The following is a 115,343-nucleotide window of genomic DNA, read 5'->3' as shown; positions in this document are numbered from 1 at the left end:
TTGCCATGGTGGCGCGACTGTCGGCGGCCGGAAACGACGTCGACTTGCGTCTCTATCCTGATGTCCCGCATGGATTTACAAACCATCCAACGCCTGTTGCCCGCCGCGCTGCGTCGGATATGGGTGCCTGGCTTGGGCAATGTCTCGACGGCGAGTCGGAGTGACAAGCACGGGCGCGGTTCAGCGTGCCGAGGTGCAGGAGTGGCAGGAGCTCGTCCTGCGGGACCCAATAACGTAAGTTTTCGTGGCACGCCACGCAATGTTGCGCTCAAACCTCATCACGGCCGTACCGGACGTGTGGAGCGGCTGCGGCCGCGGTCTGTCGTTCGAACGGGCCCGGCGTGGTCGATGGCGACGCAGTGACGGGCAAGAGTTTCTTCCTGCAGGATGGCGGCTGGCCGGGCACCTGAACACATGTCCGGTTTCTGGAGCAAAGTCGGGACGAGGAGCGTGCCACCCTTGTAATCTCGCACGGGAGTTTGCGGGGCGCGGGGTATCCCGCACAGCGAATGAGAGGATGAAGGTGACAACTGTCTACACGCGCCGCCGAGGGGCGCGCCCTTTCGGAATCGCCCTCGCTGCGCTGGTCGCTATGGGTGCGGCCCTGACAGGCCCCACACTCGCCTCCGCTTCGAGCGGCGACCTGCAATTGGGTTCGAGTCAGTTCGGATCGTCCGGGGAGCAACCGCCGCTGCCGGAGATCCCACCGCCGTCCGCGGCCGAGATCAGGCTCGACGAGGCGCGGAACTTCCGCGATATCGGCGGGTATCGGACTACCGACGGCAGGACCGTCCGGACAGGCCTGGTGTTCCGTTCCAACAAGCTCAGCTCGCTCAATGAGACTGATCTGGCAAAACTCACCGCCGCGAACCTGACCCTCGACGTCGACCTGCGCAACGCCTCCGAACGTGCGGAGGATCCCGATCGGATCCCCGCCGGGGTCACCTACCAGGTCGCCGACGTCGTCAGTATCGAACACGGCATCGCGTTCCACGAGTTCGTTCCCCTGACCCTCGGTCGCGCGTTGATCGACGGCGCAGTCAAGGGAACCTCGAACATCGGCCAGAGCATCGGCTACCCGTTCATGGTCAACTACCGTGGTTCCGATGTCGCCTTCCGTGACCTGCTGACTGCGATCGCGAACAACTCCGACGGCGCAACCGTCTACCACTGCAGTGCAGGGAAGGACCGCACCGGTTGGGGTACCGCGATCCTGCTGACCATTCTGGGTGTCCCGCGTGAGTTCATCAGTGCCGATTTCATGGCGTCGAACACGTACCTGGGCCGGGACGACGCGGTGGACCTGTCGTGGCTCGATGCGGCGTATGCACAGGTGGACCGGCTCTACGGCGGTATGGATACTTACGTACGGGAGGGCCTCGGCGTCGACCAGGGCACTGTCGACTCTCTGCGCGCCAAGCTTCTCCTCTAAGCGGAGCTCCACGCCCGGCTTCTTGCCTACTCGGACCTTCTTCTGTCCCAGTGCGACCTGTGGTTGCGGGAGCGCGCGATTGTGTGGCGCCGCTCCTGGGGTGGGCCCGAGGTTTCTTGGCCGTGTGCGATCACCAAGTGGCGCAAGAACTTGGCGCGCAAGAATCACGACTGGTCATGGACTCGACGCTGGCCAATTGGTCAGCATCGAATCGAGAGCCTCGAGGATTCTTGCCCAGCTTTCGGCGCTGTCCGGTGCACTGTGGCTGAACGATCCACCCAGCTCGAGGCTGGCGTACCCATGAAAAACGCTGCCGAGCAACCGAACTGCGTGGGTCTGATCGAGATCGGTGAGGTTGTACCCGCGCAGAATCGATCGCATCATCTGCGAGTGTCTGAAACCCGCGCTCGCGGCCGCGGCCTCCGGGGTGAGGCGCATCTGTGACGCGGCGTACCGACCAGGGTGTGACCTCGCGTAGTTGCGGTACACGTTCGCGAAGGCGGTCAAGGCGTCGCGGCCGGACCGACCGGCCACGGCGTCGGCAGCCTGGTCGGCCATCTCTTCCAAGGCAAGCAGCGCGATTCTGGTTTTGAGGTCGTTCGAACTTTTCACGTGCGAGTACAGGCTTGCGACCTTGACGTCGAACGCTCTGGCGACCGCCGATACGGTCACCTGCTCGAAGCCCACCTCGTCGGCCAATTCGGCGCCCGCCACGGCGAGGCGTTCGGGTGTCAGTCCTGCGCGAGGCATGTCCGTTGGTCCTGTTCGTCGAGAAGTGAAACCGCTTGCCTAAATAGTATAGGCAAATTACTGTGTGCTGTAGTTAAAACCTTCGCAACTTATCTACAGGTGAATGAGATGAACAGCCAGAGCAGCTGGATTACTACCGTAATTTCCGAGGACATCGTGCGCGGAGCCCTCGAGCTCGAGCGGACCGAACGCGGTGTGCTGACACACCGTCTGCCTGCCAGAGCTCGCACGCAATTCGCTGACGGGCAGATGGCAATGGCGCAATCACAACCGTCCGGAGTGCGGCTGGTGTTCCGAACCAGCGCTACGGCCATCGAACTCGACACTCTGCCCACGAAAATGATCTACATCGGTGCTCCGCCGAGGCCGCAAGGGGTGTACGACCTGATCGTCGACGGCGAACCAACCGGGCACGCAATCGCTGAGGGTGGCAACACGGTGACGATCGACATGGCGACCGGTACCGCTCAGAGACAATCCGGACCCGTCAGCACCATCCGCTTCGCGGACTTGCCCGCGCGATCCAAGACCGTCGAGATCTGGTTGCCGCACAACGAAACCACCGAACTTGTCGCATTGCGAACCGACGCCCCGCTCGAACTCGCAGTCGGCACGAAGCGTGATGTGTGGCTCCATCACGGAAGCTCGATCAGTCAAGGCTCCGGCGCTGAAAGTCCCTCCCGCACTTGGCCTGCTCTCGCAGCCTCCCTCGGCGGCGTGGATCTGATCAACCTCGGGTTCAGCGGCAGCGCTCTGCTGGACCAGTACGTCGCCCGCGCTATGCGAGACACTCCTGCCGACCTCATCAGCATCAAGATGGGCATCAATCTGGTCAACTCCGACGTGATGCGCCTGCGGGCCTTCACGTCGGCAATGCACGGCTTCCTCGACACGGTCCGCGACGGTCATCCAGTGGCTCCACTGCTGGTCGTCTCGCCTGTCTATTGCCCGATTCACGAAGACACGCCTGGACCTGGTGCATTCGATTTCGACGCGCTTGCCAGAGGCGAAATGCGATTCGTTGCTACCGGCGATCCCGCCGAGCGCGCAGCCGGAAAGCTGACGCTGCGCTCTATTCGGGAAGAGTTGGCGCGCATCGTAACCCAGCGATCGGCGGATGATCCCAATCTGCATTACGTCGACGGGTGCGATCTCTATGGTGCGGCCGAGAACGAAGAGTTGCCGCTTCCCGATCAGCTCCATCCGGACGCTGCGACGCACCGTCTCATCGGCGAACGCTTTGCCCAACGGGTATTCGCAGACGACGGCGCATTCGCACGCACGGTGTGATCGCGCAATCTGGTTCGATCGGATTTCACACGATTTGACCCTGACGTAGCGTGAGGGCTCACGATGGCTTCATGACCGATACTTACCCGGCATTCGACATCAGCCCCGTCCCTGTCCCCGCTACAGACGCCGTGCCTCCGGAACAGTTCCGAGGTCTCTACGGAATGCCCATGTTCGTGTCGGTTCCGACATCGGATCTGGCCGAATCTGCCGACTTCTGGATCCGTGGGCTCGGTTTCTTCGACCTCTTTTCGGTACCGGATCGACTGACGCACCTGCGACGCTGGGCATTTCAAGACGTTCTGCTCGTGCCCGGCGAATGTGCAGATTCACCACCGTCCGTCAGTGTGAGCTTTGCGTGTGTGCTGAGTCAGATGGACCAGATAGCACAGGCGTGTGAGGAATTGCGGCCCGGATGCACCAGCGGTCCACATCTGAAGCCGTGGAATTCACTGGAGTTGGAGATTGTGACACCGGAGAACGCGCGCGTGATCATGACGGCCGCTCGTCCGTACGACCCGAACAGTGCCGAGGCCGAGCATCTGCGAGGCATGGGAATTGACGGACCCGACGACTGAACCGAGGTCTGACGCTGTGGCCTCCCGAACCGCGTCTGTCAGACTGGATCACGTGACGGACCAACTCTTCGGAGACGAGGCAGACAGTGCTCTCACTGTCGGTGCTGCCGCATCACGACTAGGCATAACCGTACGTACCCTCCATCATTGGGACGCAATCGGTTTGGTGCGTCCGTCCGGGCGCAGTGACGGGGGCTACCGGCTGTACACCGACGCGGACCTCGGTCGCATCGGCCGGGTGCTTGTCTACCGTGACGTGGGTTTGTCGCTCGACGAGATCGGGATATTGCTCGATGCGCCCGCAGCCCACGTGGACGAGACGCTGCGTGGGCAGCGCGCCGAGTTGCGGCAACGGATAGCCGACTTGGAGGAACTGGGCGAGTCCTTGGATCGCATCATCGATGCCAGGAAGTCGGGTGTGCTGTTGCCGGCACACGAGCAGGTCTCGATCTTCGGCCGACACTGGCAGCCGTCATGGGGACCTGAGGCGCACGAGCGTTGGGGTGACAGTGCGCAGTGGGCGCAGCACGCGGAACGGTCGGCGGGTAGGACCGCTGAGGATTGGCAGAAGATCGCCGACTGCGTCGAGACGCTCAACGAAGATCTGGCGCTGGCCTGCCGATCCGGTGTCGAACCGGGAAGCGGCGAGGCGAATTTGCTGGCAGAACGGCACCGAGCGTCGATCGGGGTTTACTTCGACTGCACACATTCGATGCAGGTGTGTCTGGGACGGATGTACGTGGCCGATCCGGGATTCACCGCGTTCTACGAGCAGGTCGAGACCGGTCTGACAGTGTGGCTCCGCGCTGTCATCGATGCGAATGCTCGGGCCAACGGGGTTGCCCCCGAATCGGCGACGTGGGTGTGAGTGAGCTGGTGGTCGCTCGTCAGTCCAAAGACGCACACGCAGTGCACCACGGTCGGCCGTCGACTCCGTGGGCACGATGGGACACTGCGATGCGCGCGGCCAAAATGCAGCTTTCGTTGTCGTGATAGACGTCGAGATCCGAAGGAACCGTCGAGTGGAACGCCGGGACCTTCATGTCTACCTCCGTTGTGGCTCGCCAGGGAGTTGGCTCGTTGCGGCAATCCTCCCACCACAGAGATCATCTCGCCTGTCGGCAGAAGCAGGGCCGTTGCTCGGCCAAATTGCCAGGGGTCGACACGTGCGGTCCCGTCCGCGCGATTGTGCAGCCCCGCAGCGACTTACAGGTGTGGTTACTTGATCGCCCTGCCTTCCGAACAGATGCGCACTGCGCGCGGGGTGTGATCTTCGACGGCGCTCACCGCAGAGAATCCCGCAGGGATAGGCTGGACGGATGCGTGGAGAGTACAAGGTTCCTGGTGGAAAACTGGTCGCGGTCGACGTCGAGGTGGCGGACGGTCGGCTGTCCGAAGTCGCAGTCTCGGGGGACTTCTTCCTCGAGCCCGACAGCGCGCTCGACGACATCAACGCGGCGTTGCGCGGAATGCCCGCCGACTCGGATGCAGAACAGTTGGCGCATGCCATCTCCACTGCGCTCGACGAGTCCGTCTCGATGATCGGCTTCACGCCGCAGTCGGTCGGCATCGCGATCCGGCGCGCACTCGGCCACGCCACGAGCTGGGCGGATCACACCTTCGACCTCATCCCGCCGGTGGTTCTCGATCCCGCGATGCACGTCGCGCTGGACGAGGTCATCGCGCGTGAGGTCGCATCGGGTGAGCGTCCGCCGACATTGCGTTTCTGGGACTGGGACTCGCCCTTGGTCGTGATCGGATCGTTCCAGTCCGTGCGTAACGAGGTCGACTCCGAGGCGGCTGCGCGGTACGGCATCGGGGTGGTGCGCCGAATCTCCGGTGGCGGCGCGATGTTCATGGAACCGGGCAACTGCATCACGTACTCGTTGGCAGTACCGGCGTCATTGGTCGAGGGTTTGAGTTTCGAGCAGTCCTACGCGTTTCTCGATCAGTGGGTCATGGGAGCGCTTGCCGAGGTCGGTATCAACGCTCGGTATGTGCCGCTCAACGATATCGCCTCGGACAAGGGCAAGATCGCCGGCGCCGCTCAGAAGCGATTCGCGTCCGGCACTGTGCTCCATCACGTGACCATGGCCTACGACATCGACGCTGAGAAGATGACGCAGGTGTTGCGAATCGGACGAGAGAAGATGTCGGACAAGGGAACCAAGAGTGCGGCCAAGCGCGTCGATCCGCTGCGTTCGCAGACCGGAATGACGCGTGCAGCAATCCTGGAGTCGTTTGCGCAGCACTTTCGAGGTCAATACGACACCCACGACAGCGATTACACGGACTCGGAGTTGGAGCAGGCGCGCAAGCTGGTGGACACGAAGTTCAGAACCGAAGAGTGGACTCAGCGCGTCCCGTGAAACCGAGAAACCGGGACGAGACCCGAGCGGTCTCGTCCCGGTCGCCTAGGTAGCCGGAGTCGCTGAGTTTGCCCCGAGGAGCTCGGCGTCGGCCGTCCCGGAGTTCCGCTTCGGAATGGTGAAAGTTGCGCTCACGCACAGGATTGCGATGACGAAGCACGCCACTGTGTACCAGAGGTTCCCGATGGGATCTCCAGCGCTGGTGGAACCGTCGACCGCGTCGAAGAAGTCGGGAAGCGCACTCGCCCACAGGACGGCCATGACAACCAGGTACACCACGCTGTAGATCTGCACGAACCTGTTGGTGTGTGCAGGAGTGTTCGATTCTGCCGAGCGCAGGTGCGTCCATTGGCGGACGAGAACCACGATCGCGACCACTGTGAGGACTGCAAGTTCAGCGGCGTAGAGGAACCCGCGGACAGTGTCGCTTCCCATACCGAAGACCGTCGCCGGGAGCGGGAGAATGAACGTACCCAGCGAGGCCAGCAGGCCGATCACGATGGTGCGCCATACCAATTGAAGTCCGGAGAAGTGCTTGCCGGCATCGACGTGCCGTCCGACGAAGTACTGGACGCAGAATGCCAACGACATCGGCCACAGCGCGGCGAAGACGACCACGCTGGGAAGTGGAACCGCGTCGAACATGGGTTGGTTGATCGGGTTCGACGTCGACCACTCCCACCACCGCAACTGGGGCCCCAGGTGGTCGAAGATTTCGTAGAACGCATGGTGGACGAAGCCGACGCAGACAGCGCCCAGTAGTGGACCGTATTTGCGGAAAACGCCGAGCATTCTGACTATTTCGAAGGCCAACGTCGCCATCAGTGGATAGATGGCAACGATGTACAGCGGCAGTCGACCCCACATGAAGTCGACGGTGAACACGTTGTGCGCGAACATCGTGTCCACTTGTTCTTCGATGCCGAACGCCGCCGGGAAGTACAGCGGAGGCTCGATGATGAACAGGTAGGCGGTGGCGCCGAACCAGAGAACCAGATTGGTGGGGTCGCCGTTGCGGCGCAACCGCACGATCGCCAGGACCAGTGCGAGCACCGAGCCGACGATGATGGTCCATTCGAGGACGGGCAGGGTCCAGTTCTCCAGCGCCGCCGGGTTACGGAACTCGACGAGTCCACCTGCTTCCTGACAGGAGAAACCGAGTTCTGTTGCGAGCTGGGAAAACGTGGGGGAGCAGTGTTCTGCCATCAGTTGGCCCCTGACGTGATCGACTCGGCTTGTGCCTGAGATTCGGCGGTGTACCAGCGTGTGCAGTCGTAGCCGTCGTCGTAACGCTTGAACCACTGGTCGGCGAGTGCGGGGAGTTTCTCGTGGTCCGGGTTGTGATTGGGCATCTGGCTGCGGAAGACACCGCCGAGTGCAACGAGTTGTTCTCCGAGTTGAAGGTGATCGAAGGCGCGAGGCATCGTGCCCTTGGTCAGATACGGAGCGAACGACGTCAGAATCTTCTGCTTGGTGCGGTGGGTGGCGAACATCGACAGTGAGTCGACTTGCCGCTCGGAGAGCGGAACGTGCTGGTTGAAGCCTGCGCAGGCGATACGAATCACCTTCATCACGTGCGCGAAGATCGACGGTGCCATCCGCATCCGGTAAAGCTCGCTTCCGACAACGGAATTGAAGATGATCAGAGCCGAGCTGCGATGCTCGACCTCCTCGACGAAGTGCCAGATGAACAGCGACGCGACGCGGTCGTCTCCCGGGCGGAACAAGGTCGCCTCGTTGTCGAGCATCAGCTTGAACACCGGAGTGAAGGTCGCCTCCAGGTCCGCGGTGTATGCAAGCCGGTAGTTCAGCGAGGTCGCCTCGGTCAGTAGATCGAATTCACCGATCACAGCGTCGAGCGTGTTCTGTAGTCCGGGGTAGCGCCTGATCAGAGCCTTCACATGCTGGCGGTGCGCGGTCGAGTGATGGCCTTCCTGACGCATGAACGCCACGGCTTCCTCGGCCACTTCAGGATCGCTGATCCGCGACTTGGTCTGCATGATCATCTTCACGATCATCTTCTCGAAACCGATGGCCAGGAACGAGACCGCGTTGGACATGCTCGACCAGGCCGGATTCTCCGGGTTCCACAGGAAGGGAACGTCCTGATCCTCGAATCCGAAGTCCATTTTTCGGGGTTGAAGGTTGGTCACTTGTCGAACCTCGTCTTTCGGAGGGGCTGGTCAGGTGGCCGCTCTGGCACTCGAAGCCACGTGTGGCGGTAATCATACATATTGGTGTGCAGTTGTATGTTCACTTTCGGCGAGGGTAGTGAATTCGAGGGGCGCAGATGCAAAACCTGCCTGTGTTAGCCTGTGGCTCTTGGACTTCGAGCGCAAAGACATGGTTCGAGCCTCGTTCGAGCGAGGAAGTGGGCAGTGGCACGAAGGCGTGGGTGGGGCGGCAATCCACCGGACAGTGACGAAGATGCGTCTCGTCGCATTGTCGAGGCCGCGGTCGAGTTGATCGGACGGACGAGTTCGGAAATCAGCATCGGCGACGTCGCCGAGTCACTGGGCGTGATCCGGCAGACCGTGTATCGATACTTCCCCAGCGCTGACGCTCTGATGCGGGCAGCTGCAATCGCGTCGGTCGACGGCTACCTCGATCGGCTCACCACACACGTGAGCGGCATCGAAGATCCCGTCGAGGCGATGACCGAGGGTGTCGTCTACACCCTGACCCAGGTCCACCGAACGCCGCATCTCGGCATTCTGCTCACCAGCACGAATTCGAGTCTTCATCCCGAAGGTCTGACCTCTCAGGAGGCGCAGGCCTTCGGAATGGCGATGATCACCCGCTTCGACGTGGACTGGGTGCGTTTCGGATACGACGACGCATCACTTCAGGAACTGGTCGAATACGTCCTGCGGACGATGCAGTCGTTTTTCCTCGCGCCCGGCGACCCGAAGCGGAGCGACGAGGAACTGCGGCGATACCTACGGCGCTGGATGGGTTCTGCGATCATCGCCCAGGGAAATTCTGTCAGCGGTGATCCGATCAGCGCAGAACCAGAGTCAAAACAACCGCGCTGACGCACGCGGCGATGACGACGATCAGCGCGAACAGGTCGGCGAGCTGAGGGCGCTTGGGGTACGCCGCGATCAAACCGGTGCCCCCGCGAGCGGAGATCGCTTCACCCATCTCGGCAGAGCGCCGAATTGCCACCGACATGGTCGTGGTGATCAGATCGACTATCGAATTGTCGGCAGCGCTGTTCACCACAGCTTTCGGGCGTAGTCGTCGCGCCGCCACCAGGGTGAGCATCTCGTCGATCAAGAGCGGAAGTGAACGAATGCAGAGGGCCGTCGCGATCGCCCACTCGTCGACCGGGATCTTGAGGAATCGCAGCGGTCTACCGAGCGTTGCCAGTGCCGGCGCCACATCGCTCATCGACGTGGTCCATGCCAACATCAGTGAGACGCAGAGCAATACAAGACCGAACGTCACAGCTTGCAGGTAGATGAAGACTGCGTCGAGGCCGATCGGAAGATTGATCAACGCGCCGAGCAGGATCAGCGCCCACAACCACCACGGAGGTCGCGGAACTGCAGTCGGGGGGATGCGTCCGATCACCGCGGTCAGCAACAACAATCCGAGTACGACGCCGATCGCCGGCCAGGACGGAGCGGTCACGACCACGATGCTGACGAGAACGACGGCAACGATCTTCGTTCCGGCCCACAATCGGTGGATCGGCGATGAAGTCGGGACTTCGCGCAGAAGTGTTGTCACGTCGTCGATCCTTCCAAGGCGCTGCTGGCGGCAGGGTCGAGGATGCGACCCTCCGACAGTCGAATTGTTCTGCTGCACACGGCGTCCATGCCGTCGACATCGTGGGAGATGACGACTACTGCGGTTCCGTTCCGACGAATCCACCTGAGTACGTTCAGGATTTCGTGTCGACCGGGTGGATCGAGACCGGCCAACGGTTCGTCGAGGATGAGTACCCGCGGTTGGCGCACGAGGAGACCGGCCAGGACGACGCGTCGCATCTGTCCGCCGCTCAACTCGTCGATGCTGCGGCCGGCGATGTGACGGTCGAGTCCGACGGCGTCGAGCGCCCACGAGACTTGCACCGATCCGATCTCCGGACCTCCGGCGGCCTCGATGTCTTCGGCGACGGTTCGGCGTTGCAGCTGCAGTCGCGAATGCTGGAACGTGAGACCGACGGTGCCGAGTTGGCGTGAGACGGGTTTGCCGTCGAAGACTGCGGTTCCCTTGCTCGGTGCGATCAAGCCCGCCATGATCCAGGCCAGAGTCGATTTACCGGAACCGTTGCCGCCCAGAACCAGCAGCCCGTCGCCGTCGCCGATTGTGAGATTGACGTCCGACAGTGCGCGCCGCGACCACGGAGTCCGGTCGTTGTACGTGTGGGTGACATCGGTGAGTTGGAGGACAGCTCGAGTGCTGACCGGCCACGGCGCAGACGGCGGACCCCCGAACGTCGACGTCATCCAACCGGGTTGGTGATCGATCTGCCGTCCGCGTTGTAGTTGAATCACCCGATCTGCGTTGCGGGTGTCGGCGTGGTGATGGGTGACCAGTACCACGGCCATCGGGTGGCGTCGCGGAAGTTCGGCAAGGAGCGAGACCAATTCCTCCCGGCCGGCCTGATCGACCATCGCGGTGGCTTCGTCCGCGATCAGCAGAGCGGGGCGCCGCGCCAGCGCGGCTGCAACAGCCAGACGTTGCATCTCGCCACCGGACAGCCCGGAGGTCTCACGCATACCCATGCCCGCGAGTCCCACCTCGGCCAGCAGTGCATCGACGTCGGGATGCGACTCGGGGGGGAGCCCCCAGACGACGTCGTCCGCGACGCGGGTTCCGAGGATCTGGCTTTCGGGTCGTTGGAGGACGACGGCGGTTCCGCCGTGTCGGCCGAGACCGGCGGACCCGGGTCTCGTCAGCGTCCCGACAGTCGGCGCGCGACCGGCGAGCAACCGGGTGAGTGTGGACTTGCCCGAGCCGTTGTGGCCGACGACGGTGACGAACTCTCCTCGTCGCACGGTGAAGTTGACGTCGACGAGGGCCGGTGTCGTTGCACCCGGATAGGTGAAGCCCACGTGATCGAAAGTGACCGGCAGAGGATCGATCGGACGGTCGTCGGGTGCTGTCTGGAGCGGGTCGGCCGAAGGGAGTGCAGCCAATCGGTCGAGGACGGCGCCGAGGACGAAATAGGAGACGACGGTACTGAGGACGATTCCGGAGATGATGGACACGCCGATCCACAACCACCAGTAGTCGATGATCGAGCCGATGCTGTTCTCGATCCATTCGGCTGCGCCGACCAGTGTGGGGGCACGCTTCAAGATCTCGGCCACGCCCAACGCGGTGTTCTCGAGCGAGGTCAACAACAAGGTGCGCAGCGGAGCGAGAACAAGCAACAGGACTATGGAGAACAACGCCAGCGCGGGCCCGATGACCAATGACGACAGCAATGCGGAGACGAAGCCGAGACCGCGCCGCTTGACCGTACCGATGATTCCGCCGAGGAGAGCGCTCAATGCGACCGCCGCCGCAGATCCCGAACCCGCCGCGACAAAGGCGACTGCCGTGGCCGAGATACCGGCCGTCGTCACGGCGCGGACTCGGAAGCGCTGGGCAACAATTCCCATCGGAACGGCGGCCACGAGGTTGAGGGCGCTGGCCATGGGGATGACCGTGGCAATGACGGACAACGCGACCGTGAATCCGGCCATGACGGCACCCGTTGCCAACTCGAGTGGTCGAAGGTTGCCGGTTTCGCGGACTTGCGGACGGTTGCTCACTACGTCCAGTGTGCCAGTGGTGACATAACTCCCGCCCGACTGATGGTGAGCGCATCGGGGTGATTGCGTAGGCTTCACCTCAAACAATGCATCGGACGGAGCGTGGAAGACGTGAGTGCAGCACCCATCAGGGTCGGGGTTCTGGGAGCCAAGGGCAAGGTCGGTCGAGCGATCTGCGAGGCAGTGGAAGCTGCTCCCGATCTGGAACTCGTCGCTCAGGTCGACACCGGTGATCGCATCGAGACGTTTGTCGACACCCGCACTCAGGTAGTGGTCGATTTCACGCACCCCGACGTCGTCATGGGAAATCTGGAATTCCTCGTGGCCAACGGAATTCATGCAGTGATCGGCACCACCGGTTTCGACGAGTCCAGGCTTGCGACTGTTCAGTCCTGGCTCGACGCCCAGCCGGCAACGGGTGTTCTGATCGCCCCGAACTTCGCCATCGGTGCTGTGCTGTTGATGCGCTTCTCGGCTGCCGCGGCGCGCTTCTTCGATTCCGTCGAGGTCATCGAACTCCATCACCCCAACAAGGCAGATGCTCCCTCGGGCACCGCATACCGAACGGCCGCCATGATCGCCGAGGCTCGCGCGGAAGCAGGCGTCGGACGCAGCCCTGACGCCACCACGACCGAGCTCGAGGGTGCGCGCGGAGCCGACGTCGACGGCGTCCGGGTTCACTCCGTGCGGATGGCCGGACTGGTCGCGCATCAGGAAGTGATTCTCGGAACTCAGGGCGAGACACTGACCATTCGCCACGACTCGATCGACCGGAATTCGTTCGCGCCGGGCGTTCTGCTCGGTGTCCGCCAGATCGGCTCGCGTCCGGGTCTGACGGTCGGTATCGATTCCTTTCTCGATCTATGAACAAGACCACCCGCACCGTCGCACTGATCGTCGCGATTTGCATCGCGCTCGCGGTGTACTTCGTGCTGCTCGGCCAGCGCGGAATCCAGCTCATCCAGGACGGTGGCGGCGCCGCGATCGGTCTCGGGATCGGCGTGCTGATCCTGCCGTTCCTGGGGCTGTGGCTCGTCATCGCCACGCTCCGTGCCGGCTTCACGCACCAGCGCCTCGCGCAGCAGATTCACGACGAGGGCCTCGCTGTCGATGCGTCTGCGCTTCCGAAATTGCCTTCGGGCCGGATCGAGCGAGCGGCCGCCGACGAGTTGTTCGCCCAGATCAAGGTCGACTGGGAAGCAGACCCGGACAACTGGAAGCAGAACTTCCGACTCGCTCGCGCCTACGACTATGCCGGTGACCGAAGCCGGGCTCGGGAAACCATGCGACGGGCAGTCGAACTGGAACGCCGTTCACGAGGCAAGTAGGTGTCTACGCCGCGAAGCGGGGCCTGCTGAGACGCTACCGCTCCGGAACGGTTGTGGGAGATGACGGATCCGGAGTGGTGGGGTCGAATGGCGGCGGGTTGTTCGGGTCGAAGCTCGTCACCGGCACCGAACAGGTCGCGCCCACTTCGGGATACGTGTTCGGGTTGACGCGCAGAGCCGAGACGAACTGATCGATGCGCGCGTCCGCGGCGTTGTCGAGCTTGAGCTGACGGCCCCACGACTGCAGCGAGATCGGCGAATCCAGGGTCGGATACGGCGACATCAACGTGTAGCTCATGCCCTCGACTCGCTGTGCCAAGCGAGCCTGATCCTCGCTCGAGACGAGGTCGGGGTTGTACGTGATCCACACGGCCCCGTGCTCGAGAGAATGGACCGCATTCTCGGTCCGAATCGCTTGTGGATAAACAACTCCGGTGCAGTTTGCCCAGACCGAGTCATGACGGCCTCCGAAGGGCGGTGAATATGTGTACGCCACGCGTTCGTTCGGGCGTACGTGTTGGGCTGCTGGGTAGTCGACCGTGACAACTCCGTCGATGGCTTCGGACGGATCCGGGTTGTCGATGCTCGGAACAAACGCATCCGGGCGCGGTGATCCTTCGAGGGAATTCGCACACGAAGCCAGTGCGAGAACTGCCGAGACCACCACTGTCGCTCGAAGTTGTTTGTTCACTCGGCCATGATAGCGGCGCCTGTCCGCTTTCCCGGGGACGCGAATCGACTACGACCCGAGAGAGCCGCTCGCTCCGCCCGACAGTGCGATGTCGCTGGCGCCGCGAAGAATTCGGATTGGTGGTAATGGCCCTCGGTATGCCTCGGAGCCACTGATCAGATCACCGGCAGCGTCGAACGCGATCGCCTCACCTTGTGGCTCGTCGGGAAGGGGGACGCGAATCGGGTTGGTGTTCAACGCTTTCACGATATCGCCGTCGGGAGCTGCGTACAGGTAAGCGTCGGTATACGTGCGGAGCGCTACCACCGTGCCGTCCTTGCTCACGGCGCCGCCGGTGACAGCCATCGTTCCGGCGTGGGGAACGGGCCCACCGGGTGTGAGGGTGGGAGTAAATCTGAGCTGACCTACTTTGGCCAACATGGTCGGCGAGCCCGTACTCAGATCCTGAACCTGCTGTCGCTCAGCGGTTGTGTAGACCACGCTTGCACCTAGGTAGTCCTTGGTGACGATGACGGGAACCCCGTCGCTCTGGATCAGTAGTGTCTCGGCGTCGTGCGCGCCGTCGGGATAGACCAGGGGGTAGGAGGTCGCCGCACCTGAAGCCGGATCGAGTTCGATCAGCCCGACCGACGTTCGTACCGCGTTGTTGTCGCCGATGTCTGCCAGCCACAGATGGCCGTCGGGAGTCGACGACAGATCCTCGACGTCGACACGAGGGGTGCCCACGCTGATCCAGCGCTGCACGTGGCAGTTCGAATCGAGTTCGGCGACCCGATCGTCGGAGCCGCTGTCGCCGATTGCGTACATCCCGGCCGCGGTGACGGTGAGTCCGGACAGCTCGGAAAGGCCTGCATCGGTGGGTGTGCACAGTACGTCGAAGACGCGGGCCTGTTGCGCCGCCGCAGGAACGGTGTGAACGCCGACAATCGCGGCGGCGAGAACAACCGATCCGGCAGCCCAAGCGACTGAGTGGGTGAGCGGTCGATTCCAGATCACGATGCAGTCCTCCAGGCCGAAGAATCGGGACTTAGTACCCAGAGAATACTGGACGTCCGTCTCACTTTGACCGAAACTGCAAGAAATCGCATCTGCCGAGACGCCGTGATGCGTCAGTGATTCACCGAGTGAATCCGCGTGCAGGAGGGGATACTCGACTCACCGGAGATCGGCGGCGACGAGCAGGAAGTGACGAAGCGATGGCGAAGAGTGAGTCCGACAAGCAAGGCGCAGATTCCCCGTCTCGGTTGATCGACAAGCGAATCGAGGAACTCGGAGACTGGCGGGGCGAGATGCTCGCCCGGATACGAACTCTGATCAAAGAAGTGGATCCGGATGTGGTGGAGGAATGGAAGTGGCGAGGTGTTCCCGTGTGGTACCACGCCGGAATGATCTGTACCGGTGAGACTTACAAGAGCGCAGTGAAGGTGACCTTTGCCAAAGGCGCATCACTCGACGACGCTTCAGGACTCTTCAACTCCAGCCTCGAGGGCAATACGCGACGGGCGATCGATTTCCACGAGGGCCAAGCCGTCGACGAAAAGGCGTTCAAGGCACTCGTTCACGCCGCGATTGCCCTGAACACCTCGAAGAAGTGACGCCCTGTCAGAGATGATGTTCAGCGAGGTCGAACGCACTGAGTAGCGTGCGGAATTTTGTACTGGTCTCTCTCAATTCGATTTCCGGGTCGGAAGTAGCGACGATGCCGCCGCCGGCGTAGGCCCGCGCCGAGAGGCCGTCTGCTGCGATCTCGGCGCAACGAATAGCTACCATCCACTCGCCGTCTCCAGTCCGGTCGCACCAGCCCACGGCACCGGCATAGAACCCACGATCGGCTTCGGTTGCGGTGATGTGCTCGCGTGCGGCGACCGTCGGTGTGCCGCAGACAGCGGGAGTCGGATGCAGCGCCATTGCGAGTTCGAGCGAGGTCAGGCTCGGGTCGATCAGGACACCTTCGATCTTGGTCCCGAGATGCCACAGTTGCGGTGTCCGAAGGATTTCCGGTGCGCTGGGTGCATTGAAGGACGTGCACAGTGGTCCGAGTATCGCGCTGATGGAGTCGACGACAAACGCGTGTTCGGCCAGATCTTTGGTCGACGCGCGGAGTTGCTCGGCATTCGCCTCGTCCTGATCCGAATTCGGATGGCGTGCAATCGAGCCCGCCAGCGGGTGGCAGGTGACGACGCCGCCTCGCCTTTCGATCAGAACCTCGGGCGTCGAACCGACCAGCGAACGCCCGCGGTACTTTCCTCCGGCGGGGGACAGGTCGACGCAGAAACCGTTGTGCGCGTGATCGAGTGCAATCAGTTTCTCGGCCAGAGCGGCGGGGAAGATCGTGGACTCGGCCTCGATGGTCAGGGAGCGTGCGAGGACAACTTTGTCGAGTTCGCCTGCTCGAAGTCGTTCGATGGCTCCGCGGACCCTGTCGGTGTGGATCTGCGGGCTGGGTTCGAATCCGACTACCCGCGAAGTGGGTAATGACGGGATGTTCGAGTGATATAGATCACCGCGGACTCGTGTGAAACTCAGTGGCGCGGTGAGGGCGGACGGCGTCTCCGGGGAGAACGGCAGGGCGCCGACGACCGAGTCGATGCGCCCGGTCTTGAGGGCTTCGGCAGCGTCGAAGGCCGAGTCGAATTCTTCGACTACTCCCGAAGTGCGGATCGACGTTTGCCTACGTGAGAGCAGGAAAACGGAGTCCGTTTCATCGTCAGTCCGGTTGTTGCGCAACGGGAATTCGGAGACTTCGGCGAGTGCTGACATGGACACCCTTCCAGTTCGACAGATTGCTTGTTATGTTGAGGCTAGCCTTAGTTTGGGTGAATTTGTGTTGCGAGCGTCCGGGTTGTGTACTTCCGTACCGTTATGGTTAGGCTGGCCTAAAGTCAAGGCGTGCGGACGGGGTCGACACGAGGTTGGGTTGGCTCGATCTGAGCGCGTCGACCACTACTCGAGGAGACCGATGAGCAACACCGTGGACCGTGACCAGATCGTGCGCGACGTCGCCGAGGTTCTGTCGATGAGGGCAGAACAACTCGGCGACGACGCGGACCTGGGTGACGAAGGCCTTGACTCGGTTCGCTTGATGACGCTCGTCGAACGGTGGCGGGGAGCGGGCGCGGATGCCGACTTCGCGGAGTTGGCAGAAGAGCCCACGATCAATGCCTGGGTTCAGGTCCTGTGCCCGCAGTGAGCGAGCGCCGAATCGCCGTGGTCACCGGTGCTGCGGCGGGGATCGGCGCCGCAGTGGCCCGTACGCTTGCGCGCGACGGGTATTCGCTGGCGTTGCTCGATCGCGACGACGTCGAATTGAAGCGGGTAACTGCGGAATTGGCAGAAACAATCGTCGAAGGCGCCGATATCGAGAGTCACGTCGTGGACGTGACCGACCGGCAGGCAGTCGACGCTGCAGTGGCCTCGACGATGGACACGTTCGGCCGGATCGACGCGCTCGCGCACGTCGCCGGAATTCTCGACACCGGATCGGTGCTGGACTCCGATCCGGACCAGTGGCGGAAGATATTCGGCGTCAACGTCTTCGGATTGCTGAACGTGCTGCAGAGCGTGGGACTGGAAATGCGTCGCCGTCGGGCCGGGGCGATGGTGGTCGTCTCGTCGAACGCGGCCGGTGTCCCACGTATCGGGATGGGTGCTTACGGTTCGTCCAAAGCTGCTGCCACCATGTTGGTTCGAACCGCTGGACTGGAGCTGGCTACTGACGGCATTCGTGTCAACGTGGTCGCTCCGGGATCCACCGACACAGCGATGCAGCGGTCATTGTGGTCGGACCCTTCCGACGATTCGGGTGCCGACGCGGTCATCGAAGGCAATCTGGCGAGCTATCGCCTGGGTATTCCGCTCGGAAAACTGGCCACCGCAGACGATATCGCCGACTCGGTGCACTTCCTGCTGTCCGACCGGGCGGCCCACATCACCATGCAGGCGCTGTACGTCGACGGTGGAGCGACGCTCAAAGCGTGAGACGTATTTGCTGACAGTACTTTCGAACAGGAGTCACTTGCATGACCTCGAGGATCGCTCGCGAGCCCTTGGCACCCGTCGCACAGTATCCACCCGATTTGGTGACGCATTATCGGGAACGAGGCTATTGGACTGACGAGACGCTGGCCGGATTCGTCACGGCCGCGGCCGCACGGCATCCCGACAACGAAGCGGTGGTCGGCAGCGATGCCTCTGGCACACAGACACGGCTGACGTATTCCGACCTCGATCGTCGCAGCTCGGCCGTGGCCGGAGGCCTGTCCGGCTTGGGTGTTCGCGCCGGTGACCGGGTGCTCCTGCAGCTACCGAACATCGTGGAATACGTCGAAGCATTGTTCGGTGTGCTGAAGCTCGGCGCACTGCCGGTTTTCGGGTTGCCGGCGCATCGCCGAACCGAAATCGGATACTTCTGCCAGTTCGCTGATGTCGCTGCCTATATCGTCGCCGACCGTCATGGCGGGTTCGACTACCGCGCGCTGGCGCGTGAGGTGAACGAAGGCCTCGAGACTCCGCCTGTTGTGATCGTGGCCGGTGACCCCGAAGAGTTTGTCGGTTTCGATTCGCTGCGCGGATACGAGGTTCCCGTTCTTGCCGACGTCGATCCGTTGTCGGTCGCCTTTCTTCAGCTTTCCGGTGGCACGACTGGTGTTCCGAAGCTGATTCCGCGAACGCACGCCGACTACCTCTACTCGGTGCGAGCGTCCAACCCGATCTGCGGCGTCGACGAGTCGACGCGCATGTTGGTGGTTCTTCCTGCAGCGCATAATTTTCCGATGAGTTCGCCGGGCATCCTGGGTGTTCTCCACGCGGGCGGCTCCGTGGTTCTGGCGCCGGACACCATGCCCTCCACAGCTTTCGGCCTGATCGAATCAGAGCGAGTCACGCACGCTTCCTTGGTTCCACCGATCGCGTTGGCCTGGATGGCCGCCCCCAGTAAGGCAGATCACGATCTGTCGAGCTTGCGGGTTCTCGGCGTCGGCGGAGCGAAGTTCAGCGCCGAAGCCGCTGCACGCGTACCCACGGAGCTGGGCTGCACCCTCCAGCAGGTGTTCGGGATGGCCGAGGGGCTGGTCAACTACACCCGCCTCGACGACACGCAAGAATTGATCGTCAGCACTCAGGGCCGGCCCATTTCACCCGACGACGAGGTTCGTGTGGTCGACGACGAAGGCGCGCTCGTCGCGCCCGGAACCACGGGGCACTTACTGACTCGGGGTCCGTATACGATCCGTGGCTATTACCGGGCGGATGCGCACAATGCCGAGGTCTTCGACGCCGAAGGTTTCTATCGCACCGGCGATCTGGTCAGCGTCACCGATACGGGACACCTGATTGTCGAGGGCCGCGCAAAGGACCAGATCAACCGCGGCGGCGAGAAGGTGGCCGCCGAGGAGATCGAGAACCACCTGCTCTCGCATCCTGCTGTCCACGATGCGGCCGTCGTCGCTGTTCCCGACGAGTACCTGGGCGAGCGAACCTGCGCCGTTCTGGTGATTTCCGGAGATGCCCCGACCGTCGGCGAGATCAAGCGATATATACGAGGCCGAGGCGTTGCGGCGTACAAGGTTCCGGATCGAGTGGAGTTCGTGACCGAGTTCCCCGTCACCGGCGTCGGAAAGACCAGCAAGGCGGCCTTGCGCCGTGTTCTCAGCGAATCGATTGCTGCACAGACTCTGTCGAGTTGATCGGTTCCCACCCCCACATTTTCGAGGAGATTCATCATGGCGCTACCCACAGCAGTGCGATACGAGATGCCCACCGAGTTTCCGCAGAATCGGGTCGACTGGACTCTCGATCCTTCCCGAGCGGTGCTGCTTCTGCACGACATGCAGGAATATTTCGTGAACGCGTACGACCGAAGCGTCGACCCGCTCCAAACCGTGGTTCCGAACATCGACCGGCTTCGTTCGTCGGCGCGAGCTGCCGGAATCCCGATCGTCTACACCGCGCAACCCGGTGATCAGGATCCCGAGGAGCGCGCGTTGCTGTCGGATTTCTGGGGACCGGGTCTGAAGGCAGATCCCGCTCACACCGACGTGATCGCCGAGTTGGCTCCGCATCCGGACGACGTGATGCTCACAAAATGGCGCTACAGCGCTTTCATCAAGACAGATCTGCGTGAGCGGCTGCGCGAGAGTGGGCGTGACCAGCTGATCATCACCGGAATCTATGCCCACATCGGTTGCCTGACTACCGCTTTGGACGGGTTCATGCAAGACGTGCAGATCTTCTTCGTGGGCGACGCGGTAGCCGACTTCTCCCTGGACGAGCATGTCGGCGCGCTCGAGTACGCGGCCGGGCGCTGCGCCTCGGTCACCCGAACCGACGACCTGGTCAAGGCGATGAGCGCGGAAACGGTTTCGGCGTAGGCGTGAACGGCGACGGGTGCGCCACCCGTCGCCGTATTGTCAGGTGTGTGAAGACATTGTTGGTGGTTCACCACTCGCCCTCGCCGACAACCCACGAATTGTTGGATGCAGTCCTGGCCGGGGCTCGCGATCCCGAGATCGAGGGCGTCGAGGTGAAGGTGATGCCGGCGTTGGCGGCGACGGTGCCCGACGTCCTCGCTGCTGACGGCTATCTTTTCGGAACCACCGCCAATTTCGGTTACATGTCGGGCGCGCTGAAATACTTCTTCGACACCACGTACTACCAATGCCTCGGCGCGGTTTCGGATCGACCGTACGGCCTGTGGGTTCACGGCAACAACGACACTGTCGGTGCAGTGTCCTCGGTGCGCAAACTCGCCACCGGGCTCGGATTGGTCGCGGTGGCGGATCCGCTCGAAGTGACTGTGAGCGTGGACAAGTCTGTCCGCGATGGTTGTTATGAACTGGGCGGAACCGTCGCGGCAACGCTGATGGACTAGCCTTCACTTTCTCGTTTCGATTCACGAAAGAGACTGTCCCGCAAGTGGTTGTAGAAGCGCGTGTCCTCTGATTGACGCGTCGGGAGCCGTCGGTTCTCGGGTCACCGGCGAGGCGGATTCCCCGATTCATTGACATTTAGTTTAGGCTACCCAAAATGACGTTAGGTCACCCTTGGGTGACGTGTGTCCACAGACGAGGGGATCAGTGTGAGCGTTCTTCCAGGTTCGAACTCCGGAGCGGCGAGCGAAGCTACGTTTGCTCTCACAGGAGCTCAACTCGGGATTTGGAACGCACAGAGGCTTGATCCCGAATCTCGGAGCTACCTCGTCGGTGAGGTGCTCGAAATCTCGGGCGACGAACCGATCGACACCGAACTGCTGACAGCCGCCATCACGGCGACGATCGGTGAAGCCGAAACCATGCGGCTGCGGATGATCGAGACGGCGGACGGCCCGCGTCAGTACATCTCCGACGAGCCGGTTGGCATCATCCCGATCACCGACGTCCGTGACGAGCGCGATCCCGTAGCCGTGGCGCACGCACTGGTCGACGCCGAGCGCAGCCGGGCGTCCGAGTACTGCCGCCTGATGGTGGAGCGTCCGCTGTACACCTACTCGCTGATCAGGCTCTCCGATCGCGAGATCTGGTGCATTCAGCTCTATCACCACCTGATCGTCGACGGATACAGCGCAGCAATTATTTCGCGCCGAGTCGCCGCGCACTACACGGCCGCGAAGAAGGGAACCGAGGTCGCGCCAACGCGATTCGGTTCTATGACAGATCTGGTCAGCGAGGACGAGGCGTACCGGGCTGGCGAGCAGTTCGCGGAAGATCGTGACTACTGGCGTGATGTCCTGACGCCGTTGCCCGCGTTGGACGGACGCGGCCAGCAGGTCACCGGTCCGGCGGAACGAACGATCCAGGTTCGCGAGGTCATTACCGCCGACGCCCTCAGCTGCCTCAAAGAGGTGGCAGACGCGACGGGAACAACGTGGGCCGAGGCACTGATCGCCTGCTACGGCGCGTTTCTCCACCGACTGCTCGGCGAGACGGATGTTGTCATCGCGATGCCACTCATGGCGCGCGTAGGCCGCACGGCACTCAAGACGCCGGCCATGGCAGTCAACGTTCTGCCTCTCCGGTTGACGATTCGCAGCCACGATCGACTCGGTGACCTGAGCAAGCAGGTGGCCGCCACGATGAAAAGCCTGCGCGCACACCAGCGCTACCGCGGTGAGAATCTTGCTCGGGACCTGGGCGTCGCCGGAACCGGCGCACTGCTTCACGGGATCGGAATCAATCTCAAGGCTTTCGACTTCGCCCTCGATTTCGCCGGCGCTGTGGGTGTACTGCGAAACGTCGCCGGGGGACCGCCGGAGGACCTGGGTTTGACGGTGACGCCCATTGCGGACGGCGAAGTTCTACTCGGATTCGAAGTGGACGCGCGTACCAATACTCGGGAATCGGTTCAGCGTCGCCTCGCCGGTTTCGTCAGCATCGTCAACGCGATGGTCGGGGAGGGAGATCCTGCCGTCGGTCAGGTGGAGATGATGCCTGCGGCCGAAGCCTCGCGGATTCTCGCCGGCCGCGAAACTGCACCGCTGCCCGGCTCGGTCGAACTCGTTCCCGACGTGTTCGACCGCATCGTCGTCGAGCACGCGGATGACACAGTCTTCGTATGCGGTGACGAACGTTTGACAGGCGCAGAACTCGGTGGCCGCGTCCACAAGCTCGCCCGGTTGCTTCGGGCCCGCGATGTCGGCCCGGACGACATTGTCGGACTTGCGCTTCCGCGTACTTCCGAGATGGTGGTGGCTCTGCTCGCGACATTGAACGCGGGCGCAGCGTACGTGGCCCTGGATCCGCAGCACCCGGCCGAGCGGTTGCGAGATCTGATCGACGACGCGCAGCCGAAGGTCGTGATCACCACTTCCACTCTGGCCGAGCAACTCGTCGGAGGTTCTCGGCCCGACCCCCTCGTCATCGATTCCGACGCAGTCCGCGAAGAACTCCGTGCTAATTCCGAGCTTCCACTCGAACTCGGTGAACTGGCGACAGCACGGCATGGTGATCACCTGGCGTATGTCATCTACACCTCGGGATCGACAGGCAAGCCCAAGGGTGTGCTGGTCAGAGGCGGTGGATTGGCGCACCTGCTTCACCACCATCGCGCCACCATCTACCGGGACACCGCCGAGCGCGTCGGGAACCGTCAACTGCACACCGCGCACACAGCGTCGTTCGCCTTCGATGCGTCTCTCGATCAACTGTTGTGGCTGCTGTGTGGTCATCGTGTGCACGTATACGACGAGGAACTGCAGAAGGACGCGGTTGCTCTGGTCGCGGCGTTCGAGCGAGATTGCGTCGACGTGGTCGACACGACGCCGTCGATGGCGGCAGCGATGGTGGACAACGGGTTGCTGCGTACGCAGCGGTTGCAGCTCCTCGTCGTGGGTGGCGAGGCGGCACCGCCCGCACTGTGGGACGCGATCATCGAATCCGGTGTTCCGGCTCGAAACCTGTACGGCCCCACCGAAACGACGGTCGACGCGATCGCGACCACGGTCGAAGGTGCCGGACCGCGTATCGGGTACCCCCTCGCGGGTACCCGTGCGTACCTGCTCGACAGCGCGCTCGAGCCGGTCGCCGACGGTGAACGAGGTGAGCTCTACCTGGCCGGACCGCAATTGGCCAGGGGCTACCTCGGCCGCGCCGGCGCGACCTCCGAGCGTTTTGTCGCAGATCCTTTCGGGGCTCCGGGAGATCTGATGTACCGCGCCGGGGACGTGGCGCGGTGGGTGCCGGGGCGGGGCTACGACTTCATCGGTCGCAGCGACAAGCAGGTGAAGATTCGCGGACATCGAGTCGAGTTGAGCGAGGTCGAGGCTGTTCTCGGATCGGTACCCGGAATCGGCGCGGCTGCTGCGTTGATCCGCACGGATGGGGGACGGCCCAGCCTCGTCGGCTACGTTGTAGCCGCCGCCGGCGCGACGCTTCCGCCGCAGGAAGAATTGCGCCGTGACCTCGCCGGTCGCGTACCGGATCATCTCGTTCCCGCCGCAATCGTCGTTCTGGACGAATTGCCCGTCACGGTGAACGGAAAGCTCGATCGTGCGGCACTACCAGCCCCGGCTGCCGAATCGGCAGGTCGCGCCGCATCCACACCGAGCGAGGAAATCCTCTGTGACGTGGTGGCCGAGGTGCTCGGCCGCGAACGCGTCGGCGTGGACGAGGACTTCTTCGGCCTCGGTGGTGACAGCATCACGGCAATCAGTGTCAGCAGTCGCCTGCGGGTGCGCGGACTGATCGTTGCTCCCAAAGAGCTACTGGCACAGCGAGATCTGGGAACCATCGCCGCTGCGGCACGTGAGATTGCCGATGACGCCGACGCCGTAGCCTCGGTTGCGGACGTGGCGACCGGCACCGCGATCGCCCCGCCGATCGTTCGAGCACTGATCGACAAGAATCCGACAGACGAGGCAATCGCGGGCTACGCGCAGTGGACCGCAGTGCGCATCGACGACAGCCTTTCACTGGGTGACCTGCAGTCCGGCGTGCAGACGATCCTCGATCACCATGACGCTCTACGCCTGCTCCTGCGCCGTGACAACGACAGCGGCACTACCGAATTGATCGTCCGGGACCCCGGCGCGGTGCGCAGCGAGGGACTCGTTCGAGAGGTGTCCGACACCTCCGAGCCGTCCCGGATCAGAGACCTCGCGGAGGCGTCGGCGGCGAGTCTCGACCCACGTGCCGGTGAACTCCTGCGAGTCGTACTGGTCAATACCGAGGCCGGACGACCCGACCAATTGATCGTCGTGGCTCACCATTTGATCGTCGACGGTGTGTCCTGGCGAATTCTGCTTCCAGACCTCCACGAAGCCACCGATGCTGCACGCGAGCGTAGGTCGGCCCGGTTGGCTGCAGGCGGAAGTTCGTGGCGTCGATACGCAGGGTTGCTCGCGGAATTCGGGGCCTCTGGCAGCAGGGCGTCAGAGCTCGAGTACTGGAAGTCCGCGTCGGTACAGGCGGACGACGAGCCGATCGGCAGTCGTCGTCTCGACCCGAAGATTGACGTGACCGCAACCGCCACTCGCACGACAACTGTTGCGCCCCCGGCCGTCACGGACGCGCTGTTGACCACGCTTCCGGCGGCGTATCGAGCCAAGACCGACGAAGTGCTTCTCGCGGGATTGATGCTTGCCTTGCGCTCATGGCAGCACAGTCGCGGCCTGACTGGGCTGCCCGCGCAGACAGTTACCGTCGAAGGTCATGGCCGCGACGCGCTCGCCAGCGACACCGACTTCGCCGGAACCATCGGGTGGTTCACCAGTGAGTTCCCCGTTCGGGTTCCCACCGATGCACTGCTCACCGCAGACGATCTTGCCGACGCACTGAGCGGGGGAGCAGCTGCCGGGCATCTGCTTCGTGCGGTGAAGGAAGCAAAACGCGCCGTACCCGGAGGTGGAGTCGGCTACGGAGTTCTGCGGCATCTGGATCGCGACACCGCACCTGACCTTTCCGCGTGCGCTACACCTGAACTGTTGCTCAACTATCTCGGCCGCTTCCCGTCCCTACCCGGGACCGGATGGCGATTGCCGGAGCAGGATCCATTCGCGGTCATCGAACCGGCGAGCAAGGCAATGTCGGAAGTGCTGGCGCTCAACGCATTTGTCCGTGAGGACGGATCACCGACGCTGGCAGTCGAATGGACTGCGGCGGGTTCAGTGCTCGACGCCGCGACGATCGTCGAGCTGCAAGAGCATTGGGAACGTGCGCTCGCTGCCCTGACCGCGCATGCCGCGCTCTTCGAGGGTGGTTTGACGCCTTCCGATTGCTCGGCGACGATCTTCGGCCAGGGCGCGGTGGTCGATCAGGCCGGGATCAACGAACTCGAAGCCGTCCACGGACCGCTTGCCGACGTCCTTCCGCTCTCGCCGCTACAAGAAGGTCTCCTGTTCCATGCGGTCCGTGACGGAGCCGCAGACGTCTACACACTTACTGCACGCTTCGACCTCTCCGGGCCACTGGACGAGGCGAAGTTGGCCGACGCGTTCGAGACCGTGATCGACAGGCACCCGAATCTTCGCGCAGCTTTTCACTACGAGCAGTTCGAACGGCCCGTTCAGATCATTCCGCGCGGCGCAAAAGTCGAGTGGCGTTCGGTCGATCTGACCTCCGTTCCAGCTGACACTGCATTCCGCTCTGCAGATCAGCTCGAGGACGAGGCCGCCAAGCATGTCTTCGACGTCAGTACACCGCCTCTGCTGCGTGCACTACTGGTTCGGCTGCCCGGCGGGGTGCACCGTTTGGTCCTCAACGCTCACCACCTGCTCACCGACGGTTGGTCGACTCCGATCGTCCTGCGCGAGCTGATGAACGTCTACCACGACGGCGACAGCCGCCTCCCTGCGCCGACGCCGTATCGCGACTACTTGGCATGGATCGCCGGCCGCGATCAGGACTCTGCCCGCGCAGCGTGGAGCGAGCGTTTGCGTGGGCTCACCGCGCCGACTCTCGTTGCCGACGCCGGAGCGCCGCGAAGTGTGCCCGTCGCGCTCGAGGTTCCTCTCGCGACATCGGACGCCGAAGCGCTGATCGAACTCGGCCGTGCGCGAGCGCTGACGGTCAACACCCTGGTTCAGGGTGCGTGGGCAGCAGCGCTCGCCGAAGCGACAGGACAGTGGGACGTCGTGTTCGGGGCCACGGTGTCCGGCCGACCTGCCGAACTCTCGGGGGTGGAGGGAATGGTCGGGTTGTTCAGCAACACGATTCCGGCCCGCCTCGACATCGTCGCGCACCGGCCTTTGCTCGACCAGTTCGTCGGTCTGCAGAACGCCCAATTCGACATCGTGGACGTCGAACACACCAGTTTGGCCGAGATCGAACGCATCGCCGGAATCGGGCAACTGTTCGACACGCTCCTGGTGTTCGAGAACTTCCCGAACTCCGGTGCAGGACAGCCTGCATCGCACACACTACGGGTCGAGGGATTCACCAACCGCGGAGTCACGCACTATCCGATGACGTTGATGGCGCCGCCGAGCACCGGTCTGGATCTGGTTCTGTACCACGATCCGGCAGTTGTCTCCGACGCCACGGCGCAGCGAATGGTCACACGGCTCGCGGAGATCCTGCGTGGGTTGCTGACCGAACCGACAGCTCCCGCATCCGCGGTGCTCACGGTAGTCCGACAGGCAGCGTCCGTTGCCGATGCGGTGTCTGCCGCGAAAAATGTCGCTGTCACGAAAAAGGTGGCCGCGCCCGATCCTGCGATCGATGTCGATCCCGCGGTCGTGGATGCAGTGTGCGCCTGTGTCGCAACGGTGTTGGAGATTCCCGACGTCGATCCGGGTGACAATTTCTTCACTCTCGGCGGTCACTCGCTCACTGCGATGCGGTTGGTGGGAAGCCTGCGCAAGCTGGGAATTCGCGTCGTCGTCTCGGATGTATTCGACACCCCGACCCCCCTCGGTCTTGCCGTGGCCGCACGCGTCGATCGGACGAAGTTCTCGCCGGATTCGGTCGTTGGCGTCGATCGACCCGTCGTGACCGTGGCGACGTTCCGCGCCCCGGCGGTGGCGGGAAATCCTGATCACGAGCGTTACTGGGTTCGCACGCTCGCGGACCTGCCCCTCGAAACGGACCTTCCGTATGACCGCCCGCGCGGCGAAGAGTACCGCCCGCACACCTACCTTCGTCAGCTACGCGATGCCCGGTTCGGTGACGAACCAGGAGTCGACGCGGTGCTGTTGGCCGCCGTGGCGGCGACGCTGAACAGCTTCGGCGGTGGTCGGGACCTTGCGGTCGGACTGGTCTCGGAAGGGACTGACACCCTGATTCGGGTCGACCTGTCCGGTCGGCCGAGAATTGCCGATGTCGTTCGGCGAGTCGAAAACGCTGTCTCCGAGGCACTTGCGCATTCCGATGTCAGCCTCGACCGAATCGCCGATCTACTCGGGCGTCCGACGAGCAGCCTGTTCGCTGCCCGTGTCGGTCACTCGCCCGGAAAGAGCGTCGACCTCGAATTCGTCCGAACCGCAACAGAACTTCGATTGACGGTTGATGCCGGGCTGTTCGACGCCGCGACTGCGGACGCATTGCTCGACGGTGTGATCGCGGTCCTCGGTCACGAAATCAGCACTGTCGTCGCGGATCTGCGACTGGCGGAAAACAAGCCGGATCGCGACCCGGGCCGACGCGCGACGCCGCCGTCGGGGATCTCGCAGTTGTTCGCTCGACACGTCAGCCGCCACCCCGACGACATCGCGGTGATCTCCGGCGAGGTCGGAATTACCTACGGGGAACTGTCGGCGCGCGTCGACGAGCTGGCCCGCGAACTTCTCGCGGTCGGCGCCGGACCCGAGAAGGTAGTCGCCGTCGCGCTGGATCGAAATGCGGATCTGGTGGCCGGACTGCTCGCGGTACTGCGCATCGGCGCTGCGTACCTGCCACTCGACGTCGATTACCCGACTGAGCGGCTCGAGTTCATGATCGAGGACGCGGCTCCGGTGTGTGTCCTGACCAGTATCGACAGCGCCGGGCAACTTCCGTTGATGGTCGCCACGAGTGTCTTCGTGGACGGTGAGTTCACCAACTCGGGTGTCGTGCTTCCTCCGCCGCCCGCGGCGGGTGATCACCTCGCCTACATGATCCACACCTCCGGTTCGACGGGTCGCCCCAAGGGCGTGATGGTCTCGACGGGCAACCTCGCAGCCTTCGCGGACACGGTACTCGAGGATTGCTGGATCAGGCCGGGCGATCGCATCGTCGCGGTGACAACGGTGTCGTTCGACATCGCGGCACTCGAGTTGCTGTGCCCGCTCGCGGCGGGCGCGACTGTCGTGATCGCAGACCGCAGGACGGTTCGCGACCCGGATGCGTTGTCGGCGTTGATCATCGCAAGCGATGCGACAGTGATGCAGGCAACGCCGGCGCTGTGGCGAGTGGTCACCGAACACGAGAACGCAGTCGGACTCGCCATGGTGCGAGCCCTGGTGGGAGGGGAAGCCCTCCCGCAGGATCTGGCCGACGATCTGGTGGCCAACGCTGCTTCGGTCCGGAATGTCTATGGACCCACCGAGGCCACGGTGTGGGCGACATCTTCGGTCATCACGACCGGCGACCGAGTCACGATCGGTCAGCCCTGGACCGATGAGCACGTGCGAATCCTCGACGACGACCTGCGTGAGGTTCCGGAAGGCGTTGCGGGCGAGCTGTATCTGGGCGGTGCGCAGGTGGTCCGCGGATACCTGAACCGCCCCGATCTGACCGTCGCTCGGTTCGTCGCCGATCCTTCTCTGCCGGGGGCACGCCTCTACCGCACCGGCGATCTGGTCCGACGCCGGCGAGGGGTTTTGCACTTCCTTCGTCGTGCTGACGATCAGGTGAAGGTTCGTGGTTTCCGCATCGAGCTCGGCGAGGTCGAAGGCGCGCTCGGATCGGTGGCAGGTGTGTTCCGCGCGGCAGCCACCGTTCGCGTCGATGCGGCGGGTACCGGAAGTCTGCACGGATATGTGGTTCCCGAAGGTGCAACCACGCTCGATTCGGTACTGGTGCGCAAGGAGATTGCGCGGCTCCTACCCGAACACATGGTGCCGCAGACCATCACGGTGCTCGAAGCACTACCACTCACCCTCAACGGCAAGGTGGACCGGAAGGCATTGCCCGACACCGCGCCGGATCGTGTGCCGAGCCCACTCGTAGCCGTCGATGCGGATCGTCGGGCACGGCTCGAGTCGCTGAGCCCGGGCTGGCAGGACGTGCTGCCACTTGGTCCCTTGCAGGAAGGCATGTACTTCCAGTCGGTTCTCGACGGCGCCGGCGGCACGGATGTCTATCACATGCAGCCGCGATTCGAGTTCTCCGCCGATGCCGCCGTCGACGTTCGCTCACTCCGAGCAGCGGGGGATGCGCTCTTGCGACGCTATCCGAACTTGCGGGCCGGTTTCACACACGCCGGGTTCGACGCTCCGGTGCAGTTCGTGCCCAGGGAAGCCGAAATGCCTTTCCGTGAGGTCGATCTGAGCGCAGTCGCACCCGAGGACTTGGATATCGAGGTCCGCGCCGTCGACGAGGCCGAATTCGGCAGGCTGTTCGACTTGAGTGCGCCGCCACTCATTCGAATGGTGTTGGTCTGGTTGCCAGGTGGGGGAGCGCACCTCGTCTTCACTCAGCACCACCTGCTGACCGACGGTTGGTCGCAGACCTTGATGTACGCGGAGTTGTTTGCGCTCTACGAGTTTGCTCGCACACACGGCACGGACCCGGTTGGACTCGACGGCGCGCTCGACAAGCCTGCGGACTTCTGTGATCACCTGCGATGGATCGCCGAAGCGGATCGCACGGACGCCATCTCGTCCTGGAAGGACTACCTCGCGGATCTCGAGCAACCCACACTCGTGGGTGGTACGGGATCAGGCGGGCGCGCTCCGTTGCCGGTGTTCACCCGGGTTCAGCTCGAACAGAGCATCACCGAGCACGTACGCGAGTTGGCCAGACGTAGCGGAGTGACGCTCTCCACCGTGGTTTCTGCGGCGTGGGGTCTGGCATTGCGCGCCGTGACGGGCCGTGACGACGTGGTCTTCGGATCGACGGTTTCGGGACGTTCGCCCGAGGTCGAGGGCGCCGACCGCATGGTGGGATTGGCGCTCAACACCATTCCCGTGCGTGTCCGGGTCCGGCCAGGCGAGGAGATCTCGGCGTTGCTCGGACGCCTGTTCCGTGAACAAGGTTCGCTGCTGGGGCATCACCATCTCGGGCTCGGCGACGTGCAGCGAAGTGCAGGGTTCGCCACGCTCTTCGACACGCTCTACGTTTTCCGCAACACCCCTCGCGACGAACAGGCACGTCGAGACACGTTCGGTCGCAGTGGAATCGTCGGGTTCGATGCGGTGGACGGCACGCACTATGCGCTCACGCTCGACGTGGATCCGGGTGTCGGGGACGCGGCGATGGCGCTCACACTCGAAAACCGTCCTGACCTGATTCCGCACGACGTGGCTCAGGACATCCTGTCCCGCACCATCACGATTCTCGAAGTGATGGCGAATTCCGATACCGCCACGGTGGCGGACACGGCGGTTCCGCTTTCGCGCACCCCCGCGGAATTCGCTTCGGAGCACGTCGTGATGCCACGGCCGGACCAGGCCGGCGGTAGCGTGGACGCACTACTGCGCGAAAGGGCAGCGGCAACTCCGGACGAGACGGCGCTGGTCTTCGGAGACGTCACACTGAGCGCAGCCGAGATGAACTCTCGGGTGGACAGACTGGCACGGATACTCGCTTCGGCGCTGGGGCAGTCGGTACCAGGCGGGGGACCGACCCGTGTTGTCGCGCTCGCGCTTCCGCGTACTGCCGATCACGTCGTCGCAATCTTCGCCGTCATGAGAACCGGAGCGGCCTACCTTCCCTTGGATCTGGCTCACCCGCCGGCACGCCTGCGCGAACTCATCCTCGACAGCGATGAGGCGCTGGTAGTCACCACGACTCAGACGCGTGACCTCGTTGTTCCCGATGGACAGCCATGTCTGGTCCTCGACGACCCGGACGTGGCCGGGGTACTCGACGGGCAGTCTTCGGCACCAGTTGTCGACGAGGCTGCGGTCTGCGGGCCGACCTCACCGGACCAGCCTGCCTACGTCATCTACACCTCGGGCAGTACCGGAAAACCCAAGGGCGTCGTGGTGGGTCACCGCGGGTTGACGACGATGTATCACAATCACAAGGCCGAGATATTCACTCCGACCGAAAACAGTGTGGGTGGCCGACGTCTGCGCATCGCGCATACAGTCTCGTTCTCGTTCGACATGTCGTGGGAGGAACTGTTCTGGTTGCTCGCGGGGCACGAAGTTCACGTGATCGACGAGCAGGCGCGACTGGACCCCGCGTCTCTGGTGAAGCATTACCGCGAAGTCGGTATCGACGTCGTGAATGTAACCCCCTCGTATGCACGGGAACTGATGGCCGCCGGTCTCCTCGACGGTGAGCGGACGCCGGTGTTGGTGATGCTCGGCGGAGAAGCTGTACCTGCCGAGTTGTGGTCGCGATTGCGCGATCAGGACGGTGTCGACGGGTACGACCTCTACGGGCCGACGGAGTTCACGATCAACGCGATGGGATCCCCGGTTCAGGGGAGCGAGACACCCTGCTTGGGTCGTCCGATTCTGAACGCGTCTGCGCGGGTACTCGATTCGGGTCTGCGGGAGGTACCGATCGGAGCGGCGGGCGAGCTGTACATGTCCGGAGACGGAACGGCGATGGGTTACCTTCACCGGACCGCGTTGACCTCCGCTGTGTTCGTTGCTGATCCCTACTCCGTCGGCAAGCGCATGTACCGCACGGGTGACGTTGTACTGCGTCGCCGCGACGGTGAACTCGAATATCTGGGTCGCGCAGACCATCAGGTCAAGATCCGAGGCATTCGGATCGAATTGGGTGAAGTCGAATCCGCGCTGGCGTCGTTGCCGGGAGTGTTGCGAGCGGCAGCGTCAGTCCGTAGCGAAGGCGGTGCGCCGCCGCGACTGGTCGGCTACGTCATCGAAGAACCCGGCGCTGATCCAGTCGATCTGCGAGCTGCGTTGCGGGAACGCGTACCGGCACACCTGGTTCCGTCGGACATCGTCGTCGTGGATTCGATCCCGTTGACGCCCAACGGAAAACTGGACCGCGGTGCGTTGCCGGCACCCCCCGCCCGAGTAGCGGCCCGAGCACCGCGAACCGAGATGGAAAGGCAACTGTGCCAGGTCTTTGCGCGGGTACTCGGCGTCGAGGCAGTCGATCCCGAAGAGAGTTTCTTCGATCTCGGCGGCGACTCGCTTCGAGCAATGCGACTGGTGGGGGAGATGGAGCACGACTTGTCGGTGAGCGTCGGTGTGGCAACGCTGATGGCCCGTCCGACAGTCGCTGAGCTCGCAGCACACCTTGACGAGTCGGCGTCCGAAATCGATCTGAGTCGCGATCGCCTCCTGACACTGCGAGCCGACGGCAGCGGAGAACCACTGTTCTGCGTGCATCCGGCCGGTGGATTCGCTTGGCCCTTTGCGCCTTTGACCGGTGTTCTCGAGGCCGACCGTCCACTGTTCGGCCTGCAACTGCCCACAGTTGCCGGTGAGCCACTCGAACCGACGAACGTGGACCAACTGGCAGCGATGTACGTCGACACGATTCGCGGCGTGCAACCGAGCGGGCCGTACCACCTGCTCGGCTACTCGTTCGGTGGCAACGTCGTTGCCGCGATGGCGGCTCAGCTGGTCGATATCGGCGAGACAGTGGAGTTCGCCGGTCTGATCGATACTCATCCACTGGGAGATCGTGACGATCACGGTCGCGACGATGCCGACGACCGAGATCTGGCCGCAGCCCTGCCACCCGAGATCCTCACTCAGGCACCGGGACTGGTCGACGCTGTTCGGGCGGGTTTTGATGCCACTCGTTTGCTCGTGGCCAGTTCGACCGACACAACCTACGACGGACCGGTTACTCTGATCACCGCCGACGCCGAGGCGTCCGGACAGCTGCTGGCCGATCGCTGGCGCAGAGTCCGCGGGGACCGGGACATGGCAGTACACCATCTGCCGTACGACCACGCCGGATTGGTGACCCCAGCCGGGTGGGCGGCGATCGCCCCGCTGCTCGACAGCCATTTGTCGAAACGCACGGCCACATAGTTCGAAAACCACACAGTTGAAACACAATGGGAGCTCAATGATGAAGTCCACACCGCCCCTCGCGATACGGAGTTGGCGACGATTCGTCGCCATCGCAGGGTTGCTGATCGTCGCACTCGTGGCGATGATCGGTTGCAGTAGCGATTCGAACGACGAACCGACCAAGGCTGCAGAGCCCACGACCCGCGTGATCGAAACCGAGAAGGGCTCGGTCACCGTGCCCGCGTCGGCGGAGCGCATCGTGGTTCTGAGCGGCGGTCTCGCCGGATACCTGTACGCCCTGGACGCACCGGTGGTTGCCACCGATACCCGCGTCCTCGGTGTCACGAACCTCGACGGTGGATTCCCGCCGGCTTGGGCGGACGCCGCAAAGGCGCAGGGCACCAAGGAATTGCCGGCCGGCGAGCAGCTCAACATCGAAGCCGTCGCGGCGGCTGAGCCCGACCTGATCATCGGCGGTGGCCAGGGAATCACCTCCGTTCAGTCCGAGGAACTCTACGATCAGCTCACTGCTATCGCACCCACCGTCTTGGTCCCCAAGACGGTCGCCGCGTGGGACAAGCAGCTCGAAATCGTCGCCGACGCGGCGGGCCGTTCCGACCAGGTTCCGGCGCTGATGAGCGCATACGAGGACAAGGTCAAAGAGGTCAAGGGCAAGATCAAGGTTCCCGAGGGCAACGTCGTCTACTTCCTCTCGGTCTCGAGCAACAAGCCGTACCTCGTTCCGCCGACGGCCGCGCTGCCCGCGATGCTCGCCGAGCTCGGTTTCAAGGCCGACGACGTCATGGCCAAGGCCGGCAACCCGCAGCTCTTCGGCTCGGGTGACTCGTTCGAGGTCAGCCCGGAACTGCTCTCGCAGGTCGCCGATGCTCCTGTCGCCTTTGTGATTCCGGTGTCCGGTCGCCCGATGGCCGAACTTGCCACCGATCCGCTTTACTCGCAGTTGCCGTCCTTCAAGGCAGGCACGACGTTCGAGCTCCCCGCCAGCAGCTACCGTCCTGACTACGACGGCGCAATGGCTACCCTCGACCTGATCGGCCAGACCTTCGCATGACTCGATTCGGTGGGCTGGTGATCGATGTTTCACCCTTGCGGACCAGCCGTCCCTTCAGGTACGCCTTTTCCGCGCGATTGATCTCGCTGCTCGGGATCGGACTGCTCGTCGTAGCCGTCCCCGCGCAGACGTACCAGCTCACCGGCTCGACCTTGCAGGTTGCCGGAGTGTCCACGGCGATGGCCATCGCCATGTTCTTCGGCAGCCTGTTCGGCGGCGTGCTCGCTGACCGTTACGATCGGCGACGCACCATCCAGTTGGCCCGCAGTGCTGCGGGTCTCGGCTTTGTCATTCTCGGGTGCAATGCGCTCTTGCCACACCCGTCGATGTGGGTCATCTACGTCGCGGCAGCTGTCGACGGCTTGGCCGGCGGTGTCAGCAGCTCGGCCTTGATGGCTTTGATGCCGACGTTGTTGCCGCGCAACAAGATGGCTGCGGCCGGCGCTTTGGTAGCGCTGACCACCGACATCGGGACGATGATCTCGCCGGCAATCGCCGGCGTGATCATCGCCTCCGGCGGCATTCCCGCGACATACTTTGTTGCTGCGGTGGCCACCGCAGCAACTGTCACGTTGTTCCAAGCCATCGGCCCTTCCCCTGCACCGGGCACGAATCACGAAAGCCCGATGCGCGCGCTGGTGACCGGCGTGAAATTCGCCGGCACGCACACAGTCATTCGCGGCATCCTGATCAGCGGTCTGTTGGTCATGTTCGTCAGCGGGCCGATGGTGTTGCTGCCTGCCTTCGTCGACCAGGTTCTCGGCGGCGGACCCACCATGCTCGGTCTGCTCTACGGCGCCCCCGCTGTCGGCGCTGTGGTCGGTTCCCTCACCAGCGGTTGGACCGGACGAGTCCACCGCAACGGCGCCGCGATGTTGATCTCTGTTGCGCTGATGCCTCTCGGCCTGGTGGTAGTGGGTGCGTCGGGAGCAGCGATTGTCGCGTTCCTGGGCCTGGCCGGATTCGGCCTCGGCCGCGCACTCAACGACATTCTGAGATTTGCAGTCCTTCAACAGAACACGCCGGACGAATTGCGCGGACGCGTGTCCAGTCTGTGGATGGTGCAAGCCGTCACGGGTACGGCGATCGGTTCGATGGCAGCCGGGTTCCTCGGGCAGTGGCTCGAGCCTGGCGCCGCGCTACTGGTCTTGGGGCTAGCCGGTGTGACACTGGGCCTGGTTCTCCTGGCAGCATTGGGTTCGGTGCGCCGGGTAACTTCGGAGATCAACGAAGTCGATCTCTCCGAAAACACTGTGCCGGTGGGGAATGCTCCGCCGGAAAAGGAAGGTAGTTCATGAACCGAGGAGACCACCTCGCGACCATCGCCGAAGTTCTGGCGGGGACCACCGGCGCAAAAGTGCCGTACCCCATCGGTATTCGCGAACTCGAAGTTGTTCGCAGCGAAATGGTCGGGACCGGACTGTTGCGTCTGACCTTGGGTGGACCGGAGTTGGCGGGCTTCGAATCGCACGCTCCCGACGAGCATGTTCGCCTGGTCTACCCGGATGCAGACGGAACTTTACGTCTACCCGAACGCGACGGATTCAGCCTGAAGTGGCCTCGTCCATTGCCGATCTCGCGTGAGTACACCGTCCGTCGATACGACGCCGAGGCGGGGGAGCTGGACCTCGACTTCGCGCTCCACGAAGGTGGGTACGCCTCTGATTGGGCTCAGGCGGCGACCGTCGGCACTCGGGTGCACGTGGCAGGTCCGCCCGGTGGCGTCGTGGTTCCGTGGACCTACGACCGCTATCTGCTGGCCGGTGACATCACCGCCCTTCCTGCCATTGCTCGTTGGCTCGAGATGATGCCCGCTGCTGCCGCCGGGTGGGTGTTCGTCGAGATCACCGACCCTTCACAGGAAATCGAACTCACTGTTCCGGAAGGCGTCGAGGTGCGATGGCTGCACCGCGGTGACGTCCCAGCCGGTCACTCGGATCTGCTCGAGCAGGCAGTACGGACGGTCACCGTGCCCGAAGGTGAGCGTGTCTACGCCTGGATCTCCGGTGAGGCCACCAGTCTCAAGCCCATTCGCAGATTCGTGCGCGACGAACTCGGCCTGAGTTCGGGCGACCACCTGATCACGGGCTACTGGAAGCGCGGAGTCGCAGACTTCGACGAGGACGACGACGACCACTGAACATCGGTTGATGCCGGTTTCGGCATCGTCACCGCGACAACGAGTCCGACAATCGCAACGATTGCCGCCACTCCGAAAGCTGTGGCGAATGCCGAGTGCTGGGGAAGGCCGCCGGATGAAGTCGCGCTCGCGATGATCCCGGCGGCAATTTGGGTTCCCACAGCAGAACCCAGCGATCTGGCGATCGTGACTATTGCCGTCGTGACACCTACGCGGTCTGCCGGTGCGCTGTCGGCGGAGATGACGAACACTGCCGTCGACGCGGCGGCAACGCCGGTACCCGCAAGGATCAGCACCACAACGATCTGCCACATCGTGGTTGCAAAGACCCCGACGGCGCCGCTCAGGCCGAGGAAGGCAACTCCCGCTACCGCAATGGCTTTCGTGCCGACCCGTTGTGCGAGCTTTCCGGAAATCACCGACGCGATCACCGCTGCGCCGTAACCGATGCACAGCAGGATTCCGATGGCACTTGTCGATGCACCGCGGCCGAATCCGCTCTCTGCCGGCACGGCGAGTTGTTGCGGAAGTAGATAGACAACAGCGCCGTAGGTGAACCCGAAAACCACGCCGACGACCACGGCGCTCCACATCGAACGATGCCGCATCATCGTCAGGTCGACCATCGGCTCGGTTGTCCGGCTCTGATACCTGGCCCAGATCGTGAACACGGCAGCGGAAGCGAGAACCAGCAGCATCGACGTCGGTGCGCCCCACCCGTTGCTCGATGCGCTCGCCAGCCACGCCGTCAGCGTCAACAATCCAAGAGCCAATCCGCCCGCTCCCGGCCAATCGAGTCGGCCGCCGACGTTCGACATGTGATCTCGTGGTGTGCTCACGGCAAAAGCAATTGCGCCGAGCAAAACGAACGCGGTCGGAACTGCATACATCGCGGTGCGTGAGACGTTTTCCGCGACGGGCCCGGACAATACGACTCCCAGAGCGCCGCCGGCCACAACGACAGCCCCGAGCAAACCCGTGGCCGTCTTCAGTCGGTCCGAGGATAAAGTGCGTCGTAGGACCACGAAGCTCACGGGAAGCAACCCGAGCCCGAATCCCTGGAAATTGGCCGAGGACGAACAGCGGGAAGATCGTTGCGAGAGCGGACACGCTGCCGCCCAGGACAACGATTGTCGTGATCGCGAGCAAGGTGGGGCGGGCGCCGTACACGTCGGCTATTCGCCCGGCCATCGGCGTGACGAGGACAGTGCTCAACGTCAGAGCGACGGATGCGAGCGCTCCGACGTCGGCCGTCACTCCGAAGTCTCTCTGTATCAGGGGGAGTGCGGGGACGATGATGCTTTCGAGCGCGGCCACGGCAGCGATCAGCAGGGTCAGGCTTGCGATAGTTGCTACCGGTCGCGGCTGATTGCCGGAGACGCTCTCTGTGGTCATCGTGCTCTCTTTCGATCGGGGAGTGAGGAGCTTATGGACGCGACGAAACGCCGCCCCTCCAAGAGCCCGGAAGGGTTGTGGCACTGGATATATCGGGCTGTGAAGTAGACCGTCTCGTTATTTCGTTACGCGTACCGTTATTGTGGAGAAATGTAATGGGATTCAGCGCACAAAGCAAGAGTCGGATGGGGTGGAAATGGTGCCATGTATCGCCAGATCGCAACGGGCAGACTTTTGCTGCTACCGTCAGTCGGTGTCAGGCGATGTGACGATGGGGCTCATTTCTCGATGAGCATGACGCTGGTCACCAAAATGCTTCTCCGAGCAGGGAGTTCATCTGCCGGACACATCCAAGGTCCCCGTTTGAATGCCGGGTTTGTTAGCTTTCTGCCTGTGACGCGACGTCACGGAAAGTTCACGAATCACGGAGGATCATCATGGGTTCTATTTCAACGATCATCGGAATCTTCGAGCTCTACAAGCTTCTCGAGCCGCTGCTGAGCTCGCTGAGCTGATTCAGGTGTGATTTCGCTGTTGAGCCGGGGCGCCGAGGGACTCGGCTCGACAGCGGATCTCGAGGATCCGGCGCGATCAGGACCCGTGGAACGGATGTCGGCACCGGCAGAATTCCATCGCTCCGGTGTAGTGGTCCATCACCAGGATTTCTGCACACCGAGCGGGCTGCGGTGCGAACCTGAGGCAGCGCTCGATCCACCCACGCTCCAGCGAAGGGGCGGGGTGCGCGCAGTTCCCGCATCGGCCGGGACGTTCGGCGACACGTACGGAACCGTAGTGCTCCGGGGGCATGCCAAACATCTTGGTGGTGCGATGTTTCCAGGGCAATGGTTCGGCTCGAGCGGAAGCTATGTCACGAAAGCCCGGCGGCGATATGCGAGGACCGAACCCGTTGAGCTGCGCTACCTGGCTCCCTGATAATCCGATTGCCCAGACTGAGTTTTTTGGTGCAAGTTGCGGCTACTGCGCTGACGCCCAGAAATTCTCGGACTATCTGGGCAACGATCATGCGGTGGTAACCGCGAACAGAATCCGATCCGGCTCGCGTTGCATACGGGTGATCGCGACGCGGCCTCCGATCCAAGCACCAAGTGCACCAATCGCAACAGCGACAGGGATGGCGAAATAGTTCACCGGGTTCGGTAGCAGCGCTCCTAGTAGCACGCCGGGCGCCGTTGTCGCGGCGAAGATGACGATGGCGAGGATGATCAGTCCGAAGGACGAGCCATTGAAGGATCCACGGGTGTTGAGGGAGAACGACTTCTTCATCTCCGGGACCGGGTAGGGGGCTTTGGCGGATATCGCTACTGCCAGTCCTGCACCGACTCCCATCATCGAAATGCCGACGGCGAGCGGCACGGCCAGTCGGTCGGTCCCGAGGTCCCCGAAGATCCGTACAGCAGCTGTTGCGACGACCACGAAGGGTGTCGTCACGATCGCCCACGCGATTTGTCGGCCCCGGACGTCAGCGGCAGCGGCTTCGGGGATCATCACCAGATGCCAGATCGATGCGCCGTCGAATCCGTACAGATTCGATCCGGCTGCCATTGCCAGGTAGATCAGGAACCAGGCACCCCATGCGGCGGAGAAGGGGATCGATGACGAGATCAGCGGTCCGAAGCCGGAGACCAAGGTCATGATGGCAACGGAGAGCAGTTGTGTTCGTCGGCGCATGTCTCCGTGCCAGAGCGAAAGCTCGCGAGAGATGACGGTGCCCAGTCGGGATGCGCGCCAACCGGTTCGAATGTCGCGGCCCTGGTTCTTCAATTGCACGGAAGTGGCGCCCGCTGATTCTGCGACCTTCCCGTTGAAGTAGCGAACGACCAGGCGTTGCCATGACCACAGCAGTGCGAGATCGACCAGCACCAGGGCGAGGACTGCTCCGGCGGCGAGGAGCCAGGCGCCTCCTGCTGCTGCGTCGACACTGGTGATTCCCCACGCGAACGGGATCGAATGCGCGACCGTGAGCGGCCACGTGACGTCGCCGTCCACGACCGTGCCGAGGCGACTCTGCAGCGGAAATTGCAGCAGATACAGTCCGCCGAAGAACGTGCCGAATGCCAACAGTCCCAGTTCGCGGCTGCGACGACTCCGCAGGAGCTGCGACATCGCCAGCATCGCGACCCGTGAGGTGCCGACAATGAGCAGGACCGTTGCGGGCCAAGCGATAATGGCCAATGGCAGTGCGGCAGGGTGGTGTGTAGCGGCATAAATTGGAATCGCTGCTGCAGCCAACGCGGTAATCGGCACGGTCATACCGACCAGCGACGTCGAGAACAGTGCTCTGGCGAGTCGGACGGGTTCCAGGGGGAGTAGCTGGAAATGTCTGGGGTGAAGATTGTCATCTGACAGACCAGACATGATCGGCATCAAGATCCACATCACGCCGATAGCCGAAAGTGCGAGACTGGTTGTGCCGCTGACGAGATCGGGAGAAACACCGTTCTTTCCCGAAGCTCGTAGGCACAGTAGCGCTGCCCCCAGAACCCCGAACAACGCTGCAATGACCTTGATTACAGCTCTTCCACCGGTGAACTGACGTTTGTAGAGGGTCATGCGCATGCGGAGAACAGTGCGCCACACAGAGACCGACGGGTTCCAGTGTGTCGGTGAAAAGCTGGTGGTGGTCATGCGCGCATCCATGACAGTCCGTCGGGACTGGGACTGCGGCTACCGACCAGGCGAACGAATGCCTCGTCGAGAGTGTTGCCTGCGCGCACCTCGTCGACCGTTCCTGAAGCCACGACGCGACCGTCTGCGATGACTCCGATGTGAGTACACAGTTGTTCGACAAGGGCCATCACGTGACTGGAAAGAATGACCGAGCCACCTGAGTGGACGAACGAGAGCAGAATGCTCCGAATTCCGGCCGAAGAAATGGGGTCGACAGCTTCGAACGGCTCATCCAGTACCAGTAAGCGAGGGCCGTGCAACAAGGCCGAGGCCAACCCGATTTTCTTCGTCATGCCCGCTGAATAATCGGCGATGACCGTTCCACCTGCATCGGCGAGATCGAGCGCGGCCAACAGTTCGTCGCGTCGTGACGCGATGACGTCCTCTGGCATACCGCGCAGTCGCCCGAAATAGGTGAGTAGTTCATGACCGGTGAACTGGGCGGGTAGCGCCAGACCGTCGGGTAGAACGCCGAGCAGACTCTTCGCTGCCACAGGGTCGTTCCACACGTCGTAGCCGTACACCAGGCTGCGACCGTAGTGCGGGCGAAGCAATCCGACAGCCATCGACAATGTGGTCGTTTTTCCCGCACCATTCGGGCCAACCAGACCGAACAACGAACCTGAGGGCACCGCAAGAGAAAGGTCGTTCACAGCAACTTTCGCGCCGAACGCCATGCAGAGGTGTTCCACTTGCAAAGCCATCGGTCCGGGAGGTAACTGTCCTGTCTCGGGGAGAGGGTGCATCGATCGAGGGTAACTGTCCGGAGCCATGTGCGCGGAGACGGAGCGGAGCGATGCAGGCTGCGTGCACCGAATGTCATTCCTAGGTGGGGGTTGCGACATGAGTCGCTGGTTCGCAAGGGGAGCGGATGGCAGGAGTCGAACCTGCGTGGACGGTTTTGCAGACCGCTGCCTTGCCGCTCGGCCACACCCGCATTGATCCAATTATGTTCGTAGTGAACAACAGTCGCCACCATTGTGATCAGGGTGAGTTGATCGCCGTGTGACGGATCGCAGGGACTGCGGGGGAAGTGCCGGGTCAGGCGCGGGAGAACACCGCGACCAGGAATTCGGAATCCTCCTTGAACGGGCGAAGATCCCACGTGGAGAGCAGCAGATCAGCCTCGAGGCCACTCGCGGTCGCGTCGGCGAGAAACTCGGGGAACTCGTAGCCACGGCCGGCACCGAATCCGATGACTACTCGGCCGCTCGGAGCGAGATGACGAGCAAATCCTGACAATACTGCTTGCCTGGTGGACGGCGCGAGAAACGCCACCACATTGCCTGCCGACACGATGACGTCGAAATCCGCCTCGACACCGCGGGCCGGCAGATCGAGTTCGGCGAGATCGCCGACAAGCCACGTCGGTCCGGGGTGGTCTTCTTCTGCGGCAGCGATGAGAACCGGGTCGACATCGACTCCGACAACCACATGCCCGACGTCGTGCAGATAACCGCCGAGTCGGCCAGGCCCGCACCCTGCATCGAGAACCCGGCCACCGCGTCCGAGCATCGCGTCGATCAAACGTGCTTCCCCGACAATGTCCTTGCCGTCCGCTCTCATGGAACGGAAACGCTCGACATATCGTGTGGAATGCGTCGAGTCGGCTGCAGTGATCTCTTCCCACTGGCTGGGGATGCGCTCGTTCGGGGCGTGTGCAGTCATCTTTCGAGGGTACCGACAGCTCACCGGGTGCCGACGACCGTCCCGTCTGCGGCATATCCGACGAGGGTTGGACGAGGGGACGTGAGCGACAGGGGAATCCATCCGTAGAAGCGGTCTTCGGCAAGAATTGTCGGATAGATCTGGCCGTCTGCGGTGTGAAGTTCGGCTCGGACAGCACCTCCCGCTCCTGCGTCGTAGGTCGCCTCGTGCGGACCGGCCTCGTACCCGGCGCCGCCCCCGAATGAATCCGCGCCGTACAAGTCAATTGATCTGCAGCCGTGTCCGAGGCCGATGAATTTCGACGGACCAACCTTGTCGATGTCGGCTGACGCCTCGAAAACCGGGGCGACGCACCTCCAGCCATTGGCGCCGTGGGCGACAAAGACGCTGAACAAGGTTCCGTCAGGTCCGGGAATGGACCCGACCCGCTCGGCGGTGGACGGATCTATTCCGCCGTTGGTTCCCGGCATCGTCTGCCAACCCGAGTACATGTCGGTGAACGCTTTCGGCATCATCCCCGTGGCAGCGGCGCAGCCCACCACCACTGCTGCGCAGATCGCCGCGACGAGAACGATGGCACCGACGCGACGGCGTGGAGCCTTGGTTGCCCCAATGTTGTTTTCGGTAGCCATGATTCGGGTGCGTACGGCATCTTGGACGTTCTCGGGCCAGAGTTCGGCGGAAACCGTATCGCTCGGCCGCAGCTTCTCGAGCGTGGTCAGCAGATCTTTGCTCATGGGGTACTCCCGTGTTCGGCGGCAGCGCAAGGTCGGGCGGTGTTCATCGGGATTACGGTGACGGATTCTGAAGTCAACCCGGCGCGCAATCGACGCCGAGCGCGAAAGAGACGAACATGCATGGCCGGAACCGAACACCCAGCGACCCGCGCGGCTTCGGTGGCGGTCAACCCGTCCCAGGCAGTCAGGAGCAGGGCTTCACGTTCGGTGACGGTGAGTGTTGCCAGTGCTTCGAGCAGTTCCGTGCGTTCGGTGACAGTGACGTCGGCGCCCGGCGTCGATGCCGCAATCTGCTCGATGCGTCCCATCTTCTCGGTGAGCGCGTCAAGGCGCCGAACGCTGCGACGGTTATTGTTCACGGTGTTTCGAGCCACCACCAACAGCCATGGCAGTGCCGGCTCGGGCACTTCGTCCAAGCGTCGCCAGGCAACGAGGAACGTCTCGGAGACAAACTCCTGCGCGCTGTGATGATCAACGTGGCGACAGGTATACGCGAACACCCGACCGGCGTAGGCGTCCCACAGGGCGGTGAACCGGTCTTCGCCGCTCGGCGGCGGTTGTTCCTCGGATTTCGGGGTCATATGAAGAGATGTCCGGCTGGTTGCTGATCCTTACAGCCGCTGAGCTAATGGACGGTTTGGCGTCTTACTCCGGCCGAGAACTCCCACTGTCAGAAGCAACAGAGCGAGGATGTACAGCGTCATGATCCAGATGCCCGCAGCGGCGGGCTGCCACTTGTTCGCCTGGCCGAGCAGGATGAGGGCGTCAGAGGTGAGGAACAGCGCGCCGCTGATACCGGTGATCGAGTTGTACGTCAGTGCGGTTGATGCGGTTCCCACCAGGATTGCGGCGTACACGGGGACGGCAATTCGAAGTTCAGGTTCGAGACCGGTCCAGGTGTACGACACTAGAGCGATCCCAGCGACGGTGTAAGCGCACAGAAACCATGGCCGCCTTCGTATCTCCCGAAGCGCGCCGTGTGAGAGAAAGAATCGGATGAAGCAGAGGTGACCGATCGCGAAGGCTGCCATCCCGATGACAAACGTGGAGTCCCAGATCAGGAACAAATCTCCGAAAGCACAGGCAATCAGCGCAGCAGCAACAATTCGAGGTCCGCGTCGGGCGACAACCCAGGCAGCCAGAATCGGCGCGAGCATGACCTTGGTGATCCCGTCCCAGGGCGCAGCATCAGCGGCATTGAGGATCAGATGGACAATCGCTACCGCTGAAAACCCGACAAACCATGGCGACCGGATGGTGCTCGGCAGTCCGGCGTCGCAATCAGATTCACCCATCGGCTCAGTGTAGGAAGTCCGCTGCACGCCCGGCGAGGTCGAGCGCCGGCTGGGGGAGTACACCGAGGATGAGCGTGACACCGGCGCCGAGGCCGATCACACTGCTGGTCAGTGCACTCGGCACCACGACGGTCGGAGCGTCTGCGGCCGATTCGGTGAAGAACATCAACACGATCACTCGCACGTAGAAGTACGCGGCGATCGCGCTGCACAGGACGCCGACGATCACGAGAGGTGCGGCCCCGCCCTCGGCTGCCGCGCTGAACACCGCGAACTTTCCGATGAACCCACTGGTCAACGGGATCCCGGCGAAAGCCAGCAGGAACAGTGCAAAGACAACTCCGACCAATGGTGAGCGCCGGCCCAACCCGGCCCAGCGCGAGAGCGTCGCGACCTCACCGTCTGCGTCCCGAACCAGACTCACGACGGCGAACGCGCCCACGGTGCTGAATCCGTAGGCTAGAAGGTAGAACATCGCCGAGGCCAGGCCGGCATCCGAATCCGCAACCACAGCGGTCAGAATGAATCCGGTGTGCGCGATGGCCGAATACGCGAGCATCCGCTTCATGTCGGTTTGCGTCACAGCGACGATCGATCCGACAACCATCGTGAGAACCGCGACCGCCCACATCAGTGGACGCCAGTTCACGTACTCGTTGGGCAGAGCCACATAGAAGACACGAAGGATGGCACCGAATGCGGCGATCTTGGTCGCAGTAGCCATGAAGCTGGTGATCGGCGTCGGCGCCCCTTGATAGACGTCGGGAATCCACGAATGGAACGGCACGGCACCGACTTTGAACAGTAATCCCACGGCCACGAGTGCTGTCCCGAGCCACAGGAAGGCGTCGGTACCCGACCCGCTGCGTGCTGCGTCGGCGATACCGGAGAGCGTGACCGTCCCGGCATAGCCGTACAGCAACGCGATTCCGAAAACGAAGAACGCCGACGAAAATGCCCCGAGCAGAAAGTACTTGAGCGCAGCTTCCTGGGAGAGCAGGCGACGTCGGCGTGCCAGACCACACAGGAGATACAGAGGCAGTGAGAACACTTCGAGCGCAACGAACATCGTCAGCAGATCGTTGGACGCGGGAAAGAGGAGCATGCCGCCGACAGCGAAGAGGGTGAGCGGAAAGACCTCGGTCTGGGCGATACCCACCTTCACTGCTTCTTGCTCCGCAACACTTCCGGGGACGCTCGACGCTTGAGGGGTGAAACCGCCGAGCGCGTCGTGTTGCGCGATCACCTCGGCGGTGTTGCCCGAGCCTCGCTCGGCGATCAGCAGTACTGCGGGGATCGACACGAGAAGGATCGTGGCCTGCAGGAAAAGGGTCGGACCGTCGACCGCTACAGAACCCATCATCGCCGTCGACCGCGTGCCGGCGAGCAGAAGCACTGCCACGAATGCGGCCGCCAAGCCTGCGACACCGAGGACGAGTTGCACGGGGTATCGAAAACGCCGGGGTGCAAATGCCTCGATGAGTACGCCCACAACCGCAACACCGAACACGATCAACATTGGCGAGAGCAAGCTGTATTCGACACTGGGTGACGCCGTGCCGGCTGAGCCGAGGACGGTCACGTCGTTGAAGGAACTCATTTGTGGGCACCTCCTTCGTGGTCGGCGACGAGCGGGGTCGGAGCCTCGTCGACGACCGTATGGCTCACTGCAGGAGTGATGACGTCCAAGGCAGGCTTGGGGTAGATGCCGAGAAGCACGAGGAGTGCGATCAGAGGGGCGACCACCACGAGTTCGCGTCGAGCGAGGTCGCGGATCGTTCCCTGCTCTTCCTTCACAGGTCCGCCCATCATGCGCTGGTAGAGCCAGAGTATGTAGATCGCGGACAGGACAAGCGCGGCAGTCGCCGCGATAGCGGCCACGTGGTATCGCGAGTACGTCCCGATCAGCACCAGGAACTCACTGATGAACGGCGCGAGACCCGGCAGCGACAGCGTTGCCAACCCCGCAACGAGGAATGTGCCGGCAAGTACGGGTGCAACTTTCTGGACGCCGCCGTACGCCGCGATCGATCGAGTACCTCGCTGCGAGACGAGGAATCCCGCAATCAAGAACAGAGCCGCAGTGGAGACTCCGTGATTGACCATGTACAGCGCGGAACCCGCTTGGCTCTGGCTGGTCATCGCGAAGATTCCGAGAATGATGAAGCCGAAGTGCGAAATCGACGTGTAGGCGATCAGTCTCATGACGTCTGTTTGCGCGATCGCCAGTATTGCGCCGTAGACGATCCCGATAACGGCGAGCGTGATGATCCACGGTGCAAAGGTCGACGACGACTCCGGGAACAGTTGCAGGCAGTAGCGAATCATCGCGAACGTGCCCACCTTGTCCACGACCGCCATCATCAACACTGCCGTCGACGGAGTCGATTCCACCGCGGAGTCCGGCAACCAACTGTGCAGCGGCCAGAGCGGTGCTTTCACCGCGAACGCGAACATGAATCCGAGGAACAAGGCGTTGAGCACCCCGGGTCCAACACCGAGTTCACCGCTGTTTGCCGCTGAGGCGATCGCCCGGAAGTCGAAAGTGCCGCTGGCGAAGGGACTCTCGTCGCGCGTGGTGACCACATACAGGCCGATGACTGCAGCGAGCATGACCAGTCCGCCGAGGAGGTTGTAGAGCAGAAACTTCACGGCTGCGCGAGATCTGCCCACTCCGCCGAACCCGCCGATGAGGAAATACATCGGTATCAGCATTGCCTCGAAGAAAATGTAGAACAAGAGAATGTCCAAGGCGCTGAACGAAATCATCACCATGGACTCGACAACAAGGATCAGCGCGAAATAGGTGTGCGGCATTCTCTTGGGTGATGCCGGGTCTGCCGGGACGTCGTTCCAGCCCGCGATCAGTAGTAATGGCACCAGCACTGCGGTGAGAAGAACCAGAACGAGTGCGATCCCGTCGAGTCCGAGTGTGTAGCTGGTGCCGAAAGCCGGTATCCAGCTGTGGCTTTCGACAAATTGAAATTGTTCGCCGCCGCGGTCGAACGCAACTCCGAGAACGGCGGCGACCACCAGGACTGCCACGGACACAGCCAATGCGAGATACTTCGCAAATTGGTACGACCGTGCCGGCAGAGCGAGGACAACACCCGCTCCGATGAGCGGAAGCAACCAGAGCACCGTCAGCGCGGGGAAGCCGGTATTGGTCACAGAGTCGCTCACCGCCGCTTCGATCACCACAGTGTCACCGCCATCATTGTCGCGACCACGAGTGTTGCTCCGACAAACATCACCAGCGCGTACGAGCGAACAAACCCGGTCTGTAGCTTCCGCGTGAGCGCGGACAGCCCGGTGACGACCACCGCAAAGCTGCCCACGACGCCGCCTATTCCCTTGGTGTCGAACACTTCCAACGACTTGGTGAGTTGTTGTCCGGGCTTCATGAACACCGTCTCGTTGAAGGCGTCACCGTACAGATCGCGGCGAGCCGCAACGGTCAACGGTGAAACCGGAGTAGGTGCCACAAGTGGAATCTCCCGGGTGGCGTACTCGCGATACGCAATCGCGACGCCGGCGGCGACCGCGAGCAGCGCCAGCGCGGTGATCGACCATGCGGGTATCGGCGGTTCGACGTGATGTGAGCCGACAACCGGTTCGAGCCAGTCCTGCAAGCTGGACCCGATGGTCAGGAGCATCCCGGCGCCGACGGACCCCACCGCCAGGATGATCATCGGAGACGTCATCACCGACGGAGATTCGTGAGGTTTCTGGTTCTCCCAGCGGGCCTTCCCGAAGAAGGTCATCAGCATCACGCGGCTCATGTAGAAGGCAGTGAGCGCCGCACCCAACAGCGTGACGATGCCCAGCACAACACCCTTGATGCCGCCCTCGCCGATCGCAACCTCGATGATCTTGTCCTTGGAGAAGAACCCGGCAAACGGCGGAACACCGATGATGGCAAGGTATCCGAGCCCGAACGTGACAAAAGTCAGTGGCATGAACGCTCGGAGCCCGCCGTAGCGCCGCATGTCGGTTTCGTCGTTCATCGCGTGCATCACCGAACCCGCGCCGAGGAACAGGCCTGCCTTGAAGAATCCGTGGGTGATCAGATGAAGGATTGCGAAGGCGTATCCAGCTGGTCCGAGACCCGCTGCCAGGACCATGTATCCGATCTGACTCATGGTCGATGCGGCGAGCGCTTTCTTGATGTCGTCTTTCGCGCAGCCGATGATCGCACCGAACAGGAGCGTCACGGCACCGACGATGACAACCACGAGTTGAGCGTCGGGTGCGAGATCGAAGATCGGATTGGAGCGCACGATCAGATAGACGCCGGCCGTGACCATCGTGGCCGCGTGAATCAGAGCCGAGACGGGGGTGGGGCCCTCCATCGCGTCGCCGAGCCACGACTGCAGTGGCACCTGCGCGGACTTCGCGCATGCAGCGAGGAGGAGCATCAGGCCGATCGCCGTCAGGACACCTTCGCTTGCACCAGACGCGTCGGCGAAGACGCTGCTGAACGAGAGCGAGCCGAACGTGGTGAACATCAACATCATCGCGATCATCAATCCGATGTCGCCCACCCGATTGACGACAAAAGCCTTCTTGGCAGCGGTCGCCGCCGACGGCTTGTGCTGCCAGAAGCCGATCAGGAGGTACGACGCCAAACCGACGCCTTCCCAGCCGACGTAGAGCCCGAGGAAGTTGTCGGCGAGCACGAGGAGCAGCATCGCAGCGAGGAAGAGATTGAGGTAGGCGAAGAACTTCCGACGCTCGGGGTCGTGCGCCATGTAGCCGACCGAGTAGATGTGGATCAGCGAACCTACACCGGTGATGAGCAGGACGAAACACATCGACAGTTGATCAAGCTGCAGTCCGAACTCGACCTGAAGACTGTCGACCGGGACCCAACTGAACAGGTGCTCGGTGACGGTGCGGTCGGCGGTGTCGCGGCCGAGCATGGCGATGAAAGACACCACTGCGACGACAAACGACGCGAGTGCCATGACGCAGGCGAACAGGTGGCCCCACGTGTTCGTGCGACGACCCGCCAGCAACAGGACAGCGGCGCCGCACAGGGGCAGGGCGGGGAGCAACCAGATGGCGGACGTGATTCCTCCTGACATGTCAGTACTTCAGCAGGTCTGCGTCGTCGACGGATACAGAACGCCGAGATCGGAAGATGATCATGATGATTGCCAAGCCGACGACTACTTCGGCCGCAGCTACCACCATCGTGAAGAAGGCGAAGATCTGGCCGTCCAGATTGCCGTGCATGCGCGCGAAGGTCACGAATGCCAGGTTCGCGGCGTTGAGCATCAATTCGATACACATGAACACCACGATGGCGTTGCGTCGCAGGAGGACTCCCGCAGCCCCGATGGTGAACAACAGGACCGACAGATACAGGTAATTCTCGGGATTCATCGCGCAGACTCCTCACCGGTACTCGGATCCGGGGAACGCGGAGTGAGTGCGCTGCTGACGGAGAGCGTCGAGAACGTTCCGTCGGGCAACAGTGCCGGCATGTCCACTGCGTTGTGACGTGCGTACACGCCGGGACTGGGGAGGGGAGTGGCCGAGCCCTTGTCGGGATTACTCTCATCGCTGCCCAGGTACGCGAATCGTTGCTGCGAGAGTTCGCGTTGGCTGAGTGTGGCTCCGATCTTCTCCCGATGCGCGAGCATCATTGCGCCAAGTGTCGCCGTGATCAGCAGTGCGCCGGTCAGTTCGAAGGCCCAGACGTAGCGGATGAAGATGAGATCGGCGAGAGCGTCGATGTTGCCCTGGTCGAGTCCGGTGAATCCGGTGAAGCCCGAGATCGACGCATTTCCGAGTCCGCCGATGAGGAGCAGTCCGAATCCGACACCGATCACGATCGCGCTGACGCGTTGTCCCCGTAGCGTTTCGACCAAGGAGTCCGAAGAATCCACGCCGACCAGCATCAGGACGAACAGGAACAACATCATCACTGCGCCGGTATAGACGACGACCTGGACGACACCCAGGAACAGTGCGCCCTGCACGATGTAGAAGACGGCCAGGATGATCATCGTCATTGCAAGGAAGAGCGCAGAGTAGACGGCCTTGGGGGCGGCGACCACGCCCAAAGCGCTGATCACCGCAAGGGTTCCGAGGATCCAGAACTGCACCGCCTCGCCGGTGGAGGTCGATGTCATCGTTCCCTCCGCCAGGATCGTGGTCGTGACCGACGCGATCATTTCTCGGTCTCCGGGTTCGGCTCTTGCTCGGGTGCTGGCTGTTCGGGAGCTGCTGTGATGTCGCCGCGGTAGTAGTCGTCCTGAGTTGTGCCGGGACGCAGCGCGTGTGGTGGCGCTGCCATGTCGGGTTTCAGGGGCGCAAGAAGGCGGTCCTTCTCGTAGATCAACCCGGCTCGGTTGTCGTCGGTCATCTCGTACTCGTTGGTCATGGTGAGAGCCCGAGTGGGGCAAGCCTCGACGCAGAGGCCACAGCCGATGCACCGCAGGTAGTTGATCTGATACACCCGCCCGTAACGCTCGCCGGGGGAGAACCGTTCTTCTTCGGTGTTGTCAGCACCCTCGACATAGATCGCGTCGGCGGGGCAAGCCCAGGCACACAGTTCGCAACCGATGCACTTCTCGAGTCCGTCCGCATACCGGTTGAGTTGATGGCGACCGTGGTATCCGGGCGCGGTGGGCCGCTTCTCCTCCGGATAGAACTCGGTCTCGGGTTTCTTGAACATTGTCGAGAGCGTCACTCCGAAACCCGCGATAGGTCCGAGGAAATCAGGCATGGGAGTCCTCCGATGTGTCGGAAACATCTGTCCGCCGCGGCGGTGGCACGTTCTGACCCGGTAGTTTTCGGGTCGGCAGCGTTTGATCAGGTAGGGGTGGAACCGGGAAGCCGCCCGACATCGCATCGAAAGGCCGGGTCCCCGAATCGGGCACCAACGCGGCGGTTCGGCGTCGGCTGCGGTAAGTCCCGGCCAACACGATCAGGAGCGCAGCTCCGAGAACCAGTGCGACGCAGAGAAGTACGACCCAGGTGTTGTAGCCCTCGTTGCGGAACGCACGAACGGTCGCGATCACCATCACCCATACCAAAGCTGCGGGGATCAGAACCTTCCAGCCGAGATTCATGAACTGGTCGTAGCGCAATCGAGGAAGCGTGCTGCGCAACCAGATGAAGACGAAGAGGAAGCCCCACACCTTGGCGACAAACCACAGCACCGGCCACCAACCGGAATTGGCGCCGTCCCACAGGTTGAACGGGAACGGTGCGTGCCACCCGCCCAGGAACAGTGTCGTGGCCAGAGCGGACACCGTCACCATGTTCACGTACTCGGCCAGCATGAACATCGCGAACTTGAGTGAGGAGTACTCGGTGTGGAACCCACCCACCAGTTCACCCTCGGCCTCGGGAAGGTCGAAGGGAGCCCTGTTGGTTTCGCCGACCATGGCTGTTACGTAGATCAGGAAGGACGGCAGGAGGAGAAAGACGTACCAGGCACCTTGTTGGGCGCTGACGATGCCGGACGTGGACATCGTGCCGGCGTAGAGGAAGACTGCGGCGAAGGACAGCCCCATTGCTACTTCGTAGGAGATGACCTGCGCGGTCGATCGAAGTGCGCCCAGTAGTGGATACGTCGATCCGGACGACCAGCCGGCAAGCACGATCCCGTACACACCGATTGAAGTTACGGCGAGGATGTAGAGAACTCCGACCGGCAGATCGGTCAGTTGCAGGGGTGAAAGGGTTCCGAAGATCGACACCTGCGGACCGAACGGGATGACGGCAAAGGCCATGAACGCGGGCACGACTGCGATGACGGGCGCGAGGAGATAAATCGGTTTGTCGGCGCCGGTCGGTGTGATGCCCTCCTTGAGGGCGAGCTTGATTCCGTCAGCGAGACTCTGGAGCATTCCACGGGGGCCGACGCGGTTCGGTCCGACACGCATCTGCATGCGTGCCATGACCTTTCGTTCCGCGTAAATTGCCACCAGCGGTGTGAGTACGAGGAACACGAAAATGGCGAGAGCCTTGCCGATCACCAACCACCACGGGTCGTGCCCGAACGCCGACAGGTCGACCGGAGCTGCCACGGTCCCGTATTCGTGGGTGGTCATTGCGCTCCAGCCTTCGCAATCTTCACCACGGAACCCGCGGTAACGCAGAGCGTTTCGTAGATCGTGCTACCCGGTGAATTGAGTGGGAGCCAGACTGTTCGAGGCGGGAGTTCGGTGATCTCCAACGGTAATGTGATGGAACCGGATTCAGTCGACACCGCAACGTGATCGCCGTTGTCGGCGCCGATCTCGGCAGCGGTCTCGGCAGACAAACGTACGAGTGGGAGCCGTGCCGTACCCGCCAGGTTGGGCTCGCCGTCTTGCAGTCGGCCGTTGTCGAGCAGCATTCGCCAACTCGACAACACTGCCTCGCCCAGTGCCGGTGTGGGCATGGTGCCTGACGGGACCTGAGGCGAGGTGGGGCGCGATCCGGACCAAGCGCCGAGGCGGTGTATCTCCGAGCGTGCGGAATCTGCGTCGGGTAGGCCCAGATCGATGCCCATCTCGGCTGCGATCGCGTGGAGAACGCGCTGATCCGGCATTACTCCTGTCGTTCTCAACGCGGTGTCGAACACGCGCTCGCGGCCTTCCCAGTCGAGGAAGGTTCCGGGCTTCTCGGCGACCGGTGCCACCGGGAAGACGACGTCGGCGAGTTCGGTGACTCCGCTGTGACGGATCTCCAAACTCACCACGAACCCTGCTGCTTCGATCGCGGCCCTTGCCTTCGCCGGGTTCGGGAGATCACTCAATTCGACGCCGCCGACAAGAAGGGCAGCAGTCGTCTGCCCCGGATCCAGCAGACTCGCGGCGTCGCGCCCGTCGGATGCCGGGATGGAGGCCCCCCACACTGATTCCACCTCCTGACGTGCTGCCGGGTCCGCAACGGGGCGTCCGCCGGGAAGCAATCCCGGTAGTGCGCCGGCCTCGACGGCGCCGCGATCACCAGCGCGGCGTGGGACCCAAGCCAAACAAGCTCCTGTCGCTTCGGCGAGACGTACCGCCGCGGCGAAGCCGCCCGCCACCTCACTGAGTCGTTCGCCCAACAGGATCACTGCACCGGGCTGCCGGAGGAGCTGGCCCTCCTCATTTCCAGGGCGAGCCAACGAATCCATCAGAGCTGCTTCACTTCCGGGTACGGTCCGAAGCAAAGAGCCGCCCATCTTCTGCAGGCCGCGCGTAGCGAATGGCGCGCTGGAGAGCACCGTCGTCTTGCCGAAACGTGCGGCCTTGCGCAGCCGCAGGAAGATGATCGGTGACTCCTCCTCGGGCTCGAGAGCTACCAGCAATGCGGCCGGGGCCGACTCGAGGTCCTGGTACGTCACCGACTCTTCGAGTGTGCGGCCGGCGACGTGTGCTGAGAGGAAACCTGCCTCTTCGGCAGAATGAGCACGGATTCGGAAGTCGATGTTGTTGGTAGCGAGAGCAACTCGCGCGAACTTGCCGTAGGCGTAGGCGTCCTCCAAGGTAGAGCGTCCGCCGACGAGTACGCCTGCGTCACCGCGGGCCTGCGCGAAGGATCGCGCAACGAGGTCGAGTGCCATGGGCCACGACGCCGGAATCAATTCGCCGTCAGCGTTGCGGATCAGGGGAGTGGTGATCCGATCACCTTGGGTCGTGTACGTGAATGCGAAACGGCCCTTGTCGCAGTTCCATTCCTCGTTGACTTCGGGGTCGTCCCCGGCGAGACGGCGGAGAACCTTTCCGCGACGGTGGTCCGTGCGCTGAGCACATCCGTCGGCGCAGTGTTCACACACGCTGGGGCTGGACACCAGATCGAACGGTCGCGCCCGGAATCGGTATGCCGTACTGGTAAGCGCGCCGACCGGGCACACCTGGATGGTGTTGCCCGAGAAGTAGGACTCGAAGGGCTCGTTGGCGTAGATCCCGACCTGTTGAAGCGCGCCGCGCTCGAGGAGATCGATGAACGGGTCGCCGGCGATCTGGCCCGAAAACCGTGTGCATCTGGCGCAGAGGACGCAACGCTCGCGGTCGAGCAGGATTTCGGACGAGAGTGGGATGGGCTTGGGGTAGGTCCTTTTCTCCTCACCGAACCGGGATTCGGTGCGACCGGTCGACATCGCCTGGTTTTGAAGCGGACACTCGCCGCCCTTGTCACACACGGGGCAGTCCAGAGGGTGGTTGATGAGCAGGAGTTCCATCACCCCGCGCTGCGCCTTCTCCGCCACCGGTGACGTGAGCTGTGTGGTGACGACCATTCCGTCCGCAACCGGTGTCGTGCAGGACGCCACCGGCTTGCGTTGACCTTCGACCTCCACGATGCACTGTCGGCACGCCCCGACCGGGTCCAGAAGAGGATGATCGCAGAACCGCGGAATCTGTGTGCCGATCATCTCTGCAGCGCGAATGATCAACGTGCCCTTGGGTACCTGGAGTTCCCGGCCGTCGATGGTGAGGGCGACCAGATCAGTGGGCGGTGCCGTGTCGGTCTTGGTGGCGTCGTTCTTGGTAGCGTCGGCTGCAGTCATGAGACGAACGCTCCTGTCGCGAGAACGGATCGGCGAGGATCGAACGGGCATCCGTTGCTGTCGAAATGCGCTACGTATTCCTCGCGGAAGTACTTCAGGGAGGACATGATCGGGCTGGTCGCTCCGTCGCCCAACGCGCAGAAGGATTTTCCGAGGATGGTGTCCGAGATGTCGAGAAGTTTGGTGAGATCAGCTTCAGTACCTGTTCCGCCTTCGAGCCGACGCAGGATCTGCACCAGCCAGTACGTGCCTTCGCGGCACGGCGTGCATTTACCGCAGGATTCGTGGGCATAGAACTCGGTCCACCGCAGCACCGCACGCACGATGCAGGTTGTGTCGTCGAATATCTGCAGTGCTTTGGTGCCGAGCATCGATCCCGCCGCGCCGACGCCCTCGTAGTCGAGTGGGACATCGAGATGTTCGTCGGTGAAGATCGGAGTCGAGGATCCGCCGGGAGTCCAGAACTTGAGGGTGTGCCCGGTGCGAACGCCGCCCGCGTAGTCGAGAAGTTCTCGCAACGTGATGCCGAGCGGCGCCTCGTACTGGCCGGGAGTGGTGACATGACCAGAGAGCGAGTACAACGTGAACCCCGGCGACTTCTCGCTTCCCATCGACCGGAACCACTCCGGGCCGCCCAGGACGATCGACGGCACACTCGCGATGGACTCGACGTTGTTGACGACGGTCGGGCAGGCGTAGAGGCCGGCGACGGCGGGGAATGGCGGCCGCAGTCGAGGCTGACCGCGTCGTCCCTCCAACGAATCGAGGAGGGCTGTCTCCTCACCACAGATGTACGCGCCTGCTCCCGCGTGCACGACGAGATCCAAGTCGAATCCCGAACCGAGGATGTTGCGGCCCAGGTATCCGGCCGCGTAGGCCTCGGCCACGGCGGTCTGCAGACGTCGCAGGACCGGGACCACCTCGCCCCGGACGTAGATGAACGCCTTGGCCGCTCGAATTGCATACGCCGCGATGATGACTCCCTCGACCAACGTGTGTGGGGTCGCCATCATCAACGGCATGTCCTTGCATGTGCCCGGTTCGGACTCGTCGGCATTGACGACGAGATAGTGAGGCTTGCCGTCTCCTGGCTTGTCTTCGGTGCTCTGTGGGATGAAACTCCACTTGAGGCCCGTCGGGAAACCGGCGCCACCGCGCCCACGAAGGCCCGCGTCCTTGACCGTTTCGATCACGGCGTCGGGGGACATGGCTAGCGCTTTGCGTAGGGCTTGGTAGCCGTCGTGACGAAGGTAGCTGTCGAGAGTCCACGAGTTCGGTTGATCCCAGTAGCGACTCAGTACGGGGGCGAGTGTCATGTCACTTCCCTTCGCCGGGAGCGTCGGCTGCTGAGGCCGAGCCGGGTGGGTTGTCGTCGTGAGATCGGCTGATACGCAGTCCGGCAAGAGTTGCCCCGCCGATTGTTTGTGCTTCGGCTGCTTCGATTCGCGTATCCGGGAACCCGGCCAAGGTGCGTGCGGTCTGTCGGAACGAACACAGTGTGGCACCGCGACTGGGTGTCACGCGCTCTCCGGCGCGGAGCGCATCGACGAGTGAGCGCGCCGATTCCGGAGTCTGGTTGTCGAAGAACTCCCAGTTGATCATCATGACGGGGGCGTAGTCGCACGCCGCATTGCACTCGATGTGTTCGAGGGTGATCTTGCCGTCGGACGTCGAGATGGAGTGTCCGCCTTCGTCTCTGGAGCCTGCTGACCCGAGATGCTCTTCGAGTGCTGCGAGGATGTCGTCTCCGCCCATGATCGCGCACAGCGTGTTGGTGCAGACTCCGACCAGATACTCACCCGTCGGACCACGGCGATACATCGAGTAGAAGGTGGAAACGGCGGCAACCTCGGCGCCGGTCAAACCCAGCTTGGCACTGCAGAAATCGATCCCGGCCGGGGTGATGTACCCGTCCTCGGACTGCACGAGATGAAGGAGCGGCAGGAGGGCTGATCGACTGGTGGTCGCCGCGGCGTCAGGCTCACGGTAACGAGCGATGACGGTTTCGGCATCGGCGTCGAGTCGGGCGAGTACGTCAGGCGGATAACTCGATCGTGCGCCAGGGCGTACCAGTTGCGTGGGCTCGTCCGGGCGCGGCCCGAGTTCGATGAACACCCGTGACGAGCCGTTCGGGCCGGTCATCGGTCCACTCCGCCCATGACGGGATCGATACTGGCAACCGAGGCGATCACGTCGGACACCATGCCTCCCTCGCACATCGCCGCTACCGCTTGAAGGTTGGTGAATGACGGATCCCGGAAATGGACGCGGTACGGCCGGGTTCCCCCGTCGCTGACCATGTGCACACCCAACTCGCCACGCGGGGATTCGACGGCGACGTACACCTGGCCGGGCGGCACGCGGATTCCTTCGGTGACCAGTTTGAAATGGTGAATCAGACCCTCCATGGACGACTCCATGATCTTGGCGATGTGCTTCTGCGAATTGCCGAGGCCATCCGGTCCGACAGCGAGATCGGCAGGCCAGGCGATCTTCTTGTCGTCCACCATGACCGGCCCCGGTTGCAGTTTGTCGAGGCACTGCTCGACGATCTTGAGGGACTCCTTCATCTCCTCGACACGGATGACGTACCTTCCGTAGCAATCGGATCCGTCGTGCGTCACGACGTCGAACTCGTAGTTCTCGTAGCCGCAGTAGGGCTGCGCTCGACGCTGATCGTGGGGGAGACCCGTGGCGCGTAGGACCGGCCCCGTCACGCCGAGCGCCATGCAGCCGGTGAGATCGAGATATCCGATTCCCTGGGTGCGGGCTTTCCAGATGGAGTTGTCGCTGAGCATCAGTTCGACGTCACGCAACCGTTTCGGTAGGACCTTCAACAGTTCTCGTACCTTCGCGACCGACCCGTCGGGTAGATCCTGAGCGAGACCACCAGGCCTGATGTAGGCGTGATTCATCCGCAGTCCGGTGATCGTCTCGAACACGTCCAGAATCAATTCGCGTTCGCGGAATCCGAACAGCATCGCCGTCACGGCGCCCAGTTCCATTCCACCGGTTGCCAGGGCGACAAGGTGCGACGAGATTCGATTGAGCTCCATCATCATCACGCGAATGACGGTGGCTCGCTCGGGAATGTCGTCGGTGATGCCGAGAAGTTTTTCGACTCCGAGGCAGTACGCGGTTTCGTTGAAGAACGGTGACAGGTAGTCCATTCGAGTAACGAAAGTGACGCCCTGCGTCCAGTTCCGGTATTCGAGATTCTTTTCGATTCCGGTGTGCAGGTAGCCGATTCCACACCGAGCTTCCACGACTGTCTCACCCTCGATTTCGAGAATGAGGCGCAAGACGCCGTGAGTGGACGGATGCTGCGGGCCCATGTTGACCACGATCCGTTCGGCCTCGCCGGTTCGCTGGCGAGCGGCCGCGGTGACGATGTCGTCCCAGTCCTGACCCGATGCTGTGACGACGGTTTCCGTCGTGGCACCGGAGTTGCTTCCTGTCGTCTCGTTCATCAGTTGTACGACCTACGCTCGTCGGGTGGAGGAGTCTGGGCGCCCTTGTACTCGACCGGGATACCGCCGAGCGGATAGTCCTTGCGCTGTGGGTGGCCCTTCCAGTCGTCGGGCATCTCGATACGGGTCAGGGCCGGGTGACCGTCGAAGACGATCCCGAAGAAGTCGTAGGTCTCACGCTCGTGCCAATCGTTGGTGGGGTACATCCCGACGATGGACGGAATATGTGGATCGGTGTCCGGCACGGACACTTCCAGTCTGATCCGGCGGTTGTGCGTGATCGAAGCAAATGGATACACGGCGTGGAGCTCGCGACCGGTGTCCTGCGGATAGTGGACTCCATCGACACCCAGGCAAAGTTCGAAGCGCAGTTCCGATTCGTCGCGCAGTCTGCGCGCGACCTGCGGGAGGTGAGACCGTTCGACATGCAGCGTCATCTCGTCTCGAAAGATCACTACCCGCTCGATTGCATCGGTGAAAGTGCTGCCCGCGCTGCGCAATGCGGCATCCAAGGAGTCCGCAACTTCGTCGAAGTATCCACCGAACGGTCGAGAGGCCTTGTCCTCTACTGAGATCGGCGGGGCGAGCCGGCTGTAGCCCGAGGTGTCACCACTGCCGCGGACCCCGAACATCCCCCTCGATCCGTTGTTGCCCGCGGTCATCGCAGAAGCCCCTTCATGTCGATGGTGGGGGTGGATGCCAGTGCGGCGCGCTCGGCTGCCGCGCGTGCCTCTTCGCGGTTCACGCCGAGGGGCATCTCCTGGATCTTTCGGTGCAGTTCGATGATCGCGTTCAGGAGCATCTCCGGCCGCGGCGGACAGCCGGGCAAGTAGATGTCGACCGGCACGATGTGGTCGACGCCCTGTACCACTGCGTAGTTGTTGAACATACCGCCGGACGACGCACACACACCCATGGCCAGAACCCATTTCGGCTCGGCCATCTGGTCGTAGACCTGACGAAGTACCGGCCCCATCTTTTGACTGACCCGCCCGGCCACGATCAGAAGGTCTGCCTGTCGCGGCGACGCGCGGAATGCCTCCATGCCGAACCGCGCCAGGTCGAAGCGACCTGACGTGGTTGCCATCATCTCGATCGCGCAGCACGCGAGCCCGAAGGTGGCAGGCCACAGTGATCCTTTGCGGGCATACCCTGCCAGGCCCTCGACAGTGGTCAGTAGAAATCCGCTGGGGAGCTTTTCTTCGAGACCCATAACCGACTCTTTTCAGTCGTAACAGCTGCGGTGTGACCGGTTTTGTCTGACGTATGTGTGCTGTACCTGTGTCCGCTGGCCTAGTCCCAACCGAGACCGCCTCGTCGCCATTCGTATGCGTATGCCACCGAGACGTTGACTATGAAAAGGCCCATCGCCGCGAGGCCGAACAAGCCGAGCGAATCGAAATGCACCGCCCACGGGTAGAGGAAAACGATCTCGATGTCGAAGATGATGAACAGCATTGCCGTCAGATAGAACTTGACGGGAAACCGCCCGCTACCGGCGGTACGGGGTGCCGGTTCGATTCCGCATTCGTAGGCTTCGAGTTTCGCCCTGTTGTACCGCTTCGGGCCGACCACGGACGCGAGAACAACCGACACCACAGCGAAGGCCATCGCGATGACCCCGAGGACGAGAATGGGGATGTAAGCGTTCATGTCACCCGAACTCCTCTCCGCTGTGCGGATGTCCGCCCAGCCCGAAGGTGCCGTTCGATTTCGATACTGCCAGCAATTCGATACTTATGTGACCTGCGACACCCACACTAGGGGAGGCCTCCGACATTGGGTTCGTTTTCGGGGTGCCGAGTTTCGCTCTCGAAAGTCCGAAGTAGTCGGCGCCGCAACGAATCACCGCTGCAACGGGTGCTCACCGGCTCAGTTGTCGACGCAGAAGCGCGATGACGGTGGAAGCAAGTTCGATCGGATCTATCGGCTGCGGCACTGAGGCTTCCGCTCTCGACCACGACGCCAGCCACGCATCGTCGGGTCGACCGGTCAGTACGAGGATCGGTGGACAGTCGGCGATCTCGTCCTTGAGTTGTTTCGCGACGCCCATGCCGCCCGCCGGACTCGCCTCGCCGTCGAGAATGGCGAGGTCGATTCCGCCGGCATCGAGCTTGGCTACGACGATCGGTGCCGTCGCGACCTCGATGTAGTCGATGGTGGGCATCGACGGATGTGGGCGCTCTCCGAGAGCGAGCCGAACTTGCTCGCGCGTGTGTGCGTCGTCGCTGTAGACGAGGATGCGCACGGGTGCCATGGAGTTGGGCTCTGCGGTCTCGGCGGACACGCGGCCGACGTTACTCCGGGCGGTCCCCGGCTACCGGCGAATCTTCAACATCGGCAGGGACTTCCGCGAAAACACAGCTCGGCTTCACGGCAAACGGCCACTACCCGGCGATGAACGCCGGAAGTAAGGGCCGCCTGAATTGCGTGTGCGCTCAGAAGTTTTCGACGAACTTCGTCAGGCCCTTGCTCGCTGTTTCCAGCGCCGTCTTCTGTGCCTTCTTCACCAGGAAGCCCGGCAGCGGGATCTTGGGATCGATGGTCAGTTCGAAGGTGACTTTGGTTCCACCGTCGGTGGGAGTCAAGACGTACGAGCCGTCCTGCTGGTTCTGCTGACCGCTCTCCACGAGGGTCCAGGTCACCTTCTCGTCGCCCTCGAAGGTGTAGTCGACTACCTGCTCGTCGTTGATTCCCAGAATGGACACGGCCATGCGAACGCGATGGGGGCGACCGTCGTCGTGGGTGCTCTCGATGGTGATCTTCTTGTGTGCAGACGACCACTCCGGCAGCCGATCGACGGCTGCTACGGCCTTCATCACCGTTTCCGGATCAGCCTTGATCTCGAATTCCTTGACGCCCGAAACGGCCATGAACGTGCTCCTTCTCGCCTTGCGGCAACGGTTCGTGATTACTGCAGTTGCGCAATTAGATCATTCGGTGATCGGGTTGGCGTCGAGCTAGTCCATGCCGTTCTTGCGCATCTGGTCCCGCAATGCGCCCTGGACGGCTTGTGAAACCCACGAGTTGAGGGAGACTCCGTTCTGATTGGCGGCCTCCTCGGCGCGGGCTTTGATCTGTTCCATCATCCTCAACGTCACCCGGCTGATATCTCCGCTGACGTCGTCGAACGAGTAGGTTGAGTCCTTCTTCTCGTCGTCTGCCTTCTCGTTTGCACCCTCGCCGCCGGTCGAGTTCGGCGGGCGAACGACGTCGACCAGTAATTCGCTTCCGTCGAGATTGACCTTGACCTCTCGGTCGCCCAGCTTCGCCCCGATCTCCTTGGCCAGTTCCGTCGCCGCGGCCAACAAGACCAGGCGGACCGAGGGTTCGATGGCGGCGGACAACGACGCCGCAATCCGGCGCGTGTGATCGTCGCCGAGTTCGGCTGCAGTGGCGAGGTCGTTCTGCAGCTTTGCGGTGTACTCCGAAATGTCCATGACACCACAGTGGCGTCAAAAGTGACGTCAGTCAAGGACGTGATGACGTCACTCGGTATCGAGGGCGGTCGACCGCTATAGAGTTGCCCAGCACCTGAGGCGAACGGCGCCCGGGTTTCGTGCTGGTCGTTTCGTGCTTGTCGAGGAGTGGGTTGTGCCGAACACGGTGTCGCTGAAGGTGCAGTTGGTGGCGAAGTCCGAGTTCTTCCCGCCCGAGGACATTCCGTGGGAGACGGACGCGGATGGTGGCGAAGCGCTGGTCGAGTTCTCCGGTCGAGCCTGCTACCAGAGTTGGTCCAAGCCGAATCCGCGAACCGCAACCAACGCCGGCTATCTGAGGCATCTGCTCGAGGTCGGACACGTTTCGGTGCTCGAGCATGCGACAGTGAGCTTCTACATCACCGGTATCTCGCGCTCGTGCACTCACGAATTGATTCGTCACCGGCACTTCTCGTACTCGCAACTCTCGCAGCGATTCGTCCGTGAGAACGATGCAAACGTCGTCGTGCCTCCTGCTGTCGAAGGTGATCCCGAGCTCGAAGCACTGTTTCTGAATGCCACCGACGAAAGCCGTCGCGCTTACGGGGAACTGCTGACTGCCCTCGAAGGGAAACTGCAATCGGTGCCCGGTGCCCCGATGCGGGGCAAGCAAGCCAGGCAGGCTGCGCGCTCGGTGCTGCCCAACGCCACCGAGACGCGCTTGGTCGTGACCGGGAACTATCGGGCCTGGCGGCACTTCGTCGAGATGCGTGCCACCGAACATGCGGATGTCGAGATCCGGCGAGTCGCGGTCGAGTGCCTGCGTCAGCTTCGTGATGTCGCGCCAAATGTGTTCGGGGACTACGAGATTCTTCGCGGAAGCGACGGATCGGAAATTGCCGTCAGCGCATTTGCGGCCGAGTCGTGACTCGTGTGCAGAAGTAAGAGCTGAACCGGGTAACCTTCTGACCATGACCTACGGTGATTCCGCTTCTCTTGTCGAGCGTCCGTTCGGCACCATTTCCGTTGCGATGGTGACCCCGTTCACTGCCGACGGGAAGTTGGACGTCGACGCGGGAGTGCGCCTCGCAGCCCATCTCGTCGACAACGGCTGTGACGGCCTCGTTCTTGCCGGTACCACCGGTGAATCTCCCACCACCACCGAGTCCGAGAAGCTCGACCTGCTCCGCGCAGTGATCGACGCCGTCGGTAACCGCGCGAAGATCGTTGCAGGCGCCGGCAGCAACGACACCGCTCACAGCGTCGAACTCGCACGTGACGCGGCTCGCGCCGGAGCGCACGGTCTGCTCGTCGTCACCCCGTATTACTCACGTCCGCCCCAGGCCGGACTGTTTGCACACTTCACCGCCGTCGCCAACGCGACCGACCTGCCCGTCATGTTGTACGACATTCCGCCCCGCTCCGTCGTTCCCATCGAGACCGAGACGATCCGCCGACTCGCCGAGCACCCGCGAATCAAGGCCGTCAAGGACGCCAAGGGCGACCTCAACGCCGGCGCAGAGTTGATCGGCACCACCGAGCTTCAGTTCTTCTCCGGCGACGACCCGCTGAATCTGCCGTGGCTCGCTGTCGGCGCCACCGGCTTCGTCAGCGTCATCGGCCATCTTGTTCCGGGTCGTCTCCGTGACCTTCACACCGCGTTCGTGTCCGGCGACATCGCCCGCGCACGCGAGATAAACCTCAGTTTGATCCCTGTGATTCGTTCCGTTGCCCGCCTCGGCGGTGTCAGCGCTTCGAAGGCGGGTCTGCGACTCATCGGAATCGATGTCGGAGAACCACGCCTTCCGCAGGTTGCACCCACTAAAGAGCAGATCGACGGTCTTGCCGCCGATCTGCATGCGGCAGGAGTTTTGTAAATGACCCGTCCCCCCCGACGTCGTAGTGCCAGTCGTCAAGCCGGTCCGCCTTCGCCTCCGGCTCCCGAAACGGCCGCAAAGGCCGCACCGGTAGAGGCACCAGCTGCGCCGGCGGCAGAAGCGGCCCCCGCCGCAGCCGCCCCGCCCAAGAAGGCCGCAGCAACCAAATCTGCAGCAACCAAGTCCGCTGCCACCAAATCTGCTGCACCCAAGAAGTCGACCGAAGAGAGGTCGCCGCGCAAATCTTCCGGCGGTAACCGACCGGCAGCATCGAAGTCGGGCAACGGGCGCGGAAACAAGCGCCCCGAGAACCGTCCGGCCGTCGATCCCACGGGTCGCCTCGGAACACCCCCGAAGGCGCCGGCATCGGGTCTGCGCATCGTCGCGCTGGGCGGCATCGGCGAAATCGGTCGCAACATGACGGTGTTCGAGCACCGTGGCAAGTTGCTGATCGTCGACTGCGGTGTGCTGTTCCCCGAGGACCAGCAGCCTGGCGTCGACCTGATCCTCCCGGACTTCCGCTACATCGAAGACCGTATGGACGACGTCGAAGCCGTCATCTTGACTCACGGACACGAGGACCACATCGGTGCTCTGCCGTTCTTGCTGCGTCTGCGCGCGGACATTCCGGTCATCGGCGCGAAGTTCACTCTCGCTCTCGTTGCCGCCAAGTGCCGCGAGCATCGCCTGCGTCCGAACCTGGTCGAGGTCGTCGAGGGAAACACCACCACCCATGGCCCGTTCGACTGCGAGTACTTCGCGGTCAACCACTCGATTCCCGACGCTCTCGCGATCGCGATTCGCACCGACGCCGGCGTCGTACTGCACACCGGTGACATCAAGCTCGATCAGCTGCCTCTCGACGGCCGCCTGACCGACCTCGCCGGATTCTCCCGCCTGGGCGACGAGGGCGTCGACCTGTTCCTCGTCGACTCGACGAACGCCGAGGTTCCGGGATTCGTCACGCCCGAGCGCGAAATCGGGGGAGTGCTCGACAACGTCATCGGCAAGGCGAAGCAGCGCGTCATCGTGGCATCGTTCGCCAGCCACGTGCATCGCATCCAGCAGGTCGTCGACGTAGCCGCTCGGTACAACCGCCGCATCGTCTTCGTCGGCCGCTCGATGGTCCGCAACATGCAGATCGCCCAGGATCTGGGCTACCTGACGGTGCCCGACGGCCTCGTCGTAGACATCGACACCGCCGCCACCCTTCCCGACGATCGCCTGGTGCTCATTTCGACGGGTTCGCAGGGTGAGCCGTTGGCAGCGCTCTCGCGGATGGCGCGCGGCGAACACCGTCAGATCAACATCCGCGCCAACGACCTTGTCGTTCTCGCGTCTTCGCTGATCCCGGGCAACGAGAACTCCGTTTTTGCCGTGGTCAACGGTTTGGCCAAGCGCGGTGCCACCGTCGTGACCCAGCAGAGCGCCAAGGTTCACGTCTCGGGCCACGCGTCCGCCGGTGAGTTGCTCTACCTGTACAACGCGGTTCGGCCCACCAATGCCATGCCCGTCCACGGTGAATGGCGGCACCTACGTGCCAACGCCGCGCTGGCAAAGGCAACCGGCGTGCCGGAAGAGCGCATCGTATTGGCCGAGGACGGCGTCGTGGTCGACATGGTGGACGGCCTCGCCGAGATCGTCGGACGCGTACCGGTCGGACACGTCTACGTCGACGGTCTGTCCGTCGGCGATGTCGGTGAGCCGACGCTGTCCGATCGTCTCGTGCTCGGTGAGGGCGGCTTCATCGCGATCACCATCGTCATCAACGAGTCGACGGGCCGTGCGGTCAGCACCCCCGAGGTGTCCGGTCGCGGCTTCTCCGACGATCCGACTGCGCTCAAGGCTGCCGCGGATCTCGTGGAATCGGACCTGGCCCGGTTGGCGAGCGAAGGCGTCATCGACGCTCATCGCATCGCGCAGTCGGTGCGCCGCGTCGTCGGACGCTGGGTTGCGGACAAGTACCGCCGCCGTCCGATGATCATTCCGACGGTCATCGCGGTTCCGTAGATTCGGCACAGCAGGTCGCTTCCGCTCGAACCCGGTCCGGTTCGAGTACTTTGGCGAAGGTGACCTTCGCTCATGACGAACGACTCGCCCTGGTGGACAGCATGGTCGAATTCGGCCCCGATGCTCCGACACTGTGTGGGGAGTGGACCAATCGTGACCTGGCAGCACATCTGATAGTCCGGGAGCGGCGTCTCGACGCCGCTCCCGGAATCATGTTGAGCCCTCTTGCCGGTCACACCGAGAGCGTGCGTAAGGCCGCAGCGGCGCGTCCGTGGGAGGAGATCCTCGACGACGTTCGGAGTGGGCCGCCTCGGTGGTCGCCGATGTACTGGCTCGACGCGCAGGTAAATACCACGGAAATGTTCATCCACCACGAAGATGTACGACGCGCACATCTGAACTGGGCGCCGCGTCCGTTGTCGGAGGGTCGGCAGGCTCAGCTGTGGAAGTACGCCCGGCAGATCGGCAAGATGGGTTACCGCAAAGCCGCTGTCGAGGTCATTTTCGAACTTCCGTCCGGCGAGAGTGCGGTCGTCCACAAATCCGGCTCTCGCAGTGTTGTCCTGCAGGGTGAACCCGCCGAGTTGCTGCTGCACGCTTTCGGTCGCAACGAGGTGAAGATCGAAGCCAAAGGTGAACTGGCCGACGTTCAATCCGTGATGGCGCTCGATCGCAGTTTCTGATGGCCCCCTTCTGCCGGAGCCGAGCTCGACAGACGGGTTGTGAAGATCACGTTTCGCACTCGCCACCAGTGTTGCTGGTGTTGCGGATGGTCCAGATGGGGTCGCACAGACTAGCCTGAACTCCATGGCAGGTAAGTCGAGCGCCCGGGGATCCAGTACAAGCACGTCTACGTCCAGGGCATCGACCAGGTCGTCAGCCTCTACTCCGAGCGCGCGCGCAACCGCAAAACCTCGTGCCTCGCGCACCACGCGAACCGTATCGACTCCTCGAAATGTCACGACTTCGGCCAGGGCTGGTGGGCGCCCCGCGTCGGGCAAAGGCTCCAAGCCGGCGCCCAAGAAGGCGTCCGGTACGTCGTCGGCCGCGCGCCGCCCGGTATCGAAAACCTCTCAGCGGGCCAGCCCGTTGGCCGCTGTAGGCAAGGGAATCGGAGCCGGGTGGTCCCTGGCTGCCCGCGGCGTCGGCGCCACCACACGCACCGTCAGTAAGGTCGGCGAGATCGAAGCCGGCCACCGCCGCGACGGAATAGCGCTCGGCCTGATCGCATTCAGCGTCGTCATCGCCGGTGGCGTCTGGTTCAAGGCCGGTGGTCCGATCGGCGGCGGCATCGACACCCTCGTGCGGGCGATCTTCGGCGCGGCCTCGGCCGTGCTCCCCATCGTCGGCGTCGGCCTCGCGATCCTGTTGATGCGCACCGAACCGAAACCTGAGATCCGGCCCCGACTGATCATGGGATCGCTGCTGGTCGGTCTGCCGGCGCTCGGCCTCTGGCACATCATCTCGGGTTCACCGACAGACGCCACCGGTCGCTCCAACGGCGCAGGGTTTGTCGGATACGTCGTGGGCGGCCCGCTCACCAACGGGCTCACCGTCTGGCTGTCTGCGCCGCTGCTGGTCATCGCCGCCGGATTCGGAATCCTCCTTCTGACCGGAACGACTCTGCGTGAGGTGCCGAGCAAGTTCCAGTCCTTCTTCGGCGCCTCGTATCGCTCGGATGAATACGGCGACTACGGATCCGAATTCGACGAGGATGGTGAGCACCACTACGGCGAATCTGCTTACGATCCTTCACTGTTCGACGCCGACGGCTACCCGGTCGACACCTACGCCGAGCCGCCGCTCAAGCCCGCCAAGCGGACCAGCCGACGCGCACCGATCGACAACTACCCGACGGACGAGTTCGAATCCGGAGACAAGAAGACCGAAGTCCTCGGTCTGTGGAACGCCGACGACACCGCAGTACCCGACGAGCCCGTCGCGGCTGTGGCAGCGCCCGTCGTGGAGACGCCGGCACCGCGCCCCAAGGTGCCTGCGCGTTCGGTCCCCATCGCCAAGCCCGTGCCGAAACCCGAACCGGAGCCGGAGGAGAAGGAACACTTCGTCACCGATCGGGTCACCGACGGCGACTACAACCTCCCGCCGACGACGTTGCTGATCGAGGGAGACCCGCCCAAGCTCCGCAGTTCTGCGAACGACGCGATGATCGAGGCGATCAGCGAAGTCCTCGAACAGTTCAAGATCGATGCCGCTGTTACCGGTTTCACCCGCGGACCGACGGTGACGCGCTACGAGGTCGAACTCGGCCCAGGCGTGAAGGTCGAGAAGATCACCGCGCTCGCCCGCAACATCGCGTACGCCGTGGCAACCGACAACGTCCGCCTCCTGGCCCCCATTCCGGGTAAGTCCGCGGTGGGTATCGAGGTACCGAACTCCGACCGCGAAATGGTCCGCCTCGCCGACGTTTTGAACGCGCCGAGCACCCGACGCGATCACCATCCGCTGGTGATCGGTCTCGGTAAGGACATCGAAGGTGACTTCGTCAGTGCGAACCTCGCGAAGATGCCCCACCTTCTGGTGGCAGGTTCGACCGGCTCGGGTAAGTCGAGCTTCGTGAACTCGATGCTCGTCTCGTTGCTCACCCGAGCAACGCCCGAAGAAGTACGGATGATCCTCATCGACCCCAAGATGGTCGAGCTCACGCCGTACGAAGGTATCCCGCACCTGATCACGCCGATCATCACTCAGCCGAAGAAGGCAGCGGCAGCGCTGGCCTGGTTGGTCGAGGAGATGGAACAGCGCTACCAGGACATGCAGGCCAACCGGGTGCGTCATATCGACGACTTCAACTCCAAGGTCAAGTCCGGGGAAATCACCGCGCCGCTGGGCAGCGAGCGCGTCTACCGCCCGTACCCGTACATCCTGGCGATCGTGGACGAGTTGGCCGACCTCATGATGACCGCTCCGCGCGACGTCGAAGAAGCAATCGTCCGCATCACCCAGAAAGCCCGCGCTGCCGGAATCCACCTGGTGCTGGCAACGCAGCGCCCGTCCGTCGACGTCGTCACCGGCCTGATCAAGACCAACGTGCCTTCGCGTCTGGCGTTCGCGACGTCCTCGCTCACGGACTCGCGAGTCATCCTCGATCAGCCCGGCGCCGAGAAGCTCATCGGTATGGGTGACGGCCTGTTCCTGCCCATGGGCGCGGGTAAGCCGACCCGTATGCAGGGCGCGTTCATCACCGACGAGGAAATCTCGGCGGTTGTCGACTTCGCGAAAAACCAGGCCGAGCCCGAGTACACCGAAGGTGTCACCGCACAGAAGGCAGGGGAGAAGAAAGACGTCGACCCCGACATCGGCGACGACATGGATGTCCTCCTGCAGGCCGTGGAATTGGTCATCACGAGTCAATTCGGTTCGACGTCGATGTTGCAGCGCAAGCTACGAGTCGGGTTCGCCAAGGCCGGCAGACTGATGGACCTCATGGAAAACCGCGGCGTCGTCGGACCCAGCGAGGGCTCGAAGGCACGCGAGGTGCTCATGAAGCCCGAGGAGCTCGACGGTCTGCTGTGGTCGATACGCGGCGGCGACCCGGATGAGGCACCTGCAGACGAGTAGGGACACCTCGGCGGAGAAGCCGTCGACAGACGACCGGAGGAACCCGTGCATGTGACGCCGTTGGCTTGGGGAATCACGATCGTGGTGATCCTCGGCCTGTTCGTCTTCGACTTCTTCGCCCATGTCCGCACTCCGCATGCGCCGACCTTCCGGGAGTCCGCATTCTGGTCGACGGTCTACATTTCGATCGCCATCGTCTTCGGCCTCGTCGTGATGTGGATCTGGGGCACCACGTACGGCGGTGAGTACTTCGCCGGCTACGTCACGGAGAAGGCGCTCTCGGTCGACAATCTGTTCGTCTTCGTGATCATCATGTCGACGTTCGCCGTCCCGCGAGAGTTCCAGCAGAAAGTCCTGCTGATCGGCATCGTCCTCGCATTGGTGATGCGCGGAATCTTCATCGGAGTCGGTGCGGCCGCCATCAATGCGTACAGCTGGGTGTTCTACCTCTTCGGTGCGTTCCTGATCTACACCGCGTACACCCTGATCCGCGATCACGGGCATGAGAAGGAAGCCGAGGAGAAGCGCGACAGTCGCATCATCTCACTCGTGAAGCGGGTGCTGCCGACAACCGAGGAATACGACGGGGACAAACTGATCACCCGGATCGACGGCAAGCGCGTCGTGACACCGTTGTTGTTGGCGCTCATCGCAATCGGGTTTGCCGACGTGCTCTTCGCGCTCGATTCGATTCCGGCGATCTACGGTCTGACCCAGGAACCGTATCTGGTGTTCACCGCCAATGCCTTCGCGCTGATGGGTCTACGGCAGCTGTACTTCCTGATCGGTGGGTTGCTCGAACGGCTGGTCTATCTCTCGTACGGGCTCTCGATAATCCTGGCGTTCATCGGTGTGAAATTGGTACTTCACGCGTTGCACGAGAACACCCTCTCGTTCGTCAACGGAGGTGAACACGTCTCCGTCCCGGAAATCTCCACGGCACTCTCACTCGGAGTGATCATCGGAGTATTGGCGGTGACGACGGTCGCGAGCCTGTTGAAGACTCGCGACCGGGCGGGGGAGTAAGCCGGGGCCGGGGCTCTCAGGCGCTGAACTGACCCAACACCGGAACCCACTCGGTGATCCGGACCTTCTCGATCAAATCGGCGATCGCGAACGGATCGTGGGTGAAGAGGAGGGAAACGGTGTCGGCGTCTGCGGCGTCGACGATGATCAGCGCGCCGTTTCCATCTGCAAACGGGCCGGATGACAAGACGATCGAGCGGGAAACCAGATCCGCGAGCCACGCGCGGTGATCGCTACGGACTTCGTCGCGCTGAGCGTTCTTCTCGGGCGCGTAGGTGTATTCGACGAGGAACAACGACATCGTGAACCGCTTTCGGGGCTGGTGATCGAGAGGGTGGTGTGTGAAGAGTCTGAACGGTTCAGAGAGTCAGGAGCATGCGAGTATTGCCGAGTGTGTTGGGTTTCACATAGCTCAGATCGAGGAACTCGGCGACGCCGGCGTCGTAGGACCGACACATTTCCGCATAGACCTCGGCGGTGACGGGGGTGCCGTCGATCTCCGCGAATCCGTGACGGTGGAAGAACTCGGTCTCGAACGTCAAAACGAACAACCGTTCCAACTCCAATTCCTTGGCGACCTCGATGAGTTTGTCGACGACGTGGAAACCTGCGCCCTGGCCTTTGGCAGTCGGATCGACTGCGACGGTGCGGATCTCACCCAGGTCCGCCCACAGCACATGCAGTGCGCCGCAAGCGATTACCTGGCCGCCTCGCTCGGCGACCCAGAACTCCTGGACTGCCTCGTACAGTGTCACGAGATTCTTCTCGAGGAGGATCTTGCCGGCGTAGATGTCGATCAGACGCTTGATTTCGGGGATGTCCGACGTTCGCGCGCGACGCACGATCAACTGGCTCTCGGTATAGGTCGGCGCGGTCGAAGTCATGTGGTGCACATTAGTCAATGGCCCTACCGATATTCTAAGTCGCGTGCCTGTCCGCCCCACGCAATTCCCGCGCCGCTCGGCTTTGTCCCGGGTTCGGCTCACCGCCTGTGCGGTGATCCGATGAGTACCCCGCGCGATCAGACCGACGCCCATCGCGCCGCCGTCGGCCCGTCCGACGGCACACCTGTCGCGGACAACCCGGTTCCGTTGCTGAACATCGCGAACATTCTCACGATGGTCCGAATGGTTCTCGTTCCGGTTTTTCTCGTTGTTCTGTTCGTCGACGGCGGACACTCGACGTGGTGGCGTCTCGGGGCAATGGGCGTGTTCATCGTCGCCGCGATCACGGATCGGATCGACGGCCAATTGGCTCGGAAGTACGGTCTGGTCACCGATTTCGGCAAACTCATGGACCCGATCGCGGACAAGGCACTGATCGGCGCCGCGCTGATCGGTCTTTCGGTTCTCGGTGACCTGTCGTGGTGGGTGACCGGAGTGATCATCGCCAGAGAACTCGGAATCACGCTGTTGCGGTTCGCGGTACTGCGGCACGCGGTCATCCCGGCGGGCAAGGGCGGCAAGCTCAAGACCCTCGTGCAGGCCGTCGCGATCGGGTTCTACCTCTGCCCGCTGCCGAGCAGTTGGGACATCGTCAGCGGATTGCTGATGGCTGCTGCCGTCGTGCTGACGGTGGCGACGGGAATCGAATACATCGTGCAGGCGATCAGGCTTCGCGCCGGAGTTCGCGCAGTCGAGTCATGACGGACCCGCTGCTCGCACTCGGAGTGGTCGAACTCGTCGACGCCCTTGGCGCCGCGAGGCAGACTGTCGCCGCCGCCGAATCTCTGACGGCTGGCTTGTTCACGGCTGCGGTCGCGTCCGTGCCAGGGTCGAGCGCGGTGCTGCGTGGGGGCCTGGTCGTGTATGCGACCGACCTGAAAGCGACGCTGGCGGGCGTGGATCCCGAGCGTCTGGCAACGGACGGCCCCGTGTCCGAGAGCACCGCCGTGGCTTTGGCGCTCGGCGCCCGGACGAGGTGCGGCGCCGACTGGGGTATCGGACTGACCGGAGTCGCCGGTCCGAGTGAGCAGGACGGACACTCGGTCGGAACGGTGTTTCTCGGTATCGCCGGCCCGGACGGAACCGAATGCGTACCCCTCGCGCTCGGCGGCGAACGGTGGGAGATTCGGACAACCGCAGTCGCAACTGCCGTGTCGCGGTTACGTGATCGTGTCGCAGAGCGTGCGGCACGATAGGCTCGGGAACCAATCGGATGTGTTCGGACGTTGACGATTGTGAAGACGTACGACCATGCACGATGAGGTCACGGATGAAGGAGGAGCGAGATGGCGCTGCTATTGCGTGAGGCAATCGGTGACAGTCTCCGGCGTACGCGCGTTTCGCAGAGCCGCACGCTACGTGAGGTGTCGAACAGCGCGCGTGTGAGCTTGGGCTATCTGTCCGAAGTGGAACGTGGACGTAAGGAAGCATCGAGCGAACTGTTGGCGGCGATCTGTGATGCGCTCGCAGTCCCACTGTCCGACGTGCTGGTCGACGTGAGCGAGACCCTGGCCACGAAGAAGAGCGCTCCGGTAGCTGGTCGACAGGTCGCCGAACCCGCCGTGTCGGCTTCCGGTTCGGTCTCGGCTTCCGGTTCGCCGACAATCGCACGCGATACCCGCGTCGTGATTCCGGCACCGAACGCTCGAAGGTTGGCGGCGGCGTAGCCACTACCGGCCGTAACCGATAGATTTTGTACGTAACCGCCGGTTTCCAGCAGGTGGGGTCAGAGCAGATAGGGCGCAGCCCTTGTTTCGGTGCGCGACGGTCGCGCTCCGGGTCGCGTTCGGCGCGGCGCATCAGATGGAGGCAGGATCAAACCAATGGCTAATCCTTTCGTCAAGGGCTGGAAGTACCTGATGGCGCTCTTCAATTCGAAGATCGATGAGAAGGCAGATCCAAAGGTTCAGATTCAGCAGGCGATCGAGGACGCACAGCGCCAGCATCAGGCGTTGTCCCAGCAGGCTGCGTCGGTGATCGGTAATCAGCGTCAACTCGAGATGAAGCTCAGCCGTCAACTCGACGAGGTCGAAAAGCTCAACGCCAACGCGCGCCAGGCCGTCAACCTCGCCGATCAGGCCGCTGCTGCCGGCGACAACGACAAGGCGATCCAGTACACCAACGCTGCCGAAGCTTTTGCGGCCCAGTTGGTGACGGCCGAGCAGGGCGTCGAAGATCTGAAGGCACTGCACGACCAGTCCTTGCAGGCCGCCGCTCAGGCCAAGAAGGCTGTCGAGCAGAACGCGATGACTCTGCAGGCAAAGGTTGCCGAGCGCACCAAGCTGCTCAGCCAGCTGGAGCAGGCCAAGATGCAGGAGCGCGTGAGCGAGTCCCTTCGGTCCATGGACAGCACGCTGTCGGCTCCCGGCAACACACCCAGCCTCGATGCTGTGCGCGACAAGATCGAGCGGCGTTACGCCGACGCACTCGGCTCTGCCGAGCTCGCCCAGAACTCCGTTCAAGGCCGCATGATGGAGGTCCAGCAGGCCTCGGTCCAGATGGCAGGGCACAGTCGCCTCGAGCAGATTCGTGCTTCCATGAAGGGCGAGGCACTGCCTTCCGGCGGCGCAGCAGCCACTCCTGCGACTCCGTCCGTCGAGAAGCAGCCCCCGGCTGCCGGTCAGACCGGGCAGTAGCCGAATCCTCGATGTCGGCAGTGATGCTCTGATGTTTTCTTCACGAGACGGTCGATCTGGGCGCGAGCCCCGGTCGGCCGTTCCCGTTTCCGTATCCGGCGCCTTCGGAGCGTTGGGACGCACCGCGGACACATTGCGCGAGGTCGGACTGTCTGCGGCGGATGCCGCTCGGCGGTGGCAAGACCCGCGCGCCAAATTCGAGCGCAAACGTGCCCGTGCACGTCGACGCGCTCAGCGTTGGGGTTTCATGTCCGGCGGATCAGTGGTCGGCACGGCCGGCCTTGCTGTTGCGTCGGCCCCCGAGTGGTCGGTGGTCGTGGCAGGCGGGGGAGCGGCACTGTTCGCGGTTCCCGCCGTCATCGCGGTCGGCCGCTACCGTTCGATGAGTTCCGGCCCACCGCCGTCGGCGCCGATTCGCCGGCGCTTGCCACCGTCGTCGTCTCGCGCGTTCATCCCGATGTCTCGCCTCATCGGCGCCGAGACTTCGTTGTTCGAGATCTTGAGTGTGCTCAGGCGCGCCGACACCATCGACCCCGGTGAGTTGGACGAAATCACTGTTACCGCCGATTCGGCATTGAGAGCGATGTTCGCGGTGTCTTCGGATGTCGTCGCGATGGAACGCGCCGTGGCCGCTACACCCAAGGTGACCGAACCTCTTGATCCCACCATCGACGGCGCAGTTCGTGAGTTGCAGTCGGGGTTGGATCAGTACGAGGATCTGGTGACCTCCGCAGCTGCATTGACAGCGCCTCACAGCCCTTCGGCTCTGGTGGGATTCAACCGAGAACTCTCGGCGCTGCACGCGGCCGCCGAGCGACTCTCGGCGCTTGCCGACGCCATCGGTGAGGTGGACGACATCACCCGCAAGTACAACTGATCGGTCCTCGCGCCTGATCGATGCACCTGTTCGAAATCTCAGTCGTCGGCGCCGCGGGCCGCCAACGCTTCACCCATTGCGTCCGCGGTCATCAGGGTGCCGACGATGACCGGAACTGCGAAGGATCGCAGCGAGAATCCGAGCCCTCGCGCCTTGCGTGCCTCGGACACCTGTGTGATGACCTCGAACATCAGCGGGATGCACCGGATCGTCATTGCGAGGAGCAAAGCGATCCGTTCGGGATTGACCCCGAAGCGTCGCAAGGGTGTCAGGAACCGGGTGATCGCGTCGAGCATCTCGGAGATCCGTGTGGTCAGACCCATGATCGCCGCGAAGGCGATCGAGATGATCAGAACCCCGCACACGACGGCCGCTCGCTGCCATCCCGCGACTACCAGCTGGAACGCCCCGATGAAGAGCAACATCCACAGCGCCGGACGCAGCTGCCGGATCGCAGTCATCGGAGGAATGCGCGCAATCGCGTACAGGGCCACAACGACGATCGTGGGAACTGCCAGTTGCCACGGCTCACGAACGAAGATCGAGACGGCGAGGATGGCCACGACCAAGGCGAAGAGCTTGATCCCCGTCGGCATCCGGTGCAGGAGCGATGTACCCGGCCGGTAGACGCCGAGAGTGGTCACGAGACCAACGACCGGTAATGGCCGATCGAGTCGGCGGGGGAGCCGTCGGCGACGACACGGCCTTGGTCGACAACCAACACCCGTTCGAATGATTCGAGGAGATCGAGTTGGTGGGTCACGACGATCAGTTGCTGATCGAGTGACTCGAACACCGAGGTGATCAGCCGAGAGTTGCGAAGATCGAGGAGCGTGGTGGGCTCGTCGGCGACGAGTACGTTCGGTTCCGTCACCATGATGGCCGCGAGCGCGAGTAGCTGCTTCTGCCCGCCCGAAAGCTGGTGGGTGGGATGGTCGGCGTGCCCGGCGAGGCCGTAGCGTTCGAGCACCGAGGCCACCTTTGCGGCGCGCTCGGCTTTGCCCAATCCGCTACGGCGGAGCGAGAATTCGATGTCCTCGGCAACCGTCGGCATCACGATCTGGTGGTTGGGATCGGTGAAGACGAATCCGACCTGCTTGCGTACGTCGCGGCCCTTCTTCGCCGTGTCCAAGCCGTTGACGTGGACGTGTCCTTCCGTCGGAACGACCAGTCCGTTGATCATGCGAGCGAGGGTCGACTTGCCGCTTCCGTTCGCACCCACGATCCCGATTCGCTGCTCGCTCAGTCGCAGATCTATCTGCTGAAGGACCGTTCGTTCACCGAAGCTGTGTCCGACGTTCTCGAAGACGATCTCACTCATCGGAGATTAATTCGCCACCACGGTCTTGTTCGACGAGATCACCGAGTCGCGCAGTAGTGCCGGGTATGCCCGGTGAACCTGGGACGCGACCAACGCGGTGACGACCGCTTTTGCGGCGTCGAGCGGGATGAAGGCGGCGTTGGCCGACCATGCGGCAACGAAGCTCATGTGTCCGCGGACCATCATTCCTACGATGCCGAACGCGTAGAGAACGACGACGCCGCCGAGAAGGTTGATGCCGATGCCCGCGATGATCCGGTACTTGGGCAGCATCTTGGCGGTCAGCCATCCGATGACAAACGCCGTCGGGATCCAACCGATGAGGAATCCGGCTGTCGGGCTCGAGAGAGACACGAGTGCGGTGCGACCGCCGGCAAGGACCGGTAGACCGACCAATCCCAGAGCAATGACCGTCAGGACGGCGAGAACACCCTTGCGCGGTCCGAGTAGAGCGCCGGCCATCATGACGCCCATGGACTGAAGGGTGATCGGCACGCCGGAAATGCCGATGTTGATCGACCCGGGTAGGCCCAGCGCGATGATGAGTGCGGCGAAGACGGCTACATGCGCGAGATCGCGAGCGGGGAAACGGGTCGTAGACACTGCGGACGTGCTCCTTCGGCATACGGGATCGAACTTCGCGAGTTTACGCCAGGAGCAAGCTCCCATGGGTTGGACACCTGACCTGCGTGAGGGCCGGTCTCGGGGTGAACCCTGATCTTTACCTGAACTTGCCGCTGAGCTGCTGCTTTGTCACGCCAGACCTGTCAGGCTGGTTCTACGGACGACGCAGCACCTGTCCGATTCGACTGATTATTCAACGGCACGTTGGAGGTAAGCATGTTTTGGAAGATCGTTTTGGCCGTCGTACTGGTGTGGGTCGCACTCGCGGTGGTCGGTGCCCTGATCAAGGGGCTTTTCTGGGTTCTGGTGGTCGGCGCTGTCGGCTTCGGAATCTACTTCCTGGTGAAGGCGATGTCGGGAAGTGACGACAATTCGCCCGCTTCGCGGTTCTGACGGGCAAGATCTGCACTATGGAAAACTTCCCCGAGGACTGGCAGCGCGCGATTGTCATCGTGGCGCATCCCGATGACATCGAATACGGCGCAGCCGCAGCAGTGGCGCAGTGGACCGATCGCGGCAAAGACGTGCGATATGTCCTGGCCACGCGCGGCGAGGCCGGAATCGCCGGTCTGTCGCCCGAAGAGTCCGGCCCCATCCGCGAGGAAGAAGAGCGTCGCTCGGCCGCGATCGTCGGTGTCGGTGAGGTGGAGTTCCTCGGCCTGCCCGACGGTCGTCTCGTGGAAGGCTTGGAGTTGCGCTCGACTCTCGCCGCAGCAATTCGCCGCCACCGTCCGGAATTGGTGGTGACGATGAACTTCTCCCACACCTGGGGCCCCGGCTATCTGAACAGCGCAGATCACCGTGCACTCGGGATCAGCGTTCTCGACGCAACTGCCGACGCAGCAAACGAATGGATCTTTCCCTCATTGACGGCGCAGGGACTGGCGCCGTGGCCTGGTGTTCGGTGGGTTGCGGTCAATACGATGACTCCCACACACTGCGTCGACGTGACGTCGACGGTCGATCGCGCCGTGGATTCGCTCGCGGAACATGCGCGATATCTGGCGGCGCTGAGTTCCACGCCGATCCGGGAACAGGCGCGCGCACAGATCGACATGGTCAGCGGACCGAAGCCTGGTTTCGACGCCGAGCGAGCAGTTGGTTTCGAGTTGTACTATTTCTGATGATCTCTGAGCGAGAGAAATCGAAAGTCCCGACGGGATTACCGGTGACTTGTCCGGTATTGTGTTACACACGATGGTAATCCGTAACGCAGATGACTCAATTGCCCCTCGCAAGGCAGATGGTCAGCGCATCCCCAGCCGCGAGATCGACGACGTGATTCTCGACGCAGCAAGGTCGTGTGTCCTCGATTTCGGAATGCAGCGAACCACACTTGCCGAGATCTCGCGTCGCGCCGGCGTGAGCCGACCGACGGTCTACCGGCGATGGCCGGACACGCGAGCTGTCGTCGCGGACCTGCTCACCCGGGAGATCCGATCGGTGCTGCCCGAGGTGACCTTCAACGGGTCTGCCGGCACGTTGCTCGTGGAGGCGATCGGTGACGTCGTCGGCCAGATTCGCGACCATCCGCTCTTCGTGAAAATTCGGCAAGCCGATCAAGAATTGCTGACGACCTACATCGTGGACCGGCTCGGCGCGAGCCAGAAGTCGATTCTCGAGCTGATCACATCCGTTGTCGCGGCCGGCCAACAGGATGGTTCGATTCGCGAGGGAAGCGTCAACGAGATCGCGGCGATGGTTCTACTGATGGCTCAGTCCGTCGTCATTTCTGCGCCGACTCTCGAGCCGGAGCTTTCCTCCGATGCGTCGGTCGAGCAACTTCGATATGCGGTCGCTGCTTATCTGGCACCCGTCAAGAATTCGGGAGAATAGCTGTGAGCCCCCTAGATTCAGCAGGCAGCGATTCAGCGCTCAACGCACAACGGCGTACTCGTGAACTCGAGCAGTTGGCGAACGGCGATTCGGTCGACGTCCTGGTGATCGGCGGCGGAATCACCGGTGTCGGTGTCGCTCTCGACGCCGTGACTCGTGGGCTCAGTGTTGCGCTGGTCGAAAAGCACGACCTCGCGTTCGGCACCAGCCGCTGGAGTTCGAAACTCGCACACGGCGGCCTTCGGTACCTGGCTTCCGGCAATGTCGGTATAGCGCGTGAAAGTGCGGTCGAGCGCGGCATCCTCATGACGCGCACCGCGCCGCACCTCGTTCGCGCCATGCCTCAACTCGTACCGCTGTTGCCCGAAACGTCGTTCTTCGGGAAGGCCCTGGTGCGTACCGGTTTCCTGGCCGGTGACGCTCTGCGCATGTCGGCGCGAACCCCGGCTTCGGTGCTGCCCAGATCACGGACGGTCAGCGCTGCGCGGGCGCGCGAATTGGCTCCCGCGGTCAAGCAGGAGAACCTACGAGGCGCCTTGACCGCGTTCGACGGGCAGCTCATCGACGACGCCCGCCTCGTCGTCGGTATCGCCAGAACCGCAGCGTCGCACGGCGCGCGAATCCTGACCCGCGTCGGTGCATACGACGTATCCGGAACGTCGGCCACCTTGCGCGACGAGTTGACCGGATCCGAGTTCTTGATGCGTGCCCGCGTCGTGGTCAATGCGACCGGTGTCTGGGCTGATCAGGTCGACTCCAGCATCACCCTGCGCCCCAGCCGCGGGACGCACCTGGTGCTCGATGCAGCGCGATTGGGGAACCCCACGGCAGCGCTGACCGTGCCGATTCCCGGCGAGACCAACCGTTTCGTCTTCGCCCTGCCCGCCCAGCTCGGCCGGATCTACCTCGGGTTGACCGACGAAGCAGCGCCGGGACCGGTGCCAGACGTGCCGTCGGCGTCAGAGGACGAGATCGACTTCCTGCTCGACACCGTGAACACGGCGTTGGAAGTTCCGCTGACCCGTGGGGACGTCTTGGGGACCTTCGCGGGTCTGCGTCCGCTGCTGGACACCGGTGAAGGCTCGACGGCCGACCTCTCGCGCAATCACGCTGTAGTCCGTTCGGACTCGGGCTTGGTCACGGTGGTAGGCGGAAAACTCACGACGTACCGCAAGATGGCCGAAGACGCCGTCGACGCTGCGGTCGAGGTCGGGTCGCTGAGCGCCGGGGCATGTCGGACACGCGCGTTGCCGCTGGTAGGCGCTGCATCACCGGCGGAATTGAAGAAGATCAAGGCACCCGCGTCATTGGTGGCGCGATACGGCACCGAGGCCGAGGTCGTTGCCGCGGCGAGCGGCGATCGTCTCCGGTCGGTTGCGGACTTGGAGATCTGCGGTGCCGAGTTCGATTTCGCGGTGTCGCATGAAGGCGCCCTCGACGTCGACGACGTCCTCGATCGCAGGACGAGAATCGGATTGGTGGCTTCGGATCGCGAACGCGCACTGGGTGCGGCGGAACAGGCCTTTCACTCGGTGTGACACTCTGATCCGGTGCGTGTAGCCGTTGTTGCCGGGCCGGACCCGGGTCATGCTTTTCCCGCAATAGCGTTGTCGCTGGCGTTGATCCAGGCCGGCGACGAACCGATCCTGTACACGGGGACCCGGTGGGTCGAGGCAGCGCGAGCAGCCGGCGTGGAAGCCGAGCCGCTCAAGGGCTTGGCCCCGCGGCCGGGAGACGACGATCTTGATGCAGGCGCTCGGATTCATTCGCGCGCCGCCTATATTTCCACCGAACTGCTTCCCGACCTGAAATCCGTCTCCCCGGATCTCGTCGTTTCCGACATCCTCACTGCCGGAGGCGGATTGGCCGCCGAAAGACTTGGCATCCCCTGGGTGGAACTCTCGCCTCACCCGCTGTACTCACCTTCACGGGGGTTGCCGCCGATCGGCAGTGGGCTCGCTCCCGGCGTCGGAATTCGTGGTCGACTCCGCGATACCCTGATGCGCGCAGCGACGGGACGTTCGATCAAGCAAGGGTTGGCCCAGCGATCCCAGGCCCGTGTCGGTGTCGGACTGCCCGCTCTGGATCCCGGTCCGCAAGCGCGGCTGATCGCAACACTTCCGGCACTCGAAGTGCCTCGCCCCGACTGGCCGGAGCGCGCTCACGTCGTCGGACCGCTTCTGTGGGAGCCGACCGAGGTGATTCTGGATCCACCGCCAGGTGACGAACCGCTGGTTATGGTGGCGCCCTCCACGGCGCACACCGGCGCAGTGGGAATGTTCGAGGGCACGGTCGAAGGACTCGGCGGAGCCGGTGTGCGGCTGATTGCGTCGATGCTCGACGGGGCTGAAGGTGAGCATCCTGATTGGGTTCGTGCAGGTCTCGGACGCCAGGACGCGATGCTGCGTGACGCGTCGGTGTTGGTATGTGGCGGCGGGCACGGCATGTTGGCGAAGGCCCTGCTGGCCGGCGTGCCGACGGTCGTCGTTCCCGGGGGCGGGGACCAGTGGGAGTTGGCCAATCGCGCTGCGCGGGCAGGGACGTCGGTGATCGTGCGGCCCGCAGATGCTCAGTCGATTCGCGATGCCGTACTGCAGGTGCTCTCCGACAAACGATTCGCGGAAGCTGCGAGAGCGGCTGCCGCGACTGCGTCGCAGGTCACCGATCCGGTGGCGGTGTGCCGACAGGTGGTCAACGGAGGTGTGACGGCGTGAGCACGTTGCGCCTGAATGCAGGTGCACCGCTCTGTGGACTACGGTGGCGGCTGTGCGGTTGACCGAATTTCATGAAATGGTGCGCGAAGAGTTCGGGCAGGTACGAGGCGACTCGATGCTGATCGACCATGTACTCCAGAGTCTCGACGGAATGACTGCCGCGGAGGCCGTCGAAGCAGGCTGGGAGCCTCGCGAAGTGTGGCGTGCGCTCTGTGTGGAGTTCGACGTACCACCCGCCCGCCGCTGATTCTTCGGCGTGTCGAACGTCTCCCATCTTCTGTTCGAACACGTGTTCGTCTATGCTGAACCTGTTCGGTGGTGACGCTTCTTTGGTAACTGCGAACTTTCGATGTTCTACAAACGCGGTGACCTACAAACGCGGTGATCGACAAGCGCTAAAGCAAGATCGAAAAGTCTGTCGGTGGCCGGATCTACTCTGATCGCAACACACCAACAGGGTCGGCTCAGGCAGGCGCTGAAGAGACGGAGTCTGCTCAGGCAGGCACTGAAGACTGAAACAAGGATGGGGATCACGATGGCACCACAGGCACCTGATCGGGACAAGGCACTCGACCTCGCGTTGGCGCAGATCGACAAGAACTTCGGCAAGGGTTCGGTGATGCGCCTGGGTGAGGGTGTCCGCCAGCCCATTGCCGTCATTCCCACCGGTTCCATCGCGCTCGACGTCGCGCTGGGTATCGGCGGACTGCCGCGTGGCCGCGTCATCGAGATCTACGGCCCGGAATCTTCGGGTAAGACCACCGTGGCACTGCACGCAGTTGCCAATGCTCAGGCCAACGGCGGCATCGCGGCGTTCATCGACGCGGAGCACGCACTCGATCCCGACTATGCAGCCAAGCTGGGCGTCGATACCGATGCACTCCTGGTCTCGCAGCCCGATACGGGTGAGCAGGCCCTCGAAATCACCGACATGCTGATCCGTTCAGGCGCCCTCGACATCGTCGTGATCGACTCCGTGGCCGCTCTTGTTCCTCGCGCCGAGATCGAAGGCGAGATGGGTGACAGCCACGTCGGTTTGCAGGCTCGACTGATGAGTCAGGCGCTGCGCAAGATCACCGGTGCCATGAACAACTCGGGCACCACCGTCATCTTCATCAACCAGCTTCGCGAGAAGATCGGTGTGATGTTCGGTTCTCCCGAAACCACCACCGGTGGTAAGGCACTGAAGTTCTACGCTTCGGTCCGCCTCGACATCCGTCGTATCGAAACTCTCAAGGACGGTACCGACGCAGTGGGTAACCGCACTCGCGTCAAGGTCGTCAAGAACAAGGTCGCGCCGCCGTTCAAGCAGGCCGAGTTCGATATTCTCTACGGCCAGGGCATCAGCAAGGAAGGCTCGCTCATCGACATGGGTGTCGAGCACGGGTTCATCCGCAAGTCCGGCTCCTGGTACACCTACGAAGGTGACCAGTTGGGTCAGGGCAAGGAAAATGCTCGTAAGTTCTTGCTGGAGAACACCGATATCCGTGACGAGATCGAGAAGAAGATCAAGGAAAAGCTCGGTATCGGTGCTGACGTCACTGCAACCGACGAAGCTCCCGCCGACTTCTGAGTTCAGTCATGAGCTTCGACGACGGTGACAACGGCGAGAATGCTCGTGAAGAGTACGGCGCTCCTCGGCGTCGATCCCGTCAACGATCCGAGAAGCCGTCGCAACGCGCAGAGGGTGGGACGGAGGCGCAGGCCAAAGATGCTTGCCTACGCCTCCTGACCGACCGGGCGCGCAGTCGTTCCGAGCTGGAAACAAAGCTGAGCGGGCGCGGCTTCGAGCCCGAGATCATTGCCAAGGTCCTCGATCGACTCCAAGAAATCGGGTTGATCGACGACGCAGACTTCGCGAACCAGTGGGTTCATTCGCGGCATACGTACTCGGGCAAGGGAAAGCGTGCGCTTGCAGTCGAGTTGCGGCTCAAAGGAATCGACCAGGACACCGCTTCCGAAGCGTTGTCACAGATCGATCCGGAAGATGAACGCGAGCGAGCAGCGGAGCTGGTTCGGCGGAAGCTGAAGAACAAGCCCGTCGATGATCGCGACAAGGTCACGCGTCGACTGGTCTCGATGCTGGCACGCAAGGGATATTCAGCGGGGATGTCCTACGAGGTGGTCAAAGCCGAGATGGCGGCGGTCACCGACTCGTAGCGAAGTGCAGCATTCAGAACAAAAGGGCGGGGGTACCACCGAAATTCGGTGGTACCCCCGCCCTGTTGTGTATTCGCGCTAACGCGGCTGGATTCGACTCACGGCTCCATCTGATTCACGGCTTGGTCAAGTCCATGCCCGGAACCGAAACGGCGGGGTCGGCGGACGGCGCCGCGATGGGGCCCTTGCCCTTTCGCTTTCCCGAACGCAGGCGCTTCTCCACCTTGGTTGCCAGGAAGGTCAGAGCCGAGTTGAGAGCGATCATGATCGCTGCGACCACGATGAGCGCCGGCAAGAAGTTTCCGTAGAAGGTGCCGAGCTGTTGGGCCTGACGCACCAACTCGACATACCCGATCAGGTAACCGAGGGCGGAGTCCTTCAGCGCCACGACCATCTGCGAGATCAGGGCCGGGAGCATGGCGGTAACCGCTTGGGGGAGCAGGATTGTCACCATGATCTGCGTCTTGCGCATGCCAAGTGCCTTGGCGGCCTCACTTTGCCCACGGGGGAGTGAGTTGATTCCGGCGCGGACGATCTCGGCGATCACGGAACCGTTGTACAGGGTCAAGCCCACCACGACTGCGGCGAGTGCGAGGTACTTCGACTTGAAGACTTCGTATTCGGCAAACACCTGATACGAGAAGATCATCAGAATCAGCACCGGTACCGCGCGGAACAATTCGACGATGACGCCGCAGATCTTCCGAATGATGTTGTGCTCGGAGAGTCGACCGATACCCAGGGCAGAACCGAGGATGAGCGCGAAGACGATGGACATCGCAGCCGCGATCAACGTCCCTCGGATACCGGGTATCAGATACGTTGTCCACGAGGTGGATTCGAGGAACGGATCCCACTTCGCTGCTGTCAGCTGGCCCTTTTCGTCGAGCGCGCGGTAGACGACGTACCCGATTGCCACCATGAGTGCGGCGACGACAAGGGACGCGAATCGGTAGAGATTTCGCGCTCTCGGACCGGGCGCGTCGTAGAGAACTGTTGCGCGGTTGCTCATCGTGAAACCTCGAATCGCTTGCTCAGCTTGCCGAAGATCAAGCCCATGGGAAGTGTCAGGATCACGAAACCGACAGCGAAGATTCCACCGACGACGAAGATCGCGGCTTCGTTCTCGATCATCTTCTTCATCAGCGCTGACGCTTCGGAAACGCCGATCACCGCGGCGATGGTCGAGTTCTTGGTCAGTGCGATCAGCACGCTACCCAGCGGTGCTGTGACCGCGCGAAAAGCCTGAGGCAAGACGATCAGCCGAAGATTTTGTGCAAACGACAGACCGAGTGATCGGCCCGCTTCGGCCTGGCCGACCGGAACGGTATTGATTCCCGATCGAAGTGACTCACACACGAACGCGGCGGTGTAGACACTGAGGCCGAGTACGGCGAGTCGGAAGTTGTTGTCTGTCAAGAACGTCGGTGAGTCCGACTTGGCGAGGTTGACTCCGAGCGTCTGCGAAAGACCGAACAGGCAGAACAGCAGAATCAGTGTCAGGGGGGTGTTTCGGAACACGGTCACGTACGCGGTACCCAGGAATCGGGCGACCGGGACCGGTGACACGCGCATTGCCGCAATCAGGACACCGATGATGACGGCGCCGATCGCGGAGAAGAACGTCAGCTGGATCGTGGTCCAGAAGGCTTCCAGAATCTGGTCGCCGTACTTGCTCAGAAGGTTCACTTGCCGTCTCCCCAGATCACGGGATCTCCGTTGGTGGCGTCACGCGCTGCGGCTCCCGAAGTGGGGAGCCGCAGCGAGATTGACGGTGAAAAAAGCAGGTCAGTAACGATCAACGGTGGGCGGTGCCGGGATGGGGTAGCCCGAAGCGCCAACGGTGTTGTTGAAGGCTTCTTCCCATGCGCCGGTGGAGATCATCTTCTCGATGGCGTCGTTGATCTTGCCGCGACCCTCGGAATCGTCCTTGGCCAGGCCGACGCCGTACTTTTCGGTCGTGAACGGTTCTCCGACTACCTTCAGCTCGCCCGGGTACTGGGCAGCGTAGCCGGCGAGGATGATGTCGTCGGTGGTGACAGCGTCGACAGCGCCGTTGCGCAGAGCCTCGACACAAGCGGAGTAGGTGTCGAGCGGCTGGAGCTGGACGTCCTTGGCGTAGTTGTCCTGGATGTTCTGCGCCGGAGTCGAACCCGACACCGAGCAGAGCTTCTTGCCGCCGGTCAGGGAATCGGGGCCGGTGATGTCGGTGTTGTCGGAGCGAACGAGCAGCGACTGGCCTGCGATGAAGTACGGGCCGCCGAAGCTGACCTTTTCCTTGCGCGTGTCGGTGATCGAGTATGTCGCGACGATGTAGTCGACCTCGCCGTTCTGGATCAGGGTCTCGCGCTGGGCTGACGGAGATTCCTTGAAGGTGATGCCTTCGGGCTTTACGCCCAGTTCGTTTGCGATGTAACGGGCTACCTCGACGTCGAAGCCGGAGAAGGTGCCGTCAGGGTTGCGCTGACCGAGGCCGGGCTGATCGAACTTGATGCCGACGGTGAGAGTGCCGTCGGAAGCGCTCTCGGTGATCGACTTGTTCTCCTCGCCGCCGCCACAGGCCGTGGCAGCGAACGCGATGGCCATGATTCCGATTCCGAAACGGACGGAACGATTGATCTTCATGAAGATCCTCTCAGTTGTCGACACACGAACAGTGCAGTCGAGATGAACGGTGCAGCCGAGGTGAACGGTGCAGTCGAGCAAGTTGTCTTGTGGACGAGGACAGGACTGTCGGAGGGGAGACTGTAATCAGTGCGTGAGGATCTTGCCGAGGAAGTCCTTGGCCCGATCCGACTTGGGATGGGTGAAGAACTCTTCGGGCGTGGTGTCTTCGACGACCTGGCCGTCAGCCATGAACAGCACACGATCGCCGGCTTTGCGCGCGAAGCCCATCTCGTGCGTGACCACGAGCATGGTCATGCCTTCCTTCGCGAGGGAGGTCATGACGTCGAGGACTTCGTTGACCATCTCGGGGTCGAGAGCGGAGGTGGGCTCGTCGAACAACATCACCTTCGGCTGCATCGCAAGAGCGCGAGCAATGGCGACACGCTGTTGCTGACCGCCGGAAAGCTGCGCCGGGTACTTGTCGGCCTGATTGGCGATACCGACACGTTCGAGCAACGCCTGCGCGGTCTTCTTGGCTTCGTCCTTTTTTGCCTTGCGGACCTTCATCGGTGCGAGCATGACGTTCTCGAGGATCGTCTTGTGCGCGAACAGGTTGAAAGACTGAAAGACCATCCCGACGTCGGCACGAAGTGCGGCAAGTGCTTTGCCCTCTTCGGGGAGCGTCTTTCCGTCGACGGCGATGGTGCCGGAGTCGATGGGTTCGAGGCGATTGATGGTGCGGCACAGAGTCGACTTACCGGAGCCCGACGGACCGAGGACGATCACCACTTGGCCCTTGGGTACCTCGAGATTGACCTCTTGCAGGACGTGAAGTTCCCCGAAGTGTTTGTTCACCGAGGTCATCGAAATCATGGATGTGGAATCGCCGGAGGTGGTCGGCGTCGTCGCATCGTCGGCTTGGGTCATAAACGAGAACCTTAGGCGTAGTTTGCGTCGACGCCCGTGATTTCGCCATGGTTCTTGCCATATGTAATGGAAATTTTACTGTGACGACGTTTATGTCGCGTTTCGGTTGTTTATCAGGGCGTTATTACACGTCGTAGTGGACGTGAGCTAGGCTGAAGCGTGTCACTGATCGACGAAATGTCCCCTGCACTTCCGGAGCCGACTGCAGTTCCGGAGGCAACTGCTACGCCTGTTCGCACCTACGAGGTGCGGACGTACGGCTGTCAGATGAACGTCCACGATTCCGAGCGACTGTCCGGTCTGCTCGAGGACGCCGGGTATTCGAAGGCGGAGACCGGAACCGATCCTGATCTTGTCGTCTTCAATACGTGTGCGGTCCGCGAGAACGCGGACAACAAGTTGTACGGCAACCTCAGCCAGCTCGCCCCCAACAAGGAGGCGAACCCCGACATGCAGATCGCGGTCGGTGGGTGCCTGGCGCAGAAGGATCGTGACACCGTCGTCAAGAAGGCGCCGTTCGTCGATGTCGTCTTCGGCACTCACAACATCGGCTCGCTGCCCGCGCTGCTCGACCGCGCGCGCCACAATCAGCGCGCCGAAGTCGAAATCCTCGACGCGCTGGAGGCGTTTCCGTCGACACTGCCAGCCAAGCGCGAATCCGCCTACGCGGGTTGGGTTTCCATCTCGGTGGGCTGTAACAACACGTGCACGTTCTGCATCGTTCCGGCCTTGCGTGGCAAGGAAGTGGATCGACGTCCCGGCGACATTCTGGCCGAGGTGCAGGCGCTCGTCGACGAGGGTGTCTCGGAAGTGACCCTGCTCGGACAGAACGTCAACGCCTACGGCGTGTCGTTCGCCGATCCGGAACAACCGCGCGATCGCGGAGCCTTCGCTTCCCTCTTGAAGGCATGTGGACACATCGACGGCCTCGAACGGGTCAGGTTCACATCGCCGCACCCGGCAGAGTTCACCGACGACGTCATCGAAGCGATGGCAACCACTCCCAACGTCTGCCCGCAGCTGCACATGCCGTTGCAGTCCGGTTCGGACAAGGTTCTCAAAGCGATGAAGCGCTCGTACCGCAAGTCGAAGTACCTCGGGATCATCGAGAAGGTGCGCGCCGCAATGCCGCACGCCGCCATCACCACGGACATCATCGTCGGGTTCCCGGGGGAGACGGAGGAGGATTTCGAGGAGACGCTGGACGTCGTGCGTAAGGCGCGATTCTCCAACGCCTACACCTTCCAGTACTCCAAGCGCCCGGGCACGCCGGCGGCGGAGATGGCCGATCAGCTTCCCAAAGAGGTTGTCCAGGAACGCTACATGCGATTGCTCGCCGTTCAGGAAGAAGTGAACATCGAGGAGAATCGCAAGCTCGTCGGCACCGAGGTCGAACTCTTGGTGGCAGCGGGGGAGGGTCGGAAGAACGCGGCGACTCAACGTCTCAGTGGTCGCGCGCGAGACGGCCGCCTGGTGCATTTCCGCCCCGAGGGAAACCTCGACGGCACAATCCGACCCGGTGACGTGGTGACGGTCGTCGTCACCCACGGAGCCCCTCATCACCTCGTGGCAGATGACGGAGTGCTCACGCACCGTCGGACCCGCGCCGGTGATTCGTTCGAAAAGGGCATCACACCCAAGACCCCGCCCATCGGTGTAGGTCTCGGACTACCGAAGATCGGTGCCCCGGCCCCACAACCCGTCCAGATGGGATGCAACGCATGACCTCGCAACACGAGAACACGACACCACAGCCGGGCGACGACGCCTTCGAGGGCTACCGCAAGGATCTCGACGACGCGGAACGCAAGGTCGCGGGAGAAATCGATCCGGGTGTGCGCGCCATGGTTGTCGCGGTTGCGGTGCTCGTGCTGGTCGGCACCCTTGCCCTGCCCCATGCGGGAGTTGCGAACGGCTGGGATGTGCTCGCGTACAACCAGGACGCGGAAACCGAACGGATTGCACTGTTCTCACGCTTGTTCGTGTGGTTCGTCGTCATCTTCGGCATCGGATTCTCGATGCTAGCGCTGGTCACGCGGCGTTGGAGTCTGGCCTGGGTCGCACTCGCCGGCAGTGCCGTGGCGAGCGCTCTCGGCATGATGGCCGTCTGGTCGCGTCAGACCATTCCTGCCGGTTTCAATGTGGCAGGACCGTCGATCGGGCTGATCATCGGATGGTTTGCCGTCGTGTTCTTGACGTTCCATTGGCTCAAGGTGGTCTGGACACGAACCAACATTCAGCTCGCCGCCGAGGAGCAACGCCGGATCGCTGCGGCCGAAGCCGAGAAGCATCAGGAATGGAACGTCGGCTGACACAGCAGGCCGTCCATCCAAAGCACAAGACAACGCCGGCTGACTCCTTTCGGAGTCAGCCGGCGTTTTTGTTGTCTTTACAGCTCGTCGTCGATTACTCGTTGACGGCGCTTTCGGCAGCTTCGGCCCACTCACGCCACTGCTTGGCCTGAGCGAGAGCCTTCTCGGCGTCCTTCGTCTTGCCGGCAGCCTGAGCCTTGGCGGCCTGCTCCTCGAACTGGCTCACCCGCTCCTTGAACTGCGCGACCCGGGCAAGTGCTTCCGGATCGGTGCGACGCCACTCGGCGTCGACCGCGTCGCGCACCTTGGTTTCGATGGCCCGGAGCTTCGCTTCGAGTTCCTGCATTCGGTCGCGCGGCACCTTGCCGATCGCGTCCCACTTCTCCTGCAGATCGCGAAGCGCTGCGCGGGCGTTCTCGAGTCCGTGCGCCGGATCGATGTTCGCATTGGCAGCGAGCAGCTCCTCCTTTGCAACCGCGTTCTGCTCGAATTCGGCATCGCGCTCGGATGCAGCAGCGTTGCGCGCGGCGAAGAACACATCCTGAGCGCCCTTGAAGCGCTTCCACAGGTTGTCGTCGGCCTCGCGCGGTGCGCGGCCGGCAGCCTTCCACTCGCTGAGCAGATCGCGGAATTCCCCGGCGGTCTGTCCCCATTCAGTGGAGGTCGACAGCTTCTCGGCACGCTCGACCAGTTCTTCCTTCGTCGAACGGGCGCTCGCACGATCCCGGTCGAGTTCGGCGAAGTGGGCTCCACGTCGTCGGTTGAAGGACTCACGAGCCTTCGAGTAACGCTTCCACAGTGCGTCGTCGACCTTGCGGTCGATTCCGCGAATCGTCTTCCACTCGTCGAGAATCTCGCGCAGTCGATCACCCGCGGTCTTCCACTGGGTCGACTCCGAGCCGATCTGCTCGGCCTCGACTGCGAGGGCCTCCTTGCGGGCGGTGCTTGCCGCGCGCGACTGTTCCTTCTCTTCCTTCGCGTGCGCTGCGGCCTCGTCGGAACCGGCAACGATCACGTCGAGTCGGCGAGCCAAAGCGTCGAGGTCACCGATCACTGCAGCGGTCGAGAGGGATTCGGACAGAGCGATGGCGGCAGCCTTGGTCTTCTTGGCGTCTCCGGCGCCCGACGTCAGACGAGCCTCGAGTAGCGAGACCTCGGTCGCGAGGTCGTCGTAGCGACGACCGAAATGGGCGAGGCCCTCGGTGGCGTCGCCGGCCTGCCACGAACCGATCTGACGTTCACCGTCAGCGGTCTTCACCCAGGCGGTTCCGTCTTCCTCGACGCGTCCGAACTTGCTCGGGTCGCTGGCCGGTGCGGGGGTGACGGCATGCGAGGCTGCTGGTCCGGGGCGAGGTGCTCCGGGGCGGGGCGCACCGGGGCGTGGTCCACCAGGTTTGGGAGCGCCGGGTTTGGGTGCTGCCGGGCTCGGGCTGGCCGAACTGCTGTCGGCGCCGGTGGTGGGTTCACTGTTCTCGGTCATCGGTCCTCGTCTCTGCCGCGCGTCACGGCTGCCTGATCGCATTCCTGGTTCCATTGAACCCGGTACTCACGTTCTCCGACTATTGAATCAGGTAAGAGGGTGTGAGGTCGCCACCTCGCGGTCGACTAGCGTGGCAACTGTGTTGACTTCCGCTGTTCTCGTCCCCTCGGCGCCGTTACTCGTGCCGGAATTGTCCGGTGATTCGGCCGAGTCCGCTCAGGTGCGTGCTGCAGCGACAACCGCCGTGCGCCGGCTCGCTCACGAGGCGGTGCACTGGGTGGGCGTCGGCGTCGACTCCGAGAAAGCAGCAGGCGAACTCTGGCGATCGGGCGTCGGACGTGGGCAGATCGGTACGTTCGCTGGATTCGGCGCCGATGTCCGGACGAGACTGGGCGCGGATGCGGCAGGCGAACCGGTGCCATCTCTCGAACTGTGCGCCCTTGTTGCCGGCTGGCTGCGTAGCCGAACAGACGTGGAGATAACCGTCGACATGCACGTCGTCAGTGCAAAGGCGTCGGCGAATGAATGTCGTGAGTTCGGGCAGCAGCTGCGCAAGCAACTCGACAGCGACAACCGACCGCAAGGGCTTCTGATCGTTGCTGACGGTGCGTCCACGCTGACGGCAAAGGCGCCAGGAAGCTTCGACGAGCGCGCCGCGGGTGTGCAGTCGGCCATCGTCGACGCCCTGACGGCCGGTGACCCGGAGGCGCTGCTTGCTCTCGATCCGCGGCTATGCCGCAGTGTCGGAGCCCAGGGGCGCGCGGCGTGGCAGGTCCTGGCCGGTGTCTTTACGGGCTCGTCTCGGTCGGCCCATCCTCGCGCGACGGTCGACTACAGCGATGCGCCGTTCGGCGTCGGTTACCACGTCGGGACGTGGCGGCCGTGAACGTCCCTGAAGAACTTCGCCCGATCGCAGTTGTCGGTCCGACAGCGTCGGGAAAGTCCGATCTCGCGCTGGCACTGGCCGAGGAATTCGGCGGTGAAATCATCAACATCGACGCGATGCAGCTCTATCGCGGCATGGATATCGGGACCGCCAAACTGACGCCGGCCGAGCGTCGCGGGATTCCGCATCACCTGCTCGACGTTCTCGACGTGAAGGAGACCGCCACCGTCGCGCGTTATCAAAGCGACGCGATCGCGATCGCCGAGAATCTGATCGTGGCGGGCAAGGTTCCGGTGATCGTCGGCGGATCCATGATGTACGTCCAGTCTTTGCTCGACGAATGGTCCTTTCCGGCAACCGATCCCGAGGTTCGTGCGAAGTGGGAGGCGGTGCTCGCCGAAGGAGGGGTCGGTGCGGTGCATACGGCGCTTGTTGCTGCTGATCCGGTAGCAGCGGCGTCGATACTGCCGACGGACGGTCGGCGGATGGTTCGGGCGCTCGAGGTCGTCGAGCTGACAGGTCTGCCGTTCGCGGCCTCGGCGCCGCAGATCGGTGACCCTCGATGGGGAACCCGCATTCTCGGCGTGGATCGGGATACGGAAGAACTCGACGCCCGGATTCGGTTGCGAACAGAGCTGATGTTTTCAGACGGACTTGTCGACGAAGTTGCCGTGCTCGTCGAGCAAGGATTGCGTGATGGCGTCACCGCGCCGCGAGCCATCGGCTACGCACAGGTGCTCGCACATTTCGACGGTGAATACGATCTGGCCGAAGCACTCGAACGGACGTTCATCGGGACACGGCGCTATGTTCGCCGACAACGATCATGGTTCCGTCGTGACGCACGCGTGCACTGGCTCGACGGTGCCGATCCGGAGCTGCCCAACTCCGCCTTCGCGGCGCTCGCAGATCGCGGTCTGTAACACGATCGAGCGGATCAGCTATCTTACAGTTAGCTATTTCGCGATCGATCGGTTTCGCGAGCGATGAACTGGAGGTCAACGAGCATGGCGCAGACCGCGGCGCACGCGCATCCGAAACGTCGACGCGCGGGTCGGCTACCGCTGGTTCTTCTGCTCGTCACATTTCTCACGGTCGGCGGGATACTGATCTACTTTGCGGTGAGTGCGGCCGGGAAGCCCATCAGCGCACCTGTTCCCGAAGCGCCCTTCGATGTGGGAGCCCCAACCGATCCAGGGGCGAGTTGGGCGCCTGCGCCAACGGATCTGCCGCCGAACACGCTCGCGATTCCCGATCTGGATGTGCGAGCCGACATCGTGACCAGTGGGTTCGGCGCCAACCGCGGAATGATCCTTCCGCATCCTGACAAGGTTTCGCATTTCACCAACGGCGTGCAGTTCGGATCTTCGGAGGGTACCAATCTTGTTGCCGGCCACGTCGACGACGGTGACCGCACGCACGGCGCCTTGTGGGCGCTGCACCAGATGAAGCCTGGAACACCGATCTATGTCAGTGACGACACCGGAACGATGTTCACCTATCACGCAGCGAGCCTGAAGTTGTACGAAAAGGTGGCTTTGCCTGCGGAGTTCTTCTCCGAATCCGGTGCGCCCAGGCTTGTCCTGGTGACCTGCGGCGGCGCAACCGTGCCCGACCCCTCGTTGCCGTCTGGATTCACGTACGAACAGAACGTCGTGGTCACCGCGTCACCTGCGTAAGTCGCTCGGTAGGTCCGGATAGGATGGCGACCATGGATTTCAGTAAGGGCCACGGCACGCAGAACGACTTCGTTGTTCTCCCTGACCTCGACGTTCGGATCGATCTCGAGCCGGCGCGAGTTTCAGCGGTGTGTGATCGTCAGCGTGGCCTCGGCGCCGACGGCATCCTTCGTGTCGCCCGGGCAGGCGCACTTGCGGACGCGGGCGTGCTCGGTGCGCTGCCCGACGGCGTCGCTGCCGAAGACTGGTTCATGGACTACCGCAACAGCGACGGCTCCATCGCCGAGATGTGCGGAAACGGCGTTCGCGTATTCGCCCACTATCTCAAGGCCTCGGGCTTGGAGAGCAAGGACGAGTTCGTGGTCGGCAGCCGCGCCGGAGCGCGTCCGGTCGTGGTGCACGGCTACGACGCCACACATGGTGACGTGACTGTGGCGATGGGCCCGATCAAGGACCTCGGCACCAGTTCGGCAACAATCGACGGCCGCGTCTTCGCCGGCGTCGGCATCGACGTCGGTAATCCGCATTTGGCGTGTGTCGACGAGCACGTGACGGCAGAAGTTTTGAGTGCGCTCGATTTGAGTGTTTCTCCGGGCTTCGATCCCGGGTTCTTCCCGCACGGGGTCAACATCGAGATCGTGACGCCGATCCACGACGGTGGGGTCCACATGCGCGTACACGAGCGTGGTGTGGGCGAGACTCGTTCCTGCGGAACCGGAACGGTCGCAGCGGCGGCCGCGGCGCTGAGGTACGACGGCCGCGATGAAGGCTCGGTACTGGTGCGCGTGCTCGGTGGCGAGGTGCAGGTCACCGTCGAAGGCGGCAAAGGGTCGTTGCGGGGGCCCTCGGTTCTGGTGGCGAACGGGACGATCAGCGATGCCTGGTGGCAATCGCTCGTGTGATATCGCCCGCGGGAAATACGCCTGCAGGAAATACGGATGCACCGTGGCCAGGTTTCGTGGGACCATAGATCTTGTATGACGAACACACATGAAAACGAAGAGTCCACCGCTCACGAGCAGTCCGAGTACGCGCAAGCCGAATACACGGCAGCGTCCGCATCGGGCAACCCGTCGACCGGTGAGATGCAACTCGCAGATCGCGGCGCCCTGCGCCGCGTGGCCGGTCTGTCGACCGAGCTCGAGGACGTCACCGAAGTCGAGTACCGCCAGCTTCGACTCGAAAGAGTTGTCCTGGTCGGCGTCTGGACGCAGGGAACTGCCGAGCAGGCCGAGGCGAGCATGACCGAGTTGGCCGCACTTGCCGAGACGGCCGGCTCCGAGGTCCTCGAAGGACTGGTTCAGCGTCGCGACAAACCCGACGCTGCCACCTACATCGGTTCCGGCAAGGCGCAGGAACTGCGCGAAGTAGTCCTGGCGACCGGCGCCGACACCGTCGTCTGCGACGGTGAGCTGACGCCGGCGCAGCTCACGGCGCTGGAGAAGATCGTCAAGGTCAAGGTCATCGACCGGACGGCCCTCATTCTCGACATCTTTGCTCAGCACGCCACTTCGCGTGAGGGTAAGGCGCAGGTCGCTTTTGCTCAGATGGAGTACATGCTCCCGCGTCTGCGTGGTTGGGGCGAGTCGATGTCGCGCCAGGCCGGTGGCCGTGCCGGCAGTAACGGCGGTGTGGGCCTGCGTGGTCCCGGTGAAACGAAAATCGAGACGGACCGCCGTCGTATTCGTGAGCGCATGGCAAAACTACGCCGCGAGATCAAGGGCATGAAGGCCGCTCGCGACACCAAGCGCACACGTCGACTGCAGAGCGACATCCCGTCGATCGCCATCGTCGGATACACCAACGCGGGCAAATCGAGTCTGCTCAATTCGCTCACCGGATCGGGTGTGCTCGTGGAGAACGCGTTGTTCGCCACCTTGGACCCGACCACTCGCCGCGCAGCACTCGACGACGGCCGCGAGTACGTACTCACCGACACGGTCGGCTTCGTGCGACACCTGCCGACTCAGTTGGTCGAGGCATTCCGCTCGACTCTCGAGGAAGTAACCGACGCGGATCTGCTGCTGCACGTCGTCGACGGTTCGGATCCGTTGCCGACAGAACAGATCAAGGCTGTTCGGGAAGTCGTCACCGATGTTCTGCGCGAGACGGATTCGAAGGCTCCGCCGGAGTTGATCGTGGTCAACAAGATCGACGCGGCAGATCCGGTTACGTTGACGCAACTACGTGGTCTGTTGCCTGGTGCCGTGTTCGTCTCGGCGCGGACGGGTGAGGGAATCGCCGAACTAAGAGCACATCTCAGCGAGGTGCTGGTTCGGCCGGAGGTCGAGGTCGACGTGCTGGTGCCGTACACGCGCGGTGACTTGATGGCTCGAATCCACTCGGACGGAACGATTTTGGAATCGACTCACGAAGAGGCGGGAACGCGGGTGCACGCACGCGTGCCACAGATGTTGGCCTCGGCATTGGTCGAGTACGCACCTAGTGCGTAGTTTCGGGGCCGTGGTCGCGGTGATTGCTGCGACTACGGCAACCGCACTGCTTCCCGGAGCGCTCGCACAGGCGTCGTCGTTCGAACCGAGCGAGTTCGCCCCACTCTGTACGCCTACTGATCCTGCGCTCCAGGAGTTGTCGGGGATGGTCGTCGTCGACGATCGGATCTACGCGATGGGCGACGGCGGCAGTGACGACTTCGTATTCGAAATGGACCTGAACTGTGTTGTCCAGAAACAGATTCCGGTCCCGATAGATCCTTACGACGTCGAAGATCTTGCGGTGAGTGGGCGAACGCTCGTTCTGTCGGACACCGGTGACAACCTCCGGACCCGCGAAACAGTGGCGTTCATCACGATGGACCTCGATTCCGGTGGCGGTACGTTGCACCGCCTCACGTACCCGGACGGTGCGCACGACACCGAGTCGATACTGCTCGACCCCGACGGCCACGTTTTTGTCGTGACCAAGGAATTGTTCGGCGAAAGCAGTGTCTACACACCGGTCGGGGATCAGAAACTGAGTGACTTGGCGCAGCCCGGCCCGACGCCGCTCGAGCGCGTCGGAGCCGTGTCCCTCGGACCGGAGAAGCCCGTGTCGGTGATGTTCACCGGGGGAGCGGTGTCGTCGGACGGTTCGGCGATCGCACTTCGGAGTTACTCCGACCTGTACCTGTACGAAGTCGTGGACGGCGGAATCGGCGCGACGCTCACCGGTACGGAACCGCTGCGGATCCCGCTCCCGAAGGAGCCTCAGGGTGAGGCGGTGGCATTCAACGATGCGGGCGATGTTCTGATCGGTTCTGAATCTGCCGGCGGAGCGTTGCCGCCGGTGTACGTGATGCGAGCGCTCGTGGACGCGACAGAAGCGACGGCTGACTCGTCTGACGGTTCGGTCGGTGTCGGGGTCGATCCGTGGACATTCGTGTGGGCCGGGTTGGTCGCGGCAGGATGTGCGATCGGGGGCGCGGCGTTCGTGAGATTTCGACGACGCCGCTGATTCCCAAATAATTCCACGAATTCGCAGACCGACGGTAGATGTGGATACTGGAACGAATGCACGGGCATCAACTCCTGACGCGGCTCTCGCGTATGTCACTCGAGCACGGACACATCACCGCAGCGCTGCTCGTGGGTTCCGTCATCGTCGGCGTCGGCACGTTGCTTCTGCTTCGGTGGTTGCCGCGTCGGGCCGCGTTGGTCGCGCTAGGTCTGTCAGTGCTCGGATCAGCCACCGGTGCGACGTTCGTGTGGCTCAGCTTTCGGCCGCTGCCCGCGCAGCTACCGGCGTCGAATTTTGTCTGGATAGCGCTGGCGATGTTCGGAGTCATCGGCGCCGCACTCGTTCTCCTTCGGCGCCCAGGGCTTGCGCGTGGCCTTTCGGTGACGGCATTCGCCGGGCTGGCCGCGATCGTCGCAGTAGGTCAGGTCAACGCGCAGACCGGCACCTATCCCACACTCGGCTCACTGGTCGGGCACTGGCCGGTCGGGTCGGTCGAGAACGTTGCCTTCGATTCGCTCCCCGGGGCCGAACCTTGGGTTCAACGGGGACTGCCCACCGAAACTCATTGGCAGGTTCCGGTGCGGATGCCGAGCAACGGTGTCGTGACGGAAGCGGCGATTCCAGGAAATGTTTCGGGATTCGACGCGAGGCCTGCGACGCTGTATCTCCCGCCGGCCTATCTTGCCGATCCGCGTGCCGAGTTGCCCGTACTGGTGTTGGTGGCGGGTGAGCCCGGCAGCCCCAGCGACTGGCTGGACAGTGGCCGGCTCGCGACCACCGTCGACGCCTATGCGTCGAGGCATTCCGGGCTTGCTCCCGTCGTGGTGGTGCCCGACGCGTTGGGGGACTACGACGCCAACCCCGGCTGCATGGATTCTGCGCTCGGCAACGTCGCGACGTATCTGGACCAGGACGTCCCGAACTGGATCGAATCGAACCTTCAAGTGAATCCGGACGCTGCGCAATGGGCTATCGGTGGGTTCTCCTACGGCGGGACATGCGCGATCGAGATGGCCGTGAACTTCCCGGACCGATACCCGTCGTTCCTGGACTTCTCCGGCCAGGACGAACCGTCGACCGGTGATCACGAGGACACCGTGGCGGCCATGTTCGACGGTGACGAAAGCGCGTTCGACGCGGTCAACGCCCGAGACCTGATGGCGCAGAATCGGTATCCGCAGTTGTCGGGTGTATTTGTCGCGGGTGAGGACGACGACATCTACCGCCCTCAGCAGGAGATCATGTTCGAGGCTGGACGCGCCGCCGACATGAACGTGGACTACTACACCCTTCCCGGCGGGCACTCGGGTGATGTGTGGGGCACTGCTCTGGAACTCGAAATGGACTGGCTGGGCCGGACACTCGCACTGACTCCGTGAGAGTGTCCGGCCCGCTGCACAGCACCGACTGACATCAGGTCAGGCGTCGAGATCAGCGGCTACCAGCTCGGCGACCTTGGCGAGTGCGTCGGCGTCGTCGGACTCGATGGTTACTTCGGTGTCCTTGGCGGCTCCGAGCGTCATGATCATCAGTGCCGACCCTGCATCCACCGGTTCGCCGTCGGCGACTGCGAGGGTGACCGTGGCGCCGGAGGCTCCGACTGCTTCGGCGATGAGAGCGGCGGGGCGGGCGTGGAGGCCGACTGCGGAACCGACGGCAACTGTCTTGCTGGGCATGGGATCTCCTCGTTGTAGAACTGTCGTTGCGGACGTTATGGGGTGTTCGGGCAGATCTGGTGACTCAGGTGGTGACTGCAGTGTTGCCTGCTGTCGATCATGCCGCAGCGGGCACGATTTCGGGGTCGAGTTCGGCATCGGACGGCCCCTTGCGGAAGAACTCCTTGGCTCCGACGACGGCGAGCGCAGCTACCACGGTTCCCGCGGCGAGCGAGACCAGGAACCAGCCGATTCCGCCGACTGCGAAGAAGACGAAGATGCCGCCGTGCGGGGCGCTGAGAGTGACGTCGAAAGCCATGATCAGCGCGCCGGTGACCGCGCCGCCCGCCATCATCGAGGGGATCACGCGAAGCGGGTCGGCAGCGGCGAACGGAATCGCGCCCTCGGAGATGAATGCCGAACCCAGCAACCAGGCAGCCTTTCCGTTCTCCCGTTCGGCTTCGCTGAAGAGCTTGGGACGCAGCACCGTCGAGGCAAGTGCCATGGCAAGCGGCGGAACCATACCGGCAGCCATGACAGCCGCCATGATGCGCAAAGTGGCCGGGTCGTTGACGTTGAGTCCGGCGACGGCGAAGGCGTAAGCCGCCTTGTTGACCGGTCCACCGAGGTCGAAGCACATCATCAAGCCGAGAATGATGCCGAGGAAGATGGCCGAGCTGCCGGACAGTCCGTTGAGCCAGTCGGTGAGACCGGAGGTGATCGCGGCGAGCGGACGCCCGAGGACGATGAACATCAGTGCTCCGACGACCAGCGTCGCGAACAGCGGGATGATTACCACCGGCATCAGGCCTCGCAGCCACTGCGGGACGGCGATCCGGCCGATGTAGAGCGCGACGACACCGGCGATGAGACCACCGACCAAGCCGCCGATGAAACCGGCACCGACGAACACGGCGACCGCGCCGGCTGTGAAGCCGGGAGCGATGCCAGGCCGGTCGGCGATGGCGAAGGCGATGTAGCCGGCCAACGCGGGCACCAGGAAGCTGAATGCCAACGAACCGATCTGGAACAGCACTGCGCCGAGATAGGTGGCCAGACCACCGTCGGGAAGGTTGGTGATCGAGTTGTTGAGAACGATGTCCTTGGCCGGACCGGAGATCTCGTATCCGCCGAGCAGGAAGCCGAGTGCGATCAGCAGACCGCCGGCCGCGACGAACGGGATCATGTAGCTGACACCGGTCAGGAGGACCTGACGGAGGTGGGTGCCGAACCCTACGGAACCGGCATCGGAATCCGCGGCCGCTGCGGCGGTGCCGTCAACGGTGGCGGCGGCGGGATTCTCGGAGGCGCGCAACGCTTCTGCGAGCATCTTGTCCGGCTCGTTGATTGCCCGCTTGACACCGGAAGCGACGACGGGCTTACCGGCGAATCGTTCGCGGCCCTTCACTCCGACGTCGGTGGCGAAGATGACCGCGGCGGCTCCGGCGATCACCGAAGGGTCAAGGGGGGTGCTTCCGCTCGAACCTTGCGTTTCGACGTGCACCTTGATGCCGGCGCGTTCACCCGCGGCGACGAGTGAGTCCGCCGCCATGTAGGTGTGAGCGATTCCGGTCGGGCAGGCGGTGACCGCGACGATGTGACGCTCCGCGGGCGCTGGTGCCGGGGTCTCCTCGGTAGCGTGTTTCCCGGTGGAAACAGGTGCCGGGGGTGTCGCTGCCGCAGCCTTTGCTGCAGGATCCTTCGGTGCGGGATTGAGTACCTCGTCGACCAGTCTCACGATCTCGTCCGGCGTCGACGCTTCACGAAGTGACGTGACGAACGCGGGCCTGACGAGTGCTCGGGCCAAGGAGGAGAGCAGCTTCATGTGCTCGGCCCCGGCGCCTTCGGGTGCCGCGATCAGGAAGACCAGATCGGCGGGGCCGTCGGGTGCACCGAAGTCGACCTTCGGATCGAGTCGAGCAAACCCCAGGGACGCGGACGAGACAGCCTCGGCGCGGCAGTGGGGAATTGCGATTCCGCCGGGCAGTCCGGTCGCGGACTGCGCTTCGCGAGCGAGTGCGGCATCGACCAGTCCCGCGGCGTCGCTCGCCCGCCCCGCTGCAGTCAATCGCGCTGCGAGAGAACGAATGACATCTTCCTTGGTCGAACCCAGGTCGGTGTCGAGTGAGATCAGTTCGGGACTGATGATCTCCGGGCCGGAACTGCCGGCTGCGGTGGTATCGGACATGTCAGGTTCCTTAGGGCGTCAGGCGAGTTCGGTGGGGACGGGGATGGGAGAGGCGGCATCTGCTGCAGATACCGAAACCGCTGCCAGATCGATCTGTTCGGGTGTGGGAAGGGTTGTGCCGGGAAGGGAGGCAGCGGCGCTTCCGTAGGCGACCGCGTGACGTAGCCGCTCGGATTCCGAGCCGCCGCCCGCTTCGGCGAGGATGTAGCCGGCCAGCGACGAATCGCCTGCGCCGACGGTACTGACTGCGACAATCGGGGGAGCGGTGGCGATCCACGCGCCGTCGGCCGTGACGAGGACGGCACCGGCTGCGCCGAGTGTGGCGAGCACACTGCCGACGCCGCGGTCGACCAATCGCTGTGCCGCCGTGATTGCAGGCCCGGGATCACCGTTCTCGGCAGCACGTTCGAGGACGTGGCCGTCGACGCCGGTCAGTTGCGCGAGTTCCTCGCCGTTGGGTTTGAGCAGATCAGGTGCCGAGCCGGGGAAGCATTCGGCGAGTGCCGTCAGTGGGGCGTCCGAGGTGTCGACCGCTACCTTGCACGGGTGATCGCGCAGCGCCGCGACAAGTTCGCCGTACCACCCCAGAGGAACGCCGGGAGGCAGTGAGCCGGACAGCGCGAACCACAGTGCGGTATCGGCGCGGGCGATCAACTCCTGTGCCAGGGCGTCGAGCGTCGAACCGGACAGCGTTGCGCCGGGTTCGTTGATCTTCGTCGTGGTCCCGTCCGGTTCGGCGATGGTGATGTTGGTGCGAGCCGGACCCGTTGTGGCGACGCCGATGTGGGGAATCCCACCGGCTGCGAGCGCCGAGAGCAAGGGATCGCCACCATTTCCCGGTAGCACCGCGAGCACGTCGAGGTCGGCTGCGGCGAGAACACGCGCGACGTTGACCCCCTTGCCGCCGGGGTCGCTGCGAGTGGAGTGGGCACGTAGGACGGAGCCTCGTTCGAGCCGTTGCTCGAGTTGTACGGTCCGATCGATACTCGGGTTGGCTGTCAGTGTGACGATCATGCGATCACCACCTCGATTCCGTGGTCGTGGAACTCGGATGTGTCTGTGGGACTGATCTCTTCGTCGGTGATGAGGACGTCGATGCTGTCGAGTGGTGCGAAGCTGATCAAGTGCTCGCGGCCGACTTTGCTGGAATCGGCCACCACGACAACGTGATTGGCGGCCTTGACCATCGCTCGTTTGACGGCGGCCTCTTCGCTGTCCGGGGTGGAGAGTCCGTGCCCGACGCTGATCGCGTTGGTTCCGACGAAGGCGACGTCGACCCGCAACGTGCTCAGCAGGCGCAGAGCGTCCTCGCCGACCGCGGCTTGCGTCACCCCGCGTACTCGTCCGCCGAGCAGGATCAGGGAAATCGAGTTCATCGATGCCAGTCGTGCGCCGATCGGCACGGAATTGGTCACGGCCGTGAAGTCGTTCTCGGTCGGAAGTTCGGGGATCATGCGGCCCGTGGTCGTGCCCGCGTCGAAGATGACGCTGCCGCCGGTAGGAGGGAGATAGGTGACCGCGCAGCGGGCGATCCGGTCCTTCTGTTGCGCGCGGGTCTGATCGCGTTCCGCCATGCCCGGTTCGGTCACGTGGAGGGATCCGGTCGGAACGGCGCCGCCGTGTACACGCCTGATCTGTCCGATCCGCTCGAGGAAGGCCAGATCGCGACGCACGGTCTCGGTGGTCACACCGAAGGTCTCCGACAGCGCCGCCACGGACATGCGTCCGCGCTGCGACACCATGGTGCCGATCGCTTGTTGGCGTTCTTCCGCGTACACGTGCTCTCCGATTCCGAAATGTGATCCGACGGTGCGTTGTGGATCACAGTGAATGTTGCTTTATGTTGTTTTACGCCCGAGTGTGTTGACATGTCAAGACTTGGGAGTAATCTTCGTCACAACGAAGGTGAGGGCTTTACGCGCTCGAGGTGATCCGGTGTGACACCGGGCCCATCGCTCAAGGAGGACAGATGACCGAACAGCTCAACCGAATCACCGTGCACGGCACCCCCGTCGTGCCCGGAATTGCCTACGGCCCGGCTATCTGGCCGTCCAGCCGACCAGAACTCGTCACCGATGCGCCCGCACTCGACGAGGCCGATCGAGAGGCCGCTGCAGACGCCTTCGTCGCAGCAGCGAAGGCTGTCGAGAACCGCCTTCTCGGACGGGCTGCCGAAGCCACAGGCGCGGCCGCCGAGGTCTTGCAGGCCAACGCGGCGATGGCAGCCGATCGCGGCTGGATCGGGGCGGCAAAGAAGTCGATCGCCGGCGGAGTGCCCCCGGTGCAGGCTGCGATCGCGGCGACGGAGCAGTTCGTGGTGCTGTTCACCAAGGTCGGCGGTGTGATGGCCGAGCGCGTCACCGATCTCGAGGACATCCGCGACCGCGTGATCGCCGAACTCTCCGGATTGCCCGAACCTGGAGTTCCGATGCCCGAGACGCCGTCGGTGCTGTGCGCGGACGATCTGGCTCCTGCGGACACCGCGGGCCTCGATGCAACCAAGATCATCGGACTCGTGACCATCTTCGGCGGCCCGACCAGCCACACGGCAATCATCGCGAGGCAGTTGGGCATCCCGTGCATCGTGGCCGCGAAGGAATTGGAATCCATCGCGGCCGGAACACCGATTCTGATCGACGGAACCACCGGCGACGTGATCGCGGAGCCGGATCCCGAACAGGCGCGCGAACTGGTCGAACAATCCCGGATCGATCGCGAACGCGTCAGCACGTGGACCGGACCAGGCCGGACGTCGGACGGTCGGCCGGTAGACGTTCTCGCCAATGTTCAAGACGGCGCGGGCGCTCGCGCCGCGGCGTTGACCGCAGCGGGAGGCATCGGGCTCTTCCGGACCGAACTCTGCTTCCTCGGCCGTGAGACCGAACCGACCGTAGACGAGCAGGCGGCGATCTACGCCGAAGTTCTCGAGGCCTTCGCAGGAAAGAAGGTCATCATTCGCACGTTGGACGCGGGTTCGGACAAGCCGCTCAAATTCGCCAACCATCAAGAGGAAGCGAATCCGGCACTCGGCGTTCGTGGGGTCCGAATCGCCTGGCAGGACATGGGAATTCTCGACCGCCAGCTCGACGCGATCGCGGCAGCCGCGGCGTCGACCAACTCGTCCCCGTGGGTCATGGCACCGATGATCGCCACCCCGGCCGAGGCGAAACGTTTTGCCGATGCGGTGCGGGCACGCGATCTCGTTCCCGGAGTCATGGTGGAGATCCCGGCGGCGGCGCTGTTGGCCGACCAGATTCTCGAACACGTCGAATTCCTCTCGATCGGTACCAATGACCTCGCTCAGTACACGATGGCCGCTGATCGGATGTCCTCCGAACTCGCCGACCTGACCGATCCATGGCAGCCCGCGGTGCTCGCCCTTGTCGCACGTACGGCCCAGGCCGGTCAGGCGGCAGGCAAGCGCGTCGGCGTCTGCGGTGAGGCGGCCGCCGATCCACTGTTGGCGTGTGTTCTGGCCGGACTCGGAGTTTCCTCGCTGTCGTGCGCTGCGGCGTCGGTCGCGGGTGTGGGAGCGAAGGTCGGGTCAGTCACCATGGCGCAATGTGAGGCGGCTGCGGCGGCGGTGCTGGCAACCGGTGATCCGGTGGCAGCGCGCAAAGCGGCGGCCGACGCAATCAGCTGAACTGGTTTCGTTGGTCTCGGTCGGAGACCGAGCGCCTGACCTCTAGTATTTCGACCTGTGATCGAACGAGAAACAATGACCGGGGCCGGCGGAATCGGCTGGACTGTCCACGGAGACGGCAAGCGGATCGCCGACGGAGCCGTCGTGGCGCCGGACGAACGACTGAGTTGGCCGCGCACCATCGGAATCGGGATGCAACACGTCATCGCGATGTTCGGAGCGACACTGCTCGTTCCGACCATCACCGGCTTCCCCGTCACGACGACGCTGTTGTTCTCGGGTATCGGCACCGCGCTGTTCCTGCTCATCACCCGGGGCCGGATCCCGAGCTATCTCGGTTCGTCCTTCGCGTTCATCGCCCCGCTGACAGCGTCGGCAGGATCGGGCCCGGCCGCGCAGCTCGGTGCCGTCATGGCCGTCGGCATCGTGTTGATGTTGATCGGCGTCGCCGTACGTCTGATCGGCAGCCGGGTCATCGACGCCGTCATGCCGCCGGTAGTGACAGGCGCCGTCGTCGCGCTGATCGGTCTCAACCTCGCTCCGACGGCGGTCGGTTCCTTCGAATCGCAGCCGCTGATCGCCACGGTCACGCTCGTTTCGATCCTGCTGGTCACGGTCGTCGGTCCCGGGCTGCTCGGCCGGTTGGGCATTCTGGTCGGCGTCGTGATCGGCTGGGTCTTCGCCGCGGTCATCGGTGGTCTCGACAGTGAACGAGTGTCCGCTCTGCGCGAAGCCGACTGGTTCGGGCTGCCGAGTCTGCACGGACCGTCGTTCGACTGGTCGGTGATCGTGCTCGCGCTGCCCGTGGTGATCGTTCTGGTCGCCGAGAACGTCGGACATGTCAAGGCGGTGTCCGCCATGACGGGTAAGTCCCTCGATGACCTGGCCGGCAATGCGCTGTTTGCAGACGGTCTCGCCACGACCTTGGCGGGCGCCGGCGGCGGATCCGGAACCACCACGTATGCCGAGAACATCGGGGTCATGGCAGCGACGCGTGTGTACTCGACCGCGGCGTACTGGGTAGCGGCCGCCACCGCCGTGATCCTGGCATTTTCGCCCAAATTCGGTGCACTGGTCTTCACGGTTCCGAACGGCGTCATCGGCGGTGCGACGATGGTTCTCTATGGACTCATCGGCATTCTCGGTGTGCGCATCTGGATGGAAGCGAAGGTGGACTTCACCGATCCGGTCAACCTGACCGTCGCCGCTGCCGCACTGGTTGCCGGCATCGGGAACCTGACGCTGACCATTGGTTCGGTCGAGCTGGGCGGCATCGCTTGGGGGTCGATCGGCATCCTGGTCGCCTACCCGATCATGCGATACCTCGCCAAATTCCGTACTTCGAGTAACAGATAACCGCTACAGTCACGAATCGTGATCGTTCGGGTCATCGACGGGTATCGCAACAGGTTCTACCGTCGGAGGCAGTGACGTGGGCCCGCGAACTTCGGCGTGCCCAGTCTCAGCGAAAACATCCCGACCGGGTACATCATCCCCACCGGGTACATCACTGAAGTGCCGTATATCGAATTGCAAGGAGTCGGCGTGGAGCGCACCCTGTTCGAACCGGAACATGAACTCTTCCGGGAGTCTTACCAGAAGTTCTTGGCACAGCACGTGGCACCGAACCACGAGAAGTGGGAAGAGCAGAACATCGTCGATCGTGACGTCTGGGTCGAGGCCGGAAAGCAGGGATTCCTGGGAACCGCGGTACCTGAGGAATTCGGCGGCGGCGGTGTCAAGGATTTCCGCTACAACGCGATCATCACCGAGGAAACCACCAAGGGTGGCTTCAGTGGTATCGGCTTCACGCTGCACAACGACGTGGTGGCGCCGTACCTCCTGGAGTTGACCAACGAGGAGCAGAAGCAGCGTTGGCTACCCGGATTCGCGTCGGGTGAGCTGATCTCGGCGATCGCGATGACCGAACCGGGTACCGGTAGCGACCTGCAGGGCATCAAGACGAAAGCAGTTCGCGACGGGGACCACTGGGTACTCAACGGTTCGAAGACCTTCATCACCAACGGAATCAACGCCGACATCATCATCGTTGTCGCGTGCACCGACCCGGACAAGGGTGCTCAGGGCTTCAGCCTCCTCGTGGTCGAGCGGGACATGCCCGGCTTCGAGCGTGGACGCAATCTCGACAAGATCGGCATGAAGGCTCAGGACACCGCCGAACTCAGCTTCACCGACGTACGCGTTCCCGCTGCCAACCTGCTGGGCGAAGAGGGAATGGGCTTCTTCTACTTGATGAAGAACCTTCCCCAGGAACGACTCTCGATCGCCGTCGTTGCTGCCGCCGCAATGGAATCGGTTCTCGAGAGCACGATCCAGTACTGCCGTGACCGCAAGGCATTCGGCAAGTCGATCGGCAGCTTCCAGAACACCCGATTCGTACTGGCCGAATTGGCAACGGAGACCACGGCAGTGCGCATCCTGGTGGACAAGTTCATCGAGCAGCTCAATGCCGAGAAGCTGACCGTGCAGGAAGCTGCGATGGCGAAGTGGTGGACCACCGAAGCTCAGGTCAAGCTCATCGACCGCTGCCTCCAGCTGCACGGAGGCTACGGCTACATGAAGGAATACCCGGTTGCCAAGGCGTATATGGACTCTCGTGTGCAGACCATCTACGGTGGCACAACCGAGATCATGAAGGAGATCATCGGACGTTCGCTGAATCTCTGATTCGGGTGATGGACCGCTGATCGTCACGAAAAGACTCTGGGCCCCGGCTGATGCCGGGGCCCAGAGTTTTGTGATCGAGGGTGCGAGCGAACTCAGATCTTCCGCATGACCGTGACAACCTTGCCCAAGATGACGGCGTTGTTGCCGGGAATCGGCTCGAAGAGGTCGTTGTGCGGCATCAGCCACACCTCCTTCTTCGTACGCTTGAACGTCTTCACGGTGGCTTCGCCGTCGATCATTGCGGCCACGATGTCACCGTTCTCGGCGACGTTCTGCTGACGGACGACAACCCAGTCGCCATCGCAGATCGCCGCATCGATCATCGACTCACCGACAACCTTGAGCATGAAGAGCGAACCTTGGCCGACGAGCTCGCGGGGGAGTGGAAACACATCCTCCACAGCTTCCTCGGCGAGGATCGGTCCGCCGGCAGCGATGCGGCCCAGGATGGGGACGAACGCCGGCTCTGGCAGCGGGTCGGCACTGTTGTACTCGCCGGAATGCTTCGACACCGACGCGATGGCGGTATCGGCCGCAACCTCGTCGAGACCCCGAACATCGACTGCACGAGGGCGATTGGGATCGCGTCGAAGGAAGCCCTTGCGCTCCAACGTTCGCAGTTGATGCGCGACCGACGACGTGGAGGTAAGCCCCACCGCATCCCCGATTTCGCGAATGCTCGGCGGATACCCGCGCTCCGTCACCGAATCTCGGATCACTTCGAGAACGCGCCGCTGACGCTCGGTGAGCGTCTCGCTCGACGGAGACGGAACTGCAGAAGCTCCTGCCTCCGCGGCTGTGCTGGAGCGATCGTCCTTCATGGCCTGTTGCCTCCGTGTCTGAAGAAGTCGTGTCTGAAAAAGTCGTGTCTGAAAACTGCCTGCAAAAGTGCCTGCAAAGTGCCTGGTGCAAGTCGCGCAGAAACCTGTCGGTGCCTCCTGCCAACATTCGAGCTGTCGACAAACACGGAGGCTTTCGCAATTCCCGCTGTGTGGTCTGACACGAATCTAGCCGGATTTGCTCGCGGTTTCAAACATCTGTTCGATTCGTGTCGCTCCAAGTAGAGACATTGTCGGCCAGGCGTGGTAGAAATTCGAACATGCGTTCCATCGAACGCATGATCGAACACATCGATCGGTGTCGACCAGCGGAGGTCACGATGGGTAACGCAGCACTGAAAAGCAACAGGGTTTTCGACGACGCGATTGGTTTCGACGCGTTTGGTTTCGACGGTACGTCGGCACTGAAGTACCACCCCTCGTTCTATGGGCCCGATGCAGACGCTGTGTCCTTCGAACGGCGCGGAGCGGCCGAAATGCATGGCGTGGCCAGGGATGTCGACAACGAACCGCAGGCGGCCGTCGTTCGCCGGGTTCCGGCGGTGGGCGCGGTTTCAGGTTCGCGTTCATTGCGCGAATCTCCTCGCCGGTGGGACAGCGAGCACGATTCGTCACGCCCGTACGGAGGAAGTTTCGCGCACCGAAACAGGGTCGGTGTGTCACGGGTCGAACATGAAGTGGCCGCCGAGGATGTCGGTTGGAAGACGGTTTTCCTGGGCGCCGTATTCACCGCATTCGCAGTGTTGGCGTTGGTGGGGATCGGCGCTTTGTCGAGTGGTGACGTAGCTGCGACAAACGGCGCGACCGAAGTGGTTCGCGTTGCCGCGGGTGAATCCCTCAGTGATATTGCTGCCAAGGTTGCACCTGGCCAGGCTGTCGGTTCGGTGATCGAGCAGATCATGGATCTCAATGCGATGTCGAGTTCCGGACTGTCAGTGGGACAAACGCTGATCGTGCCGGCCTCGGGGCGCTGACCTACCCCGTACCAGGCGGGGGCGTACCGAGCGTGAGAGCAGTCCGTTCACAGCGAGTAAGCTGTCCACTTGACAGTCCCACCACCTCGGGTGGTCGCGTTGAGTACGTGGATCTGCTCTGTAAATCGTCGGAGGATTTGCAGTCGGTAGCGAATCTGAGTTGCGGCCATTTCGGCGACAACGAAGGAACCCCGATGCATTGCCCGTTCTGCCGGCACCCTGATTCCCGAGTGGTCGATTCGCGCGAGGCCGACGAGGGCCAGGCGATCAGGCGGCGCCGTTCGTGCCCCGAGTGTGGCCGCCGATTCACCACGGTCGAGACGGCAGTTCTCTCGGTCGTGAAGCGCAGCGGCGTCACGGAGCCTTTCAGCCGAGAAAAGGTTGTCAAAGGTGTGCGTCGCGCATGCCAGGGCCGCCAAGTGGACAACGATTCGCTGAATTTGCTCGCCCAACAGGTCGAAGATGCCGTTCGAGCTTCGGGTTCTGCCGAAATTCCCAGTAACGAGGTAGGGCTCGCGATCCTCGATCCGCTTCGAAATCTCGACGAAGTCGCCTACCTGCGATTCGCATCGGTGTACAAGTCCTTCAGCTCGGCTGCGGATTTCGAACGTGAGATCACCGACATGCGCGAGCATGCAGAGACCCGTGCCGCCGAGAAGGCTCCCGGCGCCGAGACCGTTTCCGTCGACTGAGGCCTTCGCCTCAGATAACGCTGAGAGCACAGAGCGGTCTTAGGTAACGCTGAGAACACAAAGCGAACAATCGAACAAATCGGGCACGTTATTCGCTTAGTGTCTACCAGGTACGTTCGTCCGCATCTCGGATCTTCACGGAGGCGTTATGAACTTAGTTGCAGTTCTCGGAGTCGTGAACAGCCTGGTAACCCTCGGGTTCGCCAACACTGTTGCCACCTTTGGCGGTTTCCTCACCAACGTCAACATTCAGACAATCTACTGATCGCGCAATTCTCGCCGAACATCAACGCTTGATCGCTTCGATAGCTTTCAGGACTCGCTTTTCGGAAATCGGTGTGGGTGTACCGAGGGACTGCGCAAACAGGCTCACGCGCAGTTCCTCGATCATCCAACTGATCGCGTCGACATCTCGAGCAGTGCGACGCTCTTCGGGAAGCGAACTCAACAACCGGTCGTACGCTGCGTACACCCGGTCGAGGACATCCATAGCCTGCTGATCTCGTTGTGCACTTGCGGGCAGAGCTTCGAGACGGAATTTTGCTGCGGCAAGATACCGCGGTAAATCGCGTAGGCGGGCCGATCCCAGTTCGGCGACAAATCCCGGAAACAGCAGTGAGGTCAACTGTTCTCGGACGTCGTCGGCTGCCTCGCCGCGCGAGCGGTCCAGCACGACGCTCAGTCGGTGTGCTTGTTCGAGGATCGGAACAATCATGCGCAGGATCGCGGAAACGCGTCCGGCCAGTTCGGAGCGTGCGATCTTCACCAGGGCATCGAACGCTTCAGGCGTGCGTACCGGTCCACCGTGGGCCGCAATCACTTCGTTGGCAGCTGCCACCCGGCAATCTTCGACGAGGGCCTCCAAGCCGCCGTCCGGATTCTGGCCGAGAGCCAGACGCTGAGTGTTCGACAAGCCGGCGGTCACTGCCTTGAGTTGGGTGGGAACGGCCGCGAGGAGAAGCGCCCGCGTACCTTCCCTCATCGCCTGCGCCTGCGCGGCCGGCGTACTCAGGACACGAACGGCAACTCCGCCGTTCTCCGGCACCAGAGCTGGGTAGCCGGTCACCTGCTGTCCGCCGATGGAGCGAGTGATGGTCTGTTCCAATGCGCCCAGCGTTTCGGATGTCCAGACGGTTGCCGCTGCCCGTTCGGTTCCGGTTGCCGCCTTGGCCACTTCCTTCTGCACGCGCGGGGCGAGCGTGCGTCGTAGCTGCGCCAGATCCTTACCCTTCGCGAGAACCTTGCCCGATTCGTCCTCGACGACAAATGTCATCCGAAGATGGTCGGGCAGCGCGGCGGGATCGAAGTCCTTGGCGTCGATCTGGATCCCGCCCAAGTGCGAGAGTTCGCGGGCCATTGCGGTCATCAACGGCTCGGATCGAGGTTTGACTGCTGCCAATGCTGCGGCGGCATAATCCGGAGCCGGAACGACAGCGCGTCGAATGTTCTTGGGCAACGTCTTGATCAGAGCGGTAACGAGATCGACGCGCATACCGGGGACCAACCAGTCGAAGCCGACCGGCTGAAGTTGCGCGAGCAGGCCGACCGGGATGTGCGCGCTGACGCCGTCGTCGTCTTTTCCCGGCTCGAATTGGTAAGTGAGTGGAAACTGCATGTCGCCTTGGCGCCAGGCGTCCGGGTACTCGCCGCCCAGTACTGCAGCTGCGTCGGAGTTGACCACCGTTTCCGGTGTGAAAGTCAGCAGACTCGGATTCTTGCGCCGCTCGGTCTTCCACCACTGGTCGAAATGCTTGGCGGATACGGCTTCCTGGCCGATACGTTCGTCGTAGAACTCGTAGAGAGTTTCGTCGTCGACGAGGATGTCGCGTCGGCGCGCGCGGTTCTCGAGTTCTTCGACGTTGTCGAGGAGTGCACGGTTTTCGTGGAAGAACTTGTGGTTCGTCTGCCATTCGCCCTGCACGAGCGCATGGCGGATGAAGAGATCGCGAGAGGCCTCGGGATCGATTCGTGAGTACGTCACTGCGCGGCCGGTTACCAGAGGAACTCCGTAGAGAGTGACCCGCTCGTATGCCATCGCCGAGCCGCGCTTGGAGGACCAGTGCGGTTCGGAATAGGTCCGTTTCACCAGGTGCGGGGCGAGCTTTTCAGCCCACTCGGGTTCGATACGCGCGGACATGCGCGCCCACAGCCTCGACGTTTCCACGAGTTCGGCGGCCATGACCCAGCGTGGTGGCTTCTTGAACAGTCCCGATCCGGGGAAGATCGCGAAGTGGCTGCCCCTGGCGCCGAGGTAGTCCCGCTTCTCGCCCTCGCGTAGCCCGATATGCGAGAGCAACCCGGCAAGGAGCGACTGATGGATCGCGTTCTCGCTTGCCGGTGTCTCTCCCACTGTCCAGCCGAGACCGCGGGTGATCTGCCGGAGTTGCCCGTGCAGGTCCTGCCATTCGCGGATGCGGAGCCAGTGCAGGAACTCGTTCCGGCACATCTTGCGAAACTGGTTGGAGGACAGATCGTTACGTTGTTCGCGTAAGTAGTCCCACAGTTTCAGGTAGGCCAGGAAGTCGGAGTTCTCGACGTTGAAGCGGGCGTGCTTTTCGTCGGCGGCTTGCTGGAACTCGGCGGGCCGCTCGCGAACGTCCTGGATGGACAACGCCGCGACGATGACAAGGGTTTCGTGAAGGCAACCGTTGTTCTTGGCTTCCACCAGCATCCGTGCCATCCGCGGATCCACCGGAATCTGGGCCAGCTCGCGGCCGACCGGCGTCAGTTCGGGGTGGCTGGCCTCGGAACCTCGCGCGATGGCGCCGAGTTCTTCGAGGAGTCCGATTCCGTCCTTCACGGCGCGCTGGTCCGGCGGTTCGACGAAGGGGAATGCCGCGATGTCGCCCAGGCCGAGGGCCGTCATCTGCAAGATCACGGATGCGAGGTTGGTTCGCAGGATCTCCGGTTCGGTGAATGCCGGCCGTGACTCGAAGTCCTCCTCGGAATACAGGCGGATGCAGATTCCTTCGGCGACGCGGCCGCAACGCCCGGAACGCTGACGAGCTGACGCCTGCGAAATGGGCTCGATCGGCAACCGCTGAACCTTGGTGCGCACCGAATATCGCGAAATGCGCGCGGTTCCCGGATCGACGACGTACCGAATGCCGGGAACGGTCAGCGAGGTCTCGGCCACGTTGGTGGCAAGGACGACGCGTCGGCCGGTGTGCGGCGAGAACACTTTGTGTTGCTCGGCGGCAGACAGCCGCGCGTACAGCGGGACGATTTCGGTGTTGCGAAGACGCCGATCGCGTAAAGCATCTGCGGTGTCGCGAATTTCGCGTTCGCCAGAGAGGAAGACCAAGATGTCGCCTTCGCCCTCCGCGCTCAGCTCGTCGACCGCCTCGCAGACCGCGTCGACGGGATCGCGGTCGAATGTGATGTCGCCGGATTCGACGGTCAGTGGCCGGTAACGCATTTCGACAGGGAATGTTCGCCCGGAAACCTCGACGATCGGCGCGGGCTTACCGTCGACAGCGAAGTGCTTGGCGAAGCGCTCGGGATCGATGGTCGCCGACGTGATGATGACCTTGAGATCGGGTCGGCGGGGGAGCAGCTGAGCCAGGTAACCGAGGATGAAGTCGATGTTGAGGCTGCGTTCGTGCGCTTCGTCGATGATCAGCGTGTCGTAGCGTCGGAGCATACGGTCGCGCTGAATTTCGGCGAGGAGAATGCCGTCGGTCATGAGCTTGACGTAGGTGCGGTCCGAGACCTGGTCGGTGAACCGCACGGTGTATCCGACGGCGTCGCCGAGTTCGGTGTCGAGTTCTTCGGCGATACGTTCGGCAACGGTGCGTGCTGCCAACCGGCGCGGCTGTGTGTGTCCGATCAGACCGCGGACGCCACGTCCGAGTTCGAGACAGATCTTCGGGATCTGGGTTGTCTTACCCGAGCCGGTCTCGCCGGCGACGATGACAACCTGATTTTCCGAGATCGCGGTCGCGATGTCGTCCTTGCGCTGACTGACGGGCAGAGCTTCCGGATACGAGACTGCGGGAACATTGGCGGATCGTGCCGCCAACCGTGTGCGCGCCGTTTCGATATCCTCGGCCAGCGCCACCAAAGCGTCTGGTGTGCGGGCACGGTCGAGTTTGCGACGGAGTCGACTCTCGTCGCGGAGTGAGACCTGCGCCAGCGCGCTCTTCAGGTCACTCCGCTTGGGGGAGAGCGGGGCCGGTGGTGTTGTAGACATGCTGATGACAGCCTATCGAACGCGTTCACAACTACCGCTCGCAGATCGTTTTGATGTGCAAATATCGACCAGTGACGACAAATACCGCAAATGAGTCATCGGTGCCTGTCTTGTCGACGCCGATCGCCGTGCGAGCCCTGAGACTGTTGTTTGCTGTGTTCGGACTTGCCGCTTTGCTGTGGATCCCGATCCGTGACGCGGCTGAGCTGTCTCTGTCGAACTATCTGAGCTACTTCACCATCGAGAGCAACATTCTTGCGGTGATCGTGTTGCTGGTCGGTGCAATTCGAGATCCACAATCGCAGGCGTGGCAGTCGATCCGAGGGGCGGTGACGCTGTACATGGTGATCACCGGGATCATCTACGCCGTGCTCCTGGCCGATATCGACGTCAATTTGAACGATGCCTGGATCAACTCGGCACTGCATCGGATTCTTCCCCTGGTCATGCTTCTCGACTGGGTGTTCTTCGCTTCGAGGCACAGGATCTCCGAAGCCCGCTCACTGCAGTGGCTGCTGTTTCCGGTGATCTACGCGGTGTACACGTTGATTCGAGGGCCGATCGTCGACTGGTATCCGTATCCGTTCATGGATCCTCGCCACCAGGGCTATCTGGCCCTGTTCATCGGATTCGTCGTACTGGGCATCGCGATGGCCCTGATGGCGTTGGCGGTCAATGCCGTCGGACGGCTGGGAGCCGGGTTACGCGGACGGAACGCTGCGAAGTCCTAGGGGATTGCCGGAGGCGAGCACCTGCTCGAGGCGGTCCACGTTCGGGTGCTTACCGGGGTTCGCCCGGGCGTCCTCGGTGTGCTCGGCGAAGATCGTCAATCCTGCCGAGGCGGCTTCGGGTGTCAGCGCGCCGTAGACCTGAGCGAGATGGTTGTACACCTTGACCGAGCCGGACTTTCCGGGCTTGTTCTCCACGGTGTCGACGACGGTTCCGTCGGCGTCGAGTACCTCGATGGCGGCCAGATGATCGATGGCGGGCAGTGCTGCAAGATTGTCGGCAAAAGTCATGGTCGACAGATTACGGGTGCGCCCGTGAAAGCCGGTGCCGGGCGAGCGCCGTCGTGCGCGGATTCCTGGTGTCGATATAGTCGCAGCACATCGTTTGCACACCAGCATCGTTTGTATTCGAAGGGGACAATGATGGCTTCGGCATTGTGGCACGGGTTCGCGGACATGGGCGCTGTGGAGAAGAACGGCGCGTTTGTCGTCTCACGCGGTGAGGGCGCGTACATCTGGGACCGCGAGGGCACTCGGTATCTGGATGCGACGGCGGGCCTGTGGTTCACCAATGTCGGGCACGGGCGCACCGAGATCGCGGATGCGGTAGCGGCTCAGTTGTCGAAGATCGCTCATTTCTCCAACTTCGGTGATTTTGTTCCCGAGACCACGCAGGTGTTGGCCGA

The 115,343-nt window shown here is 62.9% G+C and carries 103 protein-coding genes, 1 tRNA gene and 3 pseudogenes (1 of these 107 running past the window's edge); 55 read left to right on the top strand and 52 right to left on the bottom strand.

From position 1 onward, the window contains the following. Both ABH939_RS06915 and ABH939_RS06910 read left to right on the top strand, forming a co-directional pair. A pseudogene (locus ABH939_RS06915) lies at positions 1–164 on the top strand (alpha/beta hydrolase) (its annotated part extends 574 nt beyond the left edge of the window); the annotation flags it as partial. Between the two features lie 353 nt (positions 165–517). After that, positions 518–1,432, top strand: coding sequence for a tyrosine-protein phosphatase (locus ABH939_RS06910; protein WP_007735104.1), 915 nt, complete (start codon positions 518–520; stop codon positions 1,430–1,432). Between the two features lie 174 nt (positions 1,433–1,606). On the opposite strand, the gene ABH939_RS06905 is transcribed toward ABH939_RS06910, so the two are convergent. After that, the gene (locus ABH939_RS06905) at positions 1,607–2,182 is read right to left on the bottom strand and encodes a TetR/AcrR family transcriptional regulator (RefSeq protein WP_030535586.1); all 576 of its coding nucleotides are present in this window, start codon (positions 2,180–2,182) and stop codon (positions 1,607–1,609) included. A 108-nt stretch (positions 2,183–2,290) separates the two neighbouring features. On the opposite strand from ABH939_RS06905, the gene ABH939_RS06900 reads away from it, so the two are divergent. From ABH939_RS06900 to ABH939_RS06890, 3 genes are all read left to right on the top strand, one after another. Continuing rightward, positions 2,291–3,472 (top strand): GDSL-type esterase/lipase family protein, encoded by a 1,182-nt coding sequence (locus ABH939_RS06900; protein WP_030535585.1) that lies wholly within the window; start codon positions 2,291–2,293, stop codon positions 3,470–3,472. 71 nt (positions 3,473–3,543) lie between these two features. Beyond that, positions 3,544–4,050 (top strand): glyoxalase/bleomycin resistance/dioxygenase family protein, encoded by a 507-nt coding sequence (locus ABH939_RS06895; RefSeq protein ID WP_030535584.1) that lies wholly within the window; start codon positions 3,544–3,546, stop codon positions 4,048–4,050. A gap of 52 nt (positions 4,051–4,102) precedes the next feature. Continuing rightward, positions 4,103–4,918 (top strand): MerR family transcriptional regulator, encoded by an 816-nt coding sequence (locus ABH939_RS06890; RefSeq protein WP_047271490.1) that lies wholly within the window; start codon positions 4,103–4,105, stop codon positions 4,916–4,918. A gap of 19 nt (positions 4,919–4,937) precedes the next feature. On the opposite strand, the gene ABH939_RS06885 is transcribed toward ABH939_RS06890, so the two are convergent. Next, complete coding sequence (locus ABH939_RS06885) at positions 4,938–5,093, bottom strand: hypothetical protein (protein WP_165638325.1); 156 nt, start codon at positions 5,091–5,093, stop codon at positions 4,938–4,940. A gap of 276 nt (positions 5,094–5,369) precedes the next feature. Here ABH939_RS06885 and ABH939_RS06880 point away from each other — a divergent pair, with 276 nt between their 5' ends. Then, positions 5,370–6,419 (top strand): biotin/lipoate A/B protein ligase family protein, encoded by a 1,050-nt coding sequence (locus tag ABH939_RS06880; RefSeq protein WP_404649491.1) that lies wholly within the window; start codon positions 5,370–5,372, stop codon positions 6,417–6,419. A 45-nt stretch (positions 6,420–6,464) separates the two neighbouring features. On the opposite strand, the gene ABH939_RS06875 is transcribed toward ABH939_RS06880, so the two are convergent. After that, positions 6,465–7,625, bottom strand: a complete 1,161-nt coding sequence (locus ABH939_RS06875; protein WP_030535582.1) for a hypothetical protein — start codon at positions 7,623–7,625, stop codon at positions 6,465–6,467. Further along, positions 7,625–8,572, bottom strand: coding sequence for a metal-dependent hydrolase (locus tag ABH939_RS06870; protein WP_030535581.1), 948 nt, complete (start codon positions 8,570–8,572; stop codon positions 7,625–7,627). Before ABH939_RS06870 ends, ABH939_RS06875 begins: the two co-directional genes overlap by 1 nt. A gap of 225 nt (positions 8,573–8,797) precedes the next feature. On the opposite strand from ABH939_RS06870, the gene ABH939_RS06865 reads away from it, so the two are divergent. Beyond that, positions 8,798–9,454 (top strand): TetR/AcrR family transcriptional regulator, encoded by a 657-nt coding sequence (locus ABH939_RS06865; protein ID WP_007735111.1) that lies wholly within the window; start codon positions 8,798–8,800, stop codon positions 9,452–9,454. Here the strand turns inward: ABH939_RS06865 and ABH939_RS06860 are convergent. Then, complete coding sequence (locus tag ABH939_RS06860) at positions 9,420–10,154, bottom strand: energy-coupling factor transporter transmembrane protein EcfT (RefSeq protein WP_042450697.1); 735 nt, start codon at positions 10,152–10,154, stop codon at positions 9,420–9,422. The genes ABH939_RS06865 and ABH939_RS06860 overlap by 35 nt on opposite strands. Next, on the bottom strand, positions 10,151–12,190 hold the full coding sequence (locus ABH939_RS06855) for an ATP-binding cassette domain-containing protein (RefSeq protein ID WP_030535578.1): 2,040 nt from the start codon (positions 12,188–12,190) through the stop codon (positions 10,151–10,153). The genes ABH939_RS06860 and ABH939_RS06855 overlap by 4 nt, the downstream gene beginning before the upstream one ends. A gap of 111 nt (positions 12,191–12,301) precedes the next feature. Here ABH939_RS06855 and dapB point away from each other — a divergent pair, with 111 nt between their 5' ends. Together dapB and ABH939_RS06845 are read left to right on the top strand one after the other, a co-directional pair. Continuing rightward, on the top strand, positions 12,302–13,057 hold the full coding sequence (gene dapB / locus ABH939_RS06850) for a 4-hydroxy-tetrahydrodipicolinate reductase (RefSeq protein WP_007735114.1): 756 nt from the start codon (positions 12,302–12,304) through the stop codon (positions 13,055–13,057). Next, on the top strand, positions 13,054–13,518 hold the full coding sequence (locus ABH939_RS06845; RefSeq protein ID WP_003942246.1) for a hypothetical protein: 465 nt from the start codon (positions 13,054–13,056) through the stop codon (positions 13,516–13,518). The genes dapB and ABH939_RS06845 overlap by 4 nt, the downstream gene beginning before the upstream one ends. A gap of 34 nt (positions 13,519–13,552) precedes the next feature. Here the strand turns inward: ABH939_RS06845 and ABH939_RS06840 are convergent, their stop codons facing one another. Both ABH939_RS06840 and ABH939_RS06835 read right to left on the bottom strand, forming a co-directional pair. Beyond that, on the bottom strand, positions 13,553–14,209 hold the full coding sequence (locus tag ABH939_RS06840; protein WP_003942235.1) for a DUF3105 domain-containing protein: 657 nt from the start codon (positions 14,207–14,209) through the stop codon (positions 13,553–13,555). A gap of 48 nt (positions 14,210–14,257) precedes the next feature. Next, positions 14,258–15,205 (bottom strand): hypothetical protein, encoded by a 948-nt coding sequence (locus ABH939_RS06835; RefSeq protein ID WP_058038678.1) that lies wholly within the window; start codon positions 15,203–15,205, stop codon positions 14,258–14,260. A gap of 200 nt (positions 15,206–15,405) precedes the next feature. Here ABH939_RS06835 and ABH939_RS06830 point away from each other — a divergent pair, with 200 nt between their 5' ends. Beyond that, positions 15,406–15,804: a DUF1801 domain-containing protein gene (locus ABH939_RS06830; RefSeq protein WP_007735116.1), complete on the top strand. Its 399-nt coding sequence runs from the start codon at positions 15,406–15,408 to the stop codon at positions 15,802–15,804. 7 nt (positions 15,805–15,811) lie between these two features. Here ABH939_RS06830 and ABH939_RS06825 read toward each other — a convergent pair whose 3' ends face one another. Next, complete coding sequence (locus ABH939_RS06825) at positions 15,812–16,969, bottom strand: isochorismate synthase MenF (RefSeq protein ID WP_007735117.1); 1,158 nt, start codon at positions 16,967–16,969, stop codon at positions 15,812–15,814. A 199-nt stretch (positions 16,970–17,168) separates the two neighbouring features. On the opposite strand from ABH939_RS06825, the gene ABH939_RS06820 reads away from it, so the two are divergent. The 9 genes from ABH939_RS06820 (at position 17,169) to ABH939_RS06780 (ending at position 36,940) form a co-directional block, all read left to right on the top strand. Next, a complete protein-coding gene (locus ABH939_RS06820) occupies positions 17,169–17,399 on the top strand; it encodes a phosphopantetheine-binding protein (protein ID WP_003942230.1) in 231 nt (76 codons plus the stop codon). Then, a complete protein-coding gene (locus ABH939_RS06815) occupies positions 17,387–18,187 on the top strand; it encodes a 2,3-dihydro-2,3-dihydroxybenzoate dehydrogenase (RefSeq protein WP_007735119.1) in 801 nt (266 codons plus the stop codon). The genes ABH939_RS06820 and ABH939_RS06815 overlap by 13 nt, the downstream gene beginning before the upstream one ends. Positions 18,188–18,228: 41 nt before the next feature. Further along, the gene (locus ABH939_RS06810) at positions 18,229–19,893 is read left to right on the top strand and encodes a (2,3-dihydroxybenzoyl)adenylate synthase (protein ID WP_007735122.1); all 1,665 of its coding nucleotides are present in this window, start codon (positions 18,229–18,231) and stop codon (positions 19,891–19,893) included. 36 nt (positions 19,894–19,929) lie between these two features. Then, positions 19,930–20,577, top strand: coding sequence for an isochorismatase family protein (locus ABH939_RS06805; RefSeq protein WP_007735125.1), 648 nt, complete (start codon positions 19,930–19,932; stop codon positions 20,575–20,577). Between the two features lie 47 nt (positions 20,578–20,624). Continuing rightward, positions 20,625–21,077 carry a flavodoxin family protein gene (locus tag ABH939_RS06800; RefSeq protein ID WP_285181691.1) on the top strand — a complete coding sequence of 151 codons (453 nt, stop codon included), beginning with the start codon at positions 20,625–20,627 and terminating at the stop codon, positions 21,075–21,077. 207 nt (positions 21,078–21,284) lie between these two features. Continuing rightward, positions 21,285–33,746 (top strand): amino acid adenylation domain-containing protein, encoded by a 12,462-nt coding sequence (locus ABH939_RS06795; RefSeq protein ID WP_404649489.1) that lies wholly within the window; start codon positions 21,285–21,287, stop codon positions 33,744–33,746. 40 nt (positions 33,747–33,786) lie between these two features. Beyond that, positions 33,787–34,800, top strand: coding sequence for a Fe2+-enterobactin ABC transporter substrate-binding protein (locus tag ABH939_RS06790; protein ID WP_003942170.1), 1,014 nt, complete (start codon positions 33,787–33,789; stop codon positions 34,798–34,800). Then, a complete protein-coding gene (gene entS / locus ABH939_RS06785; RefSeq protein WP_047271422.1) occupies positions 34,797–36,098 on the top strand; it encodes an enterobactin transporter EntS in 1,302 nt (433 codons plus the stop codon). Before ABH939_RS06790 ends, entS begins: the two co-directional genes overlap by 4 nt. After that, positions 36,095–36,940 carry a siderophore-interacting protein gene (locus tag ABH939_RS06780; protein ID WP_047271424.1) on the top strand — a complete coding sequence of 282 codons (846 nt, stop codon included), beginning with the start codon at positions 36,095–36,097 and terminating at the stop codon, positions 36,938–36,940. Before entS ends, ABH939_RS06780 begins: the two co-directional genes overlap by 4 nt. Here ABH939_RS06780 and ABH939_RS06775 read toward each other — a convergent pair. Then, positions 36,889–37,974 carry an MFS transporter gene (locus ABH939_RS06775; protein ID WP_404649488.1) on the bottom strand — a complete coding sequence of 362 codons (1,086 nt, stop codon included), beginning with the start codon at positions 37,972–37,974 and terminating at the stop codon, positions 36,889–36,891. The genes ABH939_RS06780 and ABH939_RS06775 overlap by 52 nt on opposite strands. Positions 37,975–38,062: 88 nt before the next feature. Next, positions 38,063–38,335, bottom strand: a pseudogene (locus ABH939_RS06770) (MFS transporter); the annotation flags it as partial. Between the two features lie 522 nt (positions 38,336–38,857). On the opposite strand from ABH939_RS06770, the gene ABH939_RS06765 reads away from it, so the two are divergent. Further along, complete coding sequence (locus ABH939_RS06765) at positions 38,858–39,268, top strand: hypothetical protein (RefSeq protein ID WP_064444517.1); 411 nt, start codon at positions 38,858–38,860, stop codon at positions 39,266–39,268. Positions 39,269–39,355: 87 nt separating this feature from the next. Here the strand turns inward: ABH939_RS06765 and ABH939_RS06760 are convergent, their stop codons facing one another. From ABH939_RS06760 to ABH939_RS06645, 24 genes and pseudogenes are all read right to left on the bottom strand, one after another. Beyond that, the gene (locus ABH939_RS06760) at positions 39,356–40,981 is read right to left on the bottom strand and encodes a hypothetical protein (protein WP_058038847.1); all 1,626 of its coding nucleotides are present in this window, start codon (positions 40,979–40,981) and stop codon (positions 39,356–39,358) included. Next, positions 40,978–41,769, bottom strand: coding sequence for an ABC transporter ATP-binding protein (locus ABH939_RS06755; RefSeq protein ID WP_051649609.1), 792 nt, complete (start codon positions 41,767–41,769; stop codon positions 40,978–40,980). Before ABH939_RS06755 ends, ABH939_RS06760 begins: the two co-directional genes overlap by 4 nt. Positions 41,770–41,889: 120 nt before the next feature. Continuing rightward, positions 41,890–41,960: transfer RNA gene (locus ABH939_RS06750), tRNA-Cys, on the bottom strand. A 104-nt stretch (positions 41,961–42,064) separates the two neighbouring features. Then, a complete protein-coding gene (locus ABH939_RS06745; protein ID WP_003942244.1) occupies positions 42,065–42,691 on the bottom strand; it encodes a trans-aconitate 2-methyltransferase in 627 nt (208 codons plus the stop codon). 20 nt (positions 42,692–42,711) lie between these two features. Further along, the gene (locus tag ABH939_RS06740; RefSeq protein ID WP_285181695.1) at positions 42,712–43,428 is read right to left on the bottom strand and encodes a hypothetical protein; all 717 of its coding nucleotides are present in this window, start codon (positions 43,426–43,428) and stop codon (positions 42,712–42,714) included. After that, a complete protein-coding gene (locus ABH939_RS06735; RefSeq protein WP_285181696.1) occupies positions 43,425–44,009 on the bottom strand; it encodes an RNA polymerase sigma factor in 585 nt (194 codons plus the stop codon). Before ABH939_RS06735 ends, ABH939_RS06740 begins: the two co-directional genes overlap by 4 nt. Positions 44,010–44,039: 30 nt before the next feature. Continuing rightward, positions 44,040–44,723 carry a lysoplasmalogenase gene (locus ABH939_RS06730; protein WP_404649487.1) on the bottom strand — a complete coding sequence of 228 codons (684 nt, stop codon included), beginning with the start codon at positions 44,721–44,723 and terminating at the stop codon, positions 44,040–44,042. Positions 44,724–44,727: 4 nt separating this feature from the next. Beyond that, complete coding sequence (gene nuoN, locus ABH939_RS06725; protein WP_404649486.1) at positions 44,728–46,323, bottom strand: NADH-quinone oxidoreductase subunit NuoN; 1,596 nt, start codon at positions 46,321–46,323, stop codon at positions 44,728–44,730. Further along, complete coding sequence (locus tag ABH939_RS06720) at positions 46,320–47,924, bottom strand: NADH-quinone oxidoreductase subunit M (protein ID WP_064688790.1); 1,605 nt, start codon at positions 47,922–47,924, stop codon at positions 46,320–46,322. The genes nuoN and ABH939_RS06720 overlap by 4 nt, the downstream gene beginning before the upstream one ends. After that, on the bottom strand, positions 47,918–49,810 hold the full coding sequence (gene nuoL, locus ABH939_RS06715; RefSeq protein WP_404649485.1) for an NADH-quinone oxidoreductase subunit L: 1,893 nt from the start codon (positions 49,808–49,810) through the stop codon (positions 47,918–47,920). Before nuoL ends, ABH939_RS06720 begins: the two co-directional genes overlap by 7 nt. A gap of 1 nt (position 49,811) precedes the next feature. Then, positions 49,812–50,111 (bottom strand): NADH-quinone oxidoreductase subunit NuoK, encoded by a 300-nt coding sequence (gene nuoK, locus ABH939_RS06710; RefSeq protein ID WP_003942238.1) that lies wholly within the window; start codon positions 50,109–50,111, stop codon positions 49,812–49,814. Then, on the bottom strand, positions 50,108–50,905 hold the full coding sequence (locus tag ABH939_RS06705) for an NADH-quinone oxidoreductase subunit J (RefSeq protein ID WP_030535566.1): 798 nt from the start codon (positions 50,903–50,905) through the stop codon (positions 50,108–50,110). Before ABH939_RS06705 ends, nuoK begins: the two co-directional genes overlap by 4 nt. Further along, positions 50,902–51,459: an NADH-quinone oxidoreductase subunit NuoI gene (gene nuoI / locus ABH939_RS06700; protein ID WP_007735146.1), complete on the bottom strand. Its 558-nt coding sequence runs from the start codon at positions 51,457–51,459 to the stop codon at positions 50,902–50,904. The genes ABH939_RS06705 and nuoI overlap by 4 nt, the downstream gene beginning before the upstream one ends. Continuing rightward, positions 51,452–52,792 (bottom strand): NADH-quinone oxidoreductase subunit NuoH, encoded by a 1,341-nt coding sequence (gene nuoH, locus ABH939_RS06695; protein ID WP_404649484.1) that lies wholly within the window; start codon positions 52,790–52,792, stop codon positions 51,452–51,454. Before nuoH ends, nuoI begins: the two co-directional genes overlap by 8 nt. Continuing rightward, entirely contained in the window at positions 52,789–55,218 is a 2,430-nt protein-coding gene (locus ABH939_RS06690; protein WP_042450686.1) for an NADH-quinone oxidoreductase subunit G, read from the bottom strand. Before ABH939_RS06690 ends, nuoH begins: the two co-directional genes overlap by 4 nt. Next, positions 55,215–56,534 carry an NADH-quinone oxidoreductase subunit NuoF gene (gene nuoF, locus ABH939_RS06685; protein WP_050655787.1) on the bottom strand — a complete coding sequence of 440 codons (1,320 nt, stop codon included), beginning with the start codon at positions 56,532–56,534 and terminating at the stop codon, positions 55,215–55,217. Before nuoF ends, ABH939_RS06690 begins: the two co-directional genes overlap by 4 nt. 1 nt (position 56,535) lies before the next feature. Beyond that, complete coding sequence (gene nuoE / locus ABH939_RS06680; protein WP_003942123.1) at positions 56,536–57,360, bottom strand: NADH-quinone oxidoreductase subunit NuoE; 825 nt, start codon at positions 57,358–57,360, stop codon at positions 56,536–56,538. Beyond that, a complete protein-coding gene (gene nuoD, locus ABH939_RS06675) occupies positions 57,357–58,688 on the bottom strand; it encodes an NADH dehydrogenase (quinone) subunit D (protein WP_007735150.1) in 1,332 nt (443 codons plus the stop codon). The genes nuoE and nuoD overlap by 4 nt, the downstream gene beginning before the upstream one ends. Next, positions 58,688–59,326, bottom strand: a pseudogene (locus ABH939_RS06670) (NADH-quinone oxidoreductase subunit C); the annotation flags it as partial. The pseudogene ABH939_RS06670 and the gene nuoD, both read right to left, overlap by 1 nt. A gap of 20 nt (positions 59,327–59,346) precedes the next feature. After that, positions 59,347–59,901, bottom strand: coding sequence for an NADH-quinone oxidoreductase subunit B family protein (locus ABH939_RS06665; protein ID WP_003942234.1), 555 nt, complete (start codon positions 59,899–59,901; stop codon positions 59,347–59,349). Between the two features lie 80 nt (positions 59,902–59,981). Beyond that, entirely contained in the window at positions 59,982–60,341 is a 360-nt protein-coding gene (locus ABH939_RS06660) for an NADH-quinone oxidoreductase subunit A (RefSeq protein WP_064688795.1), read from the bottom strand. A gap of 211 nt (positions 60,342–60,552) precedes the next feature. After that, a complete protein-coding gene (locus ABH939_RS06655) occupies positions 60,553–60,945 on the bottom strand; it encodes a response regulator transcription factor (RefSeq protein WP_042450864.1) in 393 nt (130 codons plus the stop codon). Positions 60,946–61,126: 181 nt separating this feature from the next. Next, positions 61,127–61,561 (bottom strand): SRPBCC family protein, encoded by a 435-nt coding sequence (locus tag ABH939_RS06650; protein WP_003942203.1) that lies wholly within the window; start codon positions 61,559–61,561, stop codon positions 61,127–61,129. A gap of 87 nt (positions 61,562–61,648) precedes the next feature. Next, the gene (locus tag ABH939_RS06645; RefSeq protein ID WP_003942206.1) at positions 61,649–62,128 is read right to left on the bottom strand and encodes a toxin-antitoxin system HicB family antitoxin; all 480 of its coding nucleotides are present in this window, start codon (positions 62,126–62,128) and stop codon (positions 61,649–61,651) included. A 154-nt stretch (positions 62,129–62,282) separates the two neighbouring features. Here ABH939_RS06645 and thyX point away from each other — a divergent pair, with 154 nt between their 5' ends. The 6 genes from thyX to ABH939_RS06615 all read left to right on the top strand — a co-directional run bounded on the left by thyX (position 62,283) and on the right by ABH939_RS06615 (position 70,599). Beyond that, the gene (gene thyX / locus ABH939_RS06640; protein WP_003942250.1) at positions 62,283–63,035 is read left to right on the top strand and encodes an FAD-dependent thymidylate synthase; all 753 of its coding nucleotides are present in this window, start codon (positions 62,283–62,285) and stop codon (positions 63,033–63,035) included. Between the two features lie 43 nt (positions 63,036–63,078). Next, positions 63,079–63,984, top strand: a complete 906-nt coding sequence (gene dapA, locus ABH939_RS06635) for a 4-hydroxy-tetrahydrodipicolinate synthase (RefSeq protein WP_003942142.1) — start codon at positions 63,079–63,081, stop codon at positions 63,982–63,984. Further along, positions 63,985–65,994, top strand: a complete 2,010-nt coding sequence (locus ABH939_RS06630; protein ID WP_050655788.1) for a ribonuclease J — start codon at positions 63,985–63,987, stop codon at positions 65,992–65,994. A gap of 59 nt (positions 65,995–66,053) precedes the next feature. Further along, the gene (locus ABH939_RS06625) at positions 66,054–66,677 is read left to right on the top strand and encodes a TIGR03085 family metal-binding protein (protein ID WP_007735153.1); all 624 of its coding nucleotides are present in this window, start codon (positions 66,054–66,056) and stop codon (positions 66,675–66,677) included. A gap of 124 nt (positions 66,678–66,801) precedes the next feature. After that, complete coding sequence (locus ABH939_RS06620) at positions 66,802–69,573, top strand: DNA translocase FtsK (protein WP_404649483.1); 2,772 nt, start codon at positions 66,802–66,804, stop codon at positions 69,571–69,573. Between the two features lie 45 nt (positions 69,574–69,618). Next, the gene (locus ABH939_RS06615; protein ID WP_019748181.1) at positions 69,619–70,599 is read left to right on the top strand and encodes a TerC family protein; all 981 of its coding nucleotides are present in this window, start codon (positions 69,619–69,621) and stop codon (positions 70,597–70,599) included. Between the two features lie 16 nt (positions 70,600–70,615). On the opposite strand, the gene ABH939_RS06610 is transcribed toward ABH939_RS06615, so the two are convergent. Further along, on the bottom strand, positions 70,616–70,900 hold the full coding sequence (locus ABH939_RS06610; protein ID WP_003942124.1) for a YciI family protein: 285 nt from the start codon (positions 70,898–70,900) through the stop codon (positions 70,616–70,618). A 58-nt stretch (positions 70,901–70,958) separates the two neighbouring features. Beyond that, positions 70,959–71,483: an amino-acid N-acetyltransferase gene (locus tag ABH939_RS06605; RefSeq protein WP_007735157.1), complete on the bottom strand. Its 525-nt coding sequence runs from the start codon at positions 71,481–71,483 to the stop codon at positions 70,959–70,961. A 120-nt stretch (positions 71,484–71,603) separates the two neighbouring features. Here ABH939_RS06605 and pgsA point away from each other — a divergent pair, with 120 nt between their 5' ends. From pgsA to ABH939_RS06580, 5 genes are all read left to right on the top strand, one after another. Further along, on the top strand, positions 71,604–72,245 hold the full coding sequence (pgsA, locus tag ABH939_RS06600; RefSeq protein WP_003942125.1) for a CDP-diacylglycerol--glycerol-3-phosphate 3-phosphatidyltransferase: 642 nt from the start codon (positions 71,604–71,606) through the stop codon (positions 72,243–72,245). Continuing rightward, entirely contained in the window at positions 72,242–72,739 is a 498-nt protein-coding gene (locus ABH939_RS06595; RefSeq protein WP_042450683.1) for a CinA family protein, read from the top strand. Before pgsA ends, ABH939_RS06595 begins: the two co-directional genes overlap by 4 nt. A gap of 90 nt (positions 72,740–72,829) precedes the next feature. Then, complete coding sequence (locus tag ABH939_RS06590) at positions 72,830–73,210, top strand: helix-turn-helix domain-containing protein (RefSeq protein WP_003942191.1); 381 nt, start codon at positions 72,830–72,832, stop codon at positions 73,208–73,210. 156 nt (positions 73,211–73,366) lie between these two features. Then, positions 73,367–74,179, top strand: coding sequence for a phage shock protein PspA (gene pspA / locus ABH939_RS06585; protein WP_003942098.1), 813 nt, complete (start codon positions 73,367–73,369; stop codon positions 74,177–74,179). 31 nt (positions 74,180–74,210) lie between these two features. Beyond that, positions 74,211–75,056: a hypothetical protein gene (locus ABH939_RS06580; protein ID WP_020907518.1), complete on the top strand. Its 846-nt coding sequence runs from the start codon at positions 74,211–74,213 to the stop codon at positions 75,054–75,056. 38 nt (positions 75,057–75,094) lie between these two features. Here the strand turns inward: ABH939_RS06580 and ABH939_RS06575 are convergent, their stop codons facing one another. Genes ABH939_RS06575 through ABH939_RS06565 form a run of 3 tightly spaced genes read right to left on the bottom strand, consistent with a single transcriptional unit; the run spans position 75,095 to position 76,980 of the window. Beyond that, positions 75,095–75,700 (bottom strand): energy-coupling factor transporter transmembrane protein EcfT, encoded by a 606-nt coding sequence (locus ABH939_RS06575; RefSeq protein ID WP_081557782.1) that lies wholly within the window; start codon positions 75,698–75,700, stop codon positions 75,095–75,097. After that, on the bottom strand, positions 75,697–76,377 hold the full coding sequence (locus tag ABH939_RS06570; protein WP_081557783.1) for an energy-coupling factor ABC transporter ATP-binding protein: 681 nt from the start codon (positions 76,375–76,377) through the stop codon (positions 75,697–75,699). Before ABH939_RS06570 ends, ABH939_RS06575 begins: the two co-directional genes overlap by 4 nt. Positions 76,378–76,383: 6 nt before the next feature. Further along, positions 76,384–76,980, bottom strand: coding sequence for a biotin transporter BioY (locus tag ABH939_RS06565; protein ID WP_007735162.1), 597 nt, complete (start codon positions 76,978–76,980; stop codon positions 76,384–76,386). Between the two features lie 237 nt (positions 76,981–77,217). Here ABH939_RS06565 and ABH939_RS06560 point away from each other — a divergent pair, with 237 nt between their 5' ends. The 8 genes from ABH939_RS06560 (at position 77,218) to recX (ending at position 83,711) form a co-directional block, all read left to right on the top strand. Continuing rightward, positions 77,218–77,394 carry a hypothetical protein gene (locus ABH939_RS06560; protein WP_003942133.1) on the top strand — a complete coding sequence of 59 codons (177 nt, stop codon included), beginning with the start codon at positions 77,218–77,220 and terminating at the stop codon, positions 77,392–77,394. A gap of 17 nt (positions 77,395–77,411) precedes the next feature. Then, on the top strand, positions 77,412–78,125 hold the full coding sequence (locus ABH939_RS06555; RefSeq protein ID WP_042450681.1) for a PIG-L deacetylase family protein: 714 nt from the start codon (positions 77,412–77,414) through the stop codon (positions 78,123–78,125). A 73-nt stretch (positions 78,126–78,198) separates the two neighbouring features. Further along, positions 78,199–78,837: a TetR/AcrR family transcriptional regulator gene (locus tag ABH939_RS06550; protein WP_003942216.1), complete on the top strand. Its 639-nt coding sequence runs from the start codon at positions 78,199–78,201 to the stop codon at positions 78,835–78,837. Positions 78,838–78,839: 2 nt separating this feature from the next. After that, on the top strand, positions 78,840–80,375 hold the full coding sequence (locus ABH939_RS06545) for a glycerol-3-phosphate dehydrogenase/oxidase (RefSeq protein ID WP_064444528.1): 1,536 nt from the start codon (positions 78,840–78,842) through the stop codon (positions 80,373–80,375). 12 nt (positions 80,376–80,387) lie between these two features. Further along, on the top strand, positions 80,388–81,551 hold the full coding sequence (locus ABH939_RS06540; protein WP_042450679.1) for a glycosyltransferase: 1,164 nt from the start codon (positions 80,388–80,390) through the stop codon (positions 81,549–81,551). A gap of 52 nt (positions 81,552–81,603) precedes the next feature. Next, positions 81,604–81,798: a DUF3046 domain-containing protein gene (locus ABH939_RS06535; RefSeq protein WP_003942185.1), complete on the top strand. Its 195-nt coding sequence runs from the start codon at positions 81,604–81,606 to the stop codon at positions 81,796–81,798. 288 nt (positions 81,799–82,086) lie between these two features. Then, on the top strand, positions 82,087–83,124 hold the full coding sequence (gene recA, locus ABH939_RS06530; RefSeq protein ID WP_007735170.1) for a recombinase RecA: 1,038 nt from the start codon (positions 82,087–82,089) through the stop codon (positions 83,122–83,124). Between the two features lie 8 nt (positions 83,125–83,132). Next, the gene (recX, locus tag ABH939_RS06525; RefSeq protein ID WP_054825713.1) at positions 83,133–83,711 is read left to right on the top strand and encodes a recombination regulator RecX; all 579 of its coding nucleotides are present in this window, start codon (positions 83,133–83,135) and stop codon (positions 83,709–83,711) included. Between the two features lie 115 nt (positions 83,712–83,826). On the opposite strand, the gene ABH939_RS06520 is transcribed toward recX, so the two are convergent. The 4 genes from ABH939_RS06520 to gluA all read right to left on the bottom strand — a co-directional run bounded on the left by ABH939_RS06520 (position 83,827) and on the right by gluA (position 87,191). After that, entirely contained in the window at positions 83,827–84,723 is an 897-nt protein-coding gene (locus ABH939_RS06520) for an amino acid ABC transporter permease (RefSeq protein ID WP_054188531.1), read from the bottom strand. Then, positions 84,720–85,400 carry an amino acid ABC transporter permease gene (locus tag ABH939_RS06515; RefSeq protein WP_019748198.1) on the bottom strand — a complete coding sequence of 227 codons (681 nt, stop codon included), beginning with the start codon at positions 85,398–85,400 and terminating at the stop codon, positions 84,720–84,722. Before ABH939_RS06515 ends, ABH939_RS06520 begins: the two co-directional genes overlap by 4 nt. Before the next feature lie 99 nt (positions 85,401–85,499). Continuing rightward, positions 85,500–86,336, bottom strand: coding sequence for a glutamate ABC transporter substrate-binding protein (locus tag ABH939_RS06510; protein WP_020907523.1), 837 nt, complete (start codon positions 86,334–86,336; stop codon positions 85,500–85,502). 126 nt (positions 86,337–86,462) lie between these two features. Then, complete coding sequence (gluA, locus tag ABH939_RS06505) at positions 86,463–87,191, bottom strand: glutamate ABC transporter ATP-binding protein GluA (protein WP_007735175.1); 729 nt, start codon at positions 87,189–87,191, stop codon at positions 86,463–86,465. Between the two features lie 231 nt (positions 87,192–87,422). On the opposite strand from gluA, the gene miaB reads away from it, so the two are divergent. Further along, positions 87,423–88,970 (top strand): tRNA (N6-isopentenyl adenosine(37)-C2)-methylthiotransferase MiaB, encoded by a 1,548-nt coding sequence (gene miaB / locus ABH939_RS06500; protein WP_054781904.1) that lies wholly within the window; start codon positions 87,423–87,425, stop codon positions 88,968–88,970. Then, positions 88,967–89,557, top strand: a complete 591-nt coding sequence (locus tag ABH939_RS06495) for a hypothetical protein (RefSeq protein WP_003942155.1) — start codon at positions 88,967–88,969, stop codon at positions 89,555–89,557. Before miaB ends, ABH939_RS06495 begins: the two co-directional genes overlap by 4 nt. Positions 89,558–89,651: 94 nt before the next feature. Here the strand turns inward: ABH939_RS06495 and ABH939_RS06490 are convergent, their stop codons facing one another. Beyond that, positions 89,652–91,037, bottom strand: a complete 1,386-nt coding sequence (locus ABH939_RS06490) for a DUF349 domain-containing protein (RefSeq protein WP_218695091.1) — start codon at positions 91,035–91,037, stop codon at positions 89,652–89,654. A gap of 139 nt (positions 91,038–91,176) precedes the next feature. On the opposite strand from ABH939_RS06490, the gene ABH939_RS06485 reads away from it, so the two are divergent. The 7 genes from ABH939_RS06485 to ABH939_RS06455 all read left to right on the top strand — a co-directional run bounded on the left by ABH939_RS06485 (position 91,177) and on the right by ABH939_RS06455 (position 98,437). Beyond that, positions 91,177–91,923 (top strand): class III extradiol dioxygenase subunit B-like domain-containing protein, encoded by a 747-nt coding sequence (locus ABH939_RS06485; RefSeq protein WP_404649480.1) that lies wholly within the window; start codon positions 91,177–91,179, stop codon positions 91,921–91,923. Beyond that, a complete protein-coding gene (gene miaA / locus ABH939_RS06480) occupies positions 91,911–92,846 on the top strand; it encodes a tRNA (adenosine(37)-N6)-dimethylallyltransferase MiaA (RefSeq protein ID WP_166502224.1) in 936 nt (311 codons plus the stop codon). Before ABH939_RS06485 ends, miaA begins: the two co-directional genes overlap by 13 nt. Positions 92,847–92,930: 84 nt before the next feature. Beyond that, the gene (locus tag ABH939_RS06475; RefSeq protein WP_083057319.1) at positions 92,931–93,602 is read left to right on the top strand and encodes a class F sortase; all 672 of its coding nucleotides are present in this window, start codon (positions 92,931–92,933) and stop codon (positions 93,600–93,602) included. 32 nt (positions 93,603–93,634) lie between these two features. Continuing rightward, positions 93,635–94,504 (top strand): diaminopimelate epimerase, encoded by an 870-nt coding sequence (gene dapF, locus ABH939_RS06470; protein ID WP_125050991.1) that lies wholly within the window; start codon positions 93,635–93,637, stop codon positions 94,502–94,504. A 75-nt stretch (positions 94,505–94,579) separates the two neighbouring features. After that, on the top strand, positions 94,580–96,055 hold the full coding sequence (gene hflX / locus ABH939_RS06465; protein ID WP_003942213.1) for a GTPase HflX: 1,476 nt from the start codon (positions 94,580–94,582) through the stop codon (positions 96,053–96,055). Between the two features lie 10 nt (positions 96,056–96,065). After that, positions 96,066–97,055 carry a hypothetical protein gene (locus tag ABH939_RS06460; protein WP_230359814.1) on the top strand — a complete coding sequence of 330 codons (990 nt, stop codon included), beginning with the start codon at positions 96,066–96,068 and terminating at the stop codon, positions 97,053–97,055. A gap of 56 nt (positions 97,056–97,111) precedes the next feature. Then, complete coding sequence (locus tag ABH939_RS06455; protein WP_404649479.1) at positions 97,112–98,437, top strand: alpha/beta hydrolase; 1,326 nt, start codon at positions 97,112–97,114, stop codon at positions 98,435–98,437. A 39-nt stretch (positions 98,438–98,476) separates the two neighbouring features. On the opposite strand, the gene ABH939_RS06450 is transcribed toward ABH939_RS06455, so the two are convergent. From ABH939_RS06450 to ABH939_RS06435, 4 genes are all read right to left on the bottom strand, one after another. Continuing rightward, positions 98,477–98,734, bottom strand: coding sequence for an HPr family phosphocarrier protein (locus ABH939_RS06450; protein ID WP_003942144.1), 258 nt, complete (start codon positions 98,732–98,734; stop codon positions 98,477–98,479). A gap of 97 nt (positions 98,735–98,831) precedes the next feature. Beyond that, positions 98,832–100,901: a fructose-specific PTS transporter subunit EIIC gene (locus ABH939_RS06445; protein WP_007735189.1), complete on the bottom strand. Its 2,070-nt coding sequence runs from the start codon at positions 100,899–100,901 to the stop codon at positions 98,832–98,834. Positions 100,902–100,919: 18 nt separating this feature from the next. Beyond that, the gene (gene pfkB / locus ABH939_RS06440; protein WP_030535546.1) at positions 100,920–101,915 is read right to left on the bottom strand and encodes a 1-phosphofructokinase; all 996 of its coding nucleotides are present in this window, start codon (positions 101,913–101,915) and stop codon (positions 100,920–100,922) included. Continuing rightward, on the bottom strand, positions 101,912–102,679 hold the full coding sequence (locus ABH939_RS06435) for a DeoR/GlpR family DNA-binding transcription regulator (RefSeq protein WP_003942134.1): 768 nt from the start codon (positions 102,677–102,679) through the stop codon (positions 101,912–101,914). Before ABH939_RS06435 ends, pfkB begins: the two co-directional genes overlap by 4 nt. Positions 102,680–102,870: 191 nt before the next feature. Between ABH939_RS06435 and ABH939_RS06430 the strand changes: the two genes are divergently transcribed. The 3 genes from ABH939_RS06430 to ABH939_RS06420 all read left to right on the top strand — a co-directional run bounded on the left by ABH939_RS06430 (position 102,871) and on the right by ABH939_RS06420 (position 107,232). Further along, positions 102,871–104,544 (top strand): putative PEP-binding protein, encoded by a 1,674-nt coding sequence (locus ABH939_RS06430; RefSeq protein WP_050655800.1) that lies wholly within the window; start codon positions 102,871–102,873, stop codon positions 104,542–104,544. 75 nt (positions 104,545–104,619) lie between these two features. Further along, complete coding sequence (locus ABH939_RS06425) at positions 104,620–105,900, top strand: uracil-xanthine permease family protein (protein WP_020907537.1); 1,281 nt, start codon at positions 104,620–104,622, stop codon at positions 105,898–105,900. 189 nt (positions 105,901–106,089) lie between these two features. Further along, entirely contained in the window at positions 106,090–107,232 is a 1,143-nt protein-coding gene (locus ABH939_RS06420; protein WP_007735194.1) for an acyl-CoA dehydrogenase family protein, read from the top strand. Between the two features lie 92 nt (positions 107,233–107,324). On the opposite strand, the gene lexA is transcribed toward ABH939_RS06420, so the two are convergent. Beyond that, the gene (gene lexA / locus ABH939_RS06415) at positions 107,325–108,053 is read right to left on the bottom strand and encodes a transcriptional repressor LexA (RefSeq protein ID WP_007735195.1); all 729 of its coding nucleotides are present in this window, start codon (positions 108,051–108,053) and stop codon (positions 107,325–107,327) included. Positions 108,054–108,331: 278 nt separating this feature from the next. Between lexA and ABH939_RS06410 the strand changes: the two genes are divergently transcribed. Both ABH939_RS06410 and nrdR read left to right on the top strand, forming a co-directional pair. After that, positions 108,332–109,045 (top strand): LysM peptidoglycan-binding domain-containing protein, encoded by a 714-nt coding sequence (locus ABH939_RS06410; protein WP_003942242.1) that lies wholly within the window; start codon positions 108,332–108,334, stop codon positions 109,043–109,045. Positions 109,046–109,239: 194 nt separating this feature from the next. Next, positions 109,240–109,737 (top strand): transcriptional regulator NrdR, encoded by a 498-nt coding sequence (gene nrdR / locus ABH939_RS06405; RefSeq protein ID WP_030535543.1) that lies wholly within the window; start codon positions 109,240–109,242, stop codon positions 109,735–109,737. A 286-nt stretch (positions 109,738–110,023) separates the two neighbouring features. On the opposite strand, the gene hrpA is transcribed toward nrdR, so the two are convergent. Beyond that, on the bottom strand, positions 110,024–113,929 hold the full coding sequence (gene hrpA, locus ABH939_RS06400) for an ATP-dependent RNA helicase HrpA (RefSeq protein ID WP_214924833.1): 3,906 nt from the start codon (positions 113,927–113,929) through the stop codon (positions 110,024–110,026). Between the two features lie 101 nt (positions 113,930–114,030). On the opposite strand from hrpA, the gene ABH939_RS06395 reads away from it, so the two are divergent. Beyond that, on the top strand, positions 114,031–114,660 hold the full coding sequence (locus tag ABH939_RS06395) for a Pr6Pr family membrane protein (protein WP_003942129.1): 630 nt from the start codon (positions 114,031–114,033) through the stop codon (positions 114,658–114,660). On the opposite strand, the gene ABH939_RS06390 is transcribed toward ABH939_RS06395, so the two are convergent. Continuing rightward, positions 114,631–114,948: a DUF2322 family protein gene (locus ABH939_RS06390; protein WP_058226259.1), complete on the bottom strand. Its 318-nt coding sequence runs from the start codon at positions 114,946–114,948 to the stop codon at positions 114,631–114,633. The genes ABH939_RS06395 and ABH939_RS06390 overlap by 30 nt on opposite strands. A gap of 129 nt (positions 114,949–115,077) precedes the next feature. Between ABH939_RS06390 and ABH939_RS06385 the strand changes: the two genes are divergently transcribed. Beyond that, on the top strand, positions 115,078–115,343 hold a 266-nt coding region (locus ABH939_RS06385), incomplete at its 3' end, for an aminotransferase class III-fold pyridoxal phosphate-dependent enzyme (RefSeq protein ID WP_404649478.1).

The sequence above is a fragment of the Rhodococcus sp. 27YEA6 genome, from assembly GCF_044908235.1.
GTDB lineage: Bacteria > Actinomycetota > Actinomycetes > Mycobacteriales > Mycobacteriaceae > Rhodococcus_F > Rhodococcus_F qingshengii.
This window is presented reverse-complemented; position numbering and strand designations above follow the sequence as displayed.

Excerpts from the sequence above, each read along its gene's own strand:
- ABH939_RS06910 (WP_007735104.1), top strand. The coding sequence starts at position 518 with ATGAAGGTGACAACTGTCTACACGCGCCGCCGAGGGGCGCGCCCTTTC.
- ABH939_RS06905 (WP_030535586.1), bottom strand. The coding sequence starts at position 2,182 with ATGCCTCGCGCAGGACTGACACCCGAACGCCTCGCCGTGGCGGGCGCC.
- ABH939_RS06900 (WP_030535585.1), top strand. The coding sequence starts at position 2,291 with ATGAACAGCCAGAGCAGCTGGATTACTACCGTAATTTCCGAGGACATC.
- ABH939_RS06895 (WP_030535584.1), top strand. The coding sequence starts at position 3,544 with ATGACCGATACTTACCCGGCATTCGACATCAGCCCCGTCCCTGTCCCC.
- ABH939_RS06885 (WP_165638325.1), bottom strand. The coding sequence starts at position 5,093 with ATGAAGGTCCCGGCGTTCCACTCGACGGTTCCTTCGGATCTCGACGTC.
- ABH939_RS06880 (WP_404649491.1), top strand. The coding sequence starts at position 5,370 with ATGCGTGGAGAGTACAAGGTTCCTGGTGGAAAACTGGTCGCGGTCGAC.
- ABH939_RS06875 (WP_030535582.1), bottom strand. The coding sequence starts at position 7,625 with ATGGCAGAACACTGCTCCCCCACGTTTTCCCAGCTCGCAACAGAACTC.
- ABH939_RS06845 (WP_003942246.1), top strand. The coding sequence starts at position 13,054 with ATGAACAAGACCACCCGCACCGTCGCACTGATCGTCGCGATTTGCATC.
- ABH939_RS06830 (WP_007735116.1), top strand. The coding sequence starts at position 15,406 with ATGGCGAAGAGTGAGTCCGACAAGCAAGGCGCAGATTCCCCGTCTCGG.
- ABH939_RS06825 (WP_007735117.1), bottom strand. The coding sequence starts at position 16,969 with ATGTCAGCACTCGCCGAAGTCTCCGAATTCCCGTTGCGCAACAACCGG.
- ABH939_RS06820 (WP_003942230.1), top strand. The coding sequence starts at position 17,169 with ATGAGCAACACCGTGGACCGTGACCAGATCGTGCGCGACGTCGCCGAG.
- ABH939_RS06810 (WP_007735122.1), top strand. The coding sequence starts at position 18,229 with ATGACCTCGAGGATCGCTCGCGAGCCCTTGGCACCCGTCGCACAGTAT.
- ABH939_RS06805 (WP_007735125.1), top strand. The coding sequence starts at position 19,930 with ATGGCGCTACCCACAGCAGTGCGATACGAGATGCCCACCGAGTTTCCG.
- ABH939_RS06790 (WP_003942170.1), top strand. The coding sequence starts at position 33,787 with ATGAAGTCCACACCGCCCCTCGCGATACGGAGTTGGCGACGATTCGTC.
- entS (WP_047271422.1), top strand. The coding sequence starts at position 34,797 with ATGACTCGATTCGGTGGGCTGGTGATCGATGTTTCACCCTTGCGGACC.
- ABH939_RS06780 (WP_047271424.1), top strand. The coding sequence starts at position 36,095 with ATGAACCGAGGAGACCACCTCGCGACCATCGCCGAAGTTCTGGCGGGG.
- ABH939_RS06760 (WP_058038847.1), bottom strand. The coding sequence starts at position 40,981 with ATGACCACCACCAGCTTTTCACCGACACACTGGAACCCGTCGGTCTCT.
- ABH939_RS06755 (WP_051649609.1), bottom strand. The coding sequence starts at position 41,769 with ATGCACCCTCTCCCCGAGACAGGACAGTTACCTCCCGGACCGATGGCT.
- ABH939_RS06745 (WP_003942244.1), bottom strand. The coding sequence starts at position 42,691 with ATGACTGCACACGCCCCGAACGAGCGCATCCCCAGCCAGTGGGAAGAG.
- ABH939_RS06740 (WP_285181695.1), bottom strand. The coding sequence starts at position 43,428 with ATGAGCAAAGATCTGCTGACCACGCTCGAGAAGCTGCGGCCGAGCGAT.
- ABH939_RS06735 (WP_285181696.1), bottom strand. The coding sequence starts at position 44,009 with ATGACCCCGAAATCCGAGGAACAACCGCCGCCGAGCGGCGAAGACCGG.
- ABH939_RS06730 (WP_404649487.1), bottom strand. The coding sequence starts at position 44,723 with ATGGGTGAATCTGATTGCGACGCCGGACTGCCGAGCACCATCCGGTCG.
- nuoN (WP_404649486.1), bottom strand. The coding sequence starts at position 46,323 with ATGAGTTCCTTCAACGACGTGACCGTCCTCGGCTCAGCCGGCACGGCG.
- nuoL (WP_404649485.1), bottom strand. The coding sequence starts at position 49,810 with ATGTCAGGAGGAATCACGTCCGCCATCTGGTTGCTCCCCGCCCTGCCC.
- nuoK (WP_003942238.1), bottom strand. The coding sequence starts at position 50,111 with ATGAATCCCGAGAATTACCTGTATCTGTCGGTCCTGTTGTTCACCATC.
- ABH939_RS06705 (WP_030535566.1), bottom strand. The coding sequence starts at position 50,905 with ATGATCGCGTCGGTCACGACCACGATCCTGGCGGAGGGAACGATGACA.
- nuoI (WP_007735146.1), bottom strand. The coding sequence starts at position 51,459 with ATGCCTGATTTCCTCGGACCTATCGCGGGTTTCGGAGTGACGCTCTCG.
- nuoH (WP_404649484.1), bottom strand. The coding sequence starts at position 52,792 with ATGACCACCCACGAATACGGGACCGTGGCAGCTCCGGTCGACCTGTCG.
- ABH939_RS06690 (WP_042450686.1), bottom strand. The coding sequence starts at position 55,218 with ATGACTGCAGCCGACGCTACCAAGAACGACGCCACCAAGACCGACACG.
- nuoF (WP_050655787.1), bottom strand. The coding sequence starts at position 56,534 with ATGACACTCGCCCCCGTACTGAGTCGCTACTGGGATCAACCGAACTCG.
- nuoE (WP_003942123.1), bottom strand. The coding sequence starts at position 57,360 with ATGACCGGCCCGAACGGCTCGTCACGGGTGTTCATCGAACTCGGGCCG.
- nuoD (WP_007735150.1), bottom strand. The coding sequence starts at position 58,688 with ATGAACGAGACGACAGGAAGCAACTCCGGTGCCACGACGGAAACCGTC.
- ABH939_RS06665 (WP_003942234.1), bottom strand. The coding sequence starts at position 59,901 with ATGGGTCTCGAAGAAAAGCTCCCCAGCGGATTTCTACTGACCACTGTC.
- ABH939_RS06660 (WP_064688795.1), bottom strand. The coding sequence starts at position 60,341 with ATGAACGCTTACATCCCCATTCTCGTCCTCGGGGTCATCGCGATGGCC.
- ABH939_RS06655 (WP_042450864.1), bottom strand. The coding sequence starts at position 60,945 with ATGGCACCCGTGCGCATCCTCGTCTACAGCGACGACGCACACACGCGC.
- ABH939_RS06650 (WP_003942203.1), bottom strand. The coding sequence starts at position 61,561 with ATGGCCGTTTCGGGCGTCAAGGAATTCGAGATCAAGGCTGATCCGGAA.
- ABH939_RS06645 (WP_003942206.1), bottom strand. The coding sequence starts at position 62,128 with ATGGACATTTCGGAGTACACCGCAAAGCTGCAGAACGACCTCGCCACT.
- dapA (WP_003942142.1), top strand. The coding sequence starts at position 63,079 with ATGACCTACGGTGATTCCGCTTCTCTTGTCGAGCGTCCGTTCGGCACC.
- ABH939_RS06630 (WP_050655788.1), top strand. The coding sequence starts at position 63,985 with ATGACCCGTCCCCCCCGACGTCGTAGTGCCAGTCGTCAAGCCGGTCCG.
- ABH939_RS06620 (WP_404649483.1), top strand. The coding sequence starts at position 66,802 with ATGGCAGGTAAGTCGAGCGCCCGGGGATCCAGTACAAGCACGTCTACG.
- ABH939_RS06610 (WP_003942124.1), bottom strand. The coding sequence starts at position 70,900 with ATGTCGTTGTTCCTCGTCGAATACACCTACGCGCCCGAGAAGAACGCT.
- ABH939_RS06605 (WP_007735157.1), bottom strand. The coding sequence starts at position 71,483 with ATGACTTCGACCGCGCCGACCTATACCGAGAGCCAGTTGATCGTGCGT.
- pgsA (WP_003942125.1), top strand. The coding sequence starts at position 71,604 with ATGAGTACCCCGCGCGATCAGACCGACGCCCATCGCGCCGCCGTCGGC.
- ABH939_RS06595 (WP_042450683.1), top strand. The coding sequence starts at position 72,242 with ATGACGGACCCGCTGCTCGCACTCGGAGTGGTCGAACTCGTCGACGCC.
- ABH939_RS06590 (WP_003942191.1), top strand. The coding sequence starts at position 72,830 with ATGGCGCTGCTATTGCGTGAGGCAATCGGTGACAGTCTCCGGCGTACG.
- pspA (WP_003942098.1), top strand. The coding sequence starts at position 73,367 with ATGGCTAATCCTTTCGTCAAGGGCTGGAAGTACCTGATGGCGCTCTTC.
- ABH939_RS06580 (WP_020907518.1), top strand. The coding sequence starts at position 74,211 with ATGTTTTCTTCACGAGACGGTCGATCTGGGCGCGAGCCCCGGTCGGCC.
- ABH939_RS06570 (WP_081557783.1), bottom strand. The coding sequence starts at position 76,377 with ATGAGTGAGATCGTCTTCGAGAACGTCGGACACAGCTTCGGTGAACGA.
- ABH939_RS06560 (WP_003942133.1), top strand. The coding sequence starts at position 77,218 with ATGTTTTGGAAGATCGTTTTGGCCGTCGTACTGGTGTGGGTCGCACTC.
- ABH939_RS06555 (WP_042450681.1), top strand. The coding sequence starts at position 77,412 with ATGGAAAACTTCCCCGAGGACTGGCAGCGCGCGATTGTCATCGTGGCG.
- ABH939_RS06550 (WP_003942216.1), top strand. The coding sequence starts at position 78,199 with ATGGTAATCCGTAACGCAGATGACTCAATTGCCCCTCGCAAGGCAGAT.
- recA (WP_007735170.1), top strand. The coding sequence starts at position 82,087 with ATGGCACCACAGGCACCTGATCGGGACAAGGCACTCGACCTCGCGTTG.
- recX (WP_054825713.1), top strand. The coding sequence starts at position 83,133 with ATGAGCTTCGACGACGGTGACAACGGCGAGAATGCTCGTGAAGAGTAC.
- ABH939_RS06520 (WP_054188531.1), bottom strand. The coding sequence starts at position 84,723 with ATGAGCAACCGCGCAACAGTTCTCTACGACGCGCCCGGTCCGAGAGCG.
- ABH939_RS06510 (WP_020907523.1), bottom strand. The coding sequence starts at position 86,336 with ATGAAGATCAATCGTTCCGTCCGTTTCGGAATCGGAATCATGGCCATC.
- gluA (WP_007735175.1), bottom strand. The coding sequence starts at position 87,191 with ATGATTTCGATGACCTCGGTGAACAAACACTTCGGGGAACTTCACGTC.
- miaB (WP_054781904.1), top strand. The coding sequence starts at position 87,423 with ATGTCCCCTGCACTTCCGGAGCCGACTGCAGTTCCGGAGGCAACTGCT.
- ABH939_RS06495 (WP_003942155.1), top strand. The coding sequence starts at position 88,967 with ATGACCTCGCAACACGAGAACACGACACCACAGCCGGGCGACGACGCC.
- ABH939_RS06490 (WP_218695091.1), bottom strand. The coding sequence starts at position 91,037 with ATGACCGAGAACAGTGAACCCACCACCGGCGCCGACAGCAGTTCGGCC.
- ABH939_RS06475 (WP_083057319.1), top strand. The coding sequence starts at position 92,931 with ATGGCGCAGACCGCGGCGCACGCGCATCCGAAACGTCGACGCGCGGGT.
- dapF (WP_125050991.1), top strand. The coding sequence starts at position 93,635 with ATGGATTTCAGTAAGGGCCACGGCACGCAGAACGACTTCGTTGTTCTC.
- hflX (WP_003942213.1), top strand. The coding sequence starts at position 94,580 with ATGACGAACACACATGAAAACGAAGAGTCCACCGCTCACGAGCAGTCC.
- ABH939_RS06455 (WP_404649479.1), top strand. The coding sequence starts at position 97,112 with ATGCACGGGCATCAACTCCTGACGCGGCTCTCGCGTATGTCACTCGAG.
- ABH939_RS06450 (WP_003942144.1), bottom strand. The coding sequence starts at position 98,734 with ATGCCCAGCAAGACAGTTGCCGTCGGTTCCGCAGTCGGCCTCCACGCC.
- ABH939_RS06445 (WP_007735189.1), bottom strand. The coding sequence starts at position 100,901 with ATGTCCGATACCACCGCAGCCGGCAGTTCCGGCCCGGAGATCATCAGT.
- pfkB (WP_030535546.1), bottom strand. The coding sequence starts at position 101,915 with ATGATCGTCACACTGACAGCCAACCCGAGTATCGATCGGACCGTACAA.
- ABH939_RS06430 (WP_050655800.1), top strand. The coding sequence starts at position 102,871 with ATGACCGAACAGCTCAACCGAATCACCGTGCACGGCACCCCCGTCGTG.
- ABH939_RS06425 (WP_020907537.1), top strand. The coding sequence starts at position 104,620 with ATGACCGGGGCCGGCGGAATCGGCTGGACTGTCCACGGAGACGGCAAG.
- lexA (WP_007735195.1), bottom strand. The coding sequence starts at position 108,053 with ATGAAGGACGATCGCTCCAGCACAGCCGCGGAGGCAGGAGCTTCTGCA.
- ABH939_RS06410 (WP_003942242.1), top strand. The coding sequence starts at position 108,332 with ATGCGTTCCATCGAACGCATGATCGAACACATCGATCGGTGTCGACCA.
- nrdR (WP_030535543.1), top strand. The coding sequence starts at position 109,240 with ATGCATTGCCCGTTCTGCCGGCACCCTGATTCCCGAGTGGTCGATTCG.
- hrpA (WP_214924833.1), bottom strand. The coding sequence starts at position 113,929 with ATGTCTACAACACCACCGGCCCCGCTCTCCCCCAAGCGGAGTGACCTG.
- ABH939_RS06390 (WP_058226259.1), bottom strand. The coding sequence starts at position 114,948 with ATGACTTTTGCCGACAATCTTGCAGCACTGCCCGCCATCGATCATCTG.